Origin of the sequence: Pontibacter harenae (genome assembly GCF_020907245.1) — a bacterium.
Lineage (GTDB): Bacteria > Bacteroidota > Bacteroidia > Cytophagales > Hymenobacteraceae > Pontibacter > Pontibacter harenae.
In genome coordinates this window covers 1-109,059 of the sequence record NZ_JAJJWH010000015.1, presented here as the reverse complement: position 1 = coordinate 109,059, position 109,059 = coordinate 1, and the positions used below count along the sequence as shown (strand labels likewise).

Annotated in this window: 93 protein-coding genes; 35 read left to right on the top strand and 58 right to left on the bottom strand. The window is 42.5% G+C overall.

All coding sequences use genetic code 11. The features are described from left to right. The 14 genes from LN893_RS10145 to LN893_RS10080 all read right to left on the bottom strand — a co-directional run. Positions 1 to 700, bottom strand: a 700-nt coding sequence (locus tag LN893_RS10145; RefSeq protein WP_229969707.1) for a porin family protein, incomplete at its 3' end; no start/stop codon positions are given. A 32-nt stretch (positions 701 to 732) separates the two neighbouring features. Beyond that, a complete protein-coding gene (locus LN893_RS10140; protein ID WP_229969706.1) occupies positions 733 to 2,067 on the bottom strand; it encodes a WcaI family glycosyltransferase in 1,335 nt (444 codons plus the stop codon). Between the two features lie 633 nt (positions 2,068 to 2,700). Then, positions 2,701 to 3,705, bottom strand: a complete 1,005-nt coding sequence (locus tag LN893_RS10135) for an NAD-dependent epimerase/dehydratase family protein (protein ID WP_229969705.1) — start codon at positions 3,703 to 3,705, stop codon at positions 2,701 to 2,703. 21 nt (positions 3,706 to 3,726) lie between these two features. After that, a complete protein-coding gene (locus LN893_RS10130) occupies positions 3,727 to 4,302 on the bottom strand; it encodes a WcaF family extracellular polysaccharide biosynthesis acetyltransferase (protein ID WP_229969704.1) in 576 nt (191 codons plus the stop codon). Positions 4,303 to 4,496: 194 nt separating this feature from the next. After that, entirely contained in the window at positions 4,497 to 5,756 is a 1,260-nt protein-coding gene (locus LN893_RS10125; protein ID WP_229969703.1) for a glycosyltransferase, read from the bottom strand. A gap of 161 nt (positions 5,757 to 5,917) precedes the next feature. After that, on the bottom strand, positions 5,918 to 6,835 hold the full coding sequence (locus tag LN893_RS10120; protein ID WP_229969702.1) for a hypothetical protein: 918 nt from the start codon (positions 6,833 to 6,835) through the stop codon (positions 5,918 to 5,920). A gap of 54 nt (positions 6,836 to 6,889) precedes the next feature. Beyond that, positions 6,890 to 8,236, bottom strand: a complete 1,347-nt coding sequence (locus LN893_RS10115) for a hypothetical protein (protein WP_229969701.1) — start codon at positions 8,234 to 8,236, stop codon at positions 6,890 to 6,892. A gap of 11 nt (positions 8,237 to 8,247) precedes the next feature. Next, positions 8,248 to 9,507, bottom strand: a complete 1,260-nt coding sequence (locus LN893_RS10110) for a glycosyltransferase family 4 protein (RefSeq protein ID WP_229969700.1) — start codon at positions 9,505 to 9,507, stop codon at positions 8,248 to 8,250. A gap of 66 nt (positions 9,508 to 9,573) precedes the next feature. After that, entirely contained in the window at positions 9,574 to 10,641 is a 1,068-nt protein-coding gene (locus tag LN893_RS10105) for a glycosyltransferase family 4 protein (RefSeq protein WP_229969699.1), read from the bottom strand. Between the two features lie 62 nt (positions 10,642 to 10,703). Continuing rightward, positions 10,704 to 11,579, bottom strand: a complete 876-nt coding sequence (locus LN893_RS10100; RefSeq protein WP_229969698.1) for a glycosyltransferase family 2 protein — start codon at positions 11,577 to 11,579, stop codon at positions 10,704 to 10,706. A 72-nt stretch (positions 11,580 to 11,651) separates the two neighbouring features. Continuing rightward, positions 11,652 to 12,959, bottom strand: coding sequence for a lipopolysaccharide biosynthesis protein (locus LN893_RS10095; protein ID WP_229969697.1), 1,308 nt, complete (start codon positions 12,957 to 12,959; stop codon positions 11,652 to 11,654). An 84-nt stretch (positions 12,960 to 13,043) separates the two neighbouring features. Continuing rightward, entirely contained in the window at positions 13,044 to 15,356 is a 2,313-nt protein-coding gene (locus LN893_RS10090; RefSeq protein ID WP_229969696.1) for a GumC family protein, read from the bottom strand. Positions 15,357 to 15,375: 19 nt separating this feature from the next. Further along, positions 15,376 to 16,176, bottom strand: coding sequence for a polysaccharide biosynthesis/export family protein (locus tag LN893_RS10085; protein WP_229969695.1), 801 nt, complete (start codon positions 16,174 to 16,176; stop codon positions 15,376 to 15,378). Between the two features lie 1,551 nt (positions 16,177 to 17,727). Next, positions 17,728 to 17,877 carry a hypothetical protein gene (locus LN893_RS10080; RefSeq protein WP_229969694.1) on the bottom strand — a complete coding sequence of 50 codons (150 nt, stop codon included), beginning with the start codon at positions 17,875 to 17,877 and terminating at the stop codon, positions 17,728 to 17,730. A 952-nt stretch (positions 17,878 to 18,829) separates the two neighbouring features. Between LN893_RS10080 and LN893_RS10075 the strand changes: the two genes are divergently transcribed. From LN893_RS10075 to LN893_RS10065, 3 genes are read left to right on the top strand one after another with little or no spacing between them, the layout of a single operon-like run. Further along, a complete protein-coding gene (locus LN893_RS10075) occupies positions 18,830 to 19,144 on the top strand; it encodes a PID-CTERM protein-sorting domain-containing protein (RefSeq protein ID WP_229969693.1) in 315 nt (104 codons plus the stop codon). A 57-nt stretch (positions 19,145 to 19,201) separates the two neighbouring features. After that, positions 19,202 to 19,720 carry an exosortase X gene (xrtX, locus tag LN893_RS10070; RefSeq protein ID WP_229969692.1) on the top strand — a complete coding sequence of 173 codons (519 nt, stop codon included), beginning with the start codon at positions 19,202 to 19,204 and terminating at the stop codon, positions 19,718 to 19,720. Next, a complete protein-coding gene (locus tag LN893_RS10065; protein ID WP_229969691.1) occupies positions 19,695 to 20,231 on the top strand; it encodes an XrtX-associated membrane protein in 537 nt (178 codons plus the stop codon). Before xrtX ends, LN893_RS10065 begins: the two co-directional genes overlap by 26 nt. Positions 20,232 to 20,441: 210 nt before the next feature. On the opposite strand, the gene LN893_RS10060 is transcribed toward LN893_RS10065, so the two are convergent. From LN893_RS10060 to porX, 4 genes are all read right to left on the bottom strand, one after another. Next, positions 20,442 to 20,585 (bottom strand): hypothetical protein, encoded by a 144-nt coding sequence (locus tag LN893_RS10060; RefSeq protein WP_229969690.1) that lies wholly within the window; start codon positions 20,583 to 20,585, stop codon positions 20,442 to 20,444. A gap of 193 nt (positions 20,586 to 20,778) precedes the next feature. Continuing rightward, positions 20,779 to 22,005: an alanine dehydrogenase gene (locus LN893_RS10055; protein WP_229969689.1), complete on the bottom strand. Its 1,227-nt coding sequence runs from the start codon at positions 22,003 to 22,005 to the stop codon at positions 20,779 to 20,781. 1 nt (position 22,006) lies between these two features. Next, positions 22,007 to 22,453, bottom strand: coding sequence for a tRNA (adenosine(37)-N6)-threonylcarbamoyltransferase complex ATPase subunit type 1 TsaE (gene tsaE / locus LN893_RS10050; protein ID WP_229969688.1), 447 nt, complete (start codon positions 22,451 to 22,453; stop codon positions 22,007 to 22,009). Beyond that, entirely contained in the window at positions 22,446 to 24,008 is a 1,563-nt protein-coding gene (porX, locus tag LN893_RS10045) for a T9SS response regulator signal transducer PorX (RefSeq protein WP_229969687.1), read from the bottom strand. The genes tsaE and porX overlap by 8 nt, the downstream gene beginning before the upstream one ends. Positions 24,009 to 24,733: 725 nt before the next feature. Between porX and LN893_RS10040 the strand changes: the two genes are divergently transcribed. From LN893_RS10040 to LN893_RS10010, 7 genes are all read left to right on the top strand, one after another. Beyond that, positions 24,734 to 25,963, top strand: a complete 1,230-nt coding sequence (locus LN893_RS10040; protein WP_229969686.1) for an HD domain-containing protein — start codon at positions 24,734 to 24,736, stop codon at positions 25,961 to 25,963. Between the two features lie 383 nt (positions 25,964 to 26,346). Next, positions 26,347 to 27,375 (top strand): UDP-3-O-(3-hydroxymyristoyl)glucosamine N-acyltransferase, encoded by a 1,029-nt coding sequence (gene lpxD / locus LN893_RS10035; RefSeq protein ID WP_229969685.1) that lies wholly within the window; start codon positions 26,347 to 26,349, stop codon positions 27,373 to 27,375. 169 nt (positions 27,376 to 27,544) lie between these two features. Continuing rightward, positions 27,545 to 28,939, top strand: a complete 1,395-nt coding sequence (locus tag LN893_RS10030; protein WP_229969684.1) for a bifunctional UDP-3-O-[3-hydroxymyristoyl] N-acetylglucosamine deacetylase/3-hydroxyacyl-ACP dehydratase — start codon at positions 27,545 to 27,547, stop codon at positions 28,937 to 28,939. Continuing rightward, a complete protein-coding gene (gene lpxA / locus LN893_RS10025; protein ID WP_229969683.1) occupies positions 28,936 to 29,727 on the top strand; it encodes an acyl-ACP--UDP-N-acetylglucosamine O-acyltransferase in 792 nt (263 codons plus the stop codon). The genes LN893_RS10030 and lpxA overlap by 4 nt, the downstream gene beginning before the upstream one ends. Next, complete coding sequence (locus tag LN893_RS10020; protein ID WP_229969682.1) at positions 29,717 to 30,352, top strand: ABC transporter ATP-binding protein; 636 nt, start codon at positions 29,717 to 29,719, stop codon at positions 30,350 to 30,352. Before lpxA ends, LN893_RS10020 begins: the two co-directional genes overlap by 11 nt. A gap of 844 nt (positions 30,353 to 31,196) precedes the next feature. Beyond that, entirely contained in the window at positions 31,197 to 31,904 is a 708-nt protein-coding gene (locus LN893_RS10015) for a YebC/PmpR family DNA-binding transcriptional regulator (protein WP_229969681.1), read from the top strand. Between the two features lie 94 nt (positions 31,905 to 31,998). Further along, the gene (locus LN893_RS10010; RefSeq protein WP_229969680.1) at positions 31,999 to 32,961 is read left to right on the top strand and encodes a calcium/sodium antiporter; all 963 of its coding nucleotides are present in this window, start codon (positions 31,999 to 32,001) and stop codon (positions 32,959 to 32,961) included. A 484-nt stretch (positions 32,962 to 33,445) separates the two neighbouring features. Here the strand turns inward: LN893_RS10010 and LN893_RS10005 are convergent, their stop codons facing one another. Together LN893_RS10005 and LN893_RS10000 are read right to left on the bottom strand one after the other, a co-directional pair. After that, on the bottom strand, positions 33,446 to 34,726 hold the full coding sequence (locus LN893_RS10005) for an erythromycin esterase family protein (RefSeq protein WP_229969679.1): 1,281 nt from the start codon (positions 34,724 to 34,726) through the stop codon (positions 33,446 to 33,448). Between the two features lie 140 nt (positions 34,727 to 34,866). Beyond that, complete coding sequence (locus tag LN893_RS10000; protein ID WP_229969678.1) at positions 34,867 to 35,601, bottom strand: DUF4197 domain-containing protein; 735 nt, start codon at positions 35,599 to 35,601, stop codon at positions 34,867 to 34,869. 201 nt (positions 35,602 to 35,802) lie between these two features. Here LN893_RS10000 and LN893_RS09995 point away from each other — a divergent pair, with 201 nt between their 5' ends. The 4 genes from LN893_RS09995 (at position 35,803) to LN893_RS09980 (ending at position 40,092) form a co-directional block, all read left to right on the top strand. Beyond that, positions 35,803 to 37,062, top strand: coding sequence for a competence/damage-inducible protein A (locus tag LN893_RS09995; protein ID WP_229969677.1), 1,260 nt, complete (start codon positions 35,803 to 35,805; stop codon positions 37,060 to 37,062). 163 nt (positions 37,063 to 37,225) lie between these two features. Next, positions 37,226 to 38,620 carry a dihydrolipoamide acetyltransferase family protein gene (locus LN893_RS09990; RefSeq protein ID WP_229969676.1) on the top strand — a complete coding sequence of 465 codons (1,395 nt, stop codon included), beginning with the start codon at positions 37,226 to 37,228 and terminating at the stop codon, positions 38,618 to 38,620. A gap of 313 nt (positions 38,621 to 38,933) precedes the next feature. Further along, the gene (locus LN893_RS09985) at positions 38,934 to 39,449 is read left to right on the top strand and encodes a hypothetical protein (protein ID WP_229969675.1); all 516 of its coding nucleotides are present in this window, start codon (positions 38,934 to 38,936) and stop codon (positions 39,447 to 39,449) included. 46 nt (positions 39,450 to 39,495) lie between these two features. After that, entirely contained in the window at positions 39,496 to 40,092 is a 597-nt protein-coding gene (locus LN893_RS09980) for a hypothetical protein (RefSeq protein ID WP_229969674.1), read from the top strand. Positions 40,093 to 40,512: 420 nt separating this feature from the next. On the opposite strand, the gene LN893_RS09975 is transcribed toward LN893_RS09980, so the two are convergent. Both LN893_RS09975 and LN893_RS09970 read right to left on the bottom strand, forming a co-directional pair. Then, positions 40,513 to 43,149 (bottom strand): valine--tRNA ligase, encoded by a 2,637-nt coding sequence (locus tag LN893_RS09975; protein ID WP_229969673.1) that lies wholly within the window; start codon positions 43,147 to 43,149, stop codon positions 40,513 to 40,515. Between the two features lie 205 nt (positions 43,150 to 43,354). Continuing rightward, positions 43,355 to 43,705, bottom strand: coding sequence for a 4Fe-4S dicluster domain-containing protein (locus LN893_RS09970; RefSeq protein ID WP_229969672.1), 351 nt, complete (start codon positions 43,703 to 43,705; stop codon positions 43,355 to 43,357). Positions 43,706 to 43,818: 113 nt separating this feature from the next. Between LN893_RS09970 and LN893_RS09965 the strand changes: the two genes are divergently transcribed. Together LN893_RS09965 and LN893_RS09960 are read left to right on the top strand one after the other, a co-directional pair. Next, a complete protein-coding gene (locus tag LN893_RS09965) occupies positions 43,819 to 44,832 on the top strand; it encodes an acyl-CoA reductase (RefSeq protein WP_229969671.1) in 1,014 nt (337 codons plus the stop codon). Positions 44,833 to 44,921: 89 nt separating this feature from the next. Beyond that, positions 44,922 to 45,221, top strand: coding sequence for a hypothetical protein (locus LN893_RS09960; protein ID WP_229969670.1), 300 nt, complete (start codon positions 44,922 to 44,924; stop codon positions 45,219 to 45,221). Positions 45,222 to 45,311: 90 nt separating this feature from the next. On the opposite strand, the gene LN893_RS09955 is transcribed toward LN893_RS09960, so the two are convergent. The 14 genes from LN893_RS09955 to xerD form a co-directional block, all read right to left on the bottom strand. Then, a complete protein-coding gene (locus LN893_RS09955) occupies positions 45,312 to 46,166 on the bottom strand; it encodes a nucleoside phosphorylase (RefSeq protein WP_229969669.1) in 855 nt (284 codons plus the stop codon). A 240-nt stretch (positions 46,167 to 46,406) separates the two neighbouring features. After that, positions 46,407 to 47,375, bottom strand: a complete 969-nt coding sequence (trhO, locus tag LN893_RS09950; protein ID WP_229969668.1) for an oxygen-dependent tRNA uridine(34) hydroxylase TrhO — start codon at positions 47,373 to 47,375, stop codon at positions 46,407 to 46,409. 139 nt (positions 47,376 to 47,514) lie between these two features. Continuing rightward, entirely contained in the window at positions 47,515 to 48,153 is a 639-nt protein-coding gene (locus LN893_RS09945) for a NeuD/PglB/VioB family sugar acetyltransferase (protein ID WP_229969667.1), read from the bottom strand. A 44-nt stretch (positions 48,154 to 48,197) separates the two neighbouring features. Beyond that, positions 48,198 to 49,460: a hypothetical protein gene (locus LN893_RS09940; RefSeq protein WP_229969666.1), complete on the bottom strand. Its 1,263-nt coding sequence runs from the start codon at positions 49,458 to 49,460 to the stop codon at positions 48,198 to 48,200. 29 nt (positions 49,461 to 49,489) lie between these two features. Further along, a complete protein-coding gene (locus tag LN893_RS09935; protein ID WP_229969665.1) occupies positions 49,490 to 50,776 on the bottom strand; it encodes a DUF2851 family protein in 1,287 nt (428 codons plus the stop codon). 92 nt (positions 50,777 to 50,868) lie between these two features. Further along, a complete protein-coding gene (locus tag LN893_RS09930; RefSeq protein WP_229969664.1) occupies positions 50,869 to 51,336 on the bottom strand; it encodes a YehS family protein in 468 nt (155 codons plus the stop codon). Positions 51,337 to 51,436: 100 nt separating this feature from the next. Beyond that, positions 51,437 to 52,261 (bottom strand): orotidine-5'-phosphate decarboxylase, encoded by an 825-nt coding sequence (gene pyrF / locus LN893_RS09925; RefSeq protein ID WP_229969663.1) that lies wholly within the window; start codon positions 52,259 to 52,261, stop codon positions 51,437 to 51,439. 148 nt (positions 52,262 to 52,409) lie between these two features. After that, on the bottom strand, positions 52,410 to 53,495 hold the full coding sequence (locus tag LN893_RS09920) for a J domain-containing protein (RefSeq protein WP_229969662.1): 1,086 nt from the start codon (positions 53,493 to 53,495) through the stop codon (positions 52,410 to 52,412). Positions 53,496 to 53,685: 190 nt separating this feature from the next. Then, on the bottom strand, positions 53,686 to 54,330 hold the full coding sequence (gene lolA1 / locus LN893_RS09915; protein ID WP_229969661.1) for an outer membrane lipoprotein periplasmic chaperone LolA1: 645 nt from the start codon (positions 54,328 to 54,330) through the stop codon (positions 53,686 to 53,688). Between the two features lie 24 nt (positions 54,331 to 54,354). Next, positions 54,355 to 56,991 (bottom strand): FtsK/SpoIIIE family DNA translocase, encoded by a 2,637-nt coding sequence (locus tag LN893_RS09910; protein ID WP_229969660.1) that lies wholly within the window; start codon positions 56,989 to 56,991, stop codon positions 54,355 to 54,357. Between the two features lie 441 nt (positions 56,992 to 57,432). Next, positions 57,433 to 58,464 (bottom strand): quinone-dependent dihydroorotate dehydrogenase, encoded by a 1,032-nt coding sequence (locus LN893_RS09905; RefSeq protein ID WP_229969659.1) that lies wholly within the window; start codon positions 58,462 to 58,464, stop codon positions 57,433 to 57,435. Positions 58,465 to 58,576: 112 nt separating this feature from the next. After that, the gene (locus LN893_RS09900) at positions 58,577 to 59,077 is read right to left on the bottom strand and encodes a hypothetical protein (RefSeq protein WP_229969658.1); all 501 of its coding nucleotides are present in this window, start codon (positions 59,075 to 59,077) and stop codon (positions 58,577 to 58,579) included. A 31-nt stretch (positions 59,078 to 59,108) separates the two neighbouring features. Next, positions 59,109 to 60,743, bottom strand: coding sequence for a beta-N-acetylhexosaminidase (locus LN893_RS09895; protein WP_229969657.1), 1,635 nt, complete (start codon positions 60,741 to 60,743; stop codon positions 59,109 to 59,111). A 524-nt stretch (positions 60,744 to 61,267) separates the two neighbouring features. Next, a complete protein-coding gene (gene xerD / locus LN893_RS09890) occupies positions 61,268 to 62,167 on the bottom strand; it encodes a site-specific tyrosine recombinase XerD (protein ID WP_229969656.1) in 900 nt (299 codons plus the stop codon). Positions 62,168 to 62,352: 185 nt separating this feature from the next. Here xerD and aroQ point away from each other — a divergent pair, with 185 nt between their 5' ends. From aroQ to LN893_RS09860, 6 genes are all read left to right on the top strand, one after another. Continuing rightward, positions 62,353 to 62,808: a type II 3-dehydroquinate dehydratase gene (gene aroQ, locus LN893_RS09885; protein WP_229969655.1), complete on the top strand. Its 456-nt coding sequence runs from the start codon at positions 62,353 to 62,355 to the stop codon at positions 62,806 to 62,808. Positions 62,809 to 62,879: 71 nt separating this feature from the next. Further along, positions 62,880 to 63,941: an aminotransferase class V-fold PLP-dependent enzyme gene (locus LN893_RS09880; RefSeq protein WP_229969654.1), complete on the top strand. Its 1,062-nt coding sequence runs from the start codon at positions 62,880 to 62,882 to the stop codon at positions 63,939 to 63,941. Between the two features lie 142 nt (positions 63,942 to 64,083). After that, positions 64,084 to 64,665 (top strand): MarC family protein, encoded by a 582-nt coding sequence (locus LN893_RS09875; protein ID WP_439651196.1) that lies wholly within the window; start codon positions 64,084 to 64,086, stop codon positions 64,663 to 64,665. Positions 64,666 to 64,890: 225 nt separating this feature from the next. Beyond that, a complete protein-coding gene (rnhA, locus tag LN893_RS09870) occupies positions 64,891 to 65,355 on the top strand; it encodes a ribonuclease HI (RefSeq protein WP_229969653.1) in 465 nt (154 codons plus the stop codon). A 99-nt stretch (positions 65,356 to 65,454) separates the two neighbouring features. Next, positions 65,455 to 66,171, top strand: a complete 717-nt coding sequence (locus LN893_RS09865; RefSeq protein ID WP_229969652.1) for a tRNA1(Val) (adenine(37)-N6)-methyltransferase — start codon at positions 65,455 to 65,457, stop codon at positions 66,169 to 66,171. A 374-nt stretch (positions 66,172 to 66,545) separates the two neighbouring features. Then, positions 66,546 to 67,292: a hypothetical protein gene (locus tag LN893_RS09860; RefSeq protein ID WP_229969651.1), complete on the top strand. Its 747-nt coding sequence runs from the start codon at positions 66,546 to 66,548 to the stop codon at positions 67,290 to 67,292. Between the two features lie 15 nt (positions 67,293 to 67,307). On the opposite strand, the gene LN893_RS09855 is transcribed toward LN893_RS09860, so the two are convergent. Then, positions 67,308 to 68,648 carry a saccharopine dehydrogenase C-terminal domain-containing protein gene (locus LN893_RS09855; RefSeq protein WP_229969650.1) on the bottom strand — a complete coding sequence of 447 codons (1,341 nt, stop codon included), beginning with the start codon at positions 68,646 to 68,648 and terminating at the stop codon, positions 67,308 to 67,310. A gap of 122 nt (positions 68,649 to 68,770) precedes the next feature. Here LN893_RS09855 and cdd point away from each other — a divergent pair, with 122 nt between their 5' ends. Together cdd and LN893_RS09845 are read left to right on the top strand one after the other, a co-directional pair. Further along, a complete protein-coding gene (gene cdd / locus LN893_RS09850; RefSeq protein ID WP_229969649.1) occupies positions 68,771 to 69,256 on the top strand; it encodes a cytidine deaminase in 486 nt (161 codons plus the stop codon). Positions 69,257 to 69,316: 60 nt separating this feature from the next. After that, positions 69,317 to 69,922, top strand: a complete 606-nt coding sequence (locus tag LN893_RS09845) for a carboxypeptidase-like regulatory domain-containing protein (RefSeq protein ID WP_229969648.1) — start codon at positions 69,317 to 69,319, stop codon at positions 69,920 to 69,922. 149 nt (positions 69,923 to 70,071) lie between these two features. On the opposite strand, the gene LN893_RS09840 is transcribed toward LN893_RS09845, so the two are convergent. The 5 genes from LN893_RS09840 to rocF all read right to left on the bottom strand — a co-directional run bounded on the left by LN893_RS09840 (position 70,072) and on the right by rocF (position 75,817). Then, positions 70,072 to 71,022 (bottom strand): aldo/keto reductase, encoded by a 951-nt coding sequence (locus LN893_RS09840; protein ID WP_229969647.1) that lies wholly within the window; start codon positions 71,020 to 71,022, stop codon positions 70,072 to 70,074. A 322-nt stretch (positions 71,023 to 71,344) separates the two neighbouring features. After that, complete coding sequence (locus LN893_RS09835; protein WP_229969646.1) at positions 71,345 to 72,268, bottom strand: 1,4-dihydroxy-2-naphthoate polyprenyltransferase; 924 nt, start codon at positions 72,266 to 72,268, stop codon at positions 71,345 to 71,347. A 32-nt stretch (positions 72,269 to 72,300) separates the two neighbouring features. Further along, a complete protein-coding gene (locus LN893_RS09830) occupies positions 72,301 to 72,900 on the bottom strand; it encodes a glutathione peroxidase (RefSeq protein WP_439651195.1) in 600 nt (199 codons plus the stop codon). 155 nt (positions 72,901 to 73,055) lie between these two features. Then, a complete protein-coding gene (gene argS / locus LN893_RS09825) occupies positions 73,056 to 74,846 on the bottom strand; it encodes an arginine--tRNA ligase (RefSeq protein WP_229969645.1) in 1,791 nt (596 codons plus the stop codon). Beyond that, positions 74,846 to 75,817 carry an arginase gene (rocF, locus tag LN893_RS09820; RefSeq protein WP_229969644.1) on the bottom strand — a complete coding sequence of 324 codons (972 nt, stop codon included), beginning with the start codon at positions 75,815 to 75,817 and terminating at the stop codon, positions 74,846 to 74,848. The genes argS and rocF overlap by 1 nt, the downstream gene beginning before the upstream one ends. Positions 75,818 to 75,983: 166 nt before the next feature. On the opposite strand from rocF, the gene LN893_RS09815 reads away from it, so the two are divergent. Further along, positions 75,984 to 77,378 (top strand): type III PLP-dependent enzyme domain-containing protein, encoded by a 1,395-nt coding sequence (locus LN893_RS09815; RefSeq protein ID WP_229969643.1) that lies wholly within the window; start codon positions 75,984 to 75,986, stop codon positions 77,376 to 77,378. Between the two features lie 91 nt (positions 77,379 to 77,469). Continuing rightward, positions 77,470 to 77,643 (top strand): hypothetical protein, encoded by a 174-nt coding sequence (locus LN893_RS09810; protein ID WP_229969642.1) that lies wholly within the window; start codon positions 77,470 to 77,472, stop codon positions 77,641 to 77,643. Positions 77,644 to 77,775: 132 nt separating this feature from the next. Here LN893_RS09810 and LN893_RS09805 read toward each other — a convergent pair whose 3' ends face one another. Beyond that, positions 77,776 to 78,297 carry a D-glycero-alpha-D-manno-heptose-1,7-bisphosphate 7-phosphatase gene (locus LN893_RS09805; protein WP_229969641.1) on the bottom strand — a complete coding sequence of 174 codons (522 nt, stop codon included), beginning with the start codon at positions 78,295 to 78,297 and terminating at the stop codon, positions 77,776 to 77,778. Positions 78,298 to 78,552: 255 nt separating this feature from the next. On the opposite strand from LN893_RS09805, the gene LN893_RS09800 reads away from it, so the two are divergent. The 7 genes from LN893_RS09800 (at position 78,553) to LN893_RS09770 (ending at position 86,041) form a co-directional block, all read left to right on the top strand. Continuing rightward, entirely contained in the window at positions 78,553 to 79,287 is a 735-nt protein-coding gene (locus tag LN893_RS09800; protein WP_229969640.1) for a polyprenol monophosphomannose synthase, read from the top strand. Between the two features lie 154 nt (positions 79,288 to 79,441). Next, a complete protein-coding gene (locus tag LN893_RS09795) occupies positions 79,442 to 80,386 on the top strand; it encodes a TerC family protein (protein WP_229969639.1) in 945 nt (314 codons plus the stop codon). Positions 80,387 to 80,884: 498 nt separating this feature from the next. Further along, the gene (locus LN893_RS09790; protein ID WP_229969638.1) at positions 80,885 to 81,973 is read left to right on the top strand and encodes a bifunctional 3-deoxy-7-phosphoheptulonate synthase/chorismate mutase type II; all 1,089 of its coding nucleotides are present in this window, start codon (positions 80,885 to 80,887) and stop codon (positions 81,971 to 81,973) included. Positions 81,974 to 82,270: 297 nt separating this feature from the next. Next, positions 82,271 to 83,155 (top strand): prephenate dehydratase, encoded by an 885-nt coding sequence (locus tag LN893_RS09785; protein WP_229969637.1) that lies wholly within the window; start codon positions 82,271 to 82,273, stop codon positions 83,153 to 83,155. Positions 83,156 to 83,157: 2 nt separating this feature from the next. Beyond that, a complete protein-coding gene (locus LN893_RS09780) occupies positions 83,158 to 84,333 on the top strand; it encodes a pyridoxal phosphate-dependent aminotransferase (RefSeq protein ID WP_229969636.1) in 1,176 nt (391 codons plus the stop codon). A 2-nt stretch (positions 84,334 to 84,335) separates the two neighbouring features. Continuing rightward, positions 84,336 to 85,454, top strand: coding sequence for a chorismate mutase (locus LN893_RS09775; RefSeq protein WP_229969635.1), 1,119 nt, complete (start codon positions 84,336 to 84,338; stop codon positions 85,452 to 85,454). Between the two features lie 257 nt (positions 85,455 to 85,711). Beyond that, positions 85,712 to 86,041, top strand: a complete 330-nt coding sequence (locus LN893_RS09770) for a DUF3817 domain-containing protein (protein ID WP_229969634.1) — start codon at positions 85,712 to 85,714, stop codon at positions 86,039 to 86,041. A gap of 258 nt (positions 86,042 to 86,299) precedes the next feature. Here the strand turns inward: LN893_RS09770 and LN893_RS09765 are convergent, their stop codons facing one another. The 3 genes from LN893_RS09765 to LN893_RS09755 all read right to left on the bottom strand — a co-directional run bounded on the left by LN893_RS09765 (position 86,300) and on the right by LN893_RS09755 (position 90,303). Next, the gene (locus tag LN893_RS09765) at positions 86,300 to 86,836 is read right to left on the bottom strand and encodes a TetR/AcrR family transcriptional regulator (RefSeq protein WP_229969633.1); all 537 of its coding nucleotides are present in this window, start codon (positions 86,834 to 86,836) and stop codon (positions 86,300 to 86,302) included. Positions 86,837 to 87,134: 298 nt separating this feature from the next. Next, a complete protein-coding gene (locus tag LN893_RS09760; RefSeq protein ID WP_229969632.1) occupies positions 87,135 to 88,163 on the bottom strand; it encodes a bile acid:sodium symporter family protein in 1,029 nt (342 codons plus the stop codon). Between the two features lie 163 nt (positions 88,164 to 88,326). Beyond that, positions 88,327 to 90,303: a biosynthetic peptidoglycan transglycosylase gene (locus tag LN893_RS09755; RefSeq protein WP_229969631.1), complete on the bottom strand. Its 1,977-nt coding sequence runs from the start codon at positions 90,301 to 90,303 to the stop codon at positions 88,327 to 88,329. Positions 90,304 to 90,686: 383 nt separating this feature from the next. On the opposite strand from LN893_RS09755, the gene purB reads away from it, so the two are divergent. Continuing rightward, the gene (purB, locus tag LN893_RS09750) at positions 90,687 to 92,039 is read left to right on the top strand and encodes an adenylosuccinate lyase (RefSeq protein ID WP_229969630.1); all 1,353 of its coding nucleotides are present in this window, start codon (positions 90,687 to 90,689) and stop codon (positions 92,037 to 92,039) included. Between the two features lie 132 nt (positions 92,040 to 92,171). Here purB and LN893_RS09745 read toward each other — a convergent pair whose 3' ends face one another. From LN893_RS09745 to LN893_RS09690, 12 genes are all read right to left on the bottom strand, one after another. Then, positions 92,172 to 92,777: a hypothetical protein gene (locus tag LN893_RS09745; RefSeq protein ID WP_229969629.1), complete on the bottom strand. Its 606-nt coding sequence runs from the start codon at positions 92,775 to 92,777 to the stop codon at positions 92,172 to 92,174. A 2-nt stretch (positions 92,778 to 92,779) separates the two neighbouring features. After that, positions 92,780 to 93,736 (bottom strand): sugar phosphate isomerase/epimerase family protein, encoded by a 957-nt coding sequence (locus tag LN893_RS09740; RefSeq protein WP_229969628.1) that lies wholly within the window; start codon positions 93,734 to 93,736, stop codon positions 92,780 to 92,782. A 40-nt stretch (positions 93,737 to 93,776) separates the two neighbouring features. Further along, a complete protein-coding gene (locus tag LN893_RS09735; RefSeq protein ID WP_229969627.1) occupies positions 93,777 to 96,221 on the bottom strand; it encodes a hypothetical protein in 2,445 nt (814 codons plus the stop codon). A gap of 14 nt (positions 96,222 to 96,235) precedes the next feature. Next, positions 96,236 to 97,390: a DUF4249 domain-containing protein gene (locus LN893_RS09730; protein ID WP_229969626.1), complete on the bottom strand. Its 1,155-nt coding sequence runs from the start codon at positions 97,388 to 97,390 to the stop codon at positions 96,236 to 96,238. Between the two features lie 5 nt (positions 97,391 to 97,395). Beyond that, positions 97,396 to 100,173: a TonB-dependent receptor gene (locus tag LN893_RS09725; RefSeq protein ID WP_229969625.1), complete on the bottom strand. Its 2,778-nt coding sequence runs from the start codon at positions 100,171 to 100,173 to the stop codon at positions 97,396 to 97,398. Positions 100,174 to 100,217: 44 nt separating this feature from the next. Then, positions 100,218 to 100,979: a hypothetical protein gene (locus LN893_RS09720; RefSeq protein WP_229969624.1), complete on the bottom strand. Its 762-nt coding sequence runs from the start codon at positions 100,977 to 100,979 to the stop codon at positions 100,218 to 100,220. Between the two features lie 350 nt (positions 100,980 to 101,329). After that, positions 101,330 to 102,469 (bottom strand): glycosyltransferase, encoded by a 1,140-nt coding sequence (locus LN893_RS09715; RefSeq protein WP_229969623.1) that lies wholly within the window; start codon positions 102,467 to 102,469, stop codon positions 101,330 to 101,332. Next, entirely contained in the window at positions 102,469 to 103,443 is a 975-nt protein-coding gene (locus LN893_RS09710) for a glycosyltransferase family 2 protein (protein ID WP_229969622.1), read from the bottom strand. The genes LN893_RS09715 and LN893_RS09710 overlap by 1 nt, the downstream gene beginning before the upstream one ends. A 4-nt stretch (positions 103,444 to 103,447) precedes the next feature. Further along, positions 103,448 to 103,966, bottom strand: a complete 519-nt coding sequence (locus LN893_RS09705; protein ID WP_229969621.1) for a DUF4199 domain-containing protein — start codon at positions 103,964 to 103,966, stop codon at positions 103,448 to 103,450. 22 nt (positions 103,967 to 103,988) lie between these two features. Continuing rightward, entirely contained in the window at positions 103,989 to 104,498 is a 510-nt protein-coding gene (locus LN893_RS09700; protein WP_229969620.1) for a DUF4199 domain-containing protein, read from the bottom strand. 58 nt (positions 104,499 to 104,556) lie between these two features. Continuing rightward, on the bottom strand, positions 104,557 to 105,828 hold the full coding sequence (locus LN893_RS09695; protein ID WP_229969619.1) for a dihydroorotase: 1,272 nt from the start codon (positions 105,826 to 105,828) through the stop codon (positions 104,557 to 104,559). A gap of 1 nt (position 105,829) precedes the next feature. Next, positions 105,830 to 107,833 (bottom strand): BatA domain-containing protein, encoded by a 2,004-nt coding sequence (locus LN893_RS09690; RefSeq protein WP_229969618.1) that lies wholly within the window; start codon positions 107,831 to 107,833, stop codon positions 105,830 to 105,832. 230 nt (positions 107,834 to 108,063) lie between these two features. On the opposite strand from LN893_RS09690, the gene LN893_RS09685 reads away from it, so the two are divergent. Continuing rightward, entirely contained in the window at positions 108,064 to 108,918 is an 855-nt protein-coding gene (locus LN893_RS09685; RefSeq protein ID WP_229969617.1) for a metallophosphoesterase, read from the top strand. The last annotated feature ends 141 nt before the right edge of the window (positions 108,919 to 109,059 follow it).

The following is a 109,059-nucleotide window of genomic DNA, read 5'->3' as shown; positions in this document are numbered from 1 at the left end:
ACAAAAATGCAAACATCATACATTGTGAACCACAACTCTCTTTCGCAATAGCACCTTGCTTGATATTTATGTGACTTACTCCACGAACAAATCGGGCATCAACAGAAAGCTTATTTGTAATTTGGTATCCCATCCCTGCAATTGCTCCAAAATTACGTTCCTCTATTACATGCTCAACATCGATAGACTGATCATCTAAACGCTCCCTGGCGTACAAAAGCAAATCGAAATGAGGCCCTAGGAAAACTGAAAATGCAGGAGTAAGCTGGTACTTAAGAAGCACTGGCAACGATAAATACTCAAAATCATACGATACACCTTCTGCTTTAACTTCCCCTCTTACATGAGAATACAAGTACTCTTGTTGAAAGTGCCACTTCTTGTACAGCGGAACATCTATCACAAAGCCTCCTGAATAGCTCATCTTCCAAATGGTTTCTATCGGTTCGGATGGCTTAGGAAAACCCTTGTTAAAATTTGTGTTTGAATAACCCATACCCACTTTAACTCCGAAACGAACTTTATCGTAAGTTCTTGGGGCATACATACTATTATTAGCCGCCCTAAAAGGTTTAGATAAAGCAGTAGAAGAATCAACAGCTGTAGACGCAGCTACTATTACACTAGCAACCTTGTTTTCCCCTATTAAAGGAGCATACCCCCATAATAACAGTGCCACTAAAAAAATATAGAATTGCACAGCCTAAATGCTTCAATTTAAATCTACAAAACTTATCGGTTTGCGGTTCTCAGCTCTCTTAAACTTACGCTAGATACAGGAACAGCTTTGGCCGCTGCAGCAGGTAAAGCTTTGGGCTCCAAGCCACCCTTAAGCACCTTTTTATCATATGCTTCCATTATCTTTTGTTTAGATAGGAATTCCTCCGCATAGGTACGAGCACTCTGTCTTAGAGCTTCATTATCTTCAGAAACTGCATGCCACAAAGCGGTGTTAAGAGCCTCCTGATTCTCTGGCTCAATTAAAAGCCCCATCTTATGTTTACTCACATAAGAATGCAAAGTCGTTCCTTTATGGGCAGTTATCAATGCTAATCCACCAACCCCTAAAACAGTTGTAAGCTTCGACGGCATAACCAGGTCACCTGCACTTGATTTTTGAATCACCAAATGCACATCCGCCATGTTCAAGAAATGATTGAATTTTTCTATAGGCTGCAATGGGTAAAACACCACGTTCTCCAGGCTTAGCTCGTCTGCCAACTGGCACAACTTCTTTTTATATGGACCTGACCCACAAATCAGGAACTTCAAGTTTTTTTGTGGCTTAAGCGCCTTAGCAGCATGCAGAATAGCTTCAAGGCCTTGTTTTTCTCCAATCGCACCTGAATATAAAACAATCTTATCAGAAGATTTAAAGCCAAACTCTTCTTTTAACCTGCCTCGATTGGTGATAGGGTAAAAACTTTCACAGTCTGTCCAGTTCGGAAATAACAAAACCTCTTTTTGTGCTTTCACTCTAACCTTGTCCACCATTCCTTCCGAAATACTACTGATTACATCTGCTTTATTAAAAATGTACTTCTCTAACCTGAACAGCATATTAATAACCTTCTCAGATTTGATCATTTTCAGATCCCGTGCTGCTTCAATTTGTAAATCTTGTATGTGATACAGTAGAACTGCCTTCCGAAGCACTTTATACATAACTCCCAACAAACCGATCTGGAAACTAGGCACAACAGTAATGACATAATCGAACTTCTTCGAAAAGAGTATCAGTTGGAAAAGCTTTAGGAAGGCAGAAATAAGAAACGATAAATCAAGCAACATACGCTTCAACCCACTAGGCACTGCTGGCACATACATAGGGCACCGGTGTACCCGAATCTCCCCTCCTGCTACACTTTGGGATTCCGAGCTAAACCTATTCTTCTTACCTGCATAAGCATCCTGAACTTTCCACTGCGGATAATATGGATAAGAGGTGATTACTTCACAATCGTACCCGTTCTGCGCTAACCAAACTAACATTTCCCCACTATATTTTCCTATACCAGTAGGCTCTGGATGATAGTTATATCCAATTAAAAGTATGCGTTTTTTCATAAACCAACAGTTACTTGCAATTTATTATGATACAATATAAAGAAAATATTGTTCTTTATTTAAAGAAGTAATTTATGAGCAGTTCAAATCTTTACCTATATATTACTACAAGGCATTATACTTAATTTAATTATGATAAGTTATATTATTACTAAAGTAGTAAATACTTTTTAAATTTAAACTTTTTAAATAAAATTTATTATAATTTAAATCAAGTAATGCTGTTATGAAAAAGCAACTTCTATAAAAATGTAATCAAGTAGTTACATATAAAGATCAATCTTGAGCAATACTACTTACATAATACAGAATAACTTTATGCATTGTGTATGCATAATAAATAGATGATAATGATAGACTACAAAATTGGTACTTAGAACTAGCAGCGGAGTCTTGAGATGTTGGTTAGAAAATTAAAAATGTAGAGGGGATCGATTCTGAAATCTTCGCTTATGCATCGGCTTTCAAAACATTTACTTTTTACTGACTTTTACACTTTTAATGCCTTTTGATTTCTTTACTTTTTTGATAAACCTTGTTTGACGATTTTGTAAAAAACAAATTTCAGAAATAGCTAATATAATAAGCGAAGAAAATGAAGATACTTAGTCCTCAAATACAGTCATGACTTAATCATGATTTGATGAATGCCACTTCACCTTTACTATTCCTAATTTTGTATCCTTTGACATCAACCAACCATTCAATCGTATTTCTTACACCTTCATGTCTATTTACTGGCAGCGTACCTGTAACCTCAAAGAGGTCGTTCAATGGTAGTACATTATTTGTTGTCATGTTTGTTAACCTAAAACTAGAAATAGGAAACTTTAAATTCATCTTAGAAAGTACATCTCCAATCCAAGCAGCACCTTGAATTAGAAAGAAAGGTATTCTTTTGATTGGCCCTTTACCCATTTCCAAAGATATCTCATTTGCCCATTCAGAAATTTGAATAGGAGTATAATCACCCAAATAAAAAGTTTTACCATGTAAATGATCTGCTGCAATAATCTTTTCAATCTGATATACAGTATTGTCAACAAAACCATAGGTTTTTGTACATGTATTGCCAAAATCAAAATACTTCCCCTGATAAACAATGTTAAAAAAATCGATGTAAGGAATATTAAACCAAGGCCCCCAAATAGAAGTAGGTCTCACAATTGTCCAGGAATAGTGAGTATCTTTGACAGCTTTAACTATTTTTTCACCTTCTACTTTACTTTCACCATACAAAGTATGAGGCTTGTAATCATTATAGTTCTGAGGTATATAGCCAGGCTTGCAAACATACATAGAAGATGTAAATATCACCTTTTTCAAAAGAGGTAATTTGTTCGAAATCTCTATGATATTCTTCGTTCCCTCAGTGTTTGCTTTATAATATTCAAGATTTTTCCCATTCAGATCTGTTACTGCTGCCAAATGCACTATAATTTCGGGATTAAATTCTTGTATTTTTGATTGTAGACTGTCAAAATCAAGGATATCAATTTGACTCCAATACTGAAAATGCACTTCATTTAAAGGGCGGGCTGTATCTATATTTAATACTTCATAACCTTTTTTAACTAACTGCTCTACTAAGTTAGTCCCTATAAAGCCAGAACCTCCTGTTACAAGTAATCTTGTCATATCAAATAAGTTTTTATTTAGTTAAGCGTATTCTGTTAATTTCTCATGCACAATAGTTCTATCTTTTATGGGCATGGCAGGAGTACCAACACATATTTTACCCGAGGGTAAATCTTTAAGAACACTACTTCTGGCACTTACTATTGTTCCTCTTCCAACTGTGACACCAGGAGCTATATATACATCATTGGTTATCCAACATTCATCTTCGACAACTACAGGCTTACCAAAGATGTCAAAAGTAATTTTATCATATGCATGCCCACCTGTGTTAAAATACACCTTATGGGCTATAGCTACGTTGCTGCCAATACTGACATGGTCCAAGTTATAGATTACACAATCATCTCCAACCCAGCAGTAGTCCCCTATTTTAAAATTCCAGGGATATGTTATTTTTACAGATGGTCTAATCTTAACGTTTATACCAATTTCAGCACCAAATAACCTAAGCAAAAAAGCTCTCCATCCATACAAAAATTGGGGAGACCATCGAAACAATGTATCCTGTACTATCCACCAAAGCTGAATAACAAGCTTAGATTTGCCTCTAAAAGTATCAGGCATTCTGAACAGACTTAAATCTTGGTACTTCATAAATAATACTTATTTCAGAAATATAGACTATCAATATTTCTACTATGGAGGGTAGAATTTACTACAATGCTGTGCCAAAAATGAATTTAAAAGTAGAAGGCAGGTTTTTAGTGCTACAACTTATAATCTTAGAGTTAACTTTAGATAAACGATCTAATTTTTAGGCCCCATGCTTACCCACTACTACACAATAACTATTTATTTATAGTAGAAATCCACTTATCAGCTATTTTATCCATTTCGAAATGTTGTAGATAAGTACTTAATGCTCGATGACTATACTCCATTTTCTCATCATTAGAGAGGTTTATCCATTGTTCTATTAATCCCTGTGTACCTTGCAGAGTATCATTTCCCACAATCCCCCCCCCCGCACTAATAATTTCTTGCCATATATTTGTTTGATGGGTAATCAACACTGGTTTACCACAAGCTAAAGCTTCTGTGATTGCAATGCCAAAATTTTCTTGATGAGTAGGTAAAATAAAAGCTTCACAACCATAAAAGGCACCCCACTTAGCATCTCCAGCAAGCATACCTGGGAAAAATACTCTGTTTTTTAGTTCAGGTGAGTTGGAAACTAATTTTTGCATTCTCAATCCATATTGTGTTTCAAGTCCAGGTCCAGCAATGACTAATAGAGGGAGGTCACTCTCTTTAACTTCTGAGATATCAGCCTCCTCCATGATTTTATTTTTTGTCGTTTGAATGTTTTGTAGAACGTTCAGATACGCTTTGATAAGTAAATCAACACCTTTTTTCTCATGAATACGACTCAAAAAAAGAAGGTAAGGGCGATCTTTGACATCAGAACATTCCTCCAAAAAAGCTTTTTTCATATTAGGCACATAAGGAGGTGGAGATGCTTGGCACATTCCAACTACTTCCTCTCTCCTTGGCCTATAAGGATGAAATGGCTCTCGCGCTAGTCTTTTTTCATCTTCCGCAGTAAAGAATACACCGTCTGCTTCATTTATGAGCTTTCCTTCAATAAATTTCCAATATATAGAGTTTCGTAAAGCTTTAAGTTTTCTACCTGGTGCACGCTGAAAGTATGGATCAAGCATTCCCTGAGGAAATACAAAAACCTTAGGCAGCAGCATATCCCCACTTAACGATTTAGAGATGTTTTTTTCTCTTAATATATTCATTGCTTGCCTAACAGCATAACCATGAAATTGCCAAATACCATGAACAATAACTACATCAAAACGCATTAAATTTTCTAGTAACCAAGGAATTAATTTGGAACTATAACTCCAAGGGCCTTTAGCTGGCCCAAGGGGATTATTAATAAAAAAATCATGAGCAAGAAAAGAAGCATCGGGCGAATTTAGACTAGTAACTTCATTATACACTCCACGTTCAGAAAGAATAGAAACAACTGTTCTAAGCCCCTGCTGTACACCTCCTTTTACGGGATCCATGTCAGCAGTAATATGTAATACCTTCATATAATATGATAAATTACTATAACAATAAGACTGTATGTATATTTATATTTTATTTTTTGTACGGATTATAGAATATTATAAACATTCATCTATACACACTGAACCAGCAATAGTGCAAATTATTTTATTAAAGAGTTAATCATATTATAGATGTATATAAATCATTTATATATCTCATCTTTTAGAATTCGAAACATCTCATCTTGACCTTTGTTTGTGAAGTGTATGTCATCACTATATATCTCTTGAGACAGGTCATAGTCTAGTTCTTTAATTAAATAAATATTATTTTTTTTACAAAAATCTTCTACAAGTTTTCCACCTTCAGAATATTCGTTTTGTTGTACCTCATTGAGGTCTGCATGCAGGTAAATTAAAAACGGTATATTCTTTTGTTTACTGTATTCAAAAAGGTTTCGTATTCCAGGATTAAACGTAGTATCGGACTTGCTCAAGTTAATTCCTAACTTGTCATTCAAAGCATTTTCATTTTTTGAAGTTGAAATTCTTGGTAAAATATATCTGTGCATTAACTCAGATAACGCAAAATCATATTGCTCTTTAGGCCATCCAGGGTTCACTCCAACAACTTTGTCAAAGTTCATGATATCATGAACATCATGAGAACTCATTACTAGAAACATTGCTTTTGCATTGAAATCGCCGTACTTTTTTATATAGGCATAACAGTTATCAGGCCCCCAAGATTTACAACTAACATTAAGTACTTTAACGTTTTTTTTTTCTTTACTTGATAGATACTTGGATAACTTTGTTGTTGCTAAATCTTCATTATCGGAAAGTGTACCTCCGTTAAGTACAGAGTCGCCAAAACCTGCAATTATGATAGAATCTTCAGGAGCTATTTCAGAATTGCGTTGCGAATAAGTATTGTAAAATATACGATTACCAAACCTTTTTGTACTTTGAGGGATAGCTATGTATTCTAGATCTTGATCTTCTTTATACAAAACTGCATTACAGAATCCGAAAATCACTCTTAAAAGCACCTCTATAACAATAAACAAAATAAATAGCGTAATTATTATATTTAATACTTTTATTTTTTTCTTTTCCAATATTCAAAGCTTAAATGAACAATATTTATAGAGATTTTAATCAAAACAGAATTATTAGGTGCTAACCTTTGGCTTTTGTAGCAATGAGGCGAACATCAAACCACCGACTAATGTAAAAAAACCAAGACAAGTTGTTTGCCACAGTATACCTTGCACCAGAAGTATAAAACCAAAACTAAGTAGTACCCATGGAAGTAAATCACCCGCTATAAGCCTCCTGTAGCACAACCATGATATTTTGATTCCTAGTGCTATGCGAAGACAAACAGCAGTAAGACCAATTATTGGTCCTAGCTCTCCTATCAACCTTCCCCATTCTTCCTCTGAAACTAAAAATACAGTTGCTGTTCCTGTTAATATTTTACTTCCAGCTGGAGTCCCCATTCCTACACCAACACCAAAAAAAGGCTGTTCAATAGAATTTTCAAGAGCTGTAATCATTCCTCCTAAAAACCGGTCACCCAAAGTCCCAGATAGGCCTCCTTCATGTTCATTACCAATATCAAATCGAGCTAACAAAACATCGGCTGCAGTTTGAAAAAAACTTAATTGACTTAGAACTAACAAAATTACAGATGTGCCAATCAATAATATTATAAACCGACTTAAATACTTAGGAATCATTAAAGTACCAAAAACTGTAAATAAAGCTGAAACGCAAACTTGAAAGACTAACCCTCGACTAATAGAAAAAGGAAGGGCAACCAAAAGTGCAGCAGTAGAACCAATAAGCACAAATTTGTTAATTAATTTAGGATTAAACCAAAAGTAAAAAATATAACAGGCTATTAAACTATAATATTGAGCAACACCTAGAGTAAAAGAGAAGGTGCCTGGGGGCCTGTAATAACCAAAAGCACCGCCAGAAAAACCAGCACCATCTAAATCACCACCAACGCCACGATTTACCCAGGCAGACTGAGGACTGTAAAACTGAAGTACTATAAGTACTGTCATTGGAATAGCCATCCACAAGCAAACTTTACCCAAAGCAACTACATCACCTCTCTTAAAAACCAGCCCTATTACAAAAATTAGTGGAAAGTTCAATAAAAATATTCTTGCACCAAAAAGTGCCACCATTAAGTTGCCATGTCCGAACAAAAGTGCCGTAATTATACCTACATAACCAATTAAAATTGCAATTACTATATATACGTTTAATTTTAACATTCCACTTTGCCATGCCTTAGCGATTAGCCAAATAGCTAAGACATCTCTTATGACTAATAATGGAGTCGACAGCTCAGGGATAAGCCACTTTCTCAAAGCACCTTCGAATATTAGGAGCAAAAAATACCACCAGATTCCTTTTTTAAGTGAAACATTCTGCTCCAGAGATGATCTTTGTACAGTTTCAAGCAATATCTGCTTATGTGGAAGATCTAAGTTAAGTGGCATAGCTAAATTTACTAATTTGATAATTGAGTTATAGATTCAACTATTTTAGCTTGATAATTTTCCCATGTGTACTTAGCTGCATGCTCTTGAGCCATCCTTCCCATTTCAGGAATTGCCGAACGATTTTCAAGAAACCAAGTAAGCTTTTCTGCAATAGCCTCAGGAGATCGAATAGGTACAAGAAAACCAGTTTTACCTTCAATTATCAAATCGCTACCACCTGTGTTAGGAGTAATTATTAGAGGCAACCCCTGGCTCATTGCTTCCTGCATTACGAGAGCTCTACCTTCCACTATGGATGGAAGGCAAAAGACATCACAAGTGCTCATTAATTCTAACACTTGATCATGGGGCCTCACTGGTTCATATGTAAAATTAGAAAGTTCACCCTTATAAAACTTCATCGGATTTTGAGGTAACCCCAAAACTACAAGTTCTAATTGGGAAGTATTAAGAACCTGTATAGCCTTAAACAAGTCACTTAGCCCTTTCCGCTGACCCATGGAACCAGCAAATAACACACGTAAAGGTCTCTCATTATTTTTGAAAGAATTTTCCACCTCATGCTTTCTTCTTACACCTCCAGTCGGCGTTCCAAAAGGGGAAACAATGGTAGGCTTTCCCGCAGCCCAATCTGGAATAGAATTCTTAACAAAATCACCAGAAACAACTACAACGTCTGCTAATTCCATCTCTTTTACCTTGCGCTCCAGCTTTTCTGCAGATTCATTTATACCCGCTCCACCTAAAGTACTTTTCCACTGAGGCAGACGCTCCATTTCTTCAGTTAGAAGGCGGATCCCAGTTTCCCAATAAGCGATTGGCAAGTCATAAATACACTGTAACCCCAGTTCTTTTGCTTCGGTAAAAGTATTTAATGCCATACCCTCATATGAATAAACTGAACTCACACCTTGCTTTACTGCTTTTTTCAAACCAGCTTTTACAATTTGGTCATGCTTTTGAAAAACTGCATCGATACTAAAAGGTCCTTTCTCAGTCTCTATTAATTTTGCCCACCCTCTCTTCAAAGCTACCTGTCTTCCAAATTCAAGCCAAGGCCACGAACGTGTTATTGGTTTCAGTGAGAGATCAAAACGACGTCTACGAATATCTGCTAATGGCCCTATAGCACCTAAAAGGTCTAGTGGTGAACCTGGAAATGAAGCAACAGGTGTGTAAAATTCATGTAACATTTTGGCTTCTAAAAACCCAGATAGTATGGCACGAACATTTGAATTATTTACAGCGGAAGAAACTATTAATTTCATAGCAATAGTTTTAACTATATTTATATTATATAAAAGATATGCTAGCTGGTGCAGGCAAAATGTAAGCTATTTAGTTGTAATAACTAATTCTCTCCTCACTTTAAGTGTGTCTTCTATAAGTTTAAGATATTTCTCTGAGACAATTTCTGGCGAATGTAATTGAAGATGATGTTTTGCTTCTTTCCTCAACCGCCTTTCTATTTCTGGATTATTGCGCAGTTCCCATATAACCTCTATAAGCGAATCTAAATTACCACGCTTAAAAATTGCCCCAGCCTTTCCAACGGCATCCGGTAATCCTCCTCCGTCAGAAACAATAGGTAAACAACCACAAGCTAAGCCTTCCAAAGCAACATTGCCGAAAGGCTCTTCCCATACAGATGGCACCAAAAGGTATCGATGTTGATTAAGAGCAAATACAAGTTCATCTCCTTGAAGAAAACCTGTAAATCGAACCGAATCTTCTATCTCTAATTTAGCCACTAACCTTTTTAAATTTTCTCTCTCTGGTCCATCTCCCACAATAGTAAGGGTAGGCTTCTTATTCTGTTTTTCAGTACTCGCTGAAGTTATAAGACGGTGAATTGCCCTAATTGCCATATCCGCACCCTTGTCTGACACTAAACGTCCTAAAAAAATATAATCATATTCCTTAGCAACATTAGGTATTAATTTGAATATATTGGAACGGAAAGGATTGCCTATAACTGTGGCTTGGGACCAAGTTTTTTTACGAATAGCATTACTAACTGCGATAACCTTTTTAGCTCTCTTGAGCCAAAACCTCTTTAGAACATCCTGTAGTGCAATGCTTCCATCATTACGTGTTATCCAAATGTTGAGGGAAACAGTTAAAGGTCGTTTAAAAAAAATATTAGGCCAGGATAAGCGAAGACATGGATTATTTTCAAATATAACATCTGCCCACCTATGCTCTTTAAATATTTCAACTATAGTTGGATTTCGTATTACTTTATACGGAAAAGGTGCACAGGTATTATCTTCCGTCCATGTCATTACATGTACTTCATGACCAGCCGCTGAGAATGCTTGTGCAAATATTTCGGAATTAACTTCTATTCCCCCTATACTTGGAGAAAAAACATGAGATAAAAAAAGGATTCTCAGAGACATGATGAATTTTATAATACTTTTTACCTATACCTTTTGCTGAGGTAGCTATTCACAATTTTAGTCTAAATAGAAGTAGAGAAAAATTGAAGCAACTCTCTCCTGCTGTGCAACTTATCATTTATTACCTCTTTATCCTTAAAAAGATAACTCCCAAAAACATGTAAAACTAAATATTCAATGGTTAACCTCCACCGAATTACACGTGCCATAGATTTGGCAAACCGAATCTTATTAAATTTACTGAGCAAATACCATCTATTTTTATAAAATCGAACTACTCTATGGCTTACCTTTTGTGGTGTTCCGCTTCCTTTATGAAAAACTTTGGTTGGTATTATGCCTATTTTCCACCCTCTTCTTGTCGCACGCATACAAATGTCATGGTCAAGTTCTAACCAGTCAAAGTTTTCGTCGAAACTTCCTATTTCTTCCAAAACCTTTTTGCGAACAACCATTGCACAAGTATAAACTGTAAAAGATTTGGGAAACTTTGAAAAAATCCTTTGATAGTGGGCATACAATTTCTGACCCAATACTAGACTTAAAATACTTGGTTCAGCCTCAAAAGACACACTTGGCTTCCCCTCAGAATCAAGTAAATTAAATGATGCTATACCTATTTCTTTATTATTGCTAAAATATTCTTTAACATCATTGGTAAAGTTTTCTAAAGGCCAAGCATCAGAATCAAATATAAGAACGAGATCAGTATCTAATATTTCTAAACCCTTATTCAAAGACCGAATTAAACCCAAATTTGTTTGGTTACAACTCAAGGATATTTGCTCCCCAAAATGATTCTCAAATGGTTCATTTGAACAGTCATCAACCACAACGAATTGATCAATGGGCGAGTCTGCATATTTTATACAATTTTCAATGCACTGAGAAGTCATTTCCCAGGTATTGTAATTTGTTACTAACAACCCAATCTTCATATTTTAAATTTATAAAAGCTTTTTGTCTACTTGTTGGGGATCATCAATTAATCAGATATCCTGTGAATGTTATCATGCAATGGAAGTGCAAATGCGTAGCTTATTTATTTTGATTAAACCAAAACAAACATGCATCAACACCTGAACTGAATTTATTATGATGGTAAATAACAAAATCCCGCTTAAAGAAGAAACATCCAATATGGCGATACAAGTAGCGATTGATATAACATTGATAGGTATAGAAAAAAGAGGATTTATTACCCACCCTTTACTTGTACATAAAGAAAAGGAAGAATGAGAAATGACATATATACAACTACCTGCTAACAATAAAACAACTTCAGATGTTAATCCTTTATACTCTTCGCCTAAAACCCATAAAATTTCTTTTGCAAATAAAAAAGCACCACCTATAAATAAAACAAAAAAGAACACAAGAGCTGTTTGTATTTGTAAATACCTTTGCATAAGCAACTTATAATCATTTGGTAGTCGAGCGAATCGTGGCATAATAACCGAAGCGAACATGATTGTGAAAGGAGTGAGCATAATTCCAACTCTGCTTAAGGCACCTAATTGAGCTACAGCAGCAGTAGAGCCAAAGATAGAAATAAGCCAAATTGTTAACTGAGAAGACACACAAATATAAATTGCTTCAGGAAAAAGTCTTTTAACCATAGTTAATATTTTTTTTCTTATAACAGGATCAGAATCTTGCTTAGGATTTGCATATTTTCCTGTAGCTTTTCTCAGAAATTTATTTATAAACATTTCTGGAACAGCTGCAACAAGAACACCTACATAAGCCCAAGGAACTACCAAAAGAGACAAGCCTGCAAGTAGTAAGCGGGCAATATTAGCGCTAACTTGGACCTTTTGTATTCCTAAGATATCTTGGTGCAGTTTCGGGGATATTTCTAACAATGTACCAGAGAGTCTCAAGTAAAACGATGGCACAATGGAAATTGTAACTAAAGCCGCTATCAACCAATTTGCATCATGATGTAAACAAAGGAAAAAAAGCAGAGGCATACCTAGTAGCATACTTAGTAATGCAAACTTTCTCCTTAACTCAAATCCCGTAGCAAGCACAATACCAAGTTCTTCACGATTTGACCATACTTTTCCACCTTGAGCAGTTACACCTGAAGTAATTCCACCATCTGCTAAAGCCAGCATGTTGGCAAGCATGGCATTTGCTAAAGTATATAATGCATATTCCCCTGTTGGCAGTAACCTTATGATCATTATCCCACTAATAAAGCTAATACCTTGTACAAGAATTTGTGCTCCGCCAGTTACAGAAATCAACTTTCCCCACCTTAGTGTATTAACAACACTTGGATGAATATTTAAACGCTCAACTACAGCTTTCATAAACTATCATGGGAATACTATCTAAACAAGTTTTAGCAGTTGAAGCACTACATAGTATAGTAGCAATTTTTAAAATACTAACAATCAAACCACTAGTTGCTTTTTCTTCGGCACGTTGTAACCATAACTACTGCCATTTCTTGTATCATTTAACACCACCATCATGTTATTTAACTTCTGAAGTCTATGTATTTCATCAATAGCTTCCAAATGGGACCTGGAGGTGTAATCATAACGCACAATGAACACACTTGAATCTACTAAATGTGATAAAGCAAAAGCATCAGAAACTTGTCCTACGGGAGCAGAATCAATTAAAATATAATCAAACTGCTCCCTAAGAGTACTAATTAAAATTTCTACATCTTCATGCAGCATTAATTCAGCTGGATTATCTGGAATCGGGCCTGATCCTATAAAAAATAAATTCCTTACATCTGTAGAAGGGAATATTATTTCTTCTAAAGGAGTTTTTCTATTATCTAAATAATTGGTGATTCCTAAATTATTTGGCAAACCCAAAGCGTGCGCCAACCTTGGAGCACGAAGGTCAAAATCTAGTACAACAACCTTTTTTCCCATTAATGCCAAACTAGCAGCCATATTTATGCTAAAAAAGGTCTTTCCTTCCCCTTTGACACACGAAGTAATTAATAGTACTTTATTATTTTTCCCAAAATTAACGAAGTTCAAATTTGATCTCATAAGTCTGAATAACTCAGCAACTGGAGTTCGGCTATCCCCTGTTACCACAAGATTATGTTTTTCGTTATGATGAGATACTTCCCCTAATATAGGAACTCCTGTTGTTTGTTTTACTTCAACCATACTTTGCACTTTTTCATTAAAAGAAAGATTAATGAAAATATATGCAAAAGGCAAACCCAAACCAACCATCAACGCAGCTATATAAATAATTGCTTTATTAGGACTAATTGGATAATTACTAGCACCTGCAGGATCAATTAACCTTGAATTAGAGATGTTAGCAGCTAATGATATTGCTGCTTCCTCCCTTTTTTGTAGCAGATATTGATATAAAGATTCTTTTATTTCCTGTTGTCTTGTTATCTCAAGTAATTGTCGCTCAACAACAGGCACCTGTTCTATCCTAGAGTCAAATTGATTAGATTTTACCAATAAGTTTCTCTTTGTTACGGATAGTGCACTTTTAATATTTTGTAAGTTTTCTAAAATATCTATACGTAGGTTAGCTAACTGTTCATTTAAGCTTAGAACAATAGGATTCGCTGAATGTGCCGTTCGCAATATACGTTCCCGATCTAATTGTAATTCATTAAACTTTGAGATCAAACTTAATAAGGTAGGATCTTTGATGTTTAAAGAACTGGGCACTAGTTTGTATTGGGAACTTTGTTGTTTGCTAAGGTATTTTTCAATAGACTCCAACACATCATTTTGAATGTTCAAATCTGCAATTTGCTTATTGTAATCGCTGGATTCTTTCATGTACTGCAGAGTCTGTGAACTCACATCCGCCAACTCATTATGTTGCTTAAACTGCTCTACACCCTTTTCAACATCGGAAAGTTCAGCAGTAAGATATCCAAGCCTTTCATCAATGAAGTTAATGGTATTGGCTGCAATTAAGTTTTTATCATCCATTGCATCCTTATTATAAACTTCTATTAGTTTATTGATTATATTTACTCCTCTTTCGGGCACAGGATCTGTGATAGTTACTACAACAACGCTGGATTTATCATTGTAAGGACTTACAGATAAATTCTCTACATACTCACCTACTAAAGCTTGAAGGTCATTGAATTTAACAATAAGAGTTTGATCATTATATATAGATGATAATTCAGGCGAAGACAGTACAATATTAAAGTCTGCATAAGACTTTTGAATCTGCTGCCCAAACTTATAAACTGTTCTTTCTTGCCCCTCCTCTAACTCAAATCTGATGTTATCCAATATTTTAATGGCTATTTTTTTTTCGAACGCCCCCTGCTTCATTGAGTTTACAATTACTTTAATTGGTACATCTGCCCCGTAAATCTCTTTATCCTTTATCTGCCCCTCTATATAGATACTCGTCAGCAATGAAAGTTCAAACAATGCCTTCTGCATCAAATAGCTTGACTGAAGCATAACCATTTCATTATCAATACTCTTAACCGCATTTATAAATCCGATATCATTAAAAGTATTTCCCTCCGAGGAACCAGATGAATTTTTCTCATCTTTTATTAGCAACGTGGTGCTTATACGATATTGCGGTGTCGCATATACTAAATAAAAGTATGCTACAGCTAAGCTTAACACTCCCCCTATTAAGTATAAATACCAATACTGTAAGTGCTTCAAAAAAACAAGCTTAATATTTTTTGGCTTAGTTTCTGAATACATTGAATAAGATTCTCTTTCCATCCTGTCGTTACTATTTTTTTTATAAGACATTTGTTGCGTACAATGTTATAATAGACAAAAGAGAAAGTACTACAGTAACGCCGAACTGTACATTACTCCTATTAATATTGGCCTGTGCCCCTTTTGATTTATCTGGCTCTACATATACTATATCATTCTGTTGTAGGTAGAAATAAGGTGAATTTAGTACATCTTTGTTGTTAAGATTCAACCTTACAGCAGAACGCTCTCCATTTTTTTCCCGCATAATTAAAACATTTTCTCTTTTCCCATATGCAGTCATATCACCAGCATAACCTAAGGCTTCAAAAATGTTTATCTTAGATGCTGGAATTGTGAAAGTTGAAGGATCATTTACTTCACCAATCACTGTCACTTTGAAATTCATAAAACGAACAACAACAACAGGGTTTTTGACATATTCTTTTGCCAATATTACAGAAAGCTTTTCTGATGCTTCTTCTTTAGTCAGCCCAGCAAGATTTATTTTACCTATCACTGGAAATTTGATATCCCCATTTTTATCAACAAGGTAGCCCTCATTTAATTCTTCTATCCTATTACTATAATTTGCACTACCAACTGGGCCGTTCACCTTCATGTGTAGCGTGTTGTTGAACAAAAAATTTGTTTCAGGACTCATACTATTTACAGATATACTTAAAATGTCATCTGTCTGTATTTTTGGTTCAGCATTATTCTTTATCTCTTCAACATAAACATTCTCACTTTGCAAGTCACTTAAGTATGCTAAATTTCTTTGAGAGCACGACCCTAAAGCTAATAAGCAACACATCAGATAAATAAATTTAAATTTCATACTTTTAAAATTTCACCATACTGTTTAAGAACCTTACTATAAAAGACAAATAAGAAACTATTATCAATTAAAAGCGCTTCTGCATTTTCATCAATTTTTAATATTAGTTATTATTTAAACAACAAACAAACAATTTAAATATTTTCATTATAAATTAAACAAAACCACCACAATTAAACACAAATTATAATATACAAATATTATTTATGATGTTTAATAATGACATATACGATAATATAAATATTTAGATTCATTATTATAAAAAACAAAATAAATCATCTTCAGTCTGTGAATTCACATCTTTATAGTTATAATGTAGGTATTTAGGAATCAGCATCGAGGACAGGGGGATATATAATAAAAAATAACAACCCCTACGGCAAAGAGAACTACACGTGGCGTTACTGCCGCAGGCAAACAAAATAGTACAGGAATTAAAGACTGTATAGCCGTACAGATTTATTGAAATAACTTCTTCTGGAACATATTTCACTGCTAGGCACAGCCCGTGTACTCCATCTAAATGTATGTTAGTTGATGCGACCCATTAAGGCGCTGTGGCATCAGGCAGGCTAGCAGCTTCCACTAGGAAATTTTGGAAAAACAGAGGTAGAATTACTTTATGTAAAAAGGCAGACTAAATAATGTAGTTTTGTTTGTGCCAAGGACAGCATCTTATACTATGTCTGACAGTGGAGCGGATTATAAGCTTTCTAGTTGAATTTTAACAGGGGAAGCGAAATTTGGAAAGAGTTTAGGGAGTGTGGCAGATTCTGCAGACGCTGTGGCAAAGAATGCCAGTCTTCATAAATGGACCAGGCAGAGGCTTATGGGACTATTTTCAAGAGAAGCCAGCGGCGGGCAAGAAAGGGACTAGTAAATAATGAAGTAACGAGTTAAAACCCTTCGTCAAAGGTATGCAAGGCTGGTGAGATAGATGATAACTTTCTCCAAACTATGGCAAATCACCAAGGACTAGCATAGCGGCACTTCTTATTCAACTACAAATAAGTTTGGGGACAGAAACAGATTGAAGTAAGTTATTACCCTGAATGGATCTTGTTAAAGGAGGCCCTTACCTGCGCAAGCCGTAATAGCCCCCCCCTTTTACCAAGTTTCTTTTAGAAAGACAGGTTCTTTTGTACTTCAGTTTAATTTTGTCCCTATACTTATTAATAAATAAACAGAAACAACGTCCTTACTTCAAGGTAATATCGTTTTTTTAAATAACTCAGGTTGCGATAAAACACCTGGTGATTGTGTAGGCGGAGTGACAGCGTGCATGGCACGAGGGAAAGAGGTCTATATTTCAGTAAAGCTTGTCTATACTCTCTTCCTCACAGCTTTCTTGATAAAGCCCATCGCAGGAGTGTCCTTATGCTGGCTGTTGCTTTTCCTCTCCGCAAGCAGGGCAACTTTGTCATATTTGAGCAGCAACTCTTCTAGCTAATAGTTGGTGTAGGTACTGTCAGCATAGAGCTTACTTCCCTAGGGTAACCTGACCTGCTTTGCCCTAATGCATACTCCCTGCCACGATGAAATGCTCTACTGTCAGGCCATCAGAAGTGGTGATGATGCTCTGCCATAAAGCCTAAAAAGTACCCGTGCCAGAAAGATGGCCGCTATAACCTGACTCAGGTCGTTGAGCATGCGGCTGGAATTGATATTGTGCGGCATTTGGCAGCTGTGATGCTGCTGCATGTAACTCCTGCTTTGATCATAGTTGCCGCAGAGATAGCAGTCAGTTACGAGTGGCTATACATCATTGAGCTTGCGTTTTGGAGCAGGTTTTTACCAGCTATTTGTAGACTGTCATCAATAAAACATAAAACTGCTATAGTGAAGTCATTCATGGTATGTTTTAACCTATAACAAATTAATATGGCTACATCCTTACATGATTGCAACTTATGTTAAAATAAAAAAATTAAATAAATATAATTTGTTATTTAAATATTTTATTTTATAATTTGATACCAGATAAACATATATAATAAGAATAATCCCAAAATATCTAATATTATATGCAGAGAATCAAAATCTGCTGCTGTTAAATAATTTATTTTTTAGACTTCAAACTTAAAGTGAAGTACCACATAAAATTCTATTTTACTCCACTTTAAGAAATGTAGAACTGAATTTTCCTGTTAATTTATTTTACTGTGTGCAACTCTTAAAGTAGTGCGAAAATTCCTTATGAAGTGAACTATAAGATTAAAATAAATAGGGGTAATAAATTCCGTCCTATAAAGGGTTATCACTCATTAAATATTTCAAACAATGCAAAAGTTATACTTTAAGCACACTAAATACAAAAGCTATTGCAAGTTCTTACTTATTCAGCAGTTTTATTTAAACTAGCATTAAGCAGTAGCTTCCAATAGTAATAGGTGCTTGAAGTTTGGCAGTATTAACTAGTATATGTTGTCAGAAGTTAAATTCCTGTAGTTGAATTAGGGTAGCACCTACGCTATGTGAAACTATTTATTAAAGTTCATGGAGGTGACAATATCACTTGTATTGGTTTTACGAACAAGTATAATAATCTTTTATTAGAAGAAGTAAAAAATAACATCAAAACTAAATTCTGTATAATATATAGTATATTATTTAAAACATGATCTTTAACTTTTATACAGCTAAACTTTTCCCTATGAAAAACCTTTCAACAAAATTAGCTCTGATTATTTGTGCTTTGTTTATACTAAGCATTTCAGACGCTGCAACAGCAAAACCCGAGGACAATCTTGACTTTAATCATGGGCGCGGAAACGGATATGGTCACGGCTATGATAATGGTCCGACTCAAGGTCCAGGAAATGGTAATGGCTTTGGTCACAACAAAAACAAAACTAGTGTTCCTATCGACGGAGGGGCAAGCTTACTTTTGGCCGCTGGTGCTGCTTATGGCTTAAATAGGTTAAGAGCCTCCCGCAAAACCTCCAAAGAACTAGAAAATGTATCTTAAGTGTGTGCCCCAAGATTAAATATTGGGGCATATACTCTGTTATTTCTTCGTAATGTAATGAAAGAATATAAACCACTAGCAAATTTTATTATTAAGACTTTGGGACTCTGCTTAGGCTGGTTCTTCTTATATGACTTTTGGTTAACAAATTTTGACAATTGGTTAACATTGAAAGTAGCAGATGCAAGCTCGTTTTTATTGAGCCTTATTGGTTATAGTGCTGAAACTAGAAATTCAGCAGTCGCTATTAACGGCCAAGAGCTCGTTTATATTGGAGCTCCATGCAATGGAATGGTTTTAATGGCTTTGTTTACAGGTTTTATTATAGCTTATCCTGGTCCTTTATTAAAAAAGCTTATATATGTTCCCTTTGGCTTAGCTGTCATAAATTGTTTAAATATAACACGTGTGGCAGCCTTAGCTCTAAATGCTCTTTACAGTTCACAAACCTTAGAATTTAATCATAACTATACATTTACATTTTTTGTTTACTCTATCATTTTCCTATTATGGATGTTTTGGGTAAAAAAATATTCTACAAATAGCAACAATGCGACTACCACTATTTACCCTTAAATGCTGGACAGCAAGACTTACGAAAAAGTGTATTCTAGCAGTAGTAATTTCCTTGTGGCTTTATCTTGGTGTACAAGAAGAATTAATTAAGTTTAATATAGCATTACTATTGAACAAACTGCTGGTACTTTTAAATCAAGCAGATGTAATGTACGAACTATCAAATGATGGACAATCAAGTGGTGAATTTACTGAAAATGGTAATAGGCTAATTACCTTTTCCTATAGCATAATTTATTGCGGTCTATGCTTAGTCATTATTCAATTGTTATTCATGCAAATAAAGATTACTAAGTTTATATTATATATGTACTTATTTATGTTCATCCTATGTATGTTCATAAACGAAACAGGTAAGGATTTTAACTTTGAACCATTTCGCTCAATAGCACATCGTATTATGATGATGGTACTATCACCTATGCCAATCGTTTTGCTCATACCTGCACTTCATCTTAAAATGAATCCAACAAAAGTTACCACAGAACTACCAGAAAAAAGGTTAATTTAATAAAGACCTATATTTTTTATGGTTGTGGTTCAGAATGATTGATGATGTAATAAGTATGACAGTAAGGGTGTTACAGGAGAGTTAGATGCGAAATTTCTCTCTTTCTGCCCTAGCGCCACAGCAGCAAGATAGTAAAATAGAATTAAGTGCGCGAAGAGGCAGAATTTCCTGTACCGTAGCTGCGGAAAAACAGTTCCAGAGCAGATATCCCTACAGGGGCAACGCGCCGCAGTTGTCAGCCTTGTTTTTCGAACTCTGAAGCGGAACAACTGTAGCAGGGGTATCGAGGGCGTGCTGCAGGTGAGCAGGCGGTACGTGGTCGGCACCCTTTGTAGGCGTGGAGCGGAGGAACATTTCAACCTTGCCAAAAGCGCTACTTCCTAGGGAAAATTTATCTCTACATACAATGTTTTCCTGCCGTAATCGTCTATCTCGGGTTAAAAATTAGATTTCCTCCCGTTCTTCGTGTTGGCTTACCTAAATTTAGGCCATTTACACCAAATATAACACCCTCCCCTGTTTTTAGGGGAGGGCAAGGGAGGGGTCATTAATTTCTAACCGCAATCATCAGCCCGAGCTCCTTATACCGCATACCAAACTTCTTAGCGATGTTAGCATTCGTGAGGCTGCCTCTGTAGATGTACACGCCGCTGCGGTAGTGCTCGTGCATGAAGAGTACTTCGTTGATGCCGCCGTACTTGGAAATCTCTGTAAAAATAGGCGTAAAAATATTACTTAGGGCATTAGAGGCCGTGCGCGGTACACGCGACGGTATGTTGGGTACACAATAATGAATGATGTCGTATTTGCGGTAGATCGGGCGACTGTGCGACGTAACTTCAGAAGTTTCGAAGCAGCCGCCCTGGTCGATGCACACGTCGATGATGACAGAACCTGGGTTCATTTGAGATACCACGGCTTCCTCTACCATACAAGGCAGGCGGTTTTCTTCGGCCACTAAGGCACCTATCACCACATCGGCCTGCTTTACTTCATGGTTAAGAGTAGTTTTATCTAGTGTAGAGGTAAAGATCTGCGCTCCTACATTATGCTTCAGGCGGCGCAGCTTGTATATATGGTTATCAAAAACCTTCACTTCGGCTCCCAAGCCAAGAGCGGCGCGGGCGGCGTATTCGGCCACGGTGCCTGCCCCTAGAATAACGACTTTGCTTGGCGGCACACCTGTTATACCACCCAAAATCACACCCTTGCCTTCGCTGGCGCTGCTCAAATATTCTGCGGCGATCAGCATAACGGTACTACCTGCTATTTCGCTCATGGCACGTACCACAGGCTTGGCATCCGACTTATCCCGAATTAATTCAAAAGAAATTGCGCTGATCTTTTTGCGGAGCAGGGCATTAATGTAATCACCTGTCAGGCTACCGAACTGTAGGGCCGAGATAAGCGTTTGCCCGTGGCGCAGGTATTCAATTTCGTCGTAGGTCGGGGGAGCAATTTTTAGAATGATGTCGGCTTCGTATACTTCGTCGGTAGAGTAAACAACTTTAGCACCTGCCTCAGAGTAATCATGGTCGGAGTATTTGGAGGGGCTTCCGGCTCCTGCTTCTATCCAGATGCGGTGCCCCTGGTCGCTGAGCTGCTTTACGGCATCGGGCGTAAGTCCGATTCTGTTTTCCTGAAACGATGATTCTTTGGGAATTCCGATAAAAAGGCTGCGGCGCCGTTCTTCAATAGCCAGCATGGACTCTTTGGGATAAAGCGCATGGCTTGAGGCTAACTTTCCAATCTCTACGGCGAATTTCTCCGTCATTTTATACTCTGTTTATGGTCATGGTGCGCACCTCGCCATCGGCAGCAGGCTGCAAAGTTACGAGCAAATAATGCTCTGGCAATAAATTTGGTATAAGCGAGGGCCACTCGATCAGGCACATCCTGCCCGAGTCGAAATACTCCAGAGCTCCAATCTCCAGTGCCTCCCGCTCCTGATTGATCCTATAAAAGTCAAAATGATAAATAAGGTTCCCTTCTGGTGCCTCGTATTCGTTAACCAGCGAAAACGTAGGGCTGCTGACATTCTCCTGCACACCTAGCTGGCGACACACCTCTTTTATAAGGGTGGTTTTGCCTGCACCCATCGGTCCTTCAAACAAAACAACAGGCATTTCTTTTGCCTCCTCTAAAAGCACAGAAGCCGCCGCTGGCAAATCTTCCAACGACGACATCTTTAACTGTACTTTTTCCACTCCTGTGTTATACATTCTTAGGCGAAAGCGTTATAAAAGGTATGATCACTTCCTCAAGAGACACACCACCATGCTGGAACGTGTCTTTGTAGTAGTTCACATAGTAATTATAGTTGTTTGGGTACGCAAAGAAGTAATCTTCTATCGCGAATACAAACGTAGTGGAAACGTTGGCTTTAGGCAAGAAAAATCGCTCTGGCTTTTTAACCGTGAACACATCTTTATCGGTATAGCCCAGGTTTTTACCGTGCTTGTAGCGCAGGTTAGTATTCGTGTTTCTGTCGCCAATAATTTTGAAGGCCCTTTTAACGCGCACGGTACCGTGGTCGGTGGTGATGATGACACGTCCTTTTTTCTCGGCAATGGCTTTTAAGGTGTCGAACAGCGGTGAATGCAGGAACCAAGACCTGGTGATAGAGCGATAAGCTGATTCGTCAGGAGCCAGTTCGCGCACCATGTTACTGTCGGTGCGAGCATGCGAAAGCATATCTACAAAGTTATAGACAATTACATTTAGCTTGTTATTATCAAGGTTGCTGAACTTCGCCAGTAGGTCTTTGCCTGCTGCAGGGTTAGTAATTTTATGGTAGCTGTGTTTCTCCGTCATGCGGTTCTGCTGAAACTGTATGTCCAAGAATTCAGCTTCATGCAAGTTCTTTCCTTCGTCATCGTCGTCGCTCACCCATAGGTTAGGATACTTTTTGGCAAGCTCAGAGGGCAGCATACCCGAGAAAATGGCATTTCGCGCATAAGCCGTAGTTGTAGGAAGTATAGAGTAAAACATCTCTTCCTGATCAACGGTGAAGTACTCGGAGATAATAGGCTCCAGCATTTTCCACTGGTCGTAGCGCAGGTTGTCGATCAGGATAAAATAAATGGGTTTGTCCGATTCTTTCATCATCGGAAACACGCGCTCCTTAAACAACTGGTGCGACATCAAGGGCGCATCGTCACTTTCCTTGTTCACCCACTCCTCATAGTTTTCCATGATAAACTTGGCGAAGTTCGAGTTAGCCTCGTCTTTCTGCATGTTTATCACATCGGCCATGCTTTTGTTCTCTGTCTCGTCTATCTCCAGTTCCCAATAAACAAGTTTCTTATAGATATCGGCCCACTCCTGCGGACTCAGGCGCTCGCCAAAAGCCATGCCCAGCGTTCTGAAATCGCGCTGGTAGCTCATGTTTGTCTTCTCTGAAACCAAGCGTTTGTTATCTAGCACCTTCTTGACAGAAAGCAGGATTTGCTTCGGGTTAAGGGGTTTAATCAGGTAATCTGTGATTTTAGAGCCGATGGCCTCCTCCATGATGTGCTCTTCCTCGCTCTTGGTAATCATGATGACCGGCACAGCAGGACGAACTGTTTTCAATTCAGCTAGCGTTTCGAGGCCGCTTATACCTGGCATGTTCTCATCAAGGAAAACCACATCAAAATTCTGTTCCTGAAACTTTTCAATTGCGTCGGCTCCACTGTTTACAGGCGTAATGTCGTAGCCCCGTTCCTCCAAAAAAAGGATGTGCGGCTTGAGCAGGTCTATCTCATCATCGGCCCATAAAATACTGTATCTTTGCATAGTTTTATCTTTGGTTGCTAATTGCTTCGTATTGGATAGCTTATCCTTTATAAGGTTTAATGGCTAATTTGTTAAATTGTTGCATTTTATTCTTTCAACATACGTAAAAGGCGCAAGTATCAGGCCATAAAAAGTTTAATCTAGCATTTTTGCCTCTGAAAAATCGTGAATCGGCTATTTACCTTTTTAAAGCTGACATGATAAGCATTAATTTGCCATGGTTGGCAAAGCTGTAATTTACGGCTCTTTCGGTTTCTGTATACTGTAAACGTAGATCAGGAAGTTGATAGCGTTTATAGTTTTAGATTCCTGGCATGGATGACGCTGGAGCATTTCTTAATGATTTTCCAACAAATAAAGACTTAAAATGGTGTTAGCACCACCGTGTTATCCTGCTTTGAAGCTAATCCTGAAAAAGAAGAGCAGGAGTTACAACAGCTCCTATCTTTTGTTTTGAGGCTAGTGCGAGCTTGTAGCTCGTACTTTACCTTGCCACCGCTCTTTGACTAGGCAAGATGGCTTGGGTGGGCACGGTGCTTGTATAAAACGGGAGGAACGAGCTACAAGCTCGCACCAGCAAATAAGTTTCTTTTTCCCTCTAAGATTATGGGACTATGAAAGAAGATTTATACATAACACCTGAGCAGCAGCAATAGCAGCAGACTTAACGGCAGCAATTTAGACATAAAACCATTTAACAAATCTACAATCAAACCACGGTTTTTGTGAATAAGAAAAAAATCTTCAACGACCCTGTTTACGGCTTTATTACCGTTCCTTCAGATCTGATTTTCGATATTATAGACCACCCCTACTTTCAGCGCCTTCGCCGCATAAAGCAGCTTGGCCTTACGGAGATGGTTTACCCTGGTGCACTTCATACCCGCTTTCACCATGCACTAGGCGCTATGCACCTGATGAACACGGCCCTAAACACCTTAAAGAGTAAAAACAACGAAATCTACGATGCTGAGTTCGAGGCGTCGCTCATCGCCATTTTGCTGCACGACGTCGGACACGGCCCGTTTTCGCATGCCTTAGAAACCGCTATTTTTAAGAACGTGCACCACGAGCACCTCTCGATGCACATCATGCAAATGCTAAACGAAACCTTTGATGGAAGATTGAGCCTGGCAATCGATATTTTCAGAGGCTCCTACGAACGTAACTTCTTCCATGAATTGGTTTCAAGTCAGCTCGACGTGGACCGCCTAGACTACCTGAACAGAGACAGCTTTTACACTGGCGTTTATGAAGGCAAGATTGGGGCAGACCGTATTATTAAAATGCTGGATGTTGCCAACGATAAATTAGTTGTAGAGGAAAAAGCTATTTATAGTATAGAGAACTTCCTGGTAAGCCGCCGCCTGATGTATTGGCAAGTGTACCTGCACAAAACTGTCATCAGTGCCGAAAACATGGTGTTGCGCACCGTGCAGCGGGCACGTGAACTGCTGCAACAGGGTATAGAGGTACCAGCCAGCCCTAATCTAAAATTTTTCCTGGCTTCAGACCTGACCATGGAAGACTTTGAGAAAGACCACAGCATACTGGAGCGCTTCGTTAACCTGGACGACCACGACGTTTGGAGCGGCATTAAACTCTGGGCCTCTCACTCCGACACAATTCTTTCTTTTCTGGCCACCAGCATCCTAAACCGAAAGCTGTTCAAAGTCATTATTTCAAACAAACCGATAGACGAAGAGATGTTGCTTGGAATAAGCGAACTGGTGCAGGAACGGTTTAAGGTTTCAGAAGAAGACGTAAAGTACCTCATGATTTCAGGTATGATCAGTAACAACGCCTATGATTTTGAGGGCCAAACGATTAATATGCTAACTAAATCAGGGTATGTAGTAGATGTAGCAGAAGCCTCGGACCTGCCCAACATTCGCGCTTTAAGTAATAAGGTAGAGAAGTATTATGTATGTTATCCGAAGGAGGTGGCGCATTAGAGATGAGCCAGTAGCTAACCTTTAAATATGCCCTTGTTGTGTGTTCTCACCAACAAGGGCAGGATAAATAGCGCGTACAGTATATAGCGCGAGCGTCCACGCTCGTGTTTACTATCAGGCGGCCTCTGGCCGCTTACATGTTTCCCTATATTTACTCCCCAAGGCCAAAACACGAGCGTGGACGCTCGCGCCAGGGGATGTGAGGTGCTTGAGCTATTTATTAAATAGCCGTTTCAGAGCAGAGAAAGGCTCCCTGAACAGCACTACATTAACCTCTAACCTATCTTTTTAATTGCCTTCTCAGTTACGCCACCATTAAGTTTTTAGTATGTTTGCAGCCCCAAAGCATTAGCACTTTTAAATTTTTGCTATAATTTTACAAAATGGAATTTACTGTTCAACAGATAGCTGACCTTTTGCAGGGCACGATTGAGGGAGACAATTTAGTTGGAGTCAGAACTTTAGCTAAGATTGAAGAGGCTCAGGAAGGGGCATTAGCTTTTCTTTCCAACTCAAAATACGAGCCTTTTCTATACACTACAAATGCCAGCGCGGTAATTGTATCTAACAAACTTGAGCTTAAAAAACCTGTTTCTGCTGCTCTTATTCGTGTAGAAGACCCGTACACCAGCTTTTCTGTTTTGCTGCAGCACTACCAGCATGCCCTTATCGCCTCTAAAACGGGCGTTGAAGAACCCTGCTTTATGGGCAGCAGCAGCCAAATTGGAAAAGGGCATTATAGAGGTGCTTTCTCTTACATTGGCAACCACTGCAAAATAGGCCAAAACGTGCGCATTTTCCCGCAGGTATACATTGGCGATAACGTAGAAATTGGCGACAACACCACCATTTTTGCTGGGGTAAAGCTATATGCCAACACAAAGGTAGGCAGCAACTGTACCATACATGCAGGTGCAGTATTAGGCAGCGATGGTTTTGGATGGGCCCCTCAGCCTGACGGTTCTTATAAAGCAGTGCCTCAGATTGGAAATGTGGTGCTGGAAGATGACATATCTATAGGTGCAAACACGACCATAGACTGCGCCACCATGGGATCGACCATTATCCGAAGAGGTTCTAAAATAGATAATCTGGTGCAGATAGCGCATAACGTGGAAGTTGGGTCTGATACAGTTATTGCCTCGCAAACAGGTATTTCGGGCTCTACTAAAATTGGCAACCAGTGCGTTATAGCAGGGCAGGTTGGCATTGTAGGCCACATTACGATTGCAGACAAAACGACTGTTGGCGCACAATCGGGAGTTTCTAAATCTGTGAAAGCGTCTGGCACCATTATTCAAGGCTCCCCAGCTTTCGATTATAAACAAAACTTACGCGCCATGACGGTGTTTCGCAAACTACCTGAGTTACAGCGCGACCTGGAATTTATCAAACAAAAGCAAAGAGATTAACCTTTCATACCGTAGCGCATCTGTTGAAAATAAAGTGGCAATGCCCAATATAATGTCTTATGTTTGCAGCAGACAGAGCTTATAATAAGTACTTTAGGCAGTAAACGGCAGCATCAGGCTTCCGCTCATTTTCTTAGAAAATAAGCATTTACACGACTATTATACCTTAATGAACCATAAACAGCACACCATAAAAGCTCCCGTTACTGTATCAGGCATTGGGCTGCACACAGGCGTTGTTTCCAATATGACTTTTAAGCCTGCCCCTGTTAACCATGGCTATAAGTTTCAGCGCATAGACTTACCAGGGCAGCCTATTGTTGCCGCCGATGTAGATAATGTGGTGGATTTATCGCGTGGTACTACCATTGAGCAGAATGGAGCTCGTGTAAATACAGTTGAGCATACTTTAGCGGCCTTAGTCGGATTGCAAATAGACAATGTGCTTATAGAGCTTGACGGTCCAGAACCTCCTATTATGGACGGTTCTTCTATCGATTTTTTAAGAGCTTTGCAAAGTGTAGGCCTTGAAGAGCAGAATGCACAGCGCAATTATTTTGATATAACTCAAGGCATTACCTATAAAGATGACAGCAGAGGTGTAGAGATTGTTGCCCTCCCGCTCGATGATTATCGCCTGACGGTTATGGTTGACTATAACTCTCCCGTTTTAGGAAGTCAGCACGCCTCCATCACCAACATTGAGCAGTTTGAAGATGAAATAGCCTCGTGCCGTACCTTTGTTTTCCTGCACGAACTGGAAGCGTTGTACAAGCAAAACCTAATTAAAGGCGGTGATCTTGATAACGCTATTGTAATTGTTGACCGCGTTGTACAGGATGAAGAACTCGATTACCTCTCTGACTTGCTTAAAAAGCCAAAGGTAGAGGTGAAAGAAGAAGGCATCTTAAACAACACCGAACTCCGCTTTAAAAACGAACCTGCACGCCACAAGCTGTTAGACCTGATGGGCGACTTAGCCCTGATTGGCAGACCTATAAAAGGACAGATTTTGGCTGCACGCCCAGGCCACGCAGCTAACATAGCGTTTGCCCGTAAGGTGAAGAAAGCGATTCAGGAAGCAAACGTAAAGAATGTTCCTGTTTACGACCCTAAGAAGCCGCCAGTGATGGATATCAACCAGATTGCTGCCATGCTTCCGCACCGTTATCCTTTCCTTCTGATAGATAAGATTATTCATCTAGATGAAAGTTCGGTAACAGGTATCAAGAACGTAACCATGAATGAGCCTTTTTTCCAGGGCCACTTCCCTGGGAACCCTATCATGCCAGGCGTACTTCAGATTGAAGCGATGGCACAAACGGGAGGCATTTTGGTTTTAAGCTCTGTAGATAACCCTGACGATTACTGGACCTACCTGTTGGCCATAGACAAGTGCCGCTTTAAGAGAAAAGTTCTTCCAGGTGACACGATAATTTTTAAATGTGAATTGCTGGCTCCTCTTAAGCGTGGAATTGCCAAAATGTTTGGTCAGGCCTTTGTGGGCGGCCAAGTGGTGTTAGAGGCAGAAATGTCGGCAATGATAGTAAAGAAAGACGCATGAACCAGCCACTAGCATACGTTCACCCAGAGGCAAGAATAGCCCAAAATGTAGTAATAGAGCCTTTTGCTACCATTCATAAAAATGTAGAAATAGGCGAAGGCACCTGGATTGGCTCTAATGCCGTGATTATGGAAGGTGCGCACATAGGCAGGAATTGCAAGATTTTTCCTGGTGCCGTTGTTTCTTCTGTACCCCAGGACCTGAAATTTGCAGGCGAGGTAACGACCACCATCATCGGCGATAATACCGTTATCAGAGAGTTTGTAACAGTTAGCCGTGGCACTGTGGATAAGATGAAAACCGTAATCGGTAGTAACTGCCTGATTATGTCTTATGCACACGTGGCCCATGACTGCACAGTTGGCGACAATTGTATTATTGGCAATGCCGTACAAATGGCAGGCCATGTAGAGGTTGGCGATTTTGCCATCATTAGTGCGACTAGTGCTGTGCATCAGTTTGTGAAAGTGGGTATCCACGCCTTTATCTCAGGCGGATCAAAGGTACTGAAGGATGTTCCTCCTTTTGTGAAGGCCGCACGCGAGCCGCTTTCTTATGCAGGTATCAACTCTGTGGGCTTGCGCCGCAGAGGATTTGTAAGTGAGCAGATAAACGAAATTCAACAAATTTACCGTATTCTGTTCATGAGTGGCATAAACAACTCGCAGGCACTCGACAAAATTGAACTGGAATTGCCGCCAAGCAGAGAAAGAGATGAAATAACAAACTTCCTGCGTGGTTCTGGCCGCGGCATTATCAAGAGCTATTTCTCAAAAGATGCAGATTAACCTAAGCAATTTAGGTAAACTTTATAATTACGAGTGGATTTTCCGGAACCTGACCTACACGTTTGAGCAAGGCAGTTCCTACGCGATACTGGGCCATAATGGCTCCGGAAAATCTACTCTTCTTACTATTCTGGCAGGTTATAACCTGTCGAGTGAAGGCACCACCACCTACACTACAGCTCAGGGTAAAACAGTTGCTCCTGAACATGCTTTTCGCCAGCTATCGCTTACAGCTCCCTACCTGGAGGTAGTAGAAGAATTTACTTTGCTGGAGATGCTGAAGTTCCATACCAAATTCAAACCTCTACGCCACCAGCTCACGCACCAGCAACTTATTGAGCGCATGGGGCTGCAGAAGTCAAGACACAAAGCAGTAAGAGACTTTTCTTCGGGCATGAAACAGCGCCTGAAGCTGGGCCTTGCCATTTACTCCGACACCTCTCTCCTATTGCTAGACGAGCCAACAACAAACTTGGACCAGGAAGGCATTGCGTGGTATCAGGAGCACGTAACGCAAAACAGCAAAGACAGACTCATTATAGTAGGGTCTAATATCACGCACGAGTATAGCTTTTGCCAGCACCAGCTGCGCATCACCGATTTTCATCCAGCTCCGAAGAAGTAGACTTGTGTGAAGAGTTTATTTAAAGGTAGAAATCGGTGTCGAATATGATTAGAAAGCCCACAGCAAGTTCACCTAGCACCAATACCAAGTCATATAAAGTAGCTTCTATTACAGAACGTATTAAAGGACTTGCAGGACCCTCTGCAATTTGTGAAGCAAATTACTTCTAACAGGCTTTTCGCCTCGCCGGCTGGGCCTTACTTTTCTCCTTGATGAGAAAAGTAAGCAAAAGAATCAAGACAATTTTGAACTCGCTGAACGCTCAAACAAAAAATCGTCATCTGTGCACTTGGCAAAAGTTTATTGCCCTGAAACTGGAAATAGAAAAATCAACTCCATAAAGGTATGGAAGCAGCTAAATACCATACAGTATAAAATAAAATTTGAGGACCAACAGCCGTTCTTTAGCTCTCCCTGTAAGATTAACTTTAGAGTTATTTTGTCCTATATTCTGATTCAAAACCTACTGTATGTCATTCTGTTAAGAAATTTGGCTAAAGGGAGGGTTAAGCTTATACTACTGACTTGCCTCCTTTTTTTAACAAGATCATCCTTTCAAGATGAACTAAAGATGGAATTATACGCCCCTGCCCTTACTACTCCTCGTCGAAGGAGATATTTTCCGCTGCCAAATTCAGCTGAACTAAATAACATTATTTATTTGCGGTGTTGCCAACTGCTCCTTATCTATATCTGTTCGCGAAACTCATGAACTGTCATAACATTACACAATTGAAGACTCCTACACACCAAACACGAAAAACGACACACGAAATTAGCAACTGCACTACCAAATTTAGCTTAAGCTCACTAACTTTGCGGCACACGCATTTAACCAGACATCATGGGAAGAGCATTTGAATTTAGAAAAGCACGTAAATTTAAACGTTGGGATAAAATGTCTAAGGCTTTCACCCGCCTTGGAAAAGAGATAGTGATGGCCGTGAAAGAAAGCGGTCCTAGCCCTGAGACAAACTCGCGTTTGCGCACCGCCATACAAAACGCAAAAGGCGTTAACATGCCGAAAGACCGTATAGAGGCGGCCATAAAACGAGCTTCATCTAAAGAGGAAAAAGATTACGAAGAAGTAGTTTATGAAGGCTATGCTCCCCATGGAATAGCGGTTGTAGTAGAATGCGCTACTGATAACCTTAACCGTACTGTTGCTAACGTACGCATGCACTTTTCAAAAGGGGGAGGCTCGTTGGGCAAAACTGGCTCTCTGGACTTCTTGTTTGAGCGCAAGGGCGTTTTTAAAATTGCCGCAGAAGGTGTAGACATAGAAGAACTGGAACTGGAGTTGATAGACTTCGGTGCGCAGGACATTTACGAGCACGAAGGCGAAATAATTATAGAAACAGCCTTTGCTGATTTCGGAAGTATGCAAAAGGGCTTAGAGAACCTAGGGCTTGAGGTAGTGAATGCGGAACTGCAGCGGGTGCCTAACACCACTACTGAGCTAACAGAAGAGCAGGAAGAAGAGGTTATGAATCTTATTGAGCGGCTAGAGGAAGACGACGATGTACAAGCCGTTTTCCACAACATGAAATAAAAAGCTTCTGCCAAAAATTGAAAGTGGCTGCTCAGTAATGATTATTGGACAGCCACTTTTTTATTTTTATCACCATCAACTATAATAGACTTAAATGCTTGTATACATTTTATTTATAATAGGCTTTTTTTTCCTAATTAAAGGTGCTGACATGTTAGTAGACGGAGCTTCGTCCATCGCTAAACGTTACGGTCTCTCCGACATGGTTGTGGGCTTAACGATCGTTTCGTTCGGCACTTCCTTACCTGAGCTTATCATAAATATTCTTTCAAGTGCACAAGGGCAATCAGAGCTGGCTATCGGCAATGTGTTTGGTAGCAATGTGGCAAACCTGCTTCTTATTCTTGGCATAGCCTCCCTCATTTGCCCCTTACCCATTAAGCGTAATACCATTTTAACAGAGATACCCTTCTCCCTTATTGCGACGCTATTGGTAGGCTTCTTGGCCAACACCACTCTTTTTGGCGAACGAGAGGGCCTCTACATCAGTCGCTCAGACGGGGCTATTCTCTTGTTTTTCTTTGTCATGTTTATGGCCTACATCTATAACATAACCAAAACAAACAAAGATGAGATTAAAGATGATGATGACACACCTGTAATGCCTATGGGAAAAGCATTGCTTTTTATTGCCATTGGCATGGTGGGTTTGTTTTTAGGCGGCAACTGGATAGTAGAAGGCGCAGTAGCAATAGCGCAGTCGTTTGGTATGAGCGAATCGTTTATAGGCTTAACAGTTGTGGCTATAGGCACTTCGCTACCTGAATTGGTTACGTCGGCGATGGCTGCCTATAGGCGTAACATAGACATTGCTGTGGGTAATGTGGTAGGTTCAAACATCTTTAATTTGCTTTGGATTTTAGGTATAAGTGCTGTCATCAACCCTCTTCCCTTCGATGTGCTAAGTAACCCTGATATTAGCATGATGATCCTGGCTAGTACCTTATTAATCCTTACATTGCCAATCGGAAAGAAAAACGCGATAGATCGCTGGAACGGTATTCTTTTCCTGCTTCTCTATGTTGGCTATATTGTGTTTCTGGTTTACCGAGGCTAAAATGTTGCAGCATAGGCAAAATTTGTTTTTAAAGATTTGCTTTGAACATTAGCAGCCTCCATAATAAAGCCTAGCATTTTAAAGGCCTCCCCCCTTGTCTATGGCTAATATCATTTTGTAAGGGAACGAAAGGAGCCGCCGCATATTCTACATGTTGACGTCCATGCTAGTGCAAGTTTTCAGCTCGTTTTGCTTATATGATCAAGTGAATTTATTGCCTCTATAAGGTTTATCCTCAACAGCCCTCATTCTTGATTTGTACATAAAGCGGCATATTCACAGAGCGTAAGAGAGTTGAAGATTAAGTACGTTTTCTCACTGCATTCTCTATCTCAGTTTTTATAGCTAAATATGAGAAATATAATGCTTCTTTAAAACTGTAGAAACACTGTCGAATGAGCACACACAAAAGCCACTTCTTACTGCAATTACAATAACAGCGGAAAGTGGCTTTTCTAAAACTTTGTATCAAACTAAAGGGCAACTAATACTTCCAAGGATAAAGGTCAGGTTCTTTACCGCCTTTCGCCTTCATATGCAGCGGGTGCACAGCTTCGGTTTCGTCGAAGTACAGAAAGGCATCATAGCGCTCAGGAATAACGGTAGGCACATAGTTACCAAACTGCTCATACTTAGGATCATACACAACACCTATGGCTCTATGATCTAACCACTTCTGCAGCTCGGGCACCTCTTTCAAGTCTTTAGAAAGAATGATTTTATCATCGGTATCAATATTGTGCAGCATTTCTTCCCAACTTCCTTTTACAGCAGGCGGTACATCCATTTTCTGCATGGGTGCACCCCAAGCCCTACCTGCTATCACCGTTCCTTGGTAGCTACCAAAGCCAACAAGCTTTACATTCTCTCTTCCGTACTTCTCACGGGCCAACTGCCCTATGTTGTACATACCATCGTTTGCCATATCCGTATAGCGGGCATCACCAATATGGGTATTATGCTCCCAAACAATAGCTTTGGCATCGGGCCCATGCAGTTCCAGTAGCCTATCAAGGGTTTCCATCATGTGGCTGTCACGAACGTTCCAAGAGTTTGCCCCTCCTTTTATCATGGCCCTGTAATACTTTTCTGCGTTAACAGCTACCAAAGCATTTTGCTTGGCATTAAATTCATATTCGGCATCGTCGGTAAAGGCAGGTTCTTTCTGGATGCGCTGCAGCATTTCAATTACCTCGTGTTCGCAATCAGTGGGCACAAAGGCGGTGGCACGGGCATAATCCTGAGGGTCGCGGTTATACGGTTCAAAGCAATGAATGGCAGAACGCGCTGCTTCTGCTGCCTGTCCGTCGTTTTGCTCCAGGTACTTCAAAATCTGGTCAAGCGACTCCCATAAACTGTACACATCCAATCCATAAAACCCAGCTTTCTCCATACCGTTGCGCAGGTGGTTATAATCACGCAACCACTCAATCAGTGCAGCCACTTCCCAGTTTGCCCACATCCAGGTAGGCCAACGTTTAAACACTTGCAACACATCGGCAATCTTACTACCAGAATTCTGATAACCTTTGATAAAGCGATTAACTATATAGCTCTCGGGCCAATCGCCTTCTACGGCTATAAAACAAAAGCCTTTTTCCTCTATTAACCTTCTGGAGATGGCTGTGCGCCAGGTATAGTATTCTGAAGTACCGTGTGAGGCCTCCCCTAGCATCACTACCTTAGAGTCTCCTAATTCCTCGATTAGTTCATCCAGATCCTTCTCTTTTGTGATAGGGCAATATTTAAAAGGCTTGTTGTTCATAGTCTGTTTAGATTTACTGTACTGCTGCGCTTAAAATTGGTGTATTGTACTTTTATTCAGATGTTTATGTTCTATAAAAAAAAGCACCTGCTATATTTCTAAGTATAGCAGGTGCTTTTTTTAGTAAAGGGCTGTAACTCCTACGACTGGTTGTTTTGAGAAAACACACGACGCAGCAGCTCGGTTGTACGGGCAACAGGATTTTCCCTGATGTTAGCTTCTTCTTGTGCCACTAAGATAAAAAGCCCATCAATTGCTTTCTGCGTAGCATAATCATCTAAATCTGGGTTTACTTTCTGCACCAGCGGAATCTTATTATACTGATTGACAATGTCTGTATAATGTTTTGTCGCATTTGTCTTCTCCAGTGATGTTACCATGATAGGGTTGAAAGCAGCATATAATTGCTGAGAAGTAGTGCGCTTCAGGTAATTGGTAGCCGCATCTTTATCACCTTTAAGAATAGACCAGGCATCTGAAATGGTCATTTGTTTAATGGCATTCACAAAAATAGGTACTGCACTTTTAGCAGCATCCTCGGCACCACGGTTAAGGGTAAGTATAAATTTATCTACCTGGTCTCCTAAACCAACCTGGCGCAGCGTGTTTTCTACCCGCTGCACATCCTCAGGAAAAGGAATGCGTATCAGGGAGTTCTTATAAAACCCGTCTGTTTGAGAGGCCTTGCTTGCTCCGCTTTTTATTCCTACCTCCAATGCCTGCTTCAGGCCAGAGGCAACCTCGCTTTGGGTAACAGGCACACCTGTTCCAGTACCTGCCAAAACACCATCTACAGAGCGTTGAATATCAGCAACAGTACAGGCAGAAGCACCAAGTGCCAAGGCAAAAACAGAAGTATAGACTAATTTTTTCATATCAATATTTTAGGTTTTAGATTAGAGGTATTAGATACTAGAACTTAAATTCTAGAGATACTCATGATACAACAATGTGATTAATTTCTTGTTATCGCTGCACGTGAAACAAGGACAAACCTGTTTCACGTTTGGGGCAAATCTAAAATCTATTGTCTAACATCTAGCGTCTAAGTAATCATAAATCAGACCAAAACTAACATGGAAGCTGTAAAAGCAGAAATTATAACCATCGGCGACGAGATTCTCTACGGTCAAATTGTAGACACAAATTCTGCGTGGATGGGTACGGAATTAACCAAAATAGGTATAAAAGTGAAGCAGGTAAGCTCTGTTTCTGATAGCGCAGACCATATTGTTGCCGCTCTGAACGATGCACAGGCAAGGGCAGACATAATCTTTATCACAGGTGGCCTGGGCCCTACAAAAGACGACCTGACAAAACATGTGCTTGCTTCCTACTTTGGCACAAAACTGGTCCTGCACGAACCATCTTTGGCTGATGTAGCGGCAATATTTAAAGCACGCGGCAAGGAAGTAACCGAACTGAACCGCCAGCAGGCTTTTCTGCCAGAGAGTTGCACACCCATCCGTAATATACTCGGCACGGCTCCAGGCATGTGGTTTGAGCAGAAAGGAAAAGTATTTGTCTCTATGCCAGGTGTACCTTTTGAGATGAAGCGCATGATGACGGACATAGTGCTACCAAAGCTTAAAAAGTATTACAAGACGCCTGAAATTGTGCACAAGGTAGTTCAAACCACTGGTATACCTGAATCTATTTTAGCTGAAAAGATAGAAACCTGGGAGGACAACCTACCACAGCACCTAAAGCTAGCCTATCTGCCCCACCTTGGAGGTGTACGCCTCCGCCTGACAGGTATGGGAGACGATGCAGCCCAACTAGAGCAGGATTTACAGGCGCAGGTAGCGCAACTTACTCACATTATACCTGACAACATTTTTGCTTACGGCGAAACAAAAATAGAAGAAGCTATAGGCAATATTCTGAAAGAAAGAGGACTAACTATAGCTACTGCCGAAAGTTGCACAGGCGGCTTGGTAGCGCACAAGCTAACTAGCATTGCGGGGAGTTCTGCTTATTTTATGGGCAGCGTGCTTGCTTACCACAACCAGGTTAAAATACAGCAACTACAGGTAAAGCCCGAAACGCTTGAAGCCTACGGTGCCGTAAGCGAGCAAACTGTAAGAGAAATGGCCGAGAACGTGCGGCAGCTATTAGGCACCGACATCGGTATTGCCACCAGCGGTATAGCAGGCCCAGGCGGAGGAACTCCCGAGAAACCTGTAGGCACTATCTGGATGGCCTATGCCGACAAGGACAGAACCGTGACGAAACTCATCAACTACAACAAAAACCGCCAGCTTAATATAGAGTATACAGCCTTAACCGTTCTGAACCTGGTAAGGCAATGTTTAACTTCTACGGTTGAGGAATAGGCTAAAATGCTTAACTTTGTTCAGAAAATAGGTAATGGGCAATATAGCAAGAGTATAAAAGTTCGTGCTCAAGTTAATAGTATGTTGCCTTTTAGCCACCAATTTTACCCAACAAACCCTACGTAAGTCTAACAAGAATCTACTTAAAAAGAATATCGACAATATGGCACTTGTAGAAATGGTTATGCCCAAAATGGGCGAAAGTATCATGGAAGGTACCGTTCTGAAATGGCTCAAGAATGTGGGTGATACCATAGAAGAGGACGAATCGGTACTGGAAGTAGCTACAGATAAAGTGGATACAGAAGTACCAGCACTGGAAGCTGGTGTTCTGAAAGAAATACTGGTACAAGAGGGTGATGTAGTGGCTGTGGGCGCTCCTATCGCCATTATCTCTACCAATGGTGAAGACACTACAAGCGGCGATGCTCCAGCCGCCGCTTCTGCAGAAGCACCTGCAACAGATGCTTCGCCAGCACAAGAGGCAAGCACGCAAGAGCAGGCTCCAGCCGCCACCGAGGCTAGTGATGTTGCGAAGCTAGATCAGCCTGCTTCTGGCCGTTTCTACTCTCCGCTGGTGCTGAACATTGCCCGCGAAGAAGGCATTTCGATGCAGGAACTGGAATATGTGCCAGGCACAGGAAGCGAAGGTCGGGTATCTAAAAAAGATATTCTGGCTTATGTTGAGAGCCGTAAAAACGCGCCACAGCAAACTTCTGCACAACAAACTGCTACACCACAGCAGGCTCAGCCACAAACTCAGGCTTCAACAGCCAGTGTTTCGGCACCTGCCGCTCAGCCTCAGGCTACGCCAGTCCCTGCTGCTAAGCCCGCAGCTTCTGTTAGCGGTGGCGATGAAATCATCGAGATGGACCGTATGCGCAAGATGATTGCTGATCGCATGGTGGAAAGCAAGCGTATTTCGCCGCACGTTACGTCCTTTGTAGAGGCCGATGTAACCAATCTGGTAAACTGGAGAAACAAGTGGAAAGATGTGTATAAAAAGCGTGAGGGTGAAAGCCTTACTTTTACGCCTCTTTTTATTGATGCTATCGCCAAGGCTATCAAAGATTACCCAATGATCAACGTGTCTGTGGAAGGAAACAACATTATCCGCCACAAAGACATTAACATTGGTATGGCTGTAGCTTTGCCAAGTGGTAACCTAATTGTTCCGAACATCAAAAATGCTGACCAATTAAACCTAAATGGTTTGACCAAAAAGGTGAACGATCTGGCTAACCGTGGACGCAACAATAAACTCACTCCAGACGATCTTTCGGGCGGCACTTATACTGTTTCCAATGTTGGTTCGTTTGGTAATGTAATGGGGACGCCAATTATTATGCAGCCGCAAGTAGCTATTATGGCCGTAGGTGCTATAAAGAAAAAGCCTGCTGTGATTGAAACACCAGAAGGAGACTTGATTGGTGTTCGCCACTTCATGTTCTTGTCGCACTCTTACGACCACCGCGTAGTAGACGGCTCGTTGGGAGGTATGTTTGTGCGCCGTGTAGCTGATTACCTGGAGAACTTTGATCCGAACACAACAATTTAAAACATTATTAGAAGAAAAAAGAAACCACAACTTTTAGCCTTCTTCTAAAGGCCTGCTTTTTATAAAGCAGGCCTTTTTTTATCTGAGAACCGCTATTAAAAGATCTCCTCTGTATTTATGAAGTCATTAAGTGTCTTTGCTGAGGACAGTTGCCACATAGTGTATAAAACGCCCACATGCTGGGAGGACGTTATGAGGACAGCTGGCTGAAAAATAAATAGTATGCTGATCTGCCTCTTGCCACTTCTTCCCTTTTCGCTAACTTAGACCTCTATACCTTATTTTCCGTTTACAGACAAAAACTACAGTAACTATGAGAAGCGCCATACCCTGGATTTTAGCCGCTATTTTTCTTTTCCTAGCGCTATACTTTTACAGGCAGAAAAGTGAAGCTGAAAGCCGCCTGGCCATAGCGGATGATAAACTGGCTGAAATAGATCAGCAACTGGAGCAGGAACAAGCTACTTCTGACTCACTAGAGAAAATAATGCTACCGCCTGATACCATGCAAATGGTGCCACCTAGTGGAGCTTCCTTTGTAGATGAGTTCGGAACTATGAGCCAGACCGATGTGCGGAAGTTACAGAGCAGAGGGCTACGAAACCCAGAGTCAGACCTTATGAATGACCTGAACCGTAAGCAACGCCAACTGATTCCAGCCGATGGGCAATTAGGAGGCACTATGGCCATCCGTGATAGCCGCATCCTGAACGATCGCTACGCTATGGCGTACTATGAAGACGGACACACAGGTGGCTACCTGCTGTTGAAGTTCCATGTTGCAAACGGCACTATCAACTGGACTGTGGTTGATAACTCAAGGCTGTAATGCAGCACGGCTTTTGCGCTGCACCCGTTAGACAGATTTTATACTTATGCTGATCCTGCATCTTCTGCTTACCTTCAGGCTATTTCTGCTTCAGGCAACTGTGGCCACGCCACAGCTACAAAAAGACTTGGAAAAGGACTTTGCTATACTTCAAAGTAATAAGGGCTACTACATTAACGATAACAGCACCCTTAGCCCATCACTGCAAACTATAGCCAACGATTTGCAACTATTCAGTATAGTTTCCCTCATCGATCTGTCGAAAGCAAAGTATGATACCACGCAGCAGGGCCCACATAATATCCGCAGTTGGCACTTTGAGGGTAGCGATATTAAAGCCATTTACGAAGTAGAAAGCGCCATCCACCTCGATACCGTTGTGACGCAAGATTACCTGGACCAACCTTCGAAGCAGCAGCGCATTACCAACGATTTCACCTTCAGAACTTATGCTGTGTCAACAGTTGCTGCTCCGCTTAAGCTTTACTATTTAACCGAAGCAGAACAAGGCTTATTAACTTATAGTATAGAGCAGCGGAAAGTAGAAATTGGCTATGGCAAGAAGAAAGAAGGCCTGACTGATGTGCTGCCTATGTATACAACTCAGGTAGAAGGTATTCTAGGAGAACTACAGAGCCAGTAATAGTAAGTAGTACTTCAGCTATGATAGTTGTTTGACAAAATATTACATGGCGAGAATCTCCAGATTCGTGACTTTTAACAATGTGGAGTCTGTGACTCCACGGGCTTGCAGAGTCCAACAAAGTCAGCAAATTGCAAAAAAAACCTCCTTTAGCCTTTCGATTACACCCTTTTACCTGTCGTCTCGCCGCAAGGAGAGATCTTAATCATAAACCCAGATTTCTCAATTTGTTCGAAATGACAAAATAGTAGTTGATTTTGAAGTGGTAAGCCTTACGAAACACGCAAACCATCGAGTCGCAGACTCGACTTTGTAATTAGGCACGGGAATGGATCCCGCGCCAGACTTATATACAAAAACAAACAGCGGCTGCTCCCTCACGAGAACAGCCGCCGCTATTTTATACTTGCTTCTATATTTTTAAAGCGCAGCTAAGCTCTGCTCTATCGCATGAATCTTTGCTTCAGCATCCGCTTTTTTCTTGCGTTCGTTAGTGATCACGGCTTCTGGCGCACCGCTTACGAAACGTTCATTGCTAAGCTTTTTATCCACTGAAACCAAGAAACCTTTTGTGTACTCCAGCTCCTTCTGCAGACGCTCGCGCTCAGCGGCAACGTCAATGTTTCCTTCCATTGGGATGAAAAATTCGTCGCCACCTTCCACAAAGCTGATAGCTCCGTCTAAAGAGTCCTCCACAAAAGAAACCTCTTCTATGTTTGCTAGCTTACGGATGATACCTAAGAATTGCTCATAATCTGCGCCACTAGTCGCCTTTATAGCTAAATCCAAGGCTTTGTTGTTCGCTATGTTTTTAGAGTTACGCACATTACGGACAGCACCAACAACATTTAGCACACGATCCATCTTCTCGATCAGGCCCTTATCAAATTGCTCAACTTTAGGCCAGGAGGCAACAATGAGGTATTCTTTCTCTTTACGTTGCTTCAGGTCATGCCAGATTTCCTCTGTCAGGAACGGCATGAACGGGTGCAGCACCTTTAGTACCTTCTCCAGGAAGCTAACAGTTGTATCTATGGTTTGCCTGTCGATTGGTTGCTGGTAAGCTGGCTTGATCATCTCCAGGTAATTCGAACAGAAATCATCCCATACCAGTTTGTAAACCGACAACAACGCATCCGAAATACGGAATTTGCTGAAATGATCTTCAATCTGCACAAATGCCTCGTTAAAGCGCGACTCGAACCACTTTATAGCAGTCTCGTTCGGGCATAGCAGACTTTCGTCTACTTCCCAGCCTTTTATCAGTCGGAAAGCATTCCATATCTTGTTGCTGAAGTTACGGCCCTGCTCAATAAGCTTCTCATCGAACAGCAAGTCGTTACCAGCAGGCGAACTGAACAACATACCTGCACGCACGCCATCAGCTCCATACTGCTCAATCAGGTCAAGCGGATCTGGCGAGTTGCCTAGCTGTTTCGACATTTTACGGCCTTGCGTATCGCGTACAATGCCTGTCAGGTACACATTGCGGAACGGCAGCTCGTTGCGGAACTCGAACCCAGCCATGATCATACGCGCTACCCAGAAAAACAGAATTTCAGGAGCCGTTACAAGGTCATTGGTTGGGTAATAGTATAGGATATCTTTGTTGTCAGGATCTTTGAAACCATCAAAAACAGAGATCGGCCACAACCACGAAGAGAACCAGGTATCGAGCACGTCCTCATCCTGGCGCAGATCTGATAGCTGAAGCTGCTCATTTCCGCTTTCTTTACGCGCCAGCTCCAACGCTTTCTCTGCTGTAGTGGCTACTACATGAGAGCCATCAGGCAGGTAAAAAGCAGGTATACGCTGTCCCCACCACAGCTGGCGTGAAATACACCAGTCGTGCACGTTCTCCATCCAGGAGCGGTACATGTTCTTGAACTTCGGCGGGTGCAGCTTAATATTATCTTCCATCACGGCCTCCAACGCTGGCTTAGCCATTTTGTCCATCTTGCACCACCACTGCATTGAAAGGCGCGGCTCAATTACCGCACCTGTGCGCTCAGATGTTTGTAGTACGCTCTTATACTCTTCTATCTTCGCCAGCAGCCCTGCTTCCTGTAGGTCTTTCACAATATTACGGCGTGCGGCAAAACGATCCTGCCCTACATACAGCTGCGCCATTTCGTTCAGCGTGCCATCGTCGTTCAGGATATCTATAACTTGCAGTTTGTGCTTCTGCCCCAGTTCATAGTCATTCAGGTCGTGCGCAGGCGTTACCTTTAAGGCACCCGTACCGAAATCAATGGCTACATATTCATCCAGAATAATTGGAACTTCTTTGCCCAGCAACGGAATGCGTACGCTTTTGCCATGCAGGTGTGTATAACGCTCATCGTTCGGGTTCACCGCCACGGCCACGTCGGCCATGATGGTTTCAGGACGAGACGTTGCTACAGTTATATACGTTTTCTCCCCTGAAGCATCCTCCAACACCACCTCATACTGCAGGTGGTACATCTTCGCCATGGTATCTTTCGGAATTACTTCCTCGTCAGATAAAGCCGTACGGCCCTGCGGATCCCAGTTTACCATGCGCACGCCACGGTAAATCTGGCCTTTGCGGTACAAATCCACAAATACCTCAATTACGGCAGCCGACATGTCTTCTTCCATCGTGAAGCGGGTACGGTCCCAATCGCAGGAGGCTCCAAGCTTCTTCAGCTGCTCCAGAATAATGCCGCCATACTTCTCTTTCCATTCCCAGGCATACTTCAGGAACTCTTCACGTGTCAGGTCGCTTTTGTTGATGCCCCTCTCCTTCAGCATGGCCACTACCTTTGCCTCGGTGGCAATAGAAGCATGATCGGTGCCTGGTACCCAGCAAGCTTCTTTTCCCTGCATCCTGGCCCTGCGGATGAGCACATCCTGTATGGTATTGTTAAGCATGTGCCCCATGTGCAGCACGCCTGTTACGTTTGGCGGCGGAATCACAATGGTATAAGGCTCTTTTTTGGGATTAGGTGTAGAACGGAAGAAGCCGCGCTGCATCCAGCTGTCGTACCACTTCTGCTCTATTTCTTTTGGGTTATATTTTGTTGAAATCGACATCGTATTGAGCTATTTGGATGGCAAAATTAGAGAAAAAAGACAAAAGACCATTAGACAAAAGAAGAAAGACTTATCTCTTCGGTGAGTACGTGCCAAACCACTCGACATCATCTCTAAAGTTTGAGCCGTCATTCATCAAGGTAACGTAAACAAGAAAGCCTGCCCCTGTGAGAGGGCAGGCTTTCTACAACTTCAGTTGTTTATCTTAGCTGGCCTGGTGTAACCAGTCTTTCTTAGCCAATAGCTCCTCTTCAGATTCGCGGTAGTCTGGGTCGTCAACACAGCAGTCTACTGGGCACACAGCTGCACACTGTGGCTCCTCGTGGAAACCCATACACTCTGTACACTTATCTGAAACGATGTAGTAAAACTCATCTGAAATCGGTGTTTGCGGTGCATCTCCTGGCACTACGTCGCCACCATCTATTTCCACTTCCGACAGCGCGGTGCCGCCACCCCAAGTCCATTCCATACCGCCTTCGTAAATAGCAGTATTCGGGCACTCTGGCTCGCAAGCTCCGCAGTTAATGCATTCGTCAGTGATCATTATCGCCATAATCGTATCTCCTGTATATTTTTTATACTTTTGTAATTCAGAACTTATTCAACAACAAAATTAGGAACTATCAGTATCCTTATCAAATAAAATTTTACAATACCCCTTTTGCCATGACTTTAGAGAACAGGATTGAAGCTTTTGTGAAACTTGGGAAGCAACTGCAAAACATGCCAGATGAAGACCGTAAAGCACTCGCTTACGTTGCCCTAGCCAAAAATCCTTGGTTCGACGAGAAAAATGTTCTCTTTGCCCTGGATGGTATCATCACCATGCTCGATGAGCAATACCTTCGGGAATGGGTGTACCCTTATCAACTTAAACAGGTTACACAAAAAAAGGTTGGCGTCGTAATGGCAGGAAATATTCCGATGGTAGGTTTCCACGATTTTCTGTCCGTGCTAATTAGCGGGCACTACCTATTGGCAAAGCTTAGCTCCGATGATGATGTTTTGCTCAGAAGGTTGGCTAACATGTTGGTAGCTATAGAACCAGCCTTTGCTAATAACTTTGAATTTGTAGATCTTCTGAAAGATGCCGATGCCATCATAGCCACAGGCTCTGACAATACCTCCCGCTATTTTGAATACTATTTTGCTAAGCGCCCTCATATTATCCGTAGAAACCGCACCAGTTTAGGCGTTCTGACAGGGCATGAAGAAGCCGATGATTTAAGTGCATTAGGAGAAGATTTCTTCCGCTACTATGGCTTAGGCTGCCGAAACGTATCAAAAGTATTTGTACCAGAAGGTTATACTTTCGATAAGTTTTTCGAGGCAAACGAGTTCCGCCACAGCACAATCATAAATCACTACAAGTACCAGAACAACTACGACTATAATAAATCCATACTACTGGTAAACCGCGCGCCACACTTCGATAATGGTTTTATGCTGGTAACTCCAAGTGAGCAGATGGTATCGCCTATCTCTGTTCTCTTTTATGAAACTTTTAGCTCGTTGGCTGATTTACGCCAAAAATTAGCAGCTGTAAAAGAGAAAACTCAGGTTGTGGTATCTGCACATGGCTGGCTGGAAGGAAGCATTCCGTTCGGGCGGGCACAATGCCCAATGGTATGGGATTATGCTGATGGTGTGGATACGCTGATTTTTTTGCAGCAGCTGTGAGCATACTACTATTTTAATTTTCTAACACTATACTTGCTTTTACATAGCTTTCTTTGGATATTCATTCATCAATACTAACTATTAATGACATGGATATTATAATCACCCCTGCGGAACTTGTTGAGAAGGAGCAAATACCTTTTTTACAGTTCGGCCACGAAGATGTTCTGACTGATGCTGATGCTCGCAAAAAAAGAGTTTGGAACTTAAACAGAGCCTCTACTTTAGGCAACGCTTATCATGGTAAAGTAGAAATAACTTTTAGAACTGCCGATGGTGAAGATAAGCGCGTAGCCACAACTGTCTGGACAGTAGACGAAAAATTTATCACCTTAAAAGCAGGTTGCTCTATTCCAATCAGTGCCATTGTTGCTATCGAATTCTTCTAAGAATCACCACCCTCTATAAACAGCGAGAGCAGGCATTTATGCCTGCTCTCGCTGTTTATAGAGGGTGTGCCACTGTCACCATTTAGCTTGTTAAATACGCTCCAGCACCTTTACGATAAGGTCATCAATAACTTCATCGGCGTTCGCTGCAAAGGTGTGTTCTACTCTATTTGCTACAATGGCATTTACCGACAACACTTCGTGCCCCAGTAGGCGCCCCATGCTATAGTAACCAGCGGTTTCCATTTCAAAATTTGTCAGCTTAAAATCACCTGATCGGAAATTTTGGTATTGCTCCAGCAACTTCGGGTTTCGCAAACCGCCTCTTAGTACACGCCCCTGCGGTGCGTAAAAACCAGGGCAGGTAAGGGTATTACCTGGAATCATATCATAAGCAACTTTCTGAAGAAGAGCATCAGAAGCCGTCACGAAATAAGGTCTGAAACCAATGCCTAATGCCTGCTGTACCGCTCCAGTTATACTTGCTTCTTCTTCGCTTTGCTCCAGCGGATAAAACTCCATCAGCGAATCAAGGCCGATAGCGGTGTGCGAGGCGAGGTGACTTCCCAATGGCACCGTTCCTTGCAGCGCACCAGAGGTACCCACACGCACAATTTTGAGGGAGATTTTCTCTGCATTCGGTTCCCGTGTCATAAAATCGATGTTCACCAACGCGTCCAGCTCCGTCATCAGAATATCAATATTATCGGTGCCCATGCCCGAAGAAATGACAGTAATTCGTTTGCCTTTGTAGTAGCCAGTGTGCGTCACAAATTCCCGCTTCGCCACCTCCACTTCAATTTCATCGAAGTATTGGCTAACCTTTGCCACTCGCTCAGGGTCTCCAACTGTTATAATGGTATCAGAAATGTGCTCTGGCAGCAAGTTGAGATGGTAAATAGTACCGTCTGGATTGATAATTAATTCGGATGCAGGTATGGCCATAGGGAAATTGAGATTTTAGATGCTAGGTATTAGATGCTAGATAAATTTCTAAACATCAAAATAACAATACAGGTACTTTCCTTTTCGGATTATTAAATAAATGAAACTAAGCGCGTAGTTTTTTAACAAAATGGGAGCAAGTCTATCATCTAATGTCTAAAATATAACATCTAGGTAGATATAAAAAGCGAAAAGCGTGGCTTATACAAACACACGCTTTTCTTGAGCTTTAGAGAATACTTATACTTGTACGTCAGTTTTCTTTTTTCGGTTGAATCCTTTAAGTGGATTATAGCCGTTCATTTCTTTTTGATAGTAACCAGTGCCATCGTACGGGCGCTTTTCTGGATGGCCTTTGCATTCTGTAGAGCAAGCGCCTTCCATTTCCCATCCGCACTTTTCGCAGATAGCCACATGCAGGTTGCACACAGGATTTGCACAGTTTACCATCCGATCGCTTTCTGTATCGCAAACGTAGCACTTAGAGATTACTTTTGGGTTTACCTTGTTCACGTCTACTGCCACACGGTTATCAAATACATAGCACTTGCCTTCGAAATCTTCGCCGCCAGCCTCTATGCCGTATTTAATAATACCACCGTGCAATTGGTACACGTTTTCAAAGCCTTGCTCCAGCAAAAAGGCGCTGGCTTTCTCACACTTGATACCGCCTGTGCAGTAGGTCAGTATTTTCTTATCTTTATACTTTTCTTTCAGCTCTCCTACTTTCTCAGGAAACTCACGGAAGTTCTCGATATCTAAGGTAACAGCGTTTTTGAAGCGGCCCACGTTGTACTCATAGTCCGAGCGCACGTCCAGCACCACAACGTCTTCGCGGTCTTTCATATCCTTAAACTCTTTCGGGGAGAGGTGCACGCCTGTACGCTGGTTTGGATCTATATGCAGCAGACCAGAATGCACAATCTCGGCTTTGGTACGCACATGCAGCTTCGTGAAAGCATGCGCATCCGACTCATCCACTTTGAAATCGGTTTTGGCAAAGCGCGGATCGGCTTTCATTATTTCCATGTACTTGTCGCAGTCTGCCTTCAGACCAGACACCGTGCTGTTTAACCCTTCTTTAGATACAATAATGCGGCCGAGCAAATTCAGCTCCAGACACAACAGGTGATGCTCCTCACGGAATGCCTCAGGGTCTGCTATCGGTGTGTAGCAGTAGTAAAGTAATATGCTATAGGTTTTGTTCATAACTGCTAAGTTTCAGCTTAGTGTTAAAATTTAATTGTTGATTATCTCTTAATTTTGAAAAAGTTAGATGCTACAGTGCTAAGCAATGTTCTAGGTTCTGACTTAGAACAACTTTCTAACCTACTAAATTTCTAATTTTCTAACTTTTTATGGCTGCCGCTGGGTTTCCGAAAACAGTTGCTTTGGCAGGCACATCGGCTACTACCACAGAGCCAGCGCCTACACGGGCATTTTTGCCGACCTTTACACCAGACACCACTACGGCACCAGTTCCTATAAAAGCACCTTCTTCAATTACAGCTTCAGAATTAATGATGGCACCCGCCCCAATTTGAGCGTAGTCGCCGATTTGCGCATTAGTATCTACCACGGCTCTGGATTGTATCAGGCAGTTGTCGCCAACTTTCGCATTGTTATTTACCACAGCACCTGCCGCTATCATATTTCCATGTCCTAGCCATGCAAACTCTGATACTGAGCTAAAACGGTGAATAGCATTTACAGGAACCACTTTGTACTCCTCCTTCAGCATTTTAACCAGCGACTTGCGTTCTGGAGTTCCTTCAACTGCCACAAACACATCGCACTTCTTGCCTATCAGCTTTAAAAATTCGCTGTCTTCGGTGCTGCTCATTACCGACACGTTATTGATTTCCTGCTGCTGTAGGTTCTTGCTATCATCGAGAAAGCAGTACACAACAACACTATTGCTATAGAAAATATCTAACGCGGCAGTACCTAAATTTTGAGCACCAAGTATAATTACGGGATTTTGCATAGCCTATCTAATTTGGGTGCAAAGGTACGAAGAAGCACAGTAGATTAAAAACTTCTCCTGCTGCCTAACATTTTCAGTTTTGTCAACAGAAGGTTGCTGTAATGACCCTGCAGCAACAGGTAAACCAGGAATGGTAGAAAAGCCACCCGATACCTGCTAAGAGAGCCGAAATTAGGCGTAGTAAGTCCGCAGATAGCACCAACCACAAGCACCAAAGCTAGTAGTGTAACGTGCTCCACCTCTACTTTAAACTTACCTCGTACAACTCCTATAACTCCCATAACAGATAATATAGCTAACAGCACATTCTCAGCGGCAACAGCCCAGTAAAGCATGTTATCAACTTCCCAGATAAATGGCCTATAAATAGCGCTTAATAAGGCCTCTGGCGCATTTCTGATAATGCTTTGTGGTGTAGGCTCTATTTGTAGGTTTATGGTTGGTTTGCCCTCTGAAAGCGCTAAGATATCGTTATAGTTCTGCACAATGTTTTCGTACAGAAAACCGTCTCTATAAATTTGAAAAACAGGTATGGCGGCTATGCCTGCTACTATAAGAGCCACAGTTAAAGCCAGCAACTGCACCCTACGCTGCTGAAATAAAGGAATTGACCTTGCTAACACTTTCACCAGCACATAGAGCACAAGCAAGGGCAGCACGATAAACGCAAAGAAAAATTTTATCTTATAAAAGATCCACAACATTAGTAGGGCAAGAGACGAAGCAGTCCAGTTTACACGCTGTGGCACAGTAAGAGCAAAAGCAACTACCCAGCACATACTCCCAAACATCAGAGAATCTTTGGATAAACCTGAAGTCCAAAAAATTACCGACGGAAAGAATAAGAAAGCTGCTATGGCCGCCACTTTATACTTTGGGAACAGCTTTATTAGTGTGGCAGCCAGCTTTGCCGCTCCCCAAAAGCTGAAAAGCGAAAGGTACAGACCATTCAAATAATAGGAGCTGCCTGTTATCAGGTTCAGCACACTAATAATCTTGATAGTGAAAAAAGAATTGGAGAAAGATGGATAAGTTGAAAAGGGAATGGTGGCTTTAAAAGTATCACTTTCAAATTCATTCAGGAACAGTAACCGTGTATAGCCAGCAAAGTTTTGTTTTGCATAAGCTGATAGTTTTAGGGCACCCTTAAAATACGCGATTGTATCACCTCCACCGTAATACTTAAAGTACAGCAGCCCCAGCAGCACGCCACAAAGCAGCTTTAGCAGCAACGCAGGAAAAAAGTAAGGCCGAAGTTCCTCTGCCCAGTTCTGTTTCCGCAGCCACCACACTAGCCCCCCCAGCATTAATATGTTTAGTAAGTATACCAGCAGATTCACGAGATGCGGAGCGGGCTTTGTTTCAGGATTTTATTGCCGATGGCGCAGCGCAGGCAATTTACGGGCCCGCAGTATAATTTATAAAGCCCCAGCGCTGCTTGGTTATCAGCAGCAGTTTTGGCTTGCCAACCTAGTTCCTCATAATGGCGCGTGATGCTGTTTGACGCTTCCTTCACTTTCTCCAGCAGAGCTATCGCTTTTTCTAAATAATTGCGGTTCTGGCTATACTGTGCATAAGCCGCTAGCAAAGGCACCACCGCATTAATGATAAGGTTCTGCACACTGCTCTTCCCGATGCTTTTTTGCGTTGTTTTTAATGATTTGCCAAAATTATAATGCTGCTGCCAGTAAGCAGACACAGGTACTATAAACAAACTTTCATATTGCTTTATAGTTTGCCCTTCCAGTAACATGGTAAATAAATGCTGGTGCTGTGCCAGTACCACTGCCAGTTGGCTTAGCCGTACAGTCGGGAAATTGGCAGGCCGCATCCGCAGGAAATTCCATTGGTGCCGCTGCATAGGCTTTAATTTGTACTTATGGCTTAGAAAAACATACTCTTTCTGCAGTTGCTGCCCATACTCATCCTGCACCTCCTCCAGAAAACCAGCTTGTCCAAATAGCAGCGCCTCTAATTGTAGTAGGTTATGCTGGTGCCTCCGCACCACCTGCCACGGCAGCACCTTCGCCAGCATCTCAAAAGCCTGTTGGTTTATCTTAAAACCGAAGCTTCTGCAAAGTATAGCATAGGTGGTTTGTTCCCAGTCGTTGCCGTAGTTGCTGAATATCTCCCACACCTCCTCCCCTTTTAGCTCCAGACGCTCCGTCAGGGCACGTTCCAGCATCATGGTCTTTGTAATGTCGGGTACAGTAGGCCAGAAACTGGCGCAAGGAATGGTACTAATAGCCTGTTGCAGCTTTTCGTAACGCAGCAGCATAATTGGCTCCACACGGTTCTTGAGTTCTAAAGTAGGTATAGCGGTGCCATCTGTTCGCAGAATCTCCTGATCTGCCTCCCACACCACGTGCAGCACCACCTGATTATACTTCTGGTCTGTTTGGTGCTGGTGCCGCTGCCAATCCGATGCTTTTAGGTGCACCTCCACACTCCCCGACCACTCCACGTCTCCAATTTTTATCAGTGCTTCCTTGAAATCTGGACCAGCATTGGTATGGTAAAAGCCTGTTTTCAACACCTGCAGTTGCTCCCCCTCCACCGTCATCAGCTCCGTTTTCTCGAAGTACTGGTGCTGCCAGATGTAGTGTAGGAAAGCTTCTTTCATGGGGTATTTTATCCTACAAGATGCAGAAAGTGCGGAACAAAATCAACTATAACAGCTACGGAACAGGCACTTATACTTTATAAAGGCTTAGCTTAACCTTTTTTGTTCCTATACTTAATTTCCATGCCATGCAAAAAATTGCGCAGAATCTGGTCCTTAAGCGGACGATACTGACTCTGGCTTGGGTTGCGGAAAAAGGCGCTTAACTCGTGCTTACTAAGCCTGAAGTTTGCCAGGAGTAGGATATCCAGCATGTCCTCGTCCTTCAGGTTCAGTGCTATCTTTAGCTTCCGCAGGATAATGTTATTGTTCAATTGCTTCTCTGGCTCAGGCTGTGGTCCTTCCTTTTTACCACGCTTCTCGTTGATTAAGCCATTCAGAAAAGCCGCCAGGTGCTCGTCTCCCAGTTCTTTGTACTCAGGGTCCTCTTCTTTCTTGAGCCAGGCGCTAACTTCTTCACGCGTTACCTGCATCCCTCCTGAGCCGAACAGCTCTATCATTATTACATCGTTATAATCAAAAGCATAGCGAATGCGGCGTAGAATATCATTATTGTTCATTTGTTAGCATTTAATATGCAGCAGTGATGCTGAAGAGTTAAATATTCCCTTACAAAAGGCAGTTTTACAAGAGAATTAACCAGGATAAGAAAAAAGCTTCCTACCCCAACAACTGCTCTAGCAGCGCCTCCATCTCCTGCTGTACTTCCAAAGCTGCTTCTCTGGCTTTCTCAGCAAAATCTTCACCTGAAGAAGCGTAGATAATAGCACGGGAGGAGTTCACAAGCAGGCCGCATTGCTGGTTCATGCCGAGCCTGGAGATTTCTTCCAGACTACCGCCTTGTGCGCCTACTCCTGGCACAAGCAGAAAGTGGTCTGGCACAATAGCCCGCACCCGCTGCACATACTCTGCCTGTGTGGCACCTACTACGTACATCATTTGTCCAGCACTTGCCCAATTCGCGCTTTCGCGCAGGACTTGCTCAAACAAGTACTCCTCGTTGCCGTCGGCCAGCTTCAGCATTTGGAAATCTTGGCTACCCTGGTTAGAAGTTAAGGCCAGCAAAATCACCCATTTGCCGCCCTGCACCAGGAAAGGCTTCACTGAATCTGCTCCCATATAAGGCGCAACGGTTACAGAATCGAAATTCATCGTTTCGAAAAAAGCACGGGCGTACAGTTCGGAAGTATTCCCGATATCGCCCCGTTTGGCATCCGCAATGGTGAAAATTTCTTCAGGTATTACCTGCAGCGTTTTCTCCAGGCTTATCCAACCTTTTGGCCCCTGTGCCTCATAAAAAGCAATGTTTGGCTTATATGCTACACACAAATCGGCGGTTGCCTCTACTATCTGGCGGTTAAACTCAAAAACAGGATCTTCAAAATCCAGCAGATGTTGCGGCAACTTCTTGGGATCGGTATCGAGGCCGATGCATAGGTACGACTTCTTTTTCAGGATTTGTTTGAACAGGTGCTCTCTTGTCATGGGGTGTCAGGGATTTTGAACTACAAAAGTATAAATATGAGACAGCCTGTGAAATTATATTTGCTCTTTCTGCTGCTTGCCTGCCACAGCTGCTTACCGCACTGGCAATAATTTATCTTATTTCCTTTGCTGTGAAGAACCAGGTAGATTATCTGAACCGAAATTCCTTCAAAAATGCCCTGAGATAAGCAGGATCTTCAAAGTTTTGTATATCCTGCTTTAGCTGCGTAAGCTGTTTCTTCAACTCGTTTCTAGCAGTACCGAACTTCTGATCCATTTGCTTTGGGGTGCCGCAGTACTGACGATAGAAGTCAGCATCAGGGCTGAAGTTGAATTCGTAATCCTCATCCTCTAAATCCTTTGCCTGCTCGTTCAGAATTTTCAGGTAATATTTCAGCTGTTGTTCCGAAAGTTGGTCCAGGTTCTGATCCTGATTTTCCATGTACTCCATCTGCAGCCGTAGTAACTCAAAAAAATCGTCCTGCTTGTAAGCCTGTGTTACCTTTTTCATGGCTTCCTCTTTCCAGACTCTCGCGGCCTCATCTTTCTCCCTGTCAGGGTGCAGCATTTTAGCTAGTTCAGTATACACACGGCGGCTGGCTTTGCTGATGTTCTCCATCTCCGCCTTCATCTTCTCCTCTTTTGCCAGCTGAGTCGCTGTTTTTTTTCGTGCTGATTGCTTTTTCTCTTGTTCCTTCTCCCTCTCATCGAACTGCTGCTCCATCTGGCTCTGCAGATCATCAAAGCTACTGTTTTCGTCCAGCTCTATATCCAGCCCAAAAACATTTCGTAACATATCCTCCGTTATCTCTCTCGACTCCTCTTCAGCCTGTCTGGCAGCATCTTCATAAGAGACATCAGCATATTTATCGTGCAGTTCAATCAGTTCCTCCACCCCGTAAGCCTCAATCAAGGTATAAGACAAATCTTCGATAAGCATGGCAATCTTATCTCTTTCCCTTTTCTTGAAAAGAGACTTGTCGTACGATCTGTCCAGCAGCTTCACCATTTTAACCCGCCCGTCCACAAGCTGCATTATTAGCGGACGAATCTCCTCCTGTACCCTTGCCTGCGCGTGGTCCAGTACCTTCTGCCGCTCTACTAACTTTTGTTTCAGCTTGTTTATTTTATCGATCTTGTTGTTAAACTGCCGCTGCAACTTTGAAAGCTGGCTCTTGTCTTTAGCACTTATTTGCGGCACAAGCCCTTTTACAATAGCATCTTCCTTTGGCATAATTTACAATATCATATTTTTTGTTGATAAGCAGCTTTTGCCGCGCTTAAGGTTTTTAAACGAAATCAGCCCCACAATGATACTCAACAACTCAAGGGTTTTCTTCTTGGAAAAAGAATTTAACGTGGGCTTTAAAAAGCAAAAGCGGCTGCTCCTATCAGAACAGCCGCTTTTGTCTAAGTTTTAAATATTATCTCAAATCTACCACTTCAACACCTTTATACTTTGCTTTGTTAAAAGTAAAGCTATCGGCGGCAAGGGTTGGATTTGCCTGAAAATTCTTGATGCTGTAGGTATAGCGGTTACCGTTGCTACGAAACATCTGCCAGCTCTTAAGAGTTTTGTCTTTCTGGCTGATGTACAGGCGCACTTTAAAGATCGGGTTGCTACGGTCTTCAGGGGACAGTTCCACCACATCTACCTTTTCGCCACCGTTTGTTTCGGTACCAGCATAAGCGTACTTGTAGCCTTTTTTATACATATCGAAAATCTTGCTCGGCGACATAGCCTCTGCCTCAGCATCGTTTTCGGTTATCGTTACTTCGTTGGCATCCTTTAGGTAGGTCCACATCAGTTTGCCGTCGTTAATAATTTCCTGGCCACTAACTTCTAAACGGTATTTAGGCCCGCTTACCAGTATATCGCCTTCCATGGTCTCTTTCACCTTAGCTGATGAATTTTCCAGCGTCTGCACAAAATTTGCCTTAAAACCTTTCATGGTTTTATACTTCTGGCTCATCTGGTTCAGAATTTTGGTTGCCTGTGGGTCCTGCTGTGCGTTTGCGATGTTCACAAATAGCAAAGCCATCAGTAAGAGGGTAAGTACTTTTTTCATGTTGATATTTTAAATAAAAACTTCTTACTGCATTGTATTCAATAACTGTTCCAAACTGTATTCGTCGGGAATTAAAACTTCACGGGCCTTGCTTCCCTCAAACGCCCCCACAATGCCTGCAGACTCCAGTTGGTCGATCAGGCGGCCTGCACGGTTATAGCCCAGTTTTAAACGACGCTGCAATAATGAAGTGCTTCCCTGCTGGTGCTGTACAATAATACGTGCAGCTTCCTCAAACAAAGGATCTTTAGAACTCGGATCAAATTCACTTTTCTCAGAGCCACTTTCATCGCCTACAAACTCAGGCAGTAAGTAAGCATCGTCATAGCCCTGCTGCTCTCCTATAAAATCACAAATACGATCAACCTCAGGCGTATCTACAAAGGCGCACTGTATCCTGATGATATCTGATCCGATTGAGAAAAGCATGTCACCCTGTCCAATCAGTTGGTCAGCGCCACCAGCATCTAAAATAGTGCGCGAGTCAATTTTAGAAGTTACTTTAAAAGAGATACGTGCGGGGAAGTTGGCTTTGATAATACCCGTAATAACGTTCACAGACGGACGCTGCGTAGCTACTACCAAGTGTATACCAATGGCTCGGGCCAGCTGTGCTAAACGCGCAATAGGGGTTTCCACCTCCTTACCAGCAGTCATCATTAGGTCGGCCAACTCGTCTATTACCAGTACAATGTAGGGCATAAACTTGTGCCCTTTTTTTGGATTAAGCTTACGCTCCACAAATTTGCGGTTGTACTCTTTCAGGTTACGACAGCCTGCATCTTTCAGCAAGTCGTAGCGCATATCCATCTCCATACACAGCGAGTTCAGCGTATTCACTACCTTCTTAGTATCCGTAATAATCGCTTCTTCAGTATCAGGCAGTTTGGCCAGGAAATGTCGCTCAATTTTATTGAAAAGCGACAATTCCACTTTTTTAGGGTCAACGAGTACAAACTTCAGCTGCGAAGGGTGGCGCTTGTAGAGTAACGAGGTAAGTATCGCATTCAGACCAACAGACTTACCCTGACCTGTAGCACCTGCCATCAGCAAGTGGGGCATCTTAGCAAGGTCGGTAATAAAAACTTCGTTGGTGATAGTTTTACCGAAAGCGATTGGCAGGTCCATCTCGCTTTTCATAAACTTCTCTGTAGAGAGAATAGACTTGATGGACACCATTTCTTTCTTGGTGTTCGGCACTTCTATACCTATCGTTCCCTTGCCAGGAATAGGCGCGATAATACGGATACCCAAAGCCGCTAAGCTAAGTGCAATATCATCTTCTAGGTTTTTTATTTTGGAGATACGCACACCTGCATCTGGCACTATCTCATATAGCGTTACAGTTGGGCCAGTAGTGGCTTTAATACTTGCAATACCAATATTGTAGTGCCCCAACGTTTCGACAATCTTATCGGAGTTTGCTTTCAGTTCCTCTACACTTATCTGAATTTTGCTTGAACCATAGTCGTTCAGCAAATCAATAGTCGGGTACTGGTAGCGGGCTAGATCTAGGGTAGGATCGTAGTTTTCTGTGGTTATACCTTGCAACTCGTCCTCTTCAGGCGTTTGCTCTATCTGCAGGTCCAGCACCTCCTCCTCTTCCTCCGATGTATCGAATTCTGCCGCAGCTTCTTCCTCTATTATCTCTTGGTCAATTTCCAGTTCTAAGGTAGGAGTAGCAGGTTTTGCAGGTTTGACAGGCTCTGGCTTCTCTGGTTTAATAGACTGTAGTTCCAGCTCCAGTGCACGACTAATCGCTTCTTCTTCGTCATCATCCTCTTCCACAAGTTCTTCCTCTTCAGGCTCCAGCGAAGCAGTTGGGTCAGTGGCATGGTTTACGCTATAGTTAGCAGAGGCATGCAGCACATCGCGCAGCGTGCCATGTTTTCTCAAAGGTTCCAGGTCTTCCTCGTCATGAATTGATTCTGCAGCTCTGCTAAAGCCCCACTCCATGCTGGTTATGTTAAAGAACCCAACTATAAACACCAATAGCAGAAAGCCCAATAGCGGGCCAGCGCCCCAGCCGATTAAACTGCTCAGCCAAATAGCTGCTTCTATACCAATACCTCCGCCTAAAAAACCAAGCTTATCAATAGCATCAGTAGCATATACAACATAGCCCAGCGTCAGGCTAAGCCAAAGCATCGAAAAGCTGCAAAAGCCTAGTACATATGAAAGTGACACGGCAACTCGCTTGAACACAATGCGGGTACCAGCAAAAAAGACAACAGGAATAATAAAAAAGGCGCCTAACCCCAATAAGTCATAAATAAACAGGTGCGACACCCAGGCTCCAAATAATCCGAGCCAGTTCTCTGCCTCCTGCCCCGATTCTTTCAAACCAGTACCGTCCACAGATTCTACTACACTTTGGTCGGCAGGGCCTGTAAAAAGATAGGATACAAATGCGATAGTTAGGAAAAAGGAAAGAAGCAGAAACGAGAATCCAACAAAAAGCTTAAAGCGTCTGTCTTTCAGGAAGCCTATCTCGAAAGACGGTAAGCTGAACGAAGGTAGTTTGAAACTCCAGTTCTTCTTTGCTTTCTTCGGCTTTTCGGCCACAGGCGTATTTGCACGTCGCGGTTCGTTACGTCCACGAGCTTCGTTTCTTACACGCCCACCATTAACCGCCTCATTTCTGTAAGTGTTCTTTGCCATACCCTTCGACTAAAGTTAAGATTTCAAATTTACATTTTTTTGAATGAAACCCTTAAGCAAAAGCGAGGCAATTTTGTAAAGAGATATAAGACCCAGGACGTAAGACAGAAGAATATTCTCCCAAACGCAGTTGGTGCACTGATATCTTTGTGCCTGTAGCAGGTTTGAAGGTTTTCTAGAGCAGATGCGATCGCACCACCCTTACCATTACTTGTCTTTTTCGAGAGCCTCTAACCCCTAAGAGAAGTTATCTTAAAAATGATCAAAGTCCCTGCCCTTGTTGTGTGTTTTCACCAACAAGCACAAAAATCTAGAATAGGAATGAAACACGATTCCACTCAAGCTACTGTCTATTTAGTTGTTGGTGAAAACACACAACAACGGCCATTTATCTCATCTAAGCCAGAGTTTTAGAAAACCATGCGAACTTTAAACTATAGCCTACTTTCCCAAAAGCTTTTTGTTGATGCGAGAGATCAGGCTGGGGCCTTCGTAGATGAAACCTGTGTAGAGTTGCACCAAGTCGGCACCTGCTTCTAGTTTTTTTATTGCATCCTCTGGTGTCATAATACCGCCTACACCGATTAGTTTAACCTCTTGGGGCAGGTGCTTGCGCAGGTAACGGATAATTTCGGTAGAGTGCTTTGTGAGCGGCTTTCCGCTTAAGCCGCCTGCTCCCATCTCTGTTACGCGTGTAGCGGCTGTATTTAAACCTTCGCGGCTGATGGTAGTGTTGGCGGCGATAATGCCGCTCAATTTGGCTTCTATGGCAATTTCTATAATATCGTTTAGCTGGCCCTCGTTCAGGTCTGGGGCAATTTTGAGCAACAAAGGCTTAGGCTTAACCATTTTAGCATTCTGCTCCTGCAACGTAAGCAGCAGTTGTTTCAATGGCTCTTTCTCCTGCAGTGCTCGCAGGTCGGGTGTATTCGGAGAACTTACGTTCACTACAAAATAATCTACCACATCATACAGCGCTTTAAAGCAGTAGAGGTAGTCGGATGTGGCTTCTTCGTTAGGGGTTACTTTGTTTTTGCCGATGTTGCCGCCCACAATGATGTTACTCTTCCGCTGGCGCAAACGTACTACAGCAGCATCCACACCTTCGTTGTTGAAGCCCATTCGGTTGATAATAGCCTGGTCCTGTGGCAAACGGAACAGACGCGGCTTCGGATTACCTTCCTGCGGTTTCGGAGTAAGTGTTCCGATCTCGATAAACCCAAACCCAAAGTTTTCAAACTCATCAATCAGCCTTGCATCCTTATCGAAACCAGCGGCCAATCCCACAGGATTCGGAAACTTCAGCCCGAACAACTCCCGCTCCAGCCGCTTATCCTGCACCTGAAACATACTGCTGCTAATGCTTTTGGACAAAGGCAAACTATAAGCTGCTTTCAGCGCATCGGCGGTAAGGTAATGTACTTTCTCAGGATCTAGTTTAAAGAGTAGCGGGCGGATGAGGCTTTTATACACGGCAGCTGAAGTTAAGTATAGGTTACTGCCTGCAAAGATAGAAATCCAATTACTTTAACTGAAGATTTTTTCCTTTACTAAATCAACCACTTTTCAAATTTCAACAGACTCGTCATCCAAGTAAAGAAATGAAACTCCAGTAGATTCCCATTTGTCCTCTCTCTTTCATTATGCTATGGTCAATGAAAGCTGGCATTTCAACAGATGTATGACCTAATCTGCTTTGAAAGGTCTTGTACTCTTCAAAATCATCAAACACAGCATCCCAGGTAGCGTAGTGGCTAAGCATCCACTCTAATTCATAATCTATTTTATTATGCTTCAGCTTTTCGTCTAGCGTCTTGATAATATCATGTTCAGCCGTTATATCAAGTTCTCTTATGCCAGTAAGAGCAGGCGCCTCAACCCTTACATACCATGACAAGAAAAGCGCTCTCTTAAGAGCCTCTAAGCTATTAACATGCAACTGTGCGTACGCTTGATGTACTTTATAGTACTCCTCAAAAACTCGTAGTTTTTCAAGGTGCTTTTCTTTTTCTTTCAATGTTCCTCCCAAGGAGGTCACTACAGAATAAAGCTCTTTCTCTGTATTCGCTAATTCCTCTAATTTCATCTTTACTTGTAGCTAACTAAGTTCGATAGCCCTATTTCTCCGCCGTCCACTTCTCAAAATTGCGAAAGTAATTGCTGCCCCATGTTTTATATCGCGGAATAACAGCAGTCTTTAACCTTCTTTTGAAGTCTGCATAGTTCCGCTGCTCTTTTGGCGTCCAAAGTACTTCACTTAATGCAGTCATGCGGGGGAAGATCATGTATTCTACTTTGGCGGGACTGCCCATATACTCTGTCCAGACGTTAGCCTGGGCTCCGATGATGTAGCTGTCGAGGTTTTGTTTGCGCAAAGCTTCTGGTACAGGTTCAAAATTGTACACGGCATCAACGGTATTATAGCCATGTATAGCCAGGCTGTCGTTCGGATCTTTGGATTGGTAATGGTCGAAGTACAGCGGCTTGCCTGGTGACATGATTACTTTATGTTTACGGTTAGCGGCGGCTATGGCTTCTTTTTCACCGCCCCAGTTCATGACGATGGTAGACTTTGGCAACTCCCCTTCCAGAATCTCATGCCAGCCAATAACAGTTTTGTTTTTTTCGGCCAAATAACTAGCCACTTGTTCTATAAAGTAAGTCTGCAGCCCTTTCTCATCCTTCAGCTTTTGGTCTTTTATAAACTTCTGAGAATAAGGATCAGCTTTCCACCACATTTTGCTTGTTTCGTCGCCGCCCAAATGGAAGTACTTAGACGGAAACAATTCTGCTACCTCGTGGAATACGGTTCTTAAGAATTTAAAAGTTTCAGGACGCGGGGCCAAGACATTGTTCTGGCGGTTATACATGCCCCAGGTGGTGGCAACGTTCCACGTGGTATCGGGCTTGGTGCTAAATTCGGGGTAAGCCGCAATGGTAGCCCTGCTGTGTCCAGGTATATCAATTTCAGGAATAATTTCTATACCTCTAACGGTGGCATAACGAATCACCTCCCGCACTTCCTCCTTTGTGTAAAAGCCACCGTAACGGGTATTATCGTAGCGAGCAGGCTGATCCTTAAAATGCCCGATCAGCGTTTCTTTGCGCCAGGAACCTATGCTGTTCAGCTTCTGGTAAGAATCGATTTGGATACGCCAGCCCTGATCGTCGGTAAGGTGCCAGTGAAAGGTGTTGAATTTATGGAAAGCCAGGTAATCGATATACTTCTTGATGAAGGAAACAGGAAACATGTGTCGCACCACATCCAAATGCATGCCGCGGTAAGCGAAGCGCGGGTAATCCGTTACCGACACCGCTGGCACCTGCACCGACTTCACCTGCTGTAAGGACAGCAACTGCAGCAAGGTCTGAATTCCGTACACCGCTCCCCTTGTATCCTTTGCCCTGATGGTGATATCCTTACCAGCAGCCACCAAAGTATACATTTCATCTTTTGTTATTGCTTTCTCGTCCTGCACCAACGTGATTGTGCCGTCTTTAACTCCTTTGCTCTGGCTGGCAGCCTGCAGTTGCAGGTCTAATCCAACCTGCTCCTTAACTAATCCTTTCAAATAAACGGCCTGATCCGCATAAAAAGCATCATACACAATAGTAGTATTACCATTTACGACTACTGCTTCTTTACCTGTTTGGGCAAACTCCACAGGCTTTGGAGTAACGTTGCTTATACTTTGGGCACGTACTGGCAAATAGCTAACGATTAATAGCAGAAGAATTAAAAGGTGGTGCATGTTTAGAATCAGGATTTACAGGATTATAGAATGAACAGGATTTATTATGACGAAAGTTAAGGATAAATTAATATTCTAATGGGCATGATTTAGTTGTTGACTTTGTAGCTCGATGTATAATTCTAATCATTCCTAAACTGATTCTAGTCGTTCAGGCGCGGGAATCTTTCCCGTGACTTATAAATAATGTCGAGTCTGTGGCTTGACGGGCTTGAAAAGCCCAATCACGCGACTGCCACAGCTGTCGTGAGAATTGTCTCGTGACTTTGTGAGTATGTTTGAGTGTGAAGTTGGGCTTGTGCCTTCCTTTAGCAAAATATACAACATATGGAGCAGCCTTTGTTGGTCTCTACGAGCCCGTGCAGTTACAGGCCCCACCTTTAGCAAGTCACGAATCTGGAGATTCGCGTCAGTTATTTTTTCAGCCATAATAGCTGCAAAAAATTCCATCTTTGGAGGGGCTTGGGGTGGGTTTACATTTGCAAAAGTAAATTTCCTATCCTCTAGTCCTGCAAATCCTGATTCTAGCTACGCGGATGATAATCTTTAATCACTTGTTTAAGGTAATCGCGTTCCAAGTGGGTGTAGATTTCAGTAGTGGTGATGGATTCGTGGCCTAGCATTTCCTGTACGGCACGCAGGTCGGCACCGCCTTCTATTAAGTGGGTAGCGAAGGAATGGCGGAAAGTATGAGGGCTTACCGTTTTCTGTATACCAGCTTTAGCTGCCAGATCTTTGATGATGGTAAAAATCATCACGCGCGTAAGCTTTGCTCCTCTGCGGTTGAGGAACAATATATCTTCGTGGCCTTTTTTTATAGTAAGATGGCAGCGAATGCCTTCGCGGTATAGTTGGATATGTTTTAGAGCGTCGCGACCAATGGGCACCAAACGCTCTTTGTCTCCCTTACCTGCCACTTTCAAAAAGCCCATGTCTTCGTACAGGTTACTCATTTTCAGGTCTAGCAACTCCGATACCCGCAGTCCTGAACTGTAGAGCGTCTCTACAATAGCGCGGTTTCTTGTTCCCTCAGGTGTTGACAAATCTATGGCCGCCAGCATCTGCTCTATCTCATGAAAGTGCAGCGTGTCAGGCAGTTTTCGGTCCATTTTTGGCGCTTCTATCGTATCCGTTGGGTCGGTCTGCATCATGTCTTCCATAATCAGGAACTTGTAAAAAGCTCTGATACCCGACAACGTACGCGCCTGCGAATGCACCGTCATGCCCAGCTCATTAATCCACTCCAAAAATTCCCGTAGCAAACTTGGGCTTACCTGTTCTGGCTGCACCTGTGCCTTTTTATAATCAATAAACTCTGTCAGTTTTCGGATATCGCGCAGGTAAGCCTCTACTGAGTGCCCAGAAAGCGACTTCTCCAGGCGCAGGTATTGCTCAAATTGTTTTATGCAGATCGGCCAGTTCAAGGATAAGTATGAATTAGAAATTAAAAAATCTGACAAAAAACGATTCGACGAATGACAAAAGAGAGAAACACATACTCGCTCTCTTACTTTTGTCTAAGTTTCTTTTGCCAATAATGTATGGCAAAGATAGTTAATCCTTACCTTTGTGGTTTCGGAAATTTGCAAATGGCACTAGCCGCTGAATTATGAAGATACTCATCCTAAACGGACCAAACCTGAACCTGTTAGGCACGCGTGAAAAAAGTATTTACGGCAGTCGCTCTTTCGAAGATTATTTTGAGGAGCTAAAAGAAAACTTCCCTGACCTGGAATTAAGTTATTTTCAGTCGAACACCGAAGGAATACTGATTGACAAACTGCACGAAGTAGGCTTCACTTACAAAGGCATTGTGCTTAATGCAGGTGCTTATACCCATACGTCGGTTGCTATTTCGGATGCCATCAAAGCAATTGATACGCCTGTGGTAGAAGTTCATATTTCTAATGTTTTTGCACGCGAGGCTTTCCGCCATAAAAGCATGATAGCACCGTATTGCACAGGCAGCATCAGCGGTTTTGGCTTGGACAGTTACCGCCTTGCCTTACAGTACTTTGAGCGCATGAAGCCGAAAAAGATCGGTTTTGGCTCCAATAATGCGTAACCACAGGCGTTAAACCTACGTCTGCTTTAAACTAAAAAATACAGACTGCACTATATACAGATTACCTTTCTATGCTGAATTTTTATCCTGGCCCATCTAAAATTTACCCCGAAGTACGCACTTTTATGACCGATGCGTTTGATGAGGGTATACTGGATGCTCCGCATAGAGGGGAACAGTTTGTGCAGATGACAAGGACTGTGGTGGGGCTGCTGAAGCGCAGGCTAAACATTCCGCAGGATTATTATATCTTCTTCACCTCCTCGGCCACCGAGTGCTGGGAAGTGATTATCCAAAGCCTGACCACCCGCAAAAGCTCACATATTTACAACGGCGCCTTCGGCGAGAAGTGGTTTGAATACGCCAAAAAACTGCGCCCGAATGCAGAAGGTGTAAAATTCGACCTGAATGAGCCGATGCCCGTAGAGGCGCTCAACATCAGCTCTGATACCGAATTAATCTGCTTTACCCAGAATGAAACCTCCAACGGCACACGTGTTTCGGCTACTTCTATCCTGAACCTGCACAACCGTTATCGCGACACCTTGATAGCTGTGGATGCTACGTCTTCGATGGCAGGCATCAATTTGAAAATGATCAAGGCCGATATCTGGTTCGGATCTGTGCAAAAGAATTTTGGTTTGCCGCCAGGGCTGGGGGTGTTGGTATGTTCGCCAAGAGCCATTTTCAGGGCCAAGCAAATTGCCGAGAAGGCACACTATAATAGCCTGGTGTCGATGTACGAGAAAATGTTAAACCACCAGACCACACATACACCCAATACGCTCAACATTTACCTGCTGAAACGCGTGCTAGAGGAAAGGCCTTTCATTAAAACCCTAGAGCAGCACTTAACGGATCGCGCGCTGGACCTATATACTTTCTTTGAGCAATTCAGCGATTTTAAGCTGCTGGTGGAAAACGAGGAAGTACGCTCCAAAACGGTGATTGCCGTCCAGGGCAGCGAACGCCTGATTGATGAGGCAAAAAAGAAGGCGCTGCATCATGGCATCCGCTTAGGAAACGGCTACGGTGCCTGGGCTCGAAATACTTTCCGGATTGCAAACTTCCCTGCCATTCTGGATGAGGAATACGAAGAGCTGAAGCGCTTCTTCCTGCATTATTTCGCTTAAGCACTGTGCTTAATTTTGAAAGAAAAAATCTGGGAAAAAGGCAACCACCTTTCAAGCAAACCTGATTCCACTTTTCACCAGCCAAAACTGTTATAAACGGGTTTTCTTTTGCTAATTTTGCTTTTCACAGCTAATCCTGTCCATGTCACTTAACGAACTGTTCAATTTTCAGCAGATTGCATCCGTCACGCTTATACTTTTTGCTGTGATTGATATAATCGGCTCTATCCCCATCATCATCGATTTAAGAAAACGTGAAGGCAAGATAGAGTCTGAGAAAGCGACCATCGTATCTGGAGTACTGATGATCGTATTCCTGTTCCTGGGCGACGGTATACTAAAGCTATTCGGAATTGATTTTCAGTCGTTTGCCATGGCAGGCGCCATTATCATCTTCCTAATTGGTTTGGAGATGATTTTGGGCAAAGACTTTTTTCACTCAGATCCTGACATTAAAAGTGGCTCTATTGTACCGCTGGCTTTTCCGCTTATTGTTGGCGCTGGCACCATGACAACGTTGCTTTCGCTACGCGCTGCATACTCTTTGCCGAATGTATTAGTTGGCATTATTCTGAACCTAATGTTTGTTTACATCGTGTTGAAAGCCTCTGGCTGGATAGAACAAAAGTTAGGAAAGGCAGGAGCAAACGTTCTGCGAAAGGTATTTGGCATCATACTTCTGGCAATTGCCATCAAACTTTTCAAAACCAATTTACCTGTTTAAAATTTGAAGATAAAAAGATGTGTGGAAATGTATTGATGGCCTGTGCCGTTGTTGCGTGTTTTCACCAACAACATAAACTGCGCTAAAGCCAGCAAAGGCTGCAGCATTTTTTGAAGCTTATATGGTTGAAGAGACAAACCCTAACCATGGCAAGGGCCATTAATAAATCATTATTTTTTTATTCCATAATTTTCAGATTCCAGAATCTCCACATCACATAACATTATGATTGAATTATTTACAGATGGTGCTTCACGTGGAAATCCTGGTCCTGGTGGCTACGGAACGATACTGCGTTGGAAGCAGCATGTAAAAGAGCTTACCGCTGGCTACCGCAAAACCACCAATAACCGCATGGAGCTGCTGGCCGTGATTGTGGGGCTGGAGGCAATTACTAAACCTGGTATACCTGTTACTATCTACTCCGACTCTAAATATGTAGTAGATTCCGTGGAAAAGCGTTGGGTATTCGGATGGCAGAAAAAAGGCTTCGCAGGCAAAGCAAACGGAGATCTGTGGCAGCGCTTCCTGCGCATTTACGCAAAGCACAACGTAAAATTCGTCTGGATAAAAGGTCACGCTGGCCACCCTGAAAATGAACGGTGTGATGAACTGGCCGTGCAGAGTGCCCTCTCTCCTAACCTCCTCATCGACGAGGGGTTTGAATCAGGCATGTTCAACTCGAAATAATTTCGAATAGCTGATTATTGAATGATTGAATAGAAAAATCAGTTATTCAAAACTAAAATTCAGTCATTCAGTTATCCGATCTTTCATAATTCCCAAGTCGTGGCTAATACCTATTTCCAGTTTAAGCAATTTCGGGTAGAGCAGGATAAGTGTGCTATGAAAGTATGCACAGATTCCTGTGTGTTCGGGGCTTATGTGGAGGTGGCGCAGGCACAAACTATTCTTGATATTGGTACTGGCACAGGGCTTCTGGCATTGATGGTGGCGCAAAGGTCAGAGGCAAGTGTAGATGCCGTGGAAATAAATGCAGAAGCACAGATGCAGGCAAGGGAGAACTTCGCCAGCAGCTCTTGGGCTGAACGGTTGAAGTTGCACGCTGTCAGTTTGCAGGAGTATGCACAGTATAGCCAGCAGCAGTATGATGTTATACTTTCCAACCCGCCGTTTTTCCTTTCTTCCTTAAAATCTGGAGATGCCGCCAAAAATGCAGCCAAGCATACTGGAGAATTACTATTTGAGGATATTCTGAATTTTGCACAAAAACACCTGACTCCAGCGGGAAAACTATACATCCTCTTACCTCCAGCCGAAGCCACACATTTTGCTACTCTGGCTACAATTTATAAACTGCACCTGAACGAAACACTCGAAGTATACACCCGCGTTGGCGGTAAATGTATCCGTCATATTCAAACCTACAGTTTCGCTCCCACTGATTTTCCTACACAAAAAGCCATTCCCATTCGTGAGGCTGATAGCGTCACCTATAGTTCTGCCGCAATTGATTTGCTGCACCCTTACTACCTCATTTTTTGATTTCGCGACACACGTAGCAAGTATCAAGACACACAACCTTCAGCTATACTGGTCATAGTTTGCAGACAAGGCTTTATTGTTGAGAGCAGCAAAGCTTTATCTATACCTCGCTGGCGCGAATCTCCAAATTCTTGACTTCTAACAAGGGCTGCTCCGATTGCAGTATCTCTTGCTGAAGGAAGAAAAGCTCTATTTCACATACACCCAAAGGCATAAGATGATTCTCGCTTCAGGTGTTTATTGCCCAATGCGAGCCTGTCAAGTCACAGACTCGACACTGTACTTAGGCACGGGAATGATTCCCGCACCGGGGCTAAAAACCAGTAAAACTCACAACGCCACCGTATATAGCTCTGACATCAATAGCATAACTTGTGGCTAAAGTTTTATCACTTCTACTTTTGTACCTTGCTTTCGCTACCGTTCCACTCGCTGCGCAATCTAAAGCTAAGAAGATACTACTCAGAGCAGCTGAAGCCTGTGAGCAGGTGAAGCAAGGTAGCTATGAAGTCTCCTACAGGCACAAGTTCTTCTCAAGCAATGATACCCTTAGCAAAACAGGAGAAGTACATTTTCAAAAAATAACGAAAGATAATGTTGGTGCTAAACTCAGGCTACTAGTGGAGGACGAACCTGAACGGCTATACACTGGAGAAGCATTATACCTGGTCAACCATCAGCAAGAAACCATATTTCAAGTTGATAGTGCGGCTGGCGCTTTCAACTTTATCAGGGGCAATCCTAGCGGCAACTTGGTACTGAACCCCTTGGCTGCAGACAGCGACATCTTCCAGCAACTGACAAGGAGCTCGGGTATCCGAATAGGGAAGGGTAAAGCGGTGAAAGTAAATGGCACAACTTGCTTTACGATCAAAATCAGCTTTCCTGACAATGAAGTGGAGCAAACGCAGCATAGCTACCGTATTTATTATATTGGCAAGAAAGATTACCTGCCCCGCAAGTACGAGGATTTCTTAGACTGGCAGGGCCAGCATCAATACATGATGGTGGAACTGAAAAACCTACAGGTAAATAAGCCGCAGGAGGCGAATTTGTACAGTATTAATGCTTTTCCTGATGATTATAAAGTGGAGAAACATAAACCTAAACAGGCGCCATAGGCTCTTACTGCAGCATCATTTTTCTTCTTCCTTCTCCACAAAATTTACTCCGTACTGTTTTAGCTCCTCCAGCACAGGCTCGTATAGTTCTGGGTAAATTGGTATCACAACGCCTTTACGATTTATTTTCCCCTGCAGCGACAGCTTTGCAAGTATTCCTACAGGCAAGCCCACTGTTTTAGCCATAGCTGTTTGTACCTCATCATCTCCCAAAACTACCAAAGAAGTTACTAACCCATACTGTTTCGCCTGCAACTCATACTTAAATAAGTGTTGCATCACAATCATGTCTTTGTCGCCAGGTGCTAAAGTCCACCTCTCTTTCAGCATCTTCTCCAGCACCTGGGCAGGTGTGGCGTTGGCTAATGCAACAGGCTTTTCTTCAAATAGCCCCAACCATACCAACTTCTTCATAATTTCACCATTTAAGGCTATACCTGCATACTTACACAGGCGCTGCGCTATCGTTTGTGCTGGATCAGTGGCAGGTGGCAGAAAAGCTTCCAAAAAGCTGCGGTAGGTCATGCGTTCAGAGCCATCTAAGGTATAGCTGTCGTCGGTCAAGCCTAGTTGCACAAATACATTCCAAGCTTCGCAATAGCCTGGGCGACGCAAGGTACCACGTAGCATGGTAGGTATATCCTGCAGGCCGTATGGTTCACGGTAACTTAGCGAGTCTCGGTTAGCATAGCCTTCGAAGTGGCCGTAGCCTTCTACAAAAAACTCGTCGGTTCGAGTGAACAGTTGGTAGTTCGGGATGTACTTATACTCTCCGTTTCTGATGTACTTAGCTGTTCCCTGTCCTGCCAGCACTACGTTTCTAGGGTTCCACGTAAATTTATAGCGCCAGGGATTATTATCGGATTCGGGTGCTACCAAACCTCCTGTATAAGATTTAAAAGAAGTAATTTTTCCACCCTGCTCCTGCACCCGCCTTATCACGTCCATAGCCGACATGTGATCTATACCAGGATCTAAGCCAGACTCCATTAGGATAGTTATTCCCTTTTCCTGTGCCTCCAGGTGTAGTTCCTGGATAGCAGGCGTTACATAAGATGCCGTAATTAGGTTCTTTCCCTGTTTTACACACTCCTTTGCCACCTCTATGTGGAAAACCGCAGGCAGCAATGAAATTACCATTTCAGCCTGGCTTACCTCCCTTGCCCGCTGCTCCGCTTTATGCACATCAAACACAAAAGCCTCTGCAAAACTATGCGGTTCCAGCGCCGCCTGCAGGTGCTCAACAGCAATATCGCCGATGCGGATCTGCCAATTTTCGGTAGGGGCATTCTGGAGGAAATACTTTATAAGAGAAGAGGCTGAGCGCCCAGCACCGAGTAGCAAAATCTTTTTCATAGCAGCAGGTTTGCCAAAAGTTAAGCATTACAGCAATCAAGGCAAATATTTAATCTTCTTATGTAAGCAAAAAATAGTATATTTAAAGCCCTTTTCTCATTTTTAAACCTAACAGGGACTAAATGGCAAGTGAGCTAAATATAAATATCACCATAGATGTGCTGGAATCAGAAGAAGAACTGACAGCACAGGAAAAAGAAGCCTTACAGGTAGCACAAGAAGCTGCCAACGATGCATATGCCCCTTACTCAAACTTTTTAGTAGGCGCTTCGCTTTTACTGGAAGATGGCTCCATCTTTAGAGGAAGCAACCAGGAAAATGCCGCCTACCCTTCAGGATTATGCGCCGAGCGTACTGCCCTTTTTGGTATGAGTGCCCAATATCCTAACAAAAAAATAAAATTGCTGGCTGTTACAGCTCGACGCCTTAGCGAAGAAAAATTCTTGCCAGCAATGCCCTGTGGCGCATGTAGGCAGGTAATGTCAGAGTATGAGCACAAGCAACAGGAAGCTATACCTGTTATTCTGCAAGGTCCTGAAGGCACGTTTTACCGCTGCCACTCGGTAAGTGATCTCCTGCCGTTACAGTTCACAAAAGATCATCTTTAATAAAACCTTTGTCTGTACTTTAAACTCAATATAGGGCTGACTATTGCGTTAGCTCTATATATGCAGCACACAACAAAAGGCAAGGCTACAGCAAACAGTTTGCTCATAGTACTTTCCATCATGGCGATTCTTTTTGTGGCTGCAGTAGGTGAAGCAGCTGCACAGGTAAGGCAACAGGTAGTGCAACTGTCAGGTTTTGTAGTGCTGGGCGATAGTATGGCCACAGAGGCAGGTGTAGCAGTATATATACCTACTAAAAATAGAGGCACGCAAACAGCTGCTAACGGTTATTATACTTTGCCTGTGTCTGCGGGCGACAGTGTCGTGTACAGTGCATTGGGCTATCAGAAAAAGTGTTTGGTTATACCCGAAAGTTCTGCTGGACAAAATTATACAGTCCATATAAAACTGCTACAAAGCGCAACAGAACTGCCAACGGTACAGGTTATGCCATGGGCTACAGAACGAGATTTTAAACAAGCTGTACTTAAGGTTGAATTGCCTAAGGGGCCACACATCAACACCAATTTCCCGATGGTAGCGCCAAAGTCTATATTAGATATTGCTCCAATGGATGCTGAGGGTAATTTTAAAATGTTTAAGCAGCAACAGACCCAGCGACAAGAAAGCCGTTTTAAAGCTCCAGACGTTATCCGCATATTTTAAAAAGGAGCCGCTATAGGTTACGACTCCTTATATGGTTAAAGTTCAGAAAGACGTTTCGGAAGGTTGCCAACTAAAGCACCATATTGAAAGGAGAAATTAATCGCTATTCCGAAACTAGAGCAACGAATAATGCCTAATAAAATATGGCTTTAGTAGGCGCTTGCCTGTGTCAGTTGCTGAATTGCCGAATTGTTGAGGTTAAGATCAGCGGCTTTTATCAAATCATCTAGCTGTGACAGGTTTGTAGCACTGGCAATGGGAGCTGTTATACTGGCACGGGCTTCTAGCCAAGCCAGAGCAACACTGGCTGGAGAAGTACTGTATTCTTCTGCCAGATTGTCCAGAGCATCTAAAATTTGTAAACCCCGATCATCTAAGTATTTTTTCACGCCACCTCCACGCTGGCTTTGGCTTAAATCGTCTTCAGAGCGATACTTTCCTGTTAAAAAGCCACTAGCCAGGCTGTAGTAACTAATTACGCCTAAGTCATGCTCGGTACAGATTTGCTCGTATTTGTTCTCATAATCTTCTCTGTCGTAGAGGTTATACTCGGGCTGAAAGCACTCGTATCGTGGCAATCCGTTTGCCTTACTTACCTCCAGCGACTCCAGCAGTCGCTCTGGCTCGAAGTTGGAGGCGCCTATCACACGCACTTTACCTTCTTTTATGAGTTGTGCATAAGCTTCCAGCGTCTCCTCCACAGGTGTATCGGGGTCGTCGTAATGAGATTGGTAGAGGTCGATGTAGTCTGTTTGCAGGCGCCTTAGCGAAGCTTCTACCGCTTTCTGAATATATGCTTTGGACAGACCTTTCATACCCTCTCCCATTTCGCTGCCTACTTTGGTGGCAACGATTACTTTATCACGGTTTCCGTGCTGCTTCAGCCATTTACCTATAATGGCCTCCGACTCGCCGCCTTCGTTGCTAGAGGCCCAGCGAGAGTATACATCTGCTGTATCGATAAAATTATAACCTGCATCTGTAAAGGCATCCAATAATTTGAAGGATGTGGCTTCGTCAGCTGTCCAGCCAAATACGTTTCCACCAAAGGCTAACGGTGCTATTTCTAATTCTGAGTTTCCTAGCTTTCTTTTTTGCATGTGTTGTATTTTGTGTTGCTACATTAAACTGAATTTACGGGATTAAACTCATCAGGATACTAAACTTCCAGGTCTGCCAAGAGTGCTCCTGTTCCTTAGCTATCCAACATCCTGTTAATGACCTATAAGAGGGAAGAATTTCTCTTTCAAAAACGTATTTTGGCCGAAGACAAAGGTTTTGAACTACAGAGGCTTTAAGTTACAGTTACACGGACAACTTATAGAGCATCATGTGACGTCTGCAATCATCTTAGTACTTAAATAAAAACGGCAGGCTATATATTATAACCTGCCGTTGATGCTCTTAAAAGTAATTCTATAACTACAGTAGCTGCCCTATTCCGAACAGTAACACAAAAAGTAAAGTGGTTATGGCCATCTGCTTCAGGTACGGGTCCAGTTCCACGGAGGTTCTTTTGCGCCACACGCTCACACCGTTAACTATAACTAAAGGCACAGCCAACACGAATAGCAGTTGCCACCAACTATAAAAGTTCAGCAATACGTACGCAAAGGCACTTGCCACTCCACCTAGCAAGAGGCACAGGTGGTAAACACGTGCAGGTTTTTGACCTATGCGCACAGGTATAGAATGCTTACCTGCCAGTAGGTCGGAATTGATATCGCGGATGTTGTTTACATTTAAAACCGCAGTCGCGAAGAAGCCACAAATCAAGGCTGGAAGTACAACTACCGCATTTAGCGTTTGCGCTTGAAGAAAGTATGTACCTAGCACACCCACCAGTCCAAAGAAAACAAAAACCGAAATATCGCCCAGTCCAGCATAGCCATAGGGTTTAGAACCTGCCGTATAGTTGATAGCTGCCCAAATACAAGCCAAGCCAATAGCAAGAAACAGCAGCGCCAGCAGCATACCTTCCGCACCAAAAGCAACCCACAGCAACAGCAAGCCAGACAGCAGCGACAGTGCACTGAACACCATCATCCCCTTTTTCATGTGTTCCGCCTTAATCAGCCCTGCCTGCACAGCCCGCTTCGGCCCCTCCCGATGTACGCTGTCGGCACCATGCACAGAATCACCGTAGTCGTTAGCCAGGTTAGAGAGTATCTGCAGAAAGAGCGTGGTAAGCACACAGAGCGCTACAATTGTACCGTTAAAGGCACCGTGTGCCGCTGCCATAAAACCACCCATACCAATGCAAGACAATGCCAAAGGTAGCGTACGGGGTCTAAAAGCAGAAATCCAGGCCTTCACCAAGCCTGGATTTTCAGTATAATGATTCACTTCAGTCAATTCTAAAACTTAACTATAAATTGTTATTTGTTGATAGCTGCCAAAAGCTCTTCACTCATCGGCTTTACTTTTGAAGGAAAGAAGGCTACTACTTTGCCATTTTCGTCCACTAAATACTTACAGAAGTTCCAGCTTGGCTTTTCCTTGTTTGGTGCCTGCTGCTGTAGCCAGCTATACAAAGGATGCTGATCTTCGCCCAGCACCGAAACTTTATCGAACATCTGGAAAGTTACACCATAGTTCTTCTGGCAAAAGCTAGCAATCTCTTCGGTGGAACCTGGCTCTTGCCCACCAAAATTATTAGCAGGGAAGCCTAATACAACAACCTTGTCGCCATGTGTTTCATGTAGCTTCTGCAAATCGGCGTATTGTGGCGTATAACCACATTCTGATGCAGTGTTCACCAACAATACTTTTTTGCCTTTATACTTTGAGAAATCAACCTTTTTGCCTTCCAAAGACTGCATTTTAAAAGAATAAAAGCCTTTCGCTACCGCCGCTTCATTTTCCATAGTATCTAGTGTTGTTGCTTTTGAGTCTGCTTTTGGTGCCGTAAATGAGGCCATAGCAACCAGCGCCAATAATACGGCTGCCTGGAGTAAAAATGTAGATGTTTTCATCATACGTAAAGCTTTGATCTTTGCTGTAATATTGTGAACTACACAAAGATACAATATAATCGCATTATTGTTTAAAATGTTGTAACATCTGCATCTATTTAACAAAAAGTTTACACTTAACATTTTAAAATACAACCTTCTACAGCTAAATTATTTTACTACATACGCTCTGGAACTGCTATACCCAGTAAGCCCATACTTGCTTTCACAAAGCGAGCTACCATGGCAGAGAGTGCAATTCTGAACTTACGTGCCTGCTCGTCTGTCTCGTTAAAGATGGACACCTCCTGGTAAAAGCGGTTATAGGCTTTGGCCAGTTCGTAGGCATAGTTGGCGATAACAGACGGCGCATACAGGCTACCCGCCTCTTTAACCACTTCAGGGAAGTTTACCAACTGCGAAATCACCTCTTGCTCCGTCTCGTGCAGGTTCTCAAAGTCATCAAAAGCGGCAACGTCTACTGCTATACCCATTTCGGAGGCCTTACGAAGTATAGCCGAGATACGAGCATGTGTGTACTGGATAAACGGTCCTGTATTGCCTTTAAAATCGATAGACTCCTGTGGGTTGAACAGCATGCGCTTCTTTGGGTCCACACGCAGCAGGAAGTATTTTAAGGCACCCATAGCCAATGTATGGTATAGTTCTTTCGCCTCCTGCTCTGTAAAGCCTTCTATCTTACCTAACTCCTCGGTCTGCTGGCGAGCGGTATCCACCATCTCCTGCACCAGTTCATCGGCATCTACCACAGTTCCCTCTCTCGACTTCATCTTGCCCGAAGGCAGGTCCACCATGCCGTAAGAGAGGTGGTAAATACCCTCAGCGTAAGGTTTTCCTAGCTTTTTAAGTATAGCCTTCAGCACCTGAAAGTGGTAATTCTGCTCATCGGCCACTACGTACACCGATTGGTCATAAGGGAAGTCGTTATACTTAAGTTCGGCTGTTCCTAGGTCTTGCGTAATATAAACGGAGGTTCCGTCGCCTCGCAGCACCAGCTTCTGGTCCAGCACATCGTCGGTCAGGTCTACCCACACAGAGCCGTCAGGTTTTTTAAAGAAAACTTCTTTTGCCAAGCCCTCTTCTACACGCTCTTTGCCCAGCATATAAGTGCCAGACTCGTAGTAGAACTTATCAAAATCGACGCCGATGGTTTTGTAAGACTCATCAAAGCCAGCATATACCCAAGAGTTCATCTGCTTCCACAACGCCACGGTTTCTTCCTCGCCTTGCTCCCACTTCTGTAGCATTTCTTGGGCCTCCAGCATAAGCGGGGCTTTTTTCTTTGCCTCCTCTTTCTCCATACCTCGCGCTACCAGATCGTCTATCTGCTCTTTATAGGCCTTATCGAACAGCACATAGTATTTACCAACCAAGTGGTCGCCTTTAATGCCGCTGCTTGCAGGTGTTTCGCCATTGCCCATTTTCTGGTAAGCCAGCATCGATTTGCAGATATGGATACCTCGGTCGTTCACTAAATTAGCTTTTAGCACTTTATGCCCGTTGGCCTTCAGTATTTCGGCTACAGAGTAACCCAGAAAGTTATTGCGCAGGTGGCCCAGGTGCAGCGGTTTGTTTGTGTTAGGAGATGAATATTCCACAATCACATTCTTTCCACTCGGCTCTGCCTGACCATACGCTGGGTTCTGCATTAGCTCGCGGAACAGGTTTAGCCACACATTCTCCTTTACCTCTAGGTTCAGGAAGCCTTTTACAACATTAAAATCCTTTACCTCAGCGGCATGCTCTTTTAAATAATCTCCCAGCGCTTGGCCTATCTGCTCTGGCCCTTTGCCTACCTGTTTGGTATAAGGAAAGGTAACAAACGTAAAAGAGCCTGCAAACTCTTTGCGGGTTGGCTGCAGCGCCACCTGAGAGGCATCCACAGAAATATCGAATAGAGCTTTGAGAGCTTCGCTTATGCGTTGGCTAATGGCTTGTTGGAGTTGCATTATTGTATAGCTGTACTTTTAGATTCTTTTTGTAAAATGGCGGCTGTAGCTGTTTCCAATATTTCGAAAGCGTTCTCAGCCATAGTATTTTCTGTATCCAGCGTTGGGTTGATTTCGGTCATCTCGTAGCACACTACACGCGGGTCCTGCAGCAGGTAATGGTTCAGTTCTTTCGCTTCCTCCACAGTCAACCCGATTTCTACAGGTGTGCCTGTTCCTTTCGAAAACTTTGAGTCCAGGCTGTCGACATCAAACGAAATGTAGATGATGTCACACCCGTTTAGCCGCTCCAACGCTTCCGCAGCTACCTGCTTCGCACCTTTTGCTGTAAACTCGGCATAACTGAAATTCTTTATCCCGTTTTCTTTGATGATAAAATCTTCGGGCTCTTCTGTGTCGCGCACCACAATGTACACCAGGTGCTCAGACTTTATTTTAGGGCCGTCGAAACCAAGCTTCTTCAGCGAGTTCCAAAAAAATACTGTCTCTGGGGCTGGTTCGTTTATCTGGCGGTTCAGGTTGTCCCAGTTCAGGGCCATAGCCAGCGGCATACCGTGCACATTGCCCGATGGCGAAGTATACGGCGAATGAATATCAGCATGGGCATCAATCCAAATCACGCCCAGCGTTTTATCTGGGTAAGCCGATTTTATACCAGCTATAGTGCCATGTGCGTTAGAATGGTCGCCAGAGAGCACCAACGGAAACATGTCGGTATCAAAGGTCTGAGCCACAGCTCTGGCAATGTTTTTTTGCACAGTCAGAATGCTGTCTATTCGGTGGGCATTCGGGAAAACATCCTTATCAAACAAGGTGTAGTTCAAATCTGGAACACTGACAGAGTTAAAGCGCCTGAAATAATCAGATCCTTTATCCCAGCAAGCGACACGCAGGGCCTCAATTCCCATACTTGCTCCACGCGTACCCGCTCCAAGCTCCGACCTTACTTCTATCAGTTTAATTTTTTTCATAGAATGAATCTGTTCAGGTTTAGCACAAATAAACTGGCTACCCATATTTTTTGCCCCTCAACCAAATATATTACGATGCTGAACAATATAATTTAAACAAAGTTTTTGCAAAGATTGTAAAATACAGACAATATTGCACAGCTAATTATAGACTATATCACTTTAGATGGATAAATACACCGATCTGATACATCAGACTTTTGACTTCCCCACAGATGAGTTCACCGTAGAAAATAATGAGTTATATTTTAACGGAATTCCGTTGATGGACCTCATTAAACAGTACGGCACCCCCCTTAAACTTACATATTTACCTAAAATTAGTTCTCAGATTCAGAAGGCCAAAAGGCTCTTTGCTGAGTCTATCGAAAAACTAGATTACCAAGGCAAATACACTTATTGCTATTGCACGAAAGCTTCTCACTTTTCTTTTGTGATGGAAGAAGCTCTTAAAAACGGCATTCATATCGAGACTTCGTCTGGGTATGATATGCAGATTGTGCGTGCCCTATACAAGAAAGGTAAAATCGATAAGAACACGTACATCATTTGCAATGGCTTTAAGCGCGAACGCTACCGTGAGTGGATTACGGAGTTCATAAACGAAGGCTTTGTTAACTGTATGCCTATCATAGACCACTTAGGTGAAATAGGTTATTATAAAGAGAATGTTAAGCAGAAGACCAAATTCGGTATACGTTTGGCTGCGGATGAAGAACCGAAATTCGAGTTCTATACATCGCGCCTTGGTGTACGCTACGGAGACTTAATAGACCTGTATGAGCAGCAGATTAAGCCAGACGAAAGGTTTGAGCTTAAAATGCTACACTACTTTATAAACACTGGTATAAAAGACACCTCTTATTACTGGTCGGAGCTTAGCCGCTTTATACGCAAGTACTGCGAGCTTAAAAAAGTATGCCCTGAGCTAGACACGGTAGATATTGGCGGAGGTTTCCCGATTAAAACATCTATTCAGGCAGATTACGATTACCGCTACATGGTAGAGCAGATTTTGCAAACCATAAAGCGTATTTGTGCTGACGAAGGTGTGCCTGAACCGAATATTTTTACTGAGTTCGGAATCTTTACAGTAGGCGAAAGCGCTGCCAACATCTACTCTATTCTGGATGAAAAACTACAGAATGATAAAGAGCTTTGGTATATGATAGATGGATCGTTTATCACGAACTTGCCTGATGCCTGGGCTCTGAATCAGCGTTGGCCACTGCTGGCGGTAAACCACTGGGATAAAGAGTACCGTAAAATTCAGTTGGGTGGCATGACCTGCGATAGCCAAGATTACTACAATTCTGAGATGCACTCGTTCCAGGTGTTCTTGCCAAAGATCCCGAAAAACGAGCCCCTCTATATCGGTTTCTTCCATACGGGCGCTTACCAAGAGCAGCTAAGTGGCTACGGCGGCATTAAACATTGCCTGATCCCGTCGCCACAGCACATTCTGGTAGATAAGGACGAAAACGGCGAGTTAAAGAGCTGGCAATTTGCACCAGAGCAATCTTATGAGTCGATGTTGCGTATATTGGGATACGAAGTATAAAAGTTTGGTTGCTAACTTTTTAGTGTGCAATTTTTGCTTTTATAGTAAAAAATGTATTTTTGGACTCATTATCTCTTAATACCTAACCATCATGAGAAAATTATTCGCATTTGGTGCCCTGTTTTTAGCCCTTGGCGTGTCTTCTTGCAAGACTTATTGCCCAGCATACAGCTACGCACCAGCACAAAAAAACACGCAAATAGAGCAGGAAGCGCCACAAATCGTTACTGCATCAGCTAGTACAACTGAAGAAGGTAACAGCTAAGGCACAGCCTACTGATATATAAAAAGCCAGCTTTAAGCTGGCTTTTTGTTTTATAGCTTTGCACAAAATGCAAAAACTAATTTCCTGCAAGTAAAAAATCATAATTATCTCTAAGCCAAAGCTTCAAAAATATTATCCAATTTTATCATCTAAAATCAACTTTGTAGCTTCAAATAGATCTTGCACTTGATTTTGATAAGTTCCCATCTCATGCGGCCCTACCAATATAGCTTTTACCCCTACCTTAGCAGCCGCCAGTAAATCTCGGATGGAGTCACCTACCAGCCACGAAGCATCGGCATCTATATTATATTTGGCTATGGCGCGTTCCAGCATCAAACTATCTGGTTTTCTGGACAAAGACTCTGAAAAGCTAGGATGCGAGGGGGCCATATAAATCGCATCAATCAAACTGTCACACGAATTCTGCAGTTTCTGGTGGCATGCCAGCACATCTTCTTTCGTGTACCTTCCCTTCGCAATACCTGCCTGGTTCGTTACCACAATCAGCAGAAAACCATGTTGCTTTAGCAACCTTAGTGCCTCTGGCACGCCAGGAATTACCTCGAAATCTTCAATAATATACGTATAGTCTCCACGTTCACGGTTTAGTACACCGTCACGGTCTAGGAATACACATTTCTGCTTTTGCATAAGAGTTATGTAGTTTCAAATCAAAATTAAGACTTATGCCTTTGGTTTGCACACAAATGCCTTTATAGTTGCTAATCAAAACTCAGGTCATACTTTATTGCCTGGCTGTTAACAGAATTTCATAACCAGCGTTAATAATGCCTTGTACCAAGCAAAGCCTTAAACAAAAGTCCATTTCGCGAAAAAATAAGGCTTCTCAATAAATAATTCCAGCCTAAACCTCGCTGCAAATAGCTGATTAGCTATATTTGAAGCATGAAAGAATCGTTGGTGATCATCCCAACCTACAACGAGCGGGAAAACATAGAAGCTATGGTGCGGAAAGTGATGTCTTTAAATCACCCGTTCGACCTGTTGGTAATTGACGATGGTTCACCCGACGGCACAGCAGACGTTGTCCGCCAACTGCAGGAGGAATTCCCTGACCGCCTGTACCTTGAAACCCGCACTGGAAAGCTAGGACTAGGAACGGCCTACATCCATGGCTTTAAGTATGCCTTAAAAAGAGGCTACGAGTATATTTTTGAAATGGACTGCGACTTCTCTCATAATCCTGATGATTTGGTAAGGCTTTACCGCGCCTGCGCTGTAGAGGGCAACGATGTAGCCATAGGAAGCCGCTATGTGCAGGGGGTAAACGTAGTAAACTGGCCCATGAGCCGTGTACTAATGTCTTACTTTGCCAGCCACTATGTACGCCTGATTACAGGCATGCCCATTGCCGACACAACGGCTGGTTTCAAGTGCTACCGCAGCAAAGTGCTTCAGACCATACAGCTAAACAAAATCCGTTTTGTAGGCTATGCTTTTCAGATTGAGATGAAGTTCTTGGCTTACAAATTCGGCTTTAAGATTGTGGAAGTACCTATCATTTTCACAGACCGTACTAAAGGTCAATCTAAAATGAATAAAGGCATTTTTAAAGAAGCAGTGTTCGGAGTTCTTAAGATGAAGATAAACAGTTTCTTTCGCCATTTCGACCGCTACTAGTTCCTTTGCAGTCTCACTTCTTATTCCTATTAGTTTGCGGCCTTGAAAAAGGCCATCTGGCATACTAACAATTCAAACCTTTTATAGCTAATTTTACACTTTCGGCATAAGCCCTTGCATCCATATTTGCTAATAGCACCATTGTGCACATACCATGAATGAAATTTATTTCTGGATAATATTCAACGCATTTGTTCTTTTTCTTCTGGGCCTCGACCTGTTCGTGTTTCATAAGAAAGAACATGAAGTAAAAATAAAGGAGGCACTTCTCTGGAGTCTTTTCTGGGTTGTGCTTTCCTTATGCTTTAATGCCTTTATTTACTACTGGCAAGGCCCTGCTCCTGCCCTGGAGTTTCTCACAGCCTACCTCATTGAGAAGTCTCTCAGTGTTGATAACCTGTTTGTCTTCATCCTAATATTCAACTTTTTTAAAGTGCCATTAAAGTTTCAGCACAAAATCTTGTTTTGGGGCATTTTGGGTGCACTTGTGCTGCGGGCACTGTTTATAATACTAGGTGTGGCGCTTATTTCTAAGTTCCACTTCATCATCTATATACTTGGGGCCTTCCTTATTTTCACTGGCGTTAAAATGGCCTTTTCAAAAGATGAAGAGGTACACCCTGAAAATAACCCGCTTGTAAACTGGGTAAGCAAGCATATGCGTATCACAAAGACTGCTACCGATGGAAAGTTTTTTGAGAGGCACGGTGGTAAACTATTTGCCACACCGCATTTTCTGGTGCTGATAATGGTAGAAAGCACAGATGTTGTTTTTGCAGCAGATTCCATCCCTGCCATATTAGCCATTTCTAAAGATCCATTTATCGTATATACATCAAATGTGTTTGCCTTGCTAGGCCTTCGGGCTTTATACTTTGCTTTGGCGGGTATTATGCAGTTGTTTCACTACCTGCACTATGGCTTGTCTCTTATTTTAGTGTTTATCGGAGCCAAACTAGTGTTAAGTGACCTGATAGAGATTGACATGCGCTACGCATTGCTCGTAGTGGGCTTTATACTTACGGTTTCCATTGTTCTATCGCTTCTGTTTCCTAAAAAGGACAATGAGTTGCCTCCTCCACCAGATTTTACTCTGTAGTCTTGCACCAGTCCTTCAGTTATTTACCAAAAGATTAAATGAAAAAACAGCATTTTTTTCACGAAACAAAAATTAAATAATTTGACAGAATTGAGCCTTTTTTAAAGCTCTCTTCTGAAAAAACAGACGATTTTGACGCTATTGTTGTTTAAACAGAGGAAAATCAGGCTCAAAAGTAAGTAAATGTGTATTTGAGTTTAATTCTAGCTTGATAACATTTTAGCAAATTTCACCCTTCTTTTTAAACAATCCATTAACAAATATTGCATTACCTTAAAATCTTTGATATATTTACATATCAAAAAAAAGAACATATGTTTTTTATCAACGCACTTGTACTTCAATACAATAAATCTATTAGACCCTGCGGGGCCTTCGGGTGAGCTTTGCGTTAATTAAAAATAACAAAATAAGACCTGAAAGCCTCGCCAGAAAAGCGAGGCTTTTTTTGTTCTAAATCTAAAGTTTAAAATATATTAATTAGTTCTTGTAGAAACCATGAATACATCAACCACCATGAAGCTTTGCAAAAGTAGCAGTACACTTGCAAAAACTGATAGACCTGTGATCATAGCAGGCCCATGCAGTGCTGAAAGTGAAGAGCAAATGTTAAAGACAGCGCTCGGCCTTCAAAAGCTTCAAGGGCTCTCTGTTTTTAGAGCTGGAATCTGGAAGCCCAGAACTAGGCCAGGACATTTTCAGGGTGTTGGCACGGTCGGGCTTGAGTGGTTAAAAACGGTTAAGCAAGAAACAGGCCTTCGTACCGCCTGCGAGGTAGCCCATGCCAAGCATGTAACAGAAGCTTTACAGCATGGCGTAGACATTTTGATAATAGGTGCGCATACCACTGTTAACTCTTTTTTGGTACAGGACATTGCCGATGCTTTGCAGGGAGTAGACGTGCCTGTGTTGGTAAAAAACCCAGTAAACCCAGACCTTATGCTGTGGATTGGAGCCCTGGAGCGCCTACATCATAGTGGCATAAAAGACTTAGGAGTTGTACATAGAGGATTTTCTACCATGGACAATGCCCCATACCGCAACCACCCCAAGTGGGACCATGTGGTAGAACTAAGGAAAGTACTGCCAGAAATACCAGTTTACTGCGATTCGAGCCATATAGCTGGCCGAAGAAGTCTTTTGCGCCCCGTTAGCCAACGTGCCCTCAATTTAGATTATGATGGTTTGATGGTGGAGGCACACTATAACCCAGCCTTGGCGCTTAGCGACGCCCAGCAACAACTAATGCCACAGGAACTGGATATGCTGCTTCAAACACTAGATTATAACATCGATGATGCCGATTCTGCTAGAAAAGGCGCACAACTGGAAGAACTTCGCAAATATATAGAGCACTTAGATGATGAGCTTCTAGATTTAATTGCCCGCCGCAGCAGGTTATCGGCTAAACTGAATGACTATATGGATGCGGATACAATCGAAGCACCTCAGGTGGTGCAATGGGATCATGTATTAGGAGATCTTTTAGTACATGCCAATTCAGCTGGAGTTAACAAGGAGTTTGTACAGACAATTTTCCAGGAGGTGCGCAAGCATTATGCTCAAACATACTTATACAAAGCGTAAACAATTAGTAAGTGCTTAGAATTTCACAACCTAACAAATGTTAGCTTGCTTATTTAGCAAATAAGCAAGCTAACATTTAAAAATTTGTTAAAAAATTCTTGCAACTCAAATTCATTTGCCTTACATTTGACTTATTAAAGTTTAGCAATATGATTTTACAAAGCGCATACTTTTTTAGCTTTTACTTTTTTGGTACCCGTTCGGGGCTCCAAGGGTAATGCTTTTGCGTTAAAGTAAACACAAAAATAACCTTAGAAGCCCCGCCTAAAGCGGGGCTTTTTGTTTTAAACAAGTACTATGGTACAGCAACTAAAAATAGCGATACAGGGTGGGCCTGCTTCATTTCATGATGTAGCAGCAAGAAAGAGTTTCGCAAAAAAATCGCTAGAAACCTTGCCTTGTGAGTCTTTCCACAGCCTTTGCAAAGCATTGGCAGCAGGTGAGACCGATTTTGCTGTGATGGCTATCGAAAATGCCTTGGCAGGAGGTATTCTTTCTAACTACACGCTATTGCTGCAAAACAACTTCAGCATCATAGGCGAGCTTTGGCTTCCTATCGACCAGAATATTATGGCTTTACCAGGTCAGAATTTGGCGGATATACACACGGTGCTCACGCACCCAGTAGCACTACTGCAGTGCGGCACCTTCCTAGGTAAGCACCCCCAAATGCAACCACAGGAAAACCACGATACTGCCGAAAGTGCTCGCCATATCAAAGAGAATAATTTAAAAGGTGTGGCAGCTATCGCCAGCGAAGAAGCTGCTAAGCTCTATGGCATGCAGATACTACAGGCCCATATTGCTGATCGCAAAGATAACTATACACGCTTCCTGCTACTTTCTAGAGAAACAGCGCCATCTGCTATAGCTACCAAAGCCTCTATCATACTTGGTCTTTCTGAGAAAGACGAATCATTAGAGAAACTTCTTCTTTTACTAGAGGCACAGGAAATAGCTGTTACACTCACACAGCCACTTCCAGCCATTTCTACTCCAGAAAAGCAGTACATTGCGCTCGATTTGGAAGGAAAGGATAGTGAGCAGGTACAAAAAGCTATAGCAAAAGTAAAAACTTTGGTAAAAGAGCTAAAGCAGTTAGGAACATATAAAGGAGTAGCTCACCCGCGACACAACGCGCAGGCAGCTAAAACTCCATTAGCAACAGTCTTACACGCATAACCATGATTATACCTAAGGCAAACCGCTTAAGCCATGTGAAAGAGTACTACTTCGCCCGCAAGCTGGCAGAGGTAAGAGCGCTGGTGGCCGAAGGCAAGCCTATTATTAATCTAGGTATAGGCGATCCAGACCAGGCTCCTTCTGCTGAAACACTAGAGGCTTTGGTAGACACTGCCAAGACACCAGGCACTAACGGTTACCAGTCTTACACAGGTATTCCAGCGCTGCGCCAGGCCATGGCCAGTTGGTATAAAAGTACTTACGGTGTAGAACTGAATCCAGAGAAAGAAGTGCTCCCACTGATGGGCTCTAAGGAAGGTATTCTGCACACATCACTGGCTTTTCTTAATCCTGGTGATAAAGTACTTGTACCTAACCCTGGATACCCTGCCTATGCCACGGCTACACGTTTAGCAGGTGCTGAGCCTATATTCTATACTTTAAGCGAAGAGAACGGATGGCTGCCTCAGCAGGAAGAACTGGAGCGGCTGGCCACAGAAGGAGTAAAGATTATGTGGATAAATTATCCGCATATGCCTACGGGTGCACAGGCTACTTCTGAAAAACTTCGGGAACTAGTGAACTTTGCACGTGCCAATAGCATTTTACTTATCAACGATAACCCGTACAGCTTGGTATTACCTGGTGCACAGCCTTTAAGTATTTTAAGTATAGAGGGAGCTACAGACTGCTGCCTGGAACTTAACTCGCTTAGCAAATCGCATAATATGGCGGGCTGGCGTGTAGGTATGGTACTGGGGCAACAGGATTATTTGGCAGCTATATTGGCCGTGAAGAGCAACATGGACTCTGGTATGTACCTGCCCATCCAAAAAGCAGCTATTGCCGCACTTCAAAACAACGAGGCGTGGCACGAAGAACGAAATGAAGTATATGCAGAACGCAAACAACTAGCCCACCAGCTGCTCGATGCCCTGCACTGTAAATACCAACCAAATACGGTAGGCATGTTTGTTTGGGCAAAAGTACCCGAGCAAGTAGCTGATGTAGAAGCTTACCTGGACCAGTTACTTTACGAACAACACCTGTTTTTAACACCAGGAAAAATATTTGGCAGCCAGGGGGAGCGCTATCTCAGAATTTCGCTCTGCGCCCCGGCAGCACAGTTAACAGAAGCAATTAATCGAATTAAGAAACATCATACACTTACAGTTTAGCCATGAGCTCAAATAAACCAAATTTAAAGTTAGCCGCTAAAACAAAACTATTAAACGGTGGCCCATTACCTACTGTAATCGCAGGTCCTTGTAGTGCTGAAAGCGAAGAACAAATGCTACAGACTGCCCGTGAAATACGCAAAGACAAAAGGGTAACTGTTTTCAGAGCAGGTATCTGGAAACCACGTACACGCCCAGGCATGTTCGAAGGTATAGGTACTGTTGGTTTAGAGTGGTTGAAAACTGTAAAACAAGAAACAGGCTTACTTACCGCCGTTGAAGTAGCAAATACGCAACACGTAGAGGAAGCTTTAAAGCATGGCGTTGATATTCTTTGGATAGGCGCACGCACCACAGTAAACCCTTTCTCTGTACAAGAGGTAGCCGATGCTTTAAGAGGTGTAGACATTCCAGTAATGGTTAAGAACCCTGTTAACCCAGACATCCAGTTATGGGTAGGCGCTTTGGAGCGTTTGAACTTGGCTGGCATCACTGATCTGGGTCTTATCCACAGAGGTTTCTCTACACCGAACAACAAGCCTTACCGTAACCACCCGAAGTGGGAAACAATACAGGAAATCCGTAGCCTGGTACCTGAAGTGCCTTTGTTCTGCGATCCAAGTCATATTGCTGGTCGTCGTGACTTGCTTCAGCCAGTGAGCCAGCAGGCATTGCATTTAGGTGTTGATGGTTTGATGATTGAAACCCACATCAATCCTGCAGTTGCACTGAGCGATGCTTCGCAGCAGGTAACGCCAGAAGGACTGGATAACTTATTGACCTCACTGGATCTTGAGCCAGAAAGAGTAGCAGTGGCAGAGCAGTTACAGGAGTTCCGTAACCTGATTGATAAATTAGATAATGAATTGATAAATATCCTTTTCCTTCGTTCTGATATATCTAAAAGAATTGGTGAATACAAGAAGGCAAGTGCTCTGGATATTTACCAGGCAGGCCGTTGGGTAGAAGTACTTCAGAACAGGCTTAAAGTTGCTACCGACACTGGTTTAGACGAGACATTTGTAAGAGCCATTTTCGATGCGATACACCGTCATTCTATCGGTATCCAGAACGAAGTAATGAGTTCTGCTCCGGCAGCAACATCTGTTATGGAGAAATAGTTTTTCCTAACAAAACTGCTAAAGATAGATTAAGAAGAGGTGCAGGTGATAGTCCAATCATCTGCACCTTTTTTCTTACAAATAACAGCTTTGACTGTTCCCTTATGATGATGGACGTTACATCTTCCAAGCTGGATTCGTTCTAGTGTAGCTCACCATCATAAGTAATAAGTTTGGCTTCCAAAATAAAAACAGCCACAAGCAAGGCACGATTCCTACCTTTGCGCTGTTAAAATGCAGCATAAAAGATAATAAACATGAAAACCCCAATTTCACGTCTCCGCACCATTGGAATTTACGAAGGTATCTCTTACCTAGTCCTGCTCGGAATAGGCGTGCCTTTAAAAAGAATCTTCGGCATACCCGAGGTAGCACTATATGTAGGCTGGGCACACGGCGTGTTGTTCATATTGTACATACTTGCAGTACTGCAAGTAACGCTGGTACATAGCTGGTCTTTCAAAAAGGTGGCTGCCGCTGTTATTGCATCCCTTCTTCCCTTCGGCCCATTTGTGCTAGACAAGAAACTTCTTAAAGATGAAGAAGCTGCTCTGGAAGGTAAGAAAGATGCAAAGCAGGTAGCATAACTAGTCGTTCCAGTTTTGCTTTCTAACAACAAAGTAGCTTTAGCAATAAGTGGAATAACGTTGCCAAAGACAAAAGTTTATACTTCCGCTCTAGCCATTTAATCAAAAAGCCCCTCACGCAAACTGCGTGAGGGGCTTTTTGATTAAATATTTTATTTCTGGCTTATACTGCGAACTATTTCTAGTTCTATTTAAAGCATCGCAAAACTTAAGCACATAAAAGAGGTTGCCTCTATACTTTTAAAAGCACCAACTAAGCTACTGAATTGGGCTCTGATACTTCGCTTTAATCACGTTTAACAGCTTCATCGTGTGCTCATACTTAGTACCATCAATAAACAGGTGCCAAAGGCTATCTACCAGCATCAATGCTACTTCTGTTTCAAGTTCTGGCTCCTTATATCCGAGTTCGGCAAAAGCTTCTTTCAAGCGGCCTACCAATGGGTGCATAAAACGTCTGTGGTGCTGCATTGCAGTTTCATCATACCACAAGCGACGCTGCAATCTCCAAAAGTCTCTTTCTTCACTTACTAGCTTAGATGGCAGGCTTAATATCTTGTTCAAGAACGTCTGAGGGTCTTTTTCCTCTAACATTCCACGGTTGTTCATCACGATACGAGTATAGCCCGTTTTAATTATTGTCTCCAGCAAATTTTCTTTGTTGGTGTAATACTTAAAAATTAACCCTTCTGAGACACCAGCCTCCTTTGCAATTAAGCTAGAGGGTGTATTTTCATATCCTCTATCTGCAAAGAGTTTCAGTGCGGTTTCAAGTATTTGTTCCTTTTTCGTCATTAGCTATAATACGATTTATCTACAAGATAAATTTTATTTCCATTAAATTAAACACTACGCAAAATTTATTATTGCATCCAAAATTCTGCGCTATTACTGCTTTTATCTGTATATCCAGAAAAAGTTTAAACACTGAAAAAACTCCAAGTGTTCATCTTACCTACCTTAAACTATCATTGCTTTGATTGTAGGCATAAAATTATAAAATGTTACAGACATTCTAGTAGTTATCTTAAAAAGATATAACAACTAACTTACCAACACCTTATCAATAATCGAATAAGCGAATATGCTATTCTTATTTATTAGCTCCAACTAAATCTGTCTTACGAGCCTTCGCTTGTGCTATCACGCTGGCAATCAGCAGCTGCAGCGCATGATACATCATAATTGGCAGCAAAACGATGCCCACCATATTTGCATCAGGAAAAAGCACTTTAGACATGACCGTTCCGTGTACCAGCGACTTTTTAGAACCACAAAAAACAGTTGTGATTGTATCAGCGCTACTAAAACCTAATAAACGGCTAAAGACCGAAGTTATTCCATATACCAAAAAGAAAAGTGCCAGCACCGCTACACCTAGCAGTACAATATCAGTTGCACTAAAAGAGCTGAACATGTTACGAGCAAAGGAATCGCAGAAAGAGGTGTATACAATGCTTAAAATAATTACCTGATCAAAATAACGCATCCTTTTCTTATGTTGTTCGGCAAAAGCTCCCAAATACTTATGAAGTACAATACCAAGAGCTACGGGCACGATTACCTGCAACACCAGCTTCCCCATAACACTGCCCATGTCAAAGCTTTCAGAACTTGCCGACAAAAATAACCCCATCCAAAGTGGTGTTATCAATACCCCAACCAGGCTAGATACACTGGCGTTAAAAATGGCAGCAGGTATATTACCACCTGCAATAGATACCATTACGACTGATGAGGATACTGTGGATGGGAGCGCCGCCAAGTAAAAAGTGCCTAGCCACAGCAGCTCATAACTTGTGCCTTCAAAAAAAACATGTAATGGCAGTATCAGTAGCGGGAAAAGAATGAACGTGCTTGCCTGCACAACCAGGTGCAGACGCCAACTTTTTAGCCCACTCTTTAATTTGTCTGGACTCAGGCGCAAGCCGTAGAAGAAAAAAACTAACATCACACCGTAGCCAGCCACATCTCCTAACGAAACAGGCTCTCGGTCTACACCGAATTGCGGCCACAGGTAAGCCAATACAATCATGCCAAGGAGAGCAAACAAGAACCAATCTAAACCTGCACGCGCAGCGGTTGCTCCTAAGCGAGGTATCAGCCCAACTGGCTTTTTCATCTGTTCAGGTATGTTATTGTCTTTCACAATCTGATCTTAAATGGCTTTTATAGTTGCCCCTATTTTAGATTTTACTGCAAAAGTAGCTTTTTAAAAGCACTCTACTAGCTAAGGATGATTATGATTTCTAAAACAGAAAGGCCGCTTAAGCGGCCTTTCTGTTTTAGAAATCATAATCAAACAAGTCGATGGTTTTCAACTCGAACTCGGTTGTATCTTCCTCTGGGGCAGCATCTGGTGCTGTTACAATTAAATCGCGGGCACGCCCATATAGCTGTACATTTGGGTAGAGGTTATCATATTCTGCCTGCGAAATAAGACCTCTTCTCAGCATATGACCTCCAATCAACCTATAGTAGCCACTTTTCCACTCCCTAAGATTACCATAACTATCGAAAGAAGAACGGTACCTCTTGGGGCTCGGAATGATACTGGTTAGGAAAATAGCCTCTGCCAAATTAAGCTCTGAAGGCTGCTTTCCGAAATAGAAACGTGTGGCATCCTTTACCCCGTATACATCTGGCCCCCACTCAATAATGTTCAGATATACTTCAAAAAGACGATTTTTAGAAACTAAGTCTAGGTTCTCAATCAACCAAACAATTATGGCTTCCTCCACTTTACGGGTTACTGTTTTCTGCCTGGTAAGAAACACGTTCTTCACCAATTGCATCGATATAGTACTACCGCCCCTGGCAAACTCGCCTTCTTTTATATTTTTAGCAATTGCCTGCCTGAATGCTTCTTCATGAAATCCATCGTGACGATAAAAGTACGCATCCTCAGCTGTAAGTATAGCATTGCGCAAATATGGAGAAACTTCATTTATAGGCGTGTAAAAAGCATTGGAGGGCCCTACTGTAAAAGTCCGTACAGGCTTGCCGTACTCATAGGCTGTATGTACAAACGAGCCTTTTATTTTTTCCAGGTTCCTCTTACCGTAAGAAACAATTCTAAAATCATCAGAGGCATCCAGATCCGAATTAAATCTCACTTGGTCTACACTATCCATGTTCAGGTGAAAGCTCATTTTATACTTCAGGTTTCCTTCTGCCTGTATACCTTCCAAGTTCTCGAAAAGGCCTGTTGGTAATGAGCTGAAGAAGTCGTTGCCAGGCACCGATTTAGTTTTCACCTTCAGATCATAGATCTTTGTTTCATCGTTTCGGTAAGCCGCATAAATATTTGCTTTTGCTTTATTTACGCGTACCTCCGTCAGGCTATCTATCACATACAGGTTAGGGCCAATGGAGATAACATAATCCAGAGCACTTTCTTTTACATGAATGTCTTCATCTGCCAGCTTCTCATGATTTACAACAAGACCGTTGACCATGGCAGATCCCTTTACGGTAAGAATATCGCGGCTAAAATCCTTTTCAGAAAGGCTGACATGAACTGTATCAAAGGCTACTGTCCCATCAAATTTTTCTTTTACATAGGGCACCACAATACCACGCTCGTCAAAACCATACAGGCTGGCCGAAATCATATAGTCTCTTGGATCTATTGTACCCGTTACTCGCATGTTATTTACCAAAGAATCCACCTTTACAGACACTTCCGTGTCAATGGTGCCATCATCCATGGTTAGGTAAGGCATTGTAAGATCGATGCTGCGGTTTGTTGATAAGTAAGAAACATTCAGGTTTTTAAAATCAACCTGATCTGGCACGTTATCAAAAGCCGTTTCTATAAGGCGGTTCAGCAAAGCGCCGTAGTTTCGTTTTTTGGTTGTATCTACGGGGGTGTCATCTTCTTTTTTGAAGAGGAACGAGAAATTATTTACATCGCCGTCCTTGAAAGCTGTCACATAAGCATTAGCCACATCTATTCGCTGAAAAACAATGCGCCCGCGGAAAATAGAACCTACACTAACGGCTGCATGAACGCTATCAGTTCTAAAAAGAGGTTTATGATCATGTGGCACCATCGATATATTACTAAGCACCACAGAGTTCCAATCTACAAACTCTGCCCCTCCGATGTTAAAATCGACTGGATACTTGTTCTCTACCTTAGAGATAACACGCTGTACAGTATAATTGAGTAGCCTGCTGCGGAAAGCAAAAGCTACCACAACCGCCACTACGAAAAGGGTGAAAAGACCGCCCACCCATAACAAAATTCTTTTTTTCAAACGCTGGTCCAAAATATTCAGGTGCGAATTAACTAATAAGATTCAGTTTCTGAAAAGAGGTGTCTCTAATTAAAATTTTAGAATAAGAAGCTTTCCCTGAATCATCACAAGCCACTTTTTACCTCCCCCTAATACGGGTGTGCGCCTTTTTGGATTTGTTTCCAATGGCGCATTTGCCCTCATAGAACAAGCTTCATACCAAATGATTCCACAACCCACTATAAAACAACATATTACTCTATACCACAACATATGTAATTGCATTGAAATACTACCTTACTTCACCCCCTCAGCACCACTACATATTGTACTAATTTATAAACCTAACATCTGGTTTGGCTTACATAGGCAAACCTGCTTATCTTTGAACAAAGTAATATACCATGAATTTAACAACGCTCACTGCCATATCGCCCGTAGACGGCCGCTACCGACGCAATACTACTGAACTTGCAGGTTATTTCTCAGAGTTTGGCCTTATTCGCTACCGTGTATTGGTAGAAGTAGAGTATTTTATAGCCTTGTGCGAACTGCCGTTGCCTCAGTTAGAGAGCATACAGCCTGCCACATTTCCAGCGTTACGCGCCATTTATGAAAACTTTTCGGAGGCTGATGCTCTTACGATAAAAGAGACTGAAAAAATCACGAACCACGACGTAAAGGCAGTAGAGTACTTCCTAAAAGAGAAATTCGATGCTTTAGGATTAAGCCAGCAGAAGGAGTTTATTCACTTCGGGCTTACCTCACAGGATGTGAACAACACTGCCATTCCGCTTTCGTTGCTAGAGGCTCACGAACAGGTGCTACAACCAGCATATCAGCAACTACAGCAAACGCTATCAAACCTTGCACAGCAGTGGAAAGATGTACCGATGCTGGCACACACCCATGGGCAGCCTGCTTCGCCTACACGTTTAGGAAAAGAGTTTATGGTTTTTGCCGAGCGTTTAGCAGTACAACTGGAGTTGCTGAAGCAAGTGCCTTTCTCTGCGAAGTTCGGAGGTGCTACGGGTAATTTTAACGCGCATTATGTGGCTTATCCTGCTATAGATTGGCCCGCGTTCGGCAACAGTTTTGTGCAGGATGCGCTTGGCCTAAAACGCAGCCAATACACGACTCAGATAGAGCACTACGATAACCTGGCAGCTTACTTTGATGGGCTAAAGCGGCTAAATACGATCCTGATTGATTTCTCCCGCGATGTGTGGCAATATGTATCTATGGGATACTTCAAACAGAAAATTAAAGCTGGCGAGGTAGGGTCTTCTGCTATGCCACACAAGGTAAACCCTATCGATTTTGAAAACGCGGAAGGTAACTTAGGTATTGCCAATGCGGTGCTGGAACATCTTTCTGCTAAACTGCCTATCTCCCGCCTGCAACGCGACCTAACAGACTCTACGGTACTGCGCAATGTAGGTGTACCGCTTGCACACGTTATAGTTGCTCTCAAATCTCTGGAACGCGGTATAGGCAAACTTGAACTGAACGAAGCAGCCCTTCATCATCACCTGGAGGAAAACTGGGCTGTGGTGGCAGAAGGTATTCAGACGGTGCTTCGCCGTGAAGGTTATCCGCAGCCATATGAGGCCCTAAAAGCCCTAACGCGTAAAAACGAGAAAATCACAGCAGAAGCTATCAGCGGCTTTATCGACTCTTTGGATGTTCGTGAAGAGATTAAGGCTGAATTGAAGCAAATAACTCCGTTTAATTATACTGGTGTAGATTTGGTGTAAGCCATTTTTAAGCCTAAAACACAAAGCCCTGACAGAGTTTACTTTCTGCCAGGGCTTTATGTTTTATAGCTCGTAACTATAGTTTTAAACTGTTATTCCTTCGCTTGTACTTCCTGCATCAGCACCACGTTTTCAGCCAACGCTGTTTACTTTCTTGAAGATGCGATTAACTGTACTTACTTCTAAAATCGTCCTTACAATAAAGAAGAAGCAGTAGAAAAGCGTAAAATACCTAAAAACAGACCAGTACGAGTTTAACTCAAACACTTGCAATATCGCTGCGACAGATAAAACTACACTTGGCAGCATCAGCAATATTCTTCTCTTCCTGGAGTTCATCCTTGAAATTGTTTCGGCCAACTCCTCTGTTAGTTTTACGTCCAGGTTTACTTTATGCGCTTGTGTTCTCTGAATGTTTTTCTGCAGCAAATAACCAACAAAATAAGCAGGTGCTCTTAAGAAGAAGGATACACTCATAAGAACCAGCAGACCCATTTTATCCCATCTTGCAACTTCAATACCCAAAATTGCCCTTGTGGTAAACCATAACAAAACAAATAGAAGAATTAGCGTAACAACAAGATGAGCAGTGCTAAGCCAGAAAAGGCGCTTTCGCTTTTGCTCATGCGTTTTGCTTTGCCAGCTAATGCCAGCATTGAAGCTTTCTAAAATTTTTATCCTCTGTTGTACTTGCTCCGTCATTTTATGTCGATCTGTCGTGATAAAATAGATGGTCAATATTAGCTAAAGTTAGCTCCTATCCTTTCTAGCAAAGCTTTTGTCTTACGTATACCTTCTTCTTCGCTCAGGCTACTGCCTTCATACTCTATGCCCATATAGCCTCTAAACCCTGAGTCATTGATGATGCGCATCATTTTGGTATAGTCCGTCTCCACACAATTACCTTGGGCATCAAAGTCAAAAGTTTTGGCACTAACGCCCTTGGCGAAAGGCATGAGTTCTTTTGTGCCTTTGTAGCGGTCATATTCATTTATGCATTCGCCTTCCCAGAAGTTCTCGCCTGCACGTGCAATACAGAAGTTACCGAAATCAGGCAGGGTGCCTACATTTTTCCTGTTGACCTCCCTCATAACCGCAGCCAGCCAAGAAGCATCAGAGGTAAGCCCACCATGGTTCTCTACTATCACGTTTATGCCTTCTCTACCAGCATACTCCCCTAAGCGGCTCAGTCCATCGGCTGCAGCTTGCTTTACTGCCGATGGCTCTCCAGTACCAAAAGCATTTACTCTTACAGTAGCACATCCCAGAAACTTGGCAGCATCTACCCACTTGTAGTGGTTTTCCACCGCCTGCACACGCTTCTGCTTATCCAGATCACCCAAAGCGCCCTCTTCATCTATCATGATCAGGTGGTTTTTAACGCCGTTGTCTTTGCTCCTCTTCAGCAGTTCTTTTAGGTATCCTTTATCATTCGCTTTGTCTTTGAAAAACTGGTTTACATACTCTACTGTACTTATACCAAACTTCTTCTTTGCGACTTCAGGAAAATCCAATGTGTCCAGCTCCTTACTAAAGAAGGTCTTGTGCAACGACCATTGCGCCAAAGAAATGTCAAAAAACAGCTTTTTAGGTGCCTCAGCGGCAAAGGCGTTTGAGCCAAGTAAAGACATACCTGCCACACCAGCAGCCATACCTCCTATTTGCTGTAAAAACTTACGACGATTATTAGTAGACATATATTTTATAATTACTCCCGTTCAATTCTTTTATACAAATCTAAAGCGCAGGCGCGACCCTAATAGTGAAGGCTTTGCTGCCTGCTAAGCCGTTTTTGGTCATGCCTTGTACTACAACTAAATAAGTCCCCACCTGATCAGAAGTATAAAACTCAACAGTCTTTTTACCTTCAGCTTCAGTTATCAACTCGGGATTCCAGTACAGCAGGTTTCTTAAATCGGCAAGACGACTTTGCTTTTGCTTTGTCGTATCATAGCTGGGTGTGTAAAATTCCCGCTGCTGTTGCAGCCCCTCATATTCAATAAGTAAAGCTCGAGGATTTAACTCAAAGCCTGCCAAGTCTCCTTTATATGTCGCGTAACTTACAACGCCATCAAATGTTAAAGGCCCATTAAGGTATAAACTGGTAATTACATCCAGCCGCTGTATTTTCAACGGGTCGAAGCTCATTATTTTGTTTGTGTCAAAAACAGGAACCCCATCTAGCAAAACCAGTGGGTCGTTCTGGAAAGTAAATTTTCGGGGTCTGTTATGAACCATAAAGTGGAACTTGCCCTTCCGCGTCCTGACTTGTACGCCTGGTACATACTCCCGCATTACTTCTTCCAACACTTTGAAGCGTATAAAGTCATCTAATTTATACTGCTCATCGGGTTTGCCATAAAAAGCCACGCTATCTATGCCAGAAGGTAAAAATCTGTTGCTGTAACTTCCATAATAGGCTTGCTGCGCTTGTGTTTCTACATGTCTAAGCGTAAGGCTGTGCTCAAGTGCTTGTGACAGGCTAAAGGCATGTGACTTGGAGGCACTAAACTTATCTGAAAAAGGACTAAATATTTCGAAGTGGTAGGTGCTATCTTTTGTAAAATTACTTTGCACTACAACTTCTTTTGGCCCCAAAAAGTCTTTTGTTTCGAAACGGACAAATCCGTTTGCATCGCTTTCAGAGTTGTACATGCGGATGTGCCTGCCAGGCGCAGCCAAATACGTGACAACGCCAGGTGCAGGTGCACCTGTGGTAGCTTGTGTTACTTTGCCTCTGATAAAGTGTCCGTCAAATTCGGGAACAAACCTGTAAGTAGGCAATTCTTTAGCTAGTATTTCTTCCCATTTAAATCGGCTCCAGCCATGCGTCAGCATCAGGTTATCAATCGCTTCTCTGTCTGTAGCACCAGCATCTGAAAAGTAATAGCCAGGATTCTCGATAGTGCCTTTTAGGTCTGAGGTAAGCCACAGATAGCTTTCTATGCTGTTGGCTGCGAAAGCTTGCAGCGAATCAAGTCGGTATACAGCCAGAGACAGGTTCGCTGAAGCAGCTTTTCCTGTAGTTTCCTGTGCCAATAAGTCTAAAGCTACTTTTTCGCGTGTGCTGTATTGGGCTTTGCTTGCCTTCGCCTCGAGTTGTAAAATTTGTGTTGGGCGTTTAAAATATAGCCGTTCGCACACAGGTTGCTTTTGGCTGTTGAAAATTGTGAAATGTGTGATGCCTTCTGCCAGGGCATTTTTATCTACCGTAAAAAGGGCCGTTCCTTGGTTTATGGGAGCTACTTCCGCCACAGCAATCATTTGTCTGGCATGCCCTAGCAGGTAAACCTGCCCCTGCTGTTGCTGCACTCCCCGTACGCTTATCTGTACGCGATTAGCATCTAACTCCTGCAACTGCAAACTATAGCCTTGCTCATGTACTTGAGGTAATTTCTGAACAAAGCCTTTGCTGCCAGCCATTTTTATCACGGCTACATACTGCTCTCCTTTGGAAGGCGTAAAAGAAAAATGCCCGATTCCGAACTTATACGGCTTAAAGTCAGCTACTTTATTCCCTTTCTGATCCTGAAGCTCCCCTTCAAAGTTTATTCCCTGGCCTGTCTTTATATCAACAGCTTTAAAAGCTACTTTACTCTCAAGGCCTGCCACCATGTTGCCACCTTCTGAGAAGAACTGAATGGTATAGGCACTTGCTTCCTTAGCTACTACTGGTGCCTCTATTTTTGTAAAAGTGTTTACAATGGTTATAGGCTGTTCAAAGTAAAACTCAGGGCTAAAGTTCTTCATCCAGTTGGTATAAGCCCTAACGGTGTAGTTGCCAGAGGCAAGTGTAGCAGGCACAACAAATGAGCCCTTTCCTGTTCCTCTTTCTAACGCAACCTTGCCCTGCAGCACTGGTTGCTGTGTAGCATCCAGCACCTCCACATAAGCAACTTTGCTCATGTCTAGTGGCTTATGCAAAGTGCCATCTACATTATAGACCTTAAACCACATGGTTTCGCCAGAGACGTACGTAGGCCTATCGACGTGAAGGAACAGCTTTTCCTGTAATGCCTTTTGCCTGTGCTGGTCAAAATCTTCTTTTATGCTGCTAAACGTACTGGTTTGGGCAACTGCAACGCCAGTACCTGCCACACCAACTGTTAAGCAAAGCAAGGCTTGCAAAAAGGCTTTTGCCAAAAGTGCAGTTTTTAGGTTTATAAGCACTGTGTCTTTCATTTTAGATGCTAAGTTTACTCCCAAAAACCAGGTTTAACATTGGTGCCCCTAACGGTGCAGTCTACACAACTTCTATTAGAGTAAGTGTACCCTATCGGGAATTGAGTAGGGCTATTTTCTGGAAACACTTCACCCACAGGCAGGTAACCACCTGTTTCACCTAAGAAATCTATGGCTTTATCTACAGGAATTGTGTCCAGAGGGGCACACCTTGGATAAAATAGTCTCCAATCATCAGGCAGCTCATTCGCTTTGATAGTGATTCTTTTCTGCTGCATTGAAGAAGCTGACATATAGCCGACTACAGGTTCGTCAGGGTCTGTTACACACCGTATATTACCTGTTAACTGCGATGGAAGTGGGTCGAATAGCGTACCTATGCTTTCGGTGTTTTTCTTCAATATTTCCCAATATTGGTAAGCTTCACGGGTAAGCGCGAACTGCTTTACCAAAATGCTATATTGCAGACCAACCTTTTCAGAAGTGGCTGGAATGGTAAGCAACTTATAATTACTGATGACGTCCTGGCTTAGCATAACAGAACTCCCGAGCTCTATGGTTGTAGACTTCTCTGTTTTCCAACATTTGTAAATATTATCGTACTTTAAATCACGATAGACAATCTCATCGCCTACTTTTCGGAGGTACGAATAATAGGCAGCTGTAAACTCCCAAGTATCTTCGTACTCCCAGCGGTAGTACCAGGTGTTATTTTCATCGTCGTGGGTACTTACATACAGTTGTACGGCATCATCTACTGGTTTCCAGGTTATCGCATCAATAGCTGGCGTCGGTTTTACGTCTATAAAATCTGAGACATACTCCTTGCCATTGCTGGTTCTAATGTAAAGGCGGTACTTCTTCAGAATGTTCAGATCCAGGTTGTGCAGCACATAGTAACCTCCTGCTTGCTCCTCTAAGGTGTAAGCCGGCCCCTGTTCTTCTTCTATTTTAACCATTGCCCCTGATTCGGCAAGTGGTTGGCTCTCGTCGTAAATGTTTTGGGTGCGCAGCAGTTGTATGGTGGAGGGGCCGTTTATATTTATAAAACCATTTACTACCAAAAAATTATTTGGCGCATCCAGCACGTCAGGTGTATAAGGTTCTACGCAACTTACTAGCAGCATTAACAGCCAACTGAATGCATTTTTCCAGTTCAAGGTTTTCATGCGCATTAAAACTTAAAGTTATAGGTAATGGTAGGTATCGGCTGGCCAAAGATCGACATCTTGTAGCCTTTGATTTTACCTTCCTCTGATTTGAAATAAATGGAATAAGGGTTCTTACGCCCTGTCAGGTTATACACAGCCAGGGTCCAAGAACTATGTGCTAATTTTCTAATCTTATGGTTGCCTTCAATGTTCATGGCAAAATCGAGGCGGTAATAATCTGGCACTCTGTATTGATTTCTGTCCGAGTACAAAATGCGTTCGGTGCTGCCATCGTAGTACTTTGCCAGTGGCAGCGTAATAGGCCTGCCGGTGCTGTAAGTAAAGTTGAGCGAAGTACTAAAGCGCTGGCTAAAGCGGTAGTTACTGATCATCGTAAAATCATGGGGCTTATCGAAGTTACTCGGGTAGTACTCGCCACGGTTGATGATCTCGGAAACGCGCGGATCGTTTAGGCGAACCAATGTGCGGGAATAAGTATAGCTTACCCATCCGTTCAACTTTCCTGTAGATTTTCTTAGCATTGCCTCCACACCGTAGGCAACACCTTCGGCGTTGGCCACATCTGTCTCAATATGGTGGTTCATGATCAGCGTGGCACCACCCCTGTAGTCCAGAAAGTCGTGCATCCACTTGTAATAGCCCTCCACCGAGAACTCGATGGTATTGGCCCTGAAGTTTCTGTAGTAACCCAACGCCAACTGGTCGCCCACCTGGGGTTTGATGTTGGAGTCGCTCAGTTTCCAGATATCCGTAGGCGACATAGTGGCTGTGTTAGACAGCATGTGGATGTACTGCCGTAGCTTGTTAAAGCTAACTTTTACCGAGGAATTATCGGTTAAACCATACCTGGCCGACAGTCTGTATTCTGGACCATGATATGTAGCAAATGTTTCGCCTGAACCATAAGAAACAGTGTCTTGAATGGTACCTTCAGTTTTAGGAACGTTTGGAGCGTAGGTAAATGCCTGCCTTGGCCCCATGGCATTAAAAACAGAGTAGCGAAGGCCAACTGAAATGGACAGTCGCTGACTTATATCAAAACGATCAGAGATATAGATGGCGCTTTCCAAGCCTTTTTCATTCTGCAACTTGTCGGGCGCAATAAGTGATTCTGGGCTGTTAGGAGTTAAGCTGCCAGGTGCTACATTATAAAGTATAGAACTAGCCCCAAAATCTACGGTATTCTTGGAGTTAGGAAAGTAGTTAAAATCAGCCTGTAGGCTTGTCTGGTTTATGCCAAAAGCTAACGTTGAGGCATTTACAGCATTCTCATCGTTCGAAATATCGTAACTATAGTGGCTGTGGGTGGTAGTAAGCACACTGTATAGTTTATTATGGAAGATGTGCTTCCATTTTAAACTGGCATTTTCGTTCTTAAACCTAAAAAGGGTATCTGCACTAAGCTTAAATCTGTCTTTGCTAAGATAGCCTGTCAAGTATAAGCTGTTTTTGCTGTCAACCTCATGGCTTACATGTGCATTCACATCATAGAAAGAGGCAGTGCTACTGTTAAACGAATCATTTGGCAGTTTTTTCAGAAGCCAGTCTGAGTAAGTTGTGCGCCCACCGATCAGAAAAGAGGTCTTGCCTTTTATAATTGGGCCTTCTAAAGTTAGCCTGCTTGTGAGTAAACCTATACCGCCAGAGCCAGAGAATTTCTTCTTGTTACCCTCGCGGCTCGTTACCTCTAGCACCGACGACAGACGACCACCATATTTGGCAGGGACAGCACTTTTGTACAACTCCACCGACTTTATAATATCGGGGTTGAAGGCAGAGAAGAAACCAAACAAGTGCGACGGGTTGTAAATAGTGGCATCGTTAAAAAGGATCAGGTTTTGGTCTGTAGAGCCGCCACGTACGTTCAAGCCTGTACTACCCTCTCCTACCGATTTCACACCTGGCAACGTCAGCACCACGCGCATAATATCGGCCTCACCAAAAGCTGTAGGCACCTGCTTTATTGCTCTAATGTCCAGACGCTCCATACCCATCTGCAGACCAGATACATTTCGATCTTTCTCCGCCTCTACCAGCACTTCTTTCAGCGCCCGTACATCTTCTTCTATTTCGATATCCAGCTTTCCATCGGCATTCAGCATAATCTGGCGACGGGTATTTTTAAGTCCCATTCCCCTAACCTTCAGTTCGTGTCGCCCTTTTGGTAAGGTCAGGGAATAGTAGCCATATTGGTCAGAAGCTGTTCCTATAGTTGGGGATTCGATATACACGTAAGCTCCGATTATTGCCTCACCCGTTTTAGCATCGCGAAGGTGACCTGCTAAATTAGCGTTACCCGAAGTATTGCCAGTTTTAGCACCAATCTCATAAAGCTTTATTTCTGAGACAGCATTCTTCTTCTTGGTATCCTGCGGCACAAACGTTTCCGCCAATACAGCAGGTTCGCTACCTGCTGAGCTGTCATCACCATTAAAAAAGCCTTGTGGCAATGCTGTTAAAATTGCCCGCTCCTTTGTAATAAACACCTGCTTTTCCGAGCTGATTGCAAACTTTAGGTCTGTGCTTTGCAAAGCTTGTTGCAATACCACTTGTAGCGGCTTTTCTTGCACTGTTATGTTCACTACCAAGCTATCTACAGCGGCGGCATCAAAATAGAAGCTATACTTGGTTTTGGCTTCGAGGTCTTTCACAAAGTCCTGAAAAGGAACATTGCTGTAAGTACCTGTAATAAGAGGTGCCCGATCCTGAGCATTACTGGCAGCTACCGTACTAGCCAGCAACAGGACGAGCAATATTAAAATTTTGTAAACCTGGGCCATAAAGTTTGAGTGAGTACAGGCACTATGTATATTCGTTTAACTGATTATCTGTCCAGGTTCTGGGTTTTAAGGGCATCGTAGTGGGCTGCAACCTGCACCAAGGCTTCTTCGCGGTTCCTTCTGAACTTGAGCTTTTGAGCCCGTGCAAACTTCTGCAGTTGCTTCTTCTCATCTCGGAGCACCTTCAACACCGAGCTTTTGCTTTTTACCTGGTGGTAAGCACCATCTTTATAGAGGTAATACTTGTCCATCACCTCATAAGCACCCTCCATTCCTTTGCTCGTGGCTCTTTCTTGTATGTCTTTATCTCGTTTGGCCAGCACTTGCACCTCACCTTTGTAAAGTAAGTCGTGAAGCCCTGGTTTGATGACAGAATTAGCGGATATGCTATCGCTCTTGATAAAGACAAACAGGTGATCCTGCAAAGTAAACATCTGCACTTTCTCTTTTATCAACCGTTGTAATATGCCATTTCCTGGGTGGAAGATGGCTAGTTCATCTATTACCACATCATACAGCATGGGCACATTATTAAACCAAGTACCATCGTAAAGTACCGCGCCAGAAGTGGGAATTTTTTCTTTGAAAAACTGATGACCTTCTAAATAGGAAATGGTTTCAGTTACGTACTCTGGACCGTTGTACAGGTGGGCATTCAAGCCAACCGCTTCTCGATAAGAGTTTACAGCGGCCGACACAGAACTTTGAATAAAGCTAGTATCTGGCTCAGCCGTTTGTGCCTGTACAGACGGAGAGAAAAGCCAGAAGACACATAAAAGCAAGAAGGGTGGAGATTTCAATCTCATAGATTTAACTTGAAGGCACTATAAATATCGGCTATATAAAGTATAATTTATACTTTATATTCTGTAAAAAAAATTGTTTTAACATTAATATTTATTCTACCCTTCTAGAAGTTAAGCAACAGTGATAGAATAGCTTATTTCCTCTTTGTTTTGGGAAACGAATACTTAGAAATGAGATAATAGGCAAAAGCACGTTTTTAAGTTTTTGAACGCACCGTTACTTACTTTAAAATTTAGTAAGTCAGCAAATAATGTCTCCAGAGATGAACCTAACGCAAATACAAAGCGCTCTTGCAATAGCCAGAAAGAGTTATTCTTTGGTTAGACTTTTTTACCTAGCCTAAACCAAGCTACACTTTCTGAGCCAGTTCATAGATAGCCGCTGTGAAGTTTTCCCAGCTAAACTTTCTTTTAAAAACCTGGATGTTTTCGGAATAGGAAGCTGCTTTACCTGAAGAGTAGAAATCTAGAATGGCTGTAGCTATTGCTTGAGGTTCTGGCTCTACCACATAGCCTACTTCGCCATGAGGCACCATCTCAGCCAGGCCGCCAACGTTGGTAACTACCATAGGCTTATTGAAGTGATAGGCAACTTGCGTTACACCACTCTGGGTGGCATGTTTGTAAGGCTGCACAATAAGATCGGCTGCGCAGAAGTAATGTTTGACAGCACCGTTCGGGATAAACTCCGTTCGCAGCTCCAATCGGTCTTGCAACTGAAGCTCTTGTATTAATGTATGATAAGGAGCTGCATCTTCGTAAAACTCACCAGCCACAATAAACTTTATGTCATGGCGCTGTTTTAAACGCGGATCTGCCATTGCCTTTAGCAGCAGGTCTAAACCTTTGTAAGCTCGGATAAACCCGAAAAAGAGAATGTATTTGTAAGAAGGATCAAGGTTAATGGCGGCACACGCTTCTGCTTTTGTCTCGGGGCTACCAAAGTTATCGTAGAGCGGGTGCGACAGGTACTTGTTCGGCTTTTGGGGCTGGAAGCGTTCCAGGTCTTGCTGTACTGCTTTAGACATGGTAACAAAACCATCGCAGGAACTAAGGAAATACTTTGTGAAAGGCACATCTCCTGGTCGCTTCTCGTGCGGAATAACGTTGTCGGTAATCGCCAGCACACGGCTATGGTTATTTCTCCTGATGAGGCGCGCTATTGTGCCGAAAGCAGGCCCCATAAAAGGCAACCAGTACCTGAAAATAACCAAGTCTGGCTTTTTTTTGCGGATGTAGTTTCCCGTGTTATACCAACTGAGTGGGTTTACAGAATTGATAAGCACCTTGATGCTAAGGTCTTGAGGTGCTGCTTCATCTAAAAACTGGCTCTTACCTGGGAAGAGAAAGGAAGGGTACTGCAGGCTAAAGGTCACAATCTCCACTTCATCGCCACGCTCCTGAAACGCTCTGGCTAAACGCTCGTTAAAAGTTGCCAGTCCGCCTCTGAGCGGGTGCGCAGGCCCTATAATAACAACGCTTTTCCCCATTATCGTTGCAACGCTCCTACTCTATCTTTAATCAGGTATTCGTTTCTTCTGGTAGATGCCATTGAAATCAATTCGGCCAAAAAACCAGCCAAGAACAGCTGCACGCCTATAATAACAGCCACTAAGGCCAAAAAGAACAATGGCTGGTCTACTACATCGCGTACGCGTCCGCCTCTGTAGGCTCCCATTATCTTTTGCAAAATTAGCCAGATGGTAATGCCTATACCCATCACAAACGACAAAGTACCCAACGTACCGAAGAAGTGCATCGGGCGCTTCTTAAAACGACTCACAAACGTAATAGAAAGGAGGTCGAGGAAGCCGTAAACAAAGCGCTCTAAGCCAAACTTGGTGGTGCCGTATTTCCGTTCCTGGTGTTGCACTACCTTTTCGCCAATACGGGTAAAGCCATTCCACTTGGCTATAACAGGTATATAGCGGTGCATCTCGCCATGCACCTCTATGCTTTTCACCACTATTTGCCTATAAGCCTTCAAGCCACAGTTAAAATCGTGGAGTTTTATACCTGAGATCTTTCTGGTAGCTCCGTTATAAAGCTTTGTGGGTATCGTTTTGCTTAGCGGGTCATAGCGCTTTTGCTTCCACCCCGACACAAGGTCAAACTTCTGGTGCTTGATCATGTCGTAAAGTGCAGGAATCTCCTCTGGACTATCCTGCAAGTCGGCATCCATGGTAATTACCACCTCCCCCGAACAGCGTTTGAAGCCTTCGTTCAGGGCGGCAGATTTACCATAGTTACGGTTAAAGCTGATGCCTTTTACTGCATTATCTTCGGCGCTGATGTCTGCTATCACCTCCCACGAGCGGTCGGTGCTACCATCATCAACCAGTATAACTTCATAAGAAAACTCATGCGCATGCATCACACGTCCGATCCAGCGCACAAGTTCAGGCAGCGACTCCTCTTCGTTGAAAAGCGGAACTACTACCGAAATATCGTAAGGGTATTGCATACTTCTATTCAAACTCTGGGCGCTTGTTCTTCATAATGGCAGAAACAATCAGTGCTATAATAAAGCCCATAAAGATATAACCAACAATAGTCAGAACTACTAGCATGGTTGGGCTGGAAAACATCTCGGCGATACCCATAGATTGCTCTATCTGCTCATCGGAATAACCTCTGCTTTCTAAATCTAGAATTTGTTTATCTCTGATATTTTGCTGAAAATTAGGATCGATGAACGTTGCATAAACAAACATAAACAGCCCGCTTAGCACCCCAAATACAGCAGATACCAGTGTACCTATGCCAAGCCCCTGTCCATACGACATGTATCCGTGGTCGCTCTGCTTAAACTCCTTCATTGCCATAACCATAGCTACAATTAAAATAATGTAGCCAAGTGTCCCCATCCAGGAATTTGTATCAACACCGTTTACTAACAACACAGCACTGTAAGCAATAGATACTAGACCGCCGATAAAGCCGTACTTTATTGCAGGAGAAGTTACAGAAGGTTGATTCTCAGTCATGGTTATATCATTAGATGGAATATTACTTACGGAAAAAGACTGCCAGTACCAGAGACAACACGCCTCCTATCAACATACGCTTCATAAAGTCATCTGCGGCTAACATAGAAGGAGTCAGATTATCTAAGGCTTTATAACCTTGTTCAAAGGTTTGCTCTCCAAACAACTTAACCTGCTCCTCTCTTGTCTGTTCAAAAAGCGCCTTCATCTCCTGCGCATGCTGCTGTATAAGTGCTGGCCCTACCAAGTATAAAAGTATGGCTACTAAAAGGGAGGCAGTTAGTGCTGTATAAAACGACACCGACAAGCCCACTCTTAAACCTCTCAGAAAGCCGAGCTCAGCATCGAAAAACGTTTTGTAATAGCGAATACCTAAAAAAAGCGCAATTGGAATAGGTAAATAACTAAACTGCCCCAGTTCGCCTAAAGGGTTTGCACCCACAAAGTAAAACATCAGTAAAAAAGCGAAACAGGCAATGCCACAGATTACGCCATACCTAACTCCTACTCTTACTATAGCTTGGTTAAACATGCTGTTTGTTTATAGAACGGCTACTAAAGCAGCCATTCTTAATATAGAATTAAAGATATTAAAAAGAATTGTTCAGTACTACCTGCCCTTTGTTTATTATTCCGATCACTTTGCCTTTCAACTCCTGCCCAAAAAACGGACTATTCAGTGATTTAGACTTTGCAGTTGCTTCAGTAGGTGTCCAGGTGGCTGTTGGACTGAAGATGGTAAGGTTTGCCTGCTCTCCCACTGCTATAGTTGGCTCAGCTAACTTTAAGATCTGCCTCGGATTTGTTGAGAACTTCTCTACTATAGTCTCGATAGGCAGTTCACCTGCTAAAGAGGTAACAGCCACAGAAAAGGCTGTCTCCAGATTTGTGATGCCAAAGTCAGCTAAATCAAACTCAAGTTTTTTAGATTCTGTATCGTGCGGCAAGTGCGCTGAAACCAGCACATCGATGGTTCCATCCCTCAATCCTTGCTTAATAGCCTCTGCATCTGCTGCAGTCCTGAAAGGAGGCGCTACTTTATAGTTTGTATCAAAGGGTGGTATCGTATCGTCTGTAAAGGCGAGCTGGTAACTAGCCACATCACAAGTAACTGCCAGGCCCTCTGCTTTTGCCTTACGAATAGCCTCTACAGAAGCAGCTGAAGACAGAAGGGAGAAATGCAGGCGGCCTCCTGCATAACGTAATAGCTGCAGATCGCGTGTTACCATTACTTCTTCAGCCAGAGTTGGTATGCCTTTCAAGCCGAGCATGGTACTGGCTTCACCTTCGTGCATTTGCCCATGCTCCGTCAGGCGCGTATGCTCAGCTTTGTTCATCAATACACCATCGAAAGGCTGCACATACTGCAGTGCTTTTAGCAGCACGTCGGCACCTTGTATAGGCTTTAAACCATCAGTGAAGGCAACAGCACCTGCATGGTGCAGGTCTATCATTTCTGTTAAATCCTTACCTTCTGTACCTACTGTAACAGCCGCGGCTGGCAACAAAGTAACTGGTAACTGAGCAGATTTCTGTTTAAGATAATTTACAGCGCCTTTCGTTTGCACCACGGGCTCCACATTGGGCAGGCAAAGCACTTCTGTAAAGCCCCCTGCAGCAGCTGCGGCGGCAACAGATTCTAAATCTTCTTTATACTCCAAGCCAGGCTCTCCTGCAAAAGCAAACAAGTCTACCCATCCCGCTGATACGCATAAGTCTTCGGCTTCTATTACTGTGTCAGCCTCTGGCTCGTCGGAGCCGATCGAGGTAATGGTGCCATTCTCTACAAGGATGTTATGGCGCTGAAGGTGGTATTCTGATTTGGGGTTGATGATTCGAACTGCTTGGAGAAGTACTTTCATGTTAGAGGAGTCTAATAAGTGCTATTTCTGCTATCAGGAAAAACAGACACAATATTAGGCAATATTTCCAAAGCTTAACACCAAAAAAGCTTTTTTCAAATTCTCCCTTCACATCAAACTCATCGCCGTAGTCATAAACATGTATATTTTGGCTGTCTTGGCCAAGCAAAGTGCGCAGTTCATTAGGAGTATACTGCTCCAACTGCGACTCCTCTTTGCTATAGTTTAAAGCAAGTATCGTAACAGTTGAGTCGTTTAACTGCAACCTGTACAGGCCAGCTTCATCCATTTCAGCAGGTACATCAAAATATAAAGCGCCACCTCTTACCTGCTGCTGCGGAATAAACTCCACGCTATCTTTAGCTAGCTTAAAAATACCTTCTTTAGTAGTAGGCCCAACAGCAATGCGCAACGTCTCTCCTTGTAAGTTATAGGCTAATTGCTGCTCTTGCTTATAGCTTTCTATGGCTAACCTATACATAATCGGCACAAAAAGAGCATGATTCTGCAGATCATTAAAACGTTCATCTAAGGGCGCCGCCATCAAGTATACCTTTCCAGCCCCCCTGTCAAACCTCGACAAAAAAGGAGCCCCACCTCTAAACTTCATAATATCTTCCGAAGCTCTAGACCAAAGTAAATTTCTTGTGGCAGATGGCATCTGCATTTTGGCTTCATACTCAGAAAATATACTTCTGAAGAAAGGGTTGGCTGGGTCAGGCACAGCCAAGGCAGTTTTAGCGCCTTCTGTTACTGTTGAATAAGTAGACGGAATATTTAATTCCTGAAAAAACCCAGCATAAGAGCTAGCCTCGGCACTTACTCCTGGTATGACCACAACCGCACCACCCGCCTTCACAAAATTAGCAACGGTAGTAGCAAGTGCTGCTGGCATAGTTTGCAGGCCATTCAATATCATAATATTGGATGTACTAGCACGCGCATAGTTTATGTTGCCTGGGCTGTAGGTAGCATGCCTAAAGAAGGCCTCGCTGTTATATAATCTTTGTAAAGAATTATCAGCACTGGCTGCTACCTCCGTTATCTCTATTATCTGGGAAGGAGCAAGTACAAAGTGATACATGTTATCAAACTCAACAGGATAATCATCAACAGCTACATAAGCCCTTTTTACACCACCTTCTCTTATAGAAAAACTCACAGTTGCCTCTGTTGCTTGCTTCGCTGGCAAATCCAGACTCAAGGCAGCAACTTGCTGGTCTTCTATCACGAGTTTGACAGCACTTCCCTCTACCATCTCATCGCCTGTGTTATATAAAACTATATGCAGTATATTTTCAACGCCAGGGCGTATAAGTTCATCCTCCAGATAAAGTGAATCAATAAAAACGTTTTGAGTGTTCGCAGCTTCTATAGGCACCACATGCACTTGTGCCTTACTACTCTTGTAATCAGAAAGTAACTGAGGAGAAAAGGTGCTCTTCTGAAAATCGGAAAACAAAAATAGATGCTCTGCTCCAACTCTATCGGCACTTGGTATTTGAAAAGAATTGGATGTAAAATCTAACTCATCCAGAAAGTTCTCCACATCAGAAGCTCCTGCCATTAGCCCCTTACCCTGTTGCCCATTGGCCAAACTTCTGAAAGAAGTAGAAGCAGGAAATATGTTAGCAATTGTTTTGGCTCTGTCAACAGAGGTAGTCAGTAAAGAAACATCTTTCCCTTCCGCCAGTTGCTGCATACTGTATGAATTATCCACCACCATAGCCACCTCCGACACATTGACAGGACCAGCAGATTCTGTAGCAGGTAAGAAAGGTTGCGCAAAAGCAAGAACGAGAAAAACGATAAATAGAATACGGCACAACAGAATCAGCAACTGTTTCAGATTTTGCTGACTAGCAGTAAGATCTTTGGAGGCTTGAATGAACCTGACATTACTAAACTCGATTCGCTTAGCCCGTCTTAACTGAACTAGATGCAGAATCACAGGTACTGCCGTAGCTAACAGCGCATACAGAAATGAGGGGTACAAAAGAGCCATATGCCCAAGTTACAGAGGAAGAATGTAAAAGCAAACAGATATGAATTGCTATACTTGAAGAACGGGATTATGTTATTTAAATTATTACAGCATTGAAGAGGAACACTACACTGTCCGCCAGAGCTACATATTAACAGGTTGCGCGGCTTCTTGTATTTTATTAACCTCCTTCATGTATATAACTAATTATTACAATAGGAGGTATACGTTGTGAAAATCAGAAGTCATAAATGAAACTAAGAAGCGCTACCTGGGTTATAGGAGGTTTTGCGGTTGCAGGAGCAGCAGCTATATTATTAGATGCTCTTTTCCTGGAGAAATACTTCTTTGAAGTAAAGACTTATGATATTGGGAAAAAGAACAACGGCGAAAAGTTAAAACTAGTGCTTTTAGCTGACTTACACTTCAAGGAAACGCTCAAGCCTTACCACTATAAACTAGCTTCAAAATTGAACATGCTACAGCCAGAACTCATTCTTTTTGCTGGCGACACTATTGATTCTACAGGTAAAACTGAACCACTTAAAGAATTTTTTAGCCTACTAGATCAGCATGTAATAAAAGTAGCTATACCAGGTAATAACGATCATAAGGCACAAACAAGTCTAAATAATTTACAGCGTATATTTGAAGAGCATAAGGGTCATTTCCTGATAAACAATTCTGTTGCACTTATGATTGGTGGAAAAAGAATAACCATAACAGGCTTAGATGACTTTATTGAAGGAAAGAGTTGCTTTCAAGCTGCAGTCGAAAATGTGGCAAGAGAGGAACATCACTTCCTACTTATTCATAGCCCACTGCAACAAGAGTCTGTAATAAAAGAGGTTGAGGCAATAAATAAAACTAGAACTGCTTCAGAACAACTGAATATCAGATACATTTTTGCAGGTCATAATCATGGTGGTCAAATCAGGCTTCCTGGCTATGTTCCTAAGCTGCCAGGAATGTCAGGTAATTACATAAATGGATGGTACAACAAAGAGCCTCCGTACCTGTACTTGTCAAGAGGGTTTGGAACAACTAGCATTCCCCTACGTTTCTTTGCGAGATCAGAAGTGACAGTATTCAACTACTATTTGTAGCTTCAGTTATTTTTCAGTTATACTTATAGCAAAGGTCTTCTCCCTCGCTTCACCTACTATTGGTTGTTGCAGCCGCTCCACATTAAAGACTGTACCCATCCCCCCGCCGTCCCCTATGCTGCCGCTACGTTTCCGCTGGGT

Bases quoted from the DNA above. Each gene is read 5' to 3' on its own strand.
- LN893_RS10140 (WP_229969706.1), bottom strand. From the start codon at position 2,067: ATGAAAAAACGCATACTTTTAATTGGATATAACTATCATCCAGAGCCT.
- LN893_RS10135 (WP_229969705.1), bottom strand. From the start codon at position 3,705: ATGACAAGATTACTTGTAACAGGAGGTTCTGGCTTTATAGGGACTAAC.
- LN893_RS10130 (WP_229969704.1), bottom strand. From the start codon at position 4,302: ATGAAGTACCAAGATTTAAGTCTGTTCAGAATGCCTGATACTTTTAGA.
- LN893_RS10125 (WP_229969703.1), bottom strand. From the start codon at position 5,756: ATGAAGGTATTACATATTACTGCTGACATGGATCCCGTAAAAGGAGGT.
- LN893_RS10115 (WP_229969701.1), bottom strand. From the start codon at position 8,236: ATGCCACTTAACTTAGATCTTCCACATAAGCAGATATTGCTTGAAACT.
- LN893_RS10110 (WP_229969700.1), bottom strand. From the start codon at position 9,507: ATGAAATTAATAGTTTCTTCCGCTGTAAATAATTCAAATGTTCGTGCC.
- LN893_RS10105 (WP_229969699.1), bottom strand. From the start codon at position 10,641: ATGTCTCTGAGAATCCTTTTTTTATCTCATGTTTTTTCTCCAAGTATA.
- LN893_RS10100 (WP_229969698.1), bottom strand. From the start codon at position 11,579: ATGAAGATTGGGTTGTTAGTAACAAATTACAATACCTGGGAAATGACT.
- LN893_RS10095 (WP_229969697.1), bottom strand. From the start codon at position 12,959: ATGAAAGCTGTAGTTGAGCGTTTAAATATTCATCCAAGTGTTGTTAAT.
- LN893_RS10090 (WP_229969696.1), bottom strand. From the start codon at position 15,356: ATGGAAAGAGAATCTTATTCAATGTATTCAGAAACTAAGCCAAAAAAT.
- LN893_RS10085 (WP_229969695.1), bottom strand. From the start codon at position 16,176: ATGAAATTTAAATTTATTTATCTGATGTGTTGCTTATTAGCTTTAGGG.
- LN893_RS10080 (WP_229969694.1), bottom strand. From the start codon at position 17,877: ATGCAGCAGCATCACAGCTGCCAAATGCCGCACAATATCAATTCCAGC.
- LN893_RS10075 (WP_229969693.1), top strand. From the start codon at position 18,830: ATGAAAAACCTTTCAACAAAATTAGCTCTGATTATTTGTGCTTTGTTT.
- xrtX (WP_229969692.1), top strand. From the start codon at position 19,202: ATGAAAGAATATAAACCACTAGCAAATTTTATTATTAAGACTTTGGGA.
- LN893_RS10065 (WP_229969691.1), top strand. From the start codon at position 19,695: ATGCGACTACCACTATTTACCCTTAAATGCTGGACAGCAAGACTTACG.
- LN893_RS10060 (WP_229969690.1), bottom strand. From the start codon at position 20,585: ATGTTCCTCCGCTCCACGCCTACAAAGGGTGCCGACCACGTACCGCCT.
- LN893_RS10055 (WP_229969689.1), bottom strand. From the start codon at position 22,005: ATGACGGAGAAATTCGCCGTAGAGATTGGAAAGTTAGCCTCAAGCCAT.
- tsaE (WP_229969688.1), bottom strand. From the start codon at position 22,453: ATGTATAACACAGGAGTGGAAAAAGTACAGTTAAAGATGTCGTCGTTG.
- porX (WP_229969687.1), bottom strand. From the start codon at position 24,008: ATGCAAAGATACAGTATTTTATGGGCCGATGATGAGATAGACCTGCTC.
- lpxD (WP_229969685.1), top strand. From the start codon at position 26,347: ATGGAATTTACTGTTCAACAGATAGCTGACCTTTTGCAGGGCACGATT.
- LN893_RS10030 (WP_229969684.1), top strand. From the start codon at position 27,545: ATGAACCATAAACAGCACACCATAAAAGCTCCCGTTACTGTATCAGGC.
- lpxA (WP_229969683.1), top strand. From the start codon at position 28,936: ATGAACCAGCCACTAGCATACGTTCACCCAGAGGCAAGAATAGCCCAA.
- LN893_RS10020 (WP_229969682.1), top strand. From the start codon at position 29,717: ATGCAGATTAACCTAAGCAATTTAGGTAAACTTTATAATTACGAGTGG.
- LN893_RS10015 (WP_229969681.1), top strand. From the start codon at position 31,197: ATGGGAAGAGCATTTGAATTTAGAAAAGCACGTAAATTTAAACGTTGG.
- LN893_RS10010 (WP_229969680.1), top strand. From the start codon at position 31,999: ATGCTTGTATACATTTTATTTATAATAGGCTTTTTTTTCCTAATTAAA.
- LN893_RS10005 (WP_229969679.1), bottom strand. From the start codon at position 34,726: ATGAACAACAAGCCTTTTAAATATTGCCCTATCACAAAAGAGAAGGAT.
- LN893_RS10000 (WP_229969678.1), bottom strand. From the start codon at position 35,601: ATGAAAAAATTAGTCTATACTTCTGTTTTTGCCTTGGCACTTGGTGCT.
- LN893_RS09995 (WP_229969677.1), top strand. From the start codon at position 35,803: ATGGAAGCTGTAAAAGCAGAAATTATAACCATCGGCGACGAGATTCTC.
- LN893_RS09990 (WP_229969676.1), top strand. From the start codon at position 37,226: ATGGCACTTGTAGAAATGGTTATGCCCAAAATGGGCGAAAGTATCATG.
- LN893_RS09985 (WP_229969675.1), top strand. From the start codon at position 38,934: ATGAGAAGCGCCATACCCTGGATTTTAGCCGCTATTTTTCTTTTCCTA.
- LN893_RS09980 (WP_229969674.1), top strand. From the start codon at position 39,496: ATGCTGATCCTGCATCTTCTGCTTACCTTCAGGCTATTTCTGCTTCAG.
- LN893_RS09975 (WP_229969673.1), bottom strand. From the start codon at position 43,149: ATGTCGATTTCAACAAAATATAACCCAAAAGAAATAGAGCAGAAGTGG.
- LN893_RS09970 (WP_229969672.1), bottom strand. From the start codon at position 43,705: ATGGCGATAATGATCACTGACGAATGCATTAACTGCGGAGCTTGCGAG.
- LN893_RS09965 (WP_229969671.1), top strand. From the start codon at position 43,819: ATGACTTTAGAGAACAGGATTGAAGCTTTTGTGAAACTTGGGAAGCAA.
- LN893_RS09960 (WP_229969670.1), top strand. From the start codon at position 44,922: ATGGATATTATAATCACCCCTGCGGAACTTGTTGAGAAGGAGCAAATA.
- LN893_RS09955 (WP_229969669.1), bottom strand. From the start codon at position 46,166: ATGGCCATACCTGCATCCGAATTAATTATCAATCCAGACGGTACTATT.
- trhO (WP_229969668.1), bottom strand. From the start codon at position 47,375: ATGAACAAAACCTATAGCATATTACTTTACTACTGCTACACACCGATA.
- LN893_RS09945 (WP_229969667.1), bottom strand. From the start codon at position 48,153: ATGCAAAATCCCGTAATTATACTTGGTGCTCAAAATTTAGGTACTGCC.
- LN893_RS09940 (WP_229969666.1), bottom strand. From the start codon at position 49,460: ATGCTGGGGGGGCTAGTGTGGTGGCTGCGGAAACAGAACTGGGCAGAG.
- LN893_RS09935 (WP_229969665.1), bottom strand. From the start codon at position 50,776: ATGAAAGAAGCTTTCCTACACTACATCTGGCAGCACCAGTACTTCGAG.
- LN893_RS09930 (WP_229969664.1), bottom strand. From the start codon at position 51,336: ATGAACAATAATGATATTCTACGCCGCATTCGCTATGCTTTTGATTAT.
- pyrF (WP_229969663.1), bottom strand. From the start codon at position 52,261: ATGACAAGAGAGCACCTGTTCAAACAAATCCTGAAAAAGAAGTCGTAC.
- LN893_RS09920 (WP_229969662.1), bottom strand. From the start codon at position 53,495: ATGCCAAAGGAAGATGCTATTGTAAAAGGGCTTGTGCCGCAAATAAGT.
- lolA1 (WP_229969661.1), bottom strand. From the start codon at position 54,330: ATGAAAAAAGTACTTACCCTCTTACTGATGGCTTTGCTATTTGTGAAC.
- LN893_RS09910 (WP_229969660.1), bottom strand. From the start codon at position 56,991: ATGGCAAAGAACACTTACAGAAATGAGGCGGTTAATGGTGGGCGTGTA.
- LN893_RS09900 (WP_229969658.1), bottom strand. From the start codon at position 59,077: ATGAAATTAGAGGAATTAGCGAATACAGAGAAAGAGCTTTATTCTGTA.
- LN893_RS09895 (WP_229969657.1), bottom strand. From the start codon at position 60,743: ATGCACCACCTTTTAATTCTTCTGCTATTAATCGTTAGCTATTTGCCA.
- aroQ (WP_229969655.1), top strand. From the start codon at position 62,353: ATGAAGATACTCATCCTAAACGGACCAAACCTGAACCTGTTAGGCACG.
- LN893_RS09880 (WP_229969654.1), top strand. From the start codon at position 62,880: ATGCTGAATTTTTATCCTGGCCCATCTAAAATTTACCCCGAAGTACGC.
- LN893_RS09875 (WP_439651196.1), top strand. From the start codon at position 64,084: ATGTCACTTAACGAACTGTTCAATTTTCAGCAGATTGCATCCGTCACG.
- rnhA (WP_229969653.1), top strand. From the start codon at position 64,891: ATGATTGAATTATTTACAGATGGTGCTTCACGTGGAAATCCTGGTCCT.
- LN893_RS09855 (WP_229969650.1), bottom strand. From the start codon at position 68,648: ATGAAAAAGATTTTGCTACTCGGTGCTGGGCGCTCAGCCTCTTCTCTT.
- cdd (WP_229969649.1), top strand. From the start codon at position 68,771: ATGGCAAGTGAGCTAAATATAAATATCACCATAGATGTGCTGGAATCA.
- LN893_RS09845 (WP_229969648.1), top strand. From the start codon at position 69,317: ATGCAGCACACAACAAAAGGCAAGGCTACAGCAAACAGTTTGCTCATA.
- LN893_RS09840 (WP_229969647.1), bottom strand. From the start codon at position 71,022: ATGCAAAAAAGAAAGCTAGGAAACTCAGAATTAGAAATAGCACCGTTA.
- LN893_RS09830 (WP_439651195.1), bottom strand. From the start codon at position 72,900: ATGATGAAAACATCTACATTTTTACTCCAGGCAGCCGTATTATTGGCG.
- argS (WP_229969645.1), bottom strand. From the start codon at position 74,846: ATGCAACTCCAACAAGCCATTAGCCAACGCATAAGCGAAGCTCTCAAA.
- rocF (WP_229969644.1), bottom strand. From the start codon at position 75,817: ATGAAAAAAATTAAACTGATAGAAGTAAGGTCGGAGCTTGGAGCGGGT.
- LN893_RS09815 (WP_229969643.1), top strand. From the start codon at position 75,984: ATGGATAAATACACCGATCTGATACATCAGACTTTTGACTTCCCCACA.
- LN893_RS09810 (WP_229969642.1), top strand. From the start codon at position 77,470: ATGAGAAAATTATTCGCATTTGGTGCCCTGTTTTTAGCCCTTGGCGTG.
- LN893_RS09805 (WP_229969641.1), bottom strand. From the start codon at position 78,297: ATGCAAAAGCAGAAATGTGTATTCCTAGACCGTGACGGTGTACTAAAC.
- LN893_RS09800 (WP_229969640.1), top strand. From the start codon at position 78,553: ATGAAAGAATCGTTGGTGATCATCCCAACCTACAACGAGCGGGAAAAC.
- LN893_RS09795 (WP_229969639.1), top strand. From the start codon at position 79,442: ATGAATGAAATTTATTTCTGGATAATATTCAACGCATTTGTTCTTTTT.
- LN893_RS09790 (WP_229969638.1), top strand. From the start codon at position 80,885: ATGAATACATCAACCACCATGAAGCTTTGCAAAAGTAGCAGTACACTT.
- LN893_RS09785 (WP_229969637.1), top strand. From the start codon at position 82,271: ATGGTACAGCAACTAAAAATAGCGATACAGGGTGGGCCTGCTTCATTT.
- LN893_RS09780 (WP_229969636.1), top strand. From the start codon at position 83,158: ATGATTATACCTAAGGCAAACCGCTTAAGCCATGTGAAAGAGTACTAC.
- LN893_RS09775 (WP_229969635.1), top strand. From the start codon at position 84,336: ATGAGCTCAAATAAACCAAATTTAAAGTTAGCCGCTAAAACAAAACTA.
- LN893_RS09770 (WP_229969634.1), top strand. From the start codon at position 85,712: ATGAAAACCCCAATTTCACGTCTCCGCACCATTGGAATTTACGAAGGT.
- LN893_RS09765 (WP_229969633.1), bottom strand. From the start codon at position 86,836: ATGACGAAAAAGGAACAAATACTTGAAACCGCACTGAAACTCTTTGCA.
- LN893_RS09760 (WP_229969632.1), bottom strand. From the start codon at position 88,163: ATGAAAAAGCCAGTTGGGCTGATACCTCGCTTAGGAGCAACCGCTGCG.
- purB (WP_229969630.1), top strand. From the start codon at position 90,687: ATGAATTTAACAACGCTCACTGCCATATCGCCCGTAGACGGCCGCTAC.
- LN893_RS09740 (WP_229969628.1), bottom strand. From the start codon at position 93,736: ATGTCTACTAATAATCGTCGTAAGTTTTTACAGCAAATAGGAGGTATG.
- LN893_RS09735 (WP_229969627.1), bottom strand. From the start codon at position 96,221: ATGAAAGACACAGTGCTTATAAACCTAAAAACTGCACTTTTGGCAAAA.
- LN893_RS09730 (WP_229969626.1), bottom strand. From the start codon at position 97,390: ATGAAAACCTTGAACTGGAAAAATGCATTCAGTTGGCTGTTAATGCTG.
- LN893_RS09725 (WP_229969625.1), bottom strand. From the start codon at position 100,173: ATGGCCCAGGTTTACAAAATTTTAATATTGCTCGTCCTGTTGCTGGCT.
- LN893_RS09720 (WP_229969624.1), bottom strand. From the start codon at position 100,979: ATGAGATTGAAATCTCCACCCTTCTTGCTTTTATGTGTCTTCTGGCTT.
- LN893_RS09715 (WP_229969623.1), bottom strand. From the start codon at position 102,469: ATGGGGAAAAGCGTTGTTATTATAGGGCCTGCGCACCCGCTCAGAGGC.
- LN893_RS09710 (WP_229969622.1), bottom strand. From the start codon at position 103,443: ATGCAATACCCTTACGATATTTCGGTAGTAGTTCCGCTTTTCAACGAA.
- LN893_RS09705 (WP_229969621.1), bottom strand. From the start codon at position 103,966: ATGACTGAGAATCAACCTTCTGTAACTTCTCCTGCAATAAAGTACGGC.
- LN893_RS09700 (WP_229969620.1), bottom strand. From the start codon at position 104,498: ATGTTTAACCAAGCTATAGTAAGAGTAGGAGTTAGGTATGGCGTAATC.
- LN893_RS09695 (WP_229969619.1), bottom strand. From the start codon at position 105,828: ATGAAAGTACTTCTCCAAGCAGTTCGAATCATCAACCCCAAATCAGAA.
- LN893_RS09690 (WP_229969618.1), bottom strand. From the start codon at position 107,833: ATGGCTCTTTTGTACCCCTCATTTCTGTATGCGCTGTTAGCTACGGCA.
- LN893_RS09685 (WP_229969617.1), top strand. From the start codon at position 108,064: ATGAAACTAAGAAGCGCTACCTGGGTTATAGGAGGTTTTGCGGTTGCA.